Here is a 113,506-nt window from a genome sequence, read left to right on the forward strand (position 1 = left end):
GGAACGAGAGGAGGAGATCTCCGAGTCGTTCCCCGACGAGATCGAATCGATCACCAGCGATCCCGACGTCGAGTTTCGGACCGAGACCGTCGTCGGAAAGCCCGCTCGAGAGATCGTCTCGTTCGCGGACGAACACGATATGGACCACATCATCATCGGCAGTCACGGCCGGTCCGGGCTCTCTCGCGTCTTGCTCGGTAGCGTCGCCGAAAAAATCGTCCGTCGCTCCCCCATCCCGGTTACCGTTATTCGTTGATCTGCGTCTCGAGTGCGGCCGCGATCAGCCGCGGTCAGTCGACCAGCGCCGCGACCATCTCGGAGACGAACGTCAGTTCGTCCTCGTTGACGCCGTGGCCCATCCCCTCGTAGAACCGCTTCGTGACGTCGGCGTTCATGGACTCGAGTACGTCGGCCGTGTCGTCGACCCGCGCTCGCGGAATGTGCGGGTCGGTGTCGCTACAGCCGAGGAAGACCGGCGTCCCCTCGAGGTCGCCGGGATACTCGTCGTCGAGGTCATCGCCGATGAGCCCACCACTGAAGGCGGCGAGACCGCCGTAGCGTCGCGGGTTGCGGGCGAGGTACTCGCTGGCCAGACAGGCACCCTGCGAGAAGCCGAGCAGCATGACCCGCTCGGTCGGAATGCCGGCGTCGTTGGCCTCGCCGATCGCGTCGGTGATGGCCTGCAGCCCCGAACTCCGGCCGGGCTCGTTTCGCTCGACGGGCTCGAGAAACGAGTTCGGGTACCACGTCCGGCGGGCCGCCTGCGGGGCGAGGACGGCGACGCCCTCCTGAAGCACCTCACCGGCCAGCTGGATCATCCCCTGAGCGGTCGCCCCGCGGCCGTGGGTGCACACGAGCGCGGCCGTCGCGTCCTCAAGGTCGGTCCCGCCGGTCACGAGCGGCTGGTCCTGATGCGGGCCCTCGACGCGGTCGTCCGCGCTCATTCGACACCACCGACGCCGGTGCTGGCCTCGGGCAGGTCGTGTTCGATCAGCTCGAGGCCGAGCGCTTCGATCGCACCGCGGAGGTGCTCGTCCTTGGCGTAGTCGGACCCGTCGGCCTCGCGGAGTTCCTGCGCCTTCGCCAGCACCTCGCCGCGGCGGTCGTCGGGCACCTCGTACTTGTCCGTCGAGAGTTCGATGACCAGCCCGTTGTTGTCCGTGGTATAGATCGAGTGGAAGATCCCCCGATCGAAGACGTTGTACTGGTGGCCCGCCTCCTCGAGTGCCTCCATCGTGTCCTCGTAGTCGTCGGGATCGACGCTGAAACAGAGGTGGTGGACGGCACCGGTTCCACCGCGCTGGCCGCGCCGGTTCGACGGCCGGTCGTCGCTCACGAAGAAGGTGAGGATGCGGCCGTCGCCCGTGTCGAAGAAGAGGTGGGTCTGCGAGGGGTCGTCGAGGTTCGGCTGGCGAAGCACCAGCGGCATGCCGAGGAGGTCCTGATAGAACGCGATCGTCTCCTCCTCGTTGCTCCCCCAGATGGTGATGTGGTCCGTGCCCGTGGTGTGGACGGGGCTATCGGGGAGTTCAGGCGTGACTGGGTTAGTGGGTTGGTTAGACATGATGAATCTGGGTAGTCGTGAATCTGGACGGTCGTGAGTTCGGCGCTACTCCGCGAGCAGTTCACCGAAGACGCGCTCGGCGTCCGCGGGGACATCGAAGTCGTGGAAGTGCTCGCCACGTTCCTCCGACAGGATGTTCAGTCCCGCGGCAGCCCCGTCGCCGACGGCGATGGCGGCCTGCCACTCCTCGGCGCGGACCATCGCGCCGGTCGCGTACGCGCCCTCGACGCTCGTCTCCATCTCGACGCCGACGTCGACGGTGTCCTCGTCGGTGAACGCGACGCCGAGACCCTCGGCGAGCTCGCGGTTCGCACCGGTCGCGAGGACGACGTAGTCGGCGTCGTAGCTCCCGTTTTCGGTCTCGACCGCGAAGCCGTCGCCGGCTTCGCTGACGGCGGTCACGACTTCGCCCTGTCGGCGGTCGACGCCGAAGTCGTCGACCTGCTGGCGGGCCGTCGCCATGAACTCGCTGCCGCCGACCGACCCGATTCCGAGATAGTTGAACAGATGGGCCTTGTGCATCCACGTCTCGTCCGTGTCGAAGACGGTCGTCTCGAGGCCGTTCTTCGCGGTAAAGAGGGCCGCACTCAGTCCGGCGGGACCGCCGCCGACAACGATCACTGTCGCATCGTCCGCAGTCGTCTCGTCGCTCATCGTAGTTGCATAGTGTTACTGCAGGGATATCAATCCCCAGCAACCCCGAAGCCACCACGTAACATCAGTGTTAGTGGCTGTAGATGTCTCAGATCGCGCGATGTGGCCGGTCAGGTGACCGCTGTCGACGGGAACCACGACCTGCGCACGCAGGCTCAATTCATTCGCGTAACTCGTTCGTACCATCATATCCAACGGAAGAACTGTCGGCGGACGGTCCCGGTCGACGCGAACTTCCCCGCCCGTCTCACCCCGCTGGGACGGTCGCTCGCCGACCGCCGTCCGTCAGGTATGGCCCGGTGACGGCTTGCTCGAGGGCCAACCACTGCGCTCCAACAGACACATCCATGAACACTAGCCTCGAGGTGGAGTACTGGGTCGTCGACGACGCCGGTGACCTCGTCCCACCCGACACACTGCTCGACGTTTCGGAGCAAGTCGACCCCGAGTTCGTCGAGCCGATGCTCGAGATCAAGACAACCCCCTGTGGGTCGATGGCCGAGCTCCGCGAGGAGTTCGTCGGTCGGATCAGCCGCGTCGTCGACGCGGCACGGGATCGGAACAAGCGACTCGTCCCGCTCGCGACCCCGCTGAACGTCGCCCCCGCGGACATCCCCTACCGCGAGAAGGAGGGTACCGACCTCCAGCGCCAGATCGTCGGACCGACCTTCGACGACGCCCGCGTCTGCGCCGGCACGCACATCCATTTCGAGCAGTCGAACGTCGCCGATCAGCTCAACGCCCTGACCGCGATCGACCCGGCGTTCGCGCTGATCAACAGTTCGGCACACTACCGCGGCGAACGCATCCTCGAGTGCGCCCGGCCGTTCCTCTACCGGCGCTCGTGTTACGAGACCTGCCCGGAACAGGGCCAGCTCCAGCCCTACGTCGAGAGCGTCGCCGAATGGGACCAACGGCTCGAGGACGCCTACGACTCGTTCCGCGAGCGGGCGCTCGAGCGCGGCGTCGATATGGACGCATTTGAGGCCGAGTTCAGTCCCTACGAGGCAGTCTGGAACCCGGTCCGGCTCCGCAAAGCCATGCCCACGGTCGAGTGGCGCTCGCCCGACGCCGCCCTGCCGAGTCAGGTGCTTCAACTCGCAGACGACGTGCGATCGATCGTCACCCGCGCGGACGAGCACGGGACGGTCATTGGCGGTTCGGAACGGATTGCCCGGTCGGATGCAGCCGCCGACAGACCGCTCCGCCTCCCCGAGTTCGACACTGTTGAGTCGATTACGGACGCGGCCATCCACGACGGACTCGAGGGGGCGGGAGTCAGGGACTACTTGCGAGGGCTCGGATTCACGCCCGCGGAGTACGATCCGCTCGCGGACCAGATGACCGACTCGCGAATCACCGAGCGTCGCGCGAAGAAACTGCGGCTCGAAGCCGCGGACCGGCTCGAGGCCGACCTCGAGCGGCGCCGCGTTCGCGCCTGAATCGGATTATCGGCCGGGCGCGTTTCCGCTATTGCCGGGGCCGCCGCGATGTCCCGGTGCGTTGCCGCTGTTACCCGGCGAGCCACCGCCGTGACCCGGTGCGTTTCCACTGTTTCCGGGACCGGTCCCGCGGTGGCCCCGCGCGTGGTCGCTGTTTCCGGGTGCCTCGTTGTCTTCGTCCGTGCGGTCCGACGGATCGTAGGCCTCGAACAGCGGGAACGAGTCATTGAACGCCGCCGTCTCGAGGACCGCGGAATCGTCTGCGAGGTTCCGTTCCGCGTCGACGATCCGATCCTCATTGAACCGGAGGTCCGTATCGAGCCGGGCGGCGAGCCGATTCAGATTCCGCGTGTGATCGGCGTCAGCCGCCGCGCTGCCGAGCAGGACGACCGCACCGCCCTCGTTCCGATACTCGCGCAACGCGAGGAGTTCCCCGAACTCGAGTTCCCGCGCGGGCGCGGAGAGCAAGATGGCACGCGGGGGCTCCGACTCGTCGGGCAGCGTCCGTTCCAGATCGTTTATCTGGCGGAGCCGCGCGTCGACCCCCTCGAGGTAGCGGAGGTAGTACTTGCAGTCCTCGAGGGAGAGCGATCCCTCGGCGTTGAACTGACCCTGGCCGCCGGCGAGTATCACGTCGCCGTCGGTCTCCGAGAGGTGGTCGATCAGATTCGTCAGGAACGGGAAGTTGCCGTGGCCGCTCGTATCCGCGCCGAAGCCCTCGCTCTCCTCGTAGCGCTCGTCGATCAGTAGTCCGCCAACGAGCGCGACCCGACGGCGATCGTCGATCCCGACCAGCGGAACGTCGCCGTCGTACGCGACGCCGTCGCCCTCGAGGCGCTGCTCGGCGCTCGGGGCCGCCGACACGGCCACCCGGTCGTCCCGAACGCGACCGCCGTTCCGGCCTCGAGCGCTGCGAATGCTCCGGGCCGACGGGACGAACAACCTCTCGACGGGCTCGTTGCGAATTTCGGTGAGCGCGTCGAAGTCGGAGGCCGACCAGACGCCCCGACCCGCCGCGAGGGCGTCCTCCTCGAGCGCAGCGAACTCGTCGTGGGCCGCAAAGCCTGACGAATAGACGCGGGCGTACCCGTCAGCAACGATCCGGCGGTTGTAGTTCACCGAGAACGAGCCGGCGTCGAAGTCGGCCGTGAAGTCGTCGGGATCGTAGTGGAGGTAGCCGAGCAGTCGCCCGTAGTTCCCGCGTATCGGCTCCGCCTCGTCGAAGGTGAGCTTGACGTGGCGGCCCTCGAGATCGGTCTCGTCGACGGCCGCGCCGTCGGGTGCCAGCCGCTCGAGGACGAAGTCCGACGCCCGGTCGCCCCAGTCGTGGAGGTGATCGGTCGCGTCGTCGGGGACGCCGAACCACTCCTTCGGGCTGGTCTCCGTCGGCGGTGTCTCCGCAGTGTCGACGCCGACGTTGCGGACGGTCTCGCGGTAGCCGTACTCGGTGTCGAACTCGACCTCAACGGTGTCGCCGTCGAACACGCGAGTGACTCGGCCGTAGTACTCACCGTCGCGGTCGAACTCGATCCCGATTCCGTCTCGGTCTTCGAAGTAGTCGAACGCGGGCGAGAACTCCGTCGCGACCGGCTCGTAGACGGGGCCGGCGTTTCGGACCTCGTCTTCGACCTGCCCGCCGTTAAAGCGGAAGGCGAGATCGAGTCGGTCGGCGATCTCGTTCAGGTTCGCCGTTCGATCGTTCCCGCCGAAGTCCGACTGATCGAACAGGAAAACCGCGCCGCCGTCCGCGACGAACGACTCGAGGGCCGCGAGTTCCGAGTCGTCGAACGCCCACTGAGGCGTCGTGATCACGAGCCCGTCGGCGTCAGCCAGTCTAACCGAGCCCGTTTCCTCTCCGAGATACGCCTCGTCGAAGGCCGTCGTCGTGAACACGTGACTGTCCCAGCCCGACGCGTCGTCCTCGACCTGATCCGCGTTGAATCGGAAGCCGAGATCGAGCCGTTCGGCGACCTCGTCGAGGGCCCGGGTCTCGTCGTGACCGCCGTAATCGGCCTGATCGTGGAGCAACACGGCACCGCCGTCGGCGACGAACGACTCGAGGGCCGCGAGTTCGTCGTCGGTGAACGCCGCTGCGGGCGTCGTGATTACGACCGCATCGGCGTCGGTCTCGATACTCCCGTCCGCACCGTCGCTCGCGCCCTCGAGAACCGCCAGCAGGTCGTCAGCGGCGGTGACGGTGTATCCGTCGCTCTCGGCGTCGGCGATGAACGTCTCGAACCGGCCGGTATCGTAGTACTGGTCGTGGCTCTCGTCCCAGTAGACGGTCTCGCCGTCGATCACCGTGTCCCAGACGCCCCGGACGAAGGCCCGGTTCTCGTCGTGATCGTTGTCATCCTCGACGAACGGCGCACCGAACCCGACCACCCGATCGTCGCGGGTGATCAGCGGAATCCGTTCGTCGTCGCCGTACTCGACGGCGTCGGACCCGGTCTGATCGCCGTTCGTCGCCGTCGGTTCCGCCCACGCGAGGACCTTGCGGTCGTCGTCCGGGGCCAGGTGCGCCTCGGTGAGCGCGTCGCCGTCGGGCGACACTTGGCTCGCCGTTGAATAGAACTGGAGGGTCGTCCCGTCGGTCGCGAATTCCTCGAGCGCTCGCAGCTCGTAGCCGTTGTCTTCGGCGTAGCGGCGGAACGTCTCGTGGCTCGAGAGGTCCCAGTACTGCTCGTGGCTCTCGTCCCACAGCACCGTCCCGCCGGGCCCCAGCAGTTCGTCCCAGACGTTCAGCACGAACTCCTCGTTGCCGGCGTCGAACCCGCCGCGCTCGTCGCTGAGAAAGCCGGCGCTGCCGATCCCCAGCACGGATCCGTCCTGTGTGATCAGCGGAATCCGCTCGTCCTCGTATGAGACGACGTCGGCTTCGTCGGTTCCGTCGTTCGTGCTCGTCACGTACGCGTCCTCGGAGGCCCACGCGACGACGTGTTCCCCGTCGGTGAGCGGCGCGTATTCCGCGCTCACCTGTGACGCCGTCGAGTAAAACGAGAGAGACTCGAGCCCGTTGCCGGACGCCGAGTCGGCAGTCGCGAGCGCGTCGGACGATTGGGACAACGCGAGCGCACCCGTCGTCGTACCGAGCAACGAGACGAACGATCGACGAGCGATTCCGCTCTCACCGGTGGCTCGAAACGAGACCATGCCCACTATGACGTTCTTCATCACATGAAAATTTGTAATAGTAATACGTCGAACTATGTGATCTATATTCGCGACCGAGACGCGCCGACGGCCGACGGACGCGGACTCGGAGCCGAGAGTCGGCACTCCCTCGAGTCGAGAGGGCAGCAGACGACCGGAAACGACTGCCTCGAATCGGTCGAAGCGGACCGTGACAGACGAGACGGGATCTCGTTCAGGAGTTCGCTGCTTCGCTGGAGACCGCTCGGAGGCGTTGAAGCCACCGATCGCCCGTCCGGAGCGGCGTCGGGATCTCGTCGCCGAACGAACACCGCGCTGGCTCGGTCTCGCAGGGGTTGCCCATGACGATCTCGACCGTCGGAGACCCGCCCTCGAACACCGCCGCGCTCGCGGTCGTCAGCTGGCCGAAGGCGTGCTCGTCCGTCTCCGGTTCGGGATGCCGACAGATCGACTCGTTCCCCGGTCCGTTCTCGTGATCTTCCGCGATCTCCCAGAGGTAGTTGCGGTCGATTTCGTCGTTCTCTGCCTCGAGCAGCTCCGTCGCTCGCTCCCGGCGGCGTCGCGAACTCTCGGTCGTCTCCGAGCGCGACAGGACGAAGTGATTCGTCCGGGCGACGGCCCCGTCGTCGGCGACCGCGATCCGCTCCTCGAGGGGGTTCACCTCGAGCAACACGGCGTCGCTCTCGTCGGCCAGAAACAGCGTCTGTGCCATCAGCTGTCGCGTCGGGATCGATTCGAGCAGTTCGCGGGCGTCCGCGACGGTGGCGCACTCCTCGAGCACGCGCCGGACGACGGTGCCGTTGCGGAACTGCGCTTCGGGCTCGATATCGTCCCGATTCGCGTCGATGTAGGTGTTCGCTGCGACCAGTCCCCGGTCGTTGACGCCCTTGTAGAGCATGACCGTGCCGCAGGTGTCGACGGTCAGAAAGCCGTGGTAGTCGTCGATCGGCGGCTGTTCGACGACCGATTTGGGGCGCGCTCCTCGGCCCGCGATGTCGCGGTTCTTGAGCACGAGTGAGCCGTCTCCGGCAGCTCGCGGCGGCGAGACGAGCGCGTTCGTACAGCCGCGCGAGGGATCGTCGGCCGGCTCGTCGGCCAGTTCGTCACAGAGGTCGCTGTACGCGAAGGCGTAGGCCTCGTAGACGTCCGGCTCGACGTCGAGCGTCTCGGCCATCGCCTCGTAGGCCCGCACGTGCCGGTCGGGCATGCTCTCGCGGCTCCGGCGCGCGTACTCGAGCAGCGGCTCGAGGTCGACGTCCGCGTCGGCAATCAGCGACTCGAGTTCGGCGACGGCCCACTCGACGGCCTCACGTTCGGTTTCGGCGCGCCGGCGGGCCTGTTCGGCGTACGTGTCCGGTTCGGCAGTCGCGTTCGAGCCGGTATACGCACACGTCTCGAGGTCCGTGTCGTCCATATCGGAGAAAGGAGTCGAAACGGGTTGTATCGTCGGCATGAATGAATAGCCCGACACCGTGACAGCGGGTCGGTGGTCGCCTCGAGGGAGCGACGGCAAGCAAGCGAGCATCGGCGGCCGATGGGAAGCAATAGCGGCGGCTGGCGGGTACGTTCAGTGTCGAAAGGGTGTACACGTGTCGGCAGTGGGGATGGTGATCGTCGTACGACGATGATCAGTGCGTCCCCCGTATCCCCTGTGATGCCTGTGGCAGACGCTGCCGACATCCTATTTAACGTTAGTGGCCGACATTAGTGTATCGAAACTAATAATATATATTACACTATCCGGTCACGGGTCGGACCAGCGGCGACACGAACGCCGTCAGTCAGTGCTCCGGCCGTCCGATCCATCCGGACATCGAAAGACGGGGAATCGTTTCTACTGACGGAGCCGATCGCATCGAACGCGTCACTCGGGACCGCGATCCGGCGCGGTTAGCGGACTTTCCTGTCTGTAACAGATCCAATGGCGGCAGCTCCAGCGGAACGAATCGCCCGCCAGCTATTGCTCTGTGTCGACGAGTTCCGCTTCCCCGTGGGTCTCGTCGACGGCGGTGACTCGGACCGTGGCCTCGATCGCCACGATATCCGCCTCGAGAAAGAGGACGAACCCGCCCTCCGTTTTGCAGACGAGTGTCCCGTCGGCTTTCTCGTCGACGATGTCGACGGGAACCTCATCACCCGGTTCGGGTTTCCCGCCCAGAGGCTCCCCGCACCGCCAACAGTCGGTGTCATACGCTGCAGTTCCCTCCGGAGCGTTGTTCGCTCCGCATCGAGGTGTGTCGCACTTGATGAACGAGTCGTGTTCTCCGGGCTGATAGCGTCCCACGTCACCATCGATGTGACTGTCGCTGAAGAACGTACCGCTGGCACGACGCGAGGGGTAGAGACGGGTGTCCCTCGAGAAATTTCGGTGTTGCAACGACTGGTACCGTCGTTGTCTCCCGGTCACACCGGCGCTCTGGCCGTCCAATTCTTCGGGACAAGACGGTCCAGTCATGCGATTTCCCGCTCCTTCAGTGGCACAGCGGGGGTGATCACCGCGGACCCAGGGCGAGCGGAACTCCCGATCGATGCTACCGTCTGAATAAGCGGCTTCACTCCCCCTCAATATCAGATTTCCTCGAATGGCAACGCACCTCATGAAAACCGTTCAGAGCCGGTTGTCTGACGCACGTCATTAGAGGAACGTCTGGTTTTATATGTAGGAATCTGGCAGCGACGGGTGTGCAGAACACCCAATCAATCAGCCTCAAAGTCGTCGAGAAGATCGCCGAACGCGAACAGGTCTCACCAGCGGAACTCAAACCCCCGCTCCACTATGCGATCGATACGGACGCACTCAACTCGCTCTACCAATCAGACACCCCTGAGAGGGGACCGTCCAAAGTCGAATTCACGTACAACGGCTATACGGTAGTTGTCGATAGTACAGGAGACGTGGATATCCGGGATCAGGTCTCGGCATCGGGCCCTGACAAAACGATCGCGTGACCGACGCTGCGTCTCGGAGCTGAATTTCGATCTCTTCCTATTCGGGAGCAACACCGACCTCGGTGTCGACCTCGAACGACACCGCTCGAGCTGATAGTATTTCGGCAATTTCACGGTGCTACCCGAGCGTTCGGTCGTCGCGACGTTCTCGAGACGGTCGGCCCTCATTCGAGAGAGAATCGTATCGATCCGCATTCGGCAGGACTCTCCCTGACCGTCGAACTCGAGGTTGGATCCGTTCTTCTCGAGCGATATTCAAGTGGAAGGAATCGGCACGATGGGATTGTGAACTACGCCCGAGAACCTGCGCTTCGCGCAGAACCTCGGTCTCGTTCAAATCCCATCTCTATCTGTGATTCGCTCCTCGCGTCCGCTCGTCGCAGAATCACGGGCACGATGGGATTTGAACCCACGACCGTCGGATTAGAAGTCCGACGCTCTTTCCGGACTGAGCTACGTGCCCTCGAGTCAGAATCCACGACGGAACGGTATAAGCGGTTGGGATTTCTGCTCACAGTCGGCCACTCGCTTCGATCCCGGGCCTCGAGCGGGATCCCAGCGGCTGCTAGCCGACGAGTCGTCCAAAAAAGGCGTCCCGAAACAGCGTGATCGGCGTCACTACCCGGCGTCAGAACTCGACTTGCGTCTCGTTGTCGCTCTCGTTTTCGGTAGTGTCGTCCTCGGTAGTGGTGGTCTCGTCCGACTCGTTGTCCGTGTCGGTTTCTAGATTGCCGGACTCGTTACCGAGACCGCTCTCGTTAGACTCGTTACTCTCGTTTTCACCGGCGCCGAGCCCGTCGGACTCATTACTCTCGTTTTCACCGGCGCCGAGCCCGTCGGAGCCGTCCGACTCGTCGCCCGAGTCTTCACTCGATGTCTCATTGGATTCGCCGTCGTCCGAACACCCTGCCACTGCAGCAACCATTGTAGCACCGACTCCGGCCGTGAACTGACGCCGGTTGATGATCGTGTCTGTCATAAGTCGACACCAGTCCCCACAACGGACTGCCACATAACGGGCTATCTCTGTTTCATCGATCAGTTAGAGTTTGACTGAATCTTCTCAAATTCGAACGGTTGAGCGAGGTGCGACCGTCGAATACGTCGCTTTGATGCGAGACAATCGACAATAGTGACCTCGTAAAATGCAGCGACTCGAGCGAAGATCAATCATGCCAGAGTCGCCCCGAAGAACACGCTGAATGGGATTGTAACTCGACACGGACCGATCCGAAAACCGTTGCAATGAGACAAGGGGGATTACGGGATCGTCAGCGCGGCGCTCGCGAACGACGACTCGCGGCTCTCGGTCTCCGTTCGACGAGCGACGAACACAGCGTTTATGCACGACTCGCCGGTACGTCTGCTCAATGCACGTCATCGGAACGGTCGGACTTCCCGGAAGCGGCAAGGGGGAGGCCGCGACCGTCGCACGCGAGGACGGGATCCCGGTAGTGACGATGGGCGACGTCGTCCGCCAGGAGACGACCGACCGCGGGCTCGACCCCGCGACGGATCACGGCACGGTCGCGCAGGCGCTGCGCGAGGAAAACGGCCCGGCGGCGATCGCCGAACGATCGCTCCCGATGATCGAGGATCGCCTCGAGAGCCACGAGACGGTGCTGGTCGACGGCATCCGCTCGGGCACCGAGGTCGACGTCTTCGAAGCGGAGTTCGGCGACGCGTTCACGCTGGTCAGTATCGAAGCTCCTTTCGAGCTACGAGCCGAGCGGATCGACGCGCGCGGCCGGGACGCGAGCGAGGCCGAGGGCGGCGAGGGGCTGGCCGCCCGCGACGAGCGCGAACGCGGCTTCGGAATGGACGACGCGATGGACCGCGCCGACGTGGTCGTCGAGAACACCGACTCGCTCGAGGCGTTCCGCGAGCGGATCCGATCGATCATCCGCGGAACCGACGACGAGAAACGTGCCGAGGCCGAAGCCGACCCATGAGCGAGATCTACCGCGTCGACGTCGAGATTACGGCACCGATCTACGACACCGAGGTTACGAGTCGCGTGATCGACGCCGTCGCGAACATGTTTCCCACCGCCGACCTCGAGGAGGAGTTCGGCGAGGTCAGGGGCGAGGCCCACGAACTCGATCACTTCTCGGAACTGCTGCACCGCCAGGAAATCCTCGATACCGCCCGCGGCGAGTTCTTCGCCAACCGCGAGGGCGACACCTTCACCTTCGCGCTGAAAAAGCAGGCGGCCTTCGAGGAGTACGTCAACTTCTCGGTCGGCAAGCCGGACGAACTCGGCGAAATCGCCGTTCGCGTCCGGGTCGACGAACCGAGCCTCGAGGAGTACGTCGACCACATCGCACCGCCGACGGAAGACGGGCGGCCGGTCGACGCCTGAGGAACGACTCCGGCTGGCGGTCAGGACGACCGCGTCCCGTTCTCTATTTCCGATTTTCACTCGCGAGCGCCGCGAAACGGGTACTAATCACCGATCGCCCGATCTCAATCGGTCAGTCCGTAGCCGATCTTGAACAGGTAGACGTCGATCGCCAGGACGAGGAGGGTACACGCCGTGAGCACCGCGAGCGAGACCAGCGGCGCGAAATCGGTGTAGGGGCCGGGCAGGATGCCGACGCCGATCAGATCCGAGTGGCCCAGCAGCCCGAATCGGACGCTATCGACCATGTAGACCATCGGGTTCAGCAGCGAGAGGCCCACCTGCCAGGCGTGGTCGAACGTCTCGAGCGAGTAGAAGACCGCGCCGAAGAACACCAGCGGTCGGAGGATGAACTGGTTCATCACGGTCAGGTCGTCGAAGTCCCGTGCGACGAGTCCCCCGATAATGCCGAAGCCGGCGAACAGCGCCGTGATGACGACCATCGTCGCGATGAGGTAGAGGCCGTGTTCGATACTGATCGGCACGAACAGTCGCCCGACGACGGCGATGATGACGCCGACGATGAGGCCGCGCACCGCGCTGGCACCGACGTAGGCGACGACCATCTCGACGTACGAGAGCGGCGATGTCAGCGTCTCGTGAATGTACTCGTTCCACCTGCCGTGGAAGATCGAGAACGAGGCGTTCTCGAAGGCGTTCGAGATCGCGCCCAGCACGATGAGGCCGGGCACGATGAAGAGGATGTAATCGAAGCCCGCGATCTGGTCGATCCGGTTACCGAGGATCACCCCGAAGACGGCGAAGTAGAGCACGTTCGTGATCGCCGGCGGCATGAACGTGTTCTTGGGCCGGCGGACGAACCGCAGGATCTCCCGCCGGAAGAGCGCGCGGAATCCGACCGACAGCATCAGGCGACCCCCTCCTGCTCTTGCTCTCGCTCCCGTTCGGGCGACGACGGCTCCGTCTTACTCTCATCAGTGTCGTCGTCACCGCCCGCGCTTTCCGCGCCGGATCGGGTCACGGTCCGGTCCTCGCTCCGCGTCAGATCGACGAAGATCTCCTCGAGCGAAGTCCGGGTAATCTCGAGGTCGACGATCTCGTGGCCCATCGCCTCGAGGTCGTTGAGCAACTGCGGCGCGGTCGAGCCGCCGTCGTCGACGCGGACCTCGAGTCGGTCCCCCGATACCGTCGTTTCGTGTGCGTACGCGCCGAGTTCGGGCGCGCTCGCGGGCGCGGACTCGAGGCGGAGGGCGATGGTATCGGTGCCCCGCCCCTTGAGTTCGTCCGGGGTCGCGACCGTCACCTTCCGGCCCTCGTTCATGATTGCGACGCGATCACAGAGGCGTTCGGCCTCCTCGATGTAGTGGGTCGTCAGCAGGATCGTCGTCCCCTCCTCGTTGAGTTCGGTGACCAGCTCCCAGAGGTCGTGGCGGAGCTGGACGTCGACGCCGGCGGTCGGCTCGTCGAGGATGAGCAGGTCGGGCTCGGTGACCAGCGCTCGAGCGAGCAGCAGTCGGCGTTTCATCCCGCCGGAGAGCCAGTCGAAGCGCTCGTCGCGCTTGTCGTAGATCCCGACGCGCTTGAGGACCTCATCGGCCCGTTTGGCGGCTTCGTCGTCGGGGACGCCGTGATACCCCGCTTTGTTCTTCAATACTTCGCGAATCGAAAAGAATCGATCGACATTGAACTCCTGCGGGGCGAGCCCGATCGCGTCGCGGGCCTGCCGGTAGTCGTCCTCGACGTCGTGACCGAAGACCCGCGCCTCGCCGTCGGTCTTGCGGACCAGGCCGACTAACGTGTTGATAAACGTCGTCTTCCCCGCGCCGTTGGGGCCGAGCAGACCGAAGAACTCGCCCTCCTCGACGGTGAGCGACAGCTCCTGCAGGGCGCGCAGATCGCCGTACTCCTTCACGAGATCGACCGTCTCGATGGCCGGTGGCATCGGTACAGCGTCAGCCCCGGCTACGGTTAAACCGTTTGTTCGGGGAACACATCGCTCCAAAACGCGTTCGCGACCGTCTCTCAGTCCGCGGTTCGCGGTCGGCTCGAGGGTGCGATCACACCGCTCTGCTGGACGATATCGAACGCGGTCATCACGTCGGTTCGCGAGATCAGTCCGACGAGGTCGTCGTTATCGACCACAAGCAGCCGACCGATGTCGTGCTCTCGCATCCGATCGATCGCCGTCATCGCGTCGGAATCGGGGTCGATCGTCTTCAGCTCCGTCGTCATCACGTCCTCGACGGTGTAGGCATCGCGCTCGACCGGTTCGATCTCGCGGGCGTCGGTCAGCGTCACGAGGCCGATGAGTCGCTCCCCCTCGAACGCGTCCGTATCGACGACCGGATAGCCGGTGTGGCGCTCGGTGAACATTCGCTGGATCAGCTCCGCGACCGTCGTTTCGGGCTCGACGGTGTGGAGGTCGTCCGCGGGCGTCATGATGTCGCCAACGGTGACGTCCTGAAAGGCAGCCTTCATCGTCACCTGCTGAGCCTCGCTCGAGGCGGCGATGTAGACGAAGAAGGCGACGCCGATGAGGATGATGTTGCCCGAGAAGAGGCCGAACAACCCCATTAGAACCGCGAACAGTTTGCCGACGCTGGCGGCCTGCTGGGTCGCCTGCGCGTAGGGTTGACTGCGGGCGAGCAGTGCCCGCAGCACTCGCCCGCCGTCCATGGGGAACGCGGGGAGCATGTTGAAGAACGCGAGCGCGACGTTCAGGACGGCGAGATAGCCGAGGACGAATCGCGCGCCGCTGAGGCTCTCGGGGGTGACGACGAAGAGCGCGTAGGAGCCGACGCCGACCAGAATGCTGACGATCGGGCCGGCGACGGCGATGTTGAGTTCTTGTCGCCAGTCTTCGGGCATCTCGGAGAAGGCGGCGATTCCGCCGAACAGCCAGAGCGTGATCGACTCGATCGGAAACCCGTACCGTCGAGCGGTCAGCGAGTGGCCGAGTTCGTGGAGCACGACGCCGACGAACAGACCGATCGCCGCGGCCAGCCCGAGCAGCCACGGCAGCAGGCCGCTGGTAATCGCACCGATATCGATCCCCGCCGCTAACCCGTCGTTCAGTATTCCCGCGACGCCCTCGATCTGGGCCCCGATGAGATACGCGAACAACGGGAGTACGAGCAAGAACGTGAGATCCAGTTTGATCGGGATTCCGAACAGGGAACCGATCCGGAAACTCCTCATGTAAATTGGTTTTCGCGGCGGAACCTTAAATACGCCGCCGGGATAGTGAATTGTCCGCGTACACGCGACCCGTTCCGATACCGGCCGACGGCAATATGAGTTCACCGGTCGACGGCAACGTCGTGTCCACCCGACCGAACCGGGCGATCGAGTACCTATGTTATAAAACCACAATAATATTTACTAGGGCATCTATACTCTCTGCACCACAGACTTATACAGGAGTTCGTCGTAACTGTTAGTATGATGTTACAAGACGCGCAGACGACCGGCCGACTCAGCCAGCTCCCGACCGAACTCGACTCCGCACAGAGCAAACTCGTCTACGTCACCCTCGAGGCGACCGGTGGAGCGACGACCACTGACCTGAGCGACCTCCTGAACATGCAGCAACTCTCGATCCTGAGCGTGCTCTCCGCGCTCTCGAGCGAGGGCTTGATCGAGAAGACCGGGTCGGAGTACGTCGTCGCGAACTGAGTTCGGATCCCCACTGCCGGCGGCCGACCGCGTCGGTCATACCGGTTCTCGCTCGAGCCGACGGACGCGGCGCTTCGAAGCCTTTATCCGCCCGGTGGGCCTCCGTTTTTCTAAGTAACCACAACCATGTCAGACAAGCCTGCCTCCATGTACCGGGAGATCAGTAAGCCGGCCTACACGCGCCGCGAATACATTACTGGGATCCCTGGCTCGAAGATTGCACAGCACAAGATGGGCGACGTCAAAGCGGACCCCGACGACTACCCCGTCCAGATGAGCCTCATCACGGAAGAAGAGGTCCAGCTCCGTCACGGAAGCCTCGAGGCGTCGCGCCTCTCGGCGAACCGTCACATGCTGAAAAACGCCGGTGAGAACAACTACAAGATGATCCTGCGGAAGTTCCCCCACCAGGTCATTCGGGAGAACAAGCAGGCGACGGGTGCCGGGGCGGACCGTGTCTCCGACGGGATGCGCCAGGCGTTCGGGAAGATCGTCGGCACCGCCGCCCGAATGGGCGCCGGCGAGCGCATCTTCACCATCTGGTGTGACATCGATGACGCCGAGTTCGCCAAGGACGCGCTCCGTCGCTCCTACAACAAGATCTCGCCGCCGTGTCGCATCGTCATCGAGCGCGGCGAAGAAGAGCTTATCGCCTAGGACGAACGAAGTTTTGCTCTGCGGGCGCGGCTTCGCCGCGCCCTCGGCAAAAATTCGATTAAAAGCAACGGAAGACGTTCCTGCTCACTTCGTTCGCGGGCTGCGACTTCCGAGCCTTCGTTCGCTCCGCTCACGAAGACACTCCTCCCTCCGTTCACTCGATCCCGATAGTCACTCGTTCACATCAGTCGTCAGCCCGCTCGCTCGTGCCTTCGGCACTCACTCGCGGTCGTGACGGTGTGAACGCCTGCCCTCCCCCGAGTTGCGGGCTCCTCGCAGCGCTCGGAGCCCGCTCCCGGCCACCGCGTCTTGTGCTCGAGAATTCCGTCTCGAGCACCTTTTTGCCCGTCTCCCCCGAGTACCGCGTATGATCGATCTCGCGGTCGCCAACGACAAACAGACGTTCCGGCGGATGCGGGAGCCGCTGGCCGAGCGCGATATACAGGTTCACCACGTGCCCGTACGCGAGCGCACAGTCGCGCTCGGCGACCCGCCGTGGTCGCCCGACGACTACGACGTCGGCTTCGTCTACCCCGGCCGACTCATGGAGGGCGGGGTCGCCGACGCCCTGCTCGAGATCCCGTGGCTCAACGACCACGAAACGGTGTTGACCTCGCGGAACAAGGCCGAGGTGCTCGCGCGACTCGAGCGGGCCGCCCTCCCGGTTCCGGACTCCGTCTACGTATCTAACGAGGTCGGGGAGGCCGAGCTGGTCGACGTCTTCGAGCGATTCGAGCCGCCGGTCGTGGTCAAACCGAACTCGACGACGCGCGGCGTCGGCGTCGCGAAAGCCCACGACCTCGATTCCTTCCTCGGAATCTGTGACTACCTCTCGCTGGTCCACGACTACAAGGCGACCGGCGACCAGTCGTTTCTGGTCCAGGAGTACCTCCCGAATGCAACCGACTACCGGGTGATGGTGCTCGAGGGCGAGTACGTCGGCGCGGTCGAACGCCGACTCCCCGACGACGCGGTGCGCGAGGGCCAGTGGAAACACAACGTCCACCGCGGGGCGGAAGCGACCGGGATCGACCTCCCCGAACCGTGGCGCGACCTGGCCGAATCGGTCGCGGCCGAACTCGAAATTCCGTTCCTCGGCGTCGACCTGCTCGAGACGGGCGAGAAACTGGTGATAAACGAGACGAACGCGCGACCGACGATCGACGAGGAAACGAAGTACGAACCGCGGTTCTACGATCGGCTCGCGGCCGCGATCCGCGGGGCCGCTGAGCGAGACTGAGACGGTCTGCTGTAACGATTCGACCGCGACTGTCGATTACTCGAGACTGATGTCCGACGACTGTTCGGCGCGGTCGAAGACGACCTCGAGGATGCCGTTGTTGTAGGTCGCGGACGCGGTGTGTTCGTTGACGCGGGTCGGCAGCGAGACGCGCTCGTCGTACTGGCGGTGATCGCTCGAGGCGGAGATGGTCAGCGTCTTCCCGTCGCACTCGAGTTCGATGTTGTCCTTCTCGACGCCGGGGAGGTCGGCGACGACGCGGACCTCCTCGTCGGTCTCGTGGATATCGACGTGCGTGTCCATGCCGAAGCCGCTATCGACGGTACTCGAGGAATTGAAATCCACGTTGGCATCCGCGCCGTTCATCATCTCGTTCATCATTCGTTCGATCTCGCGGAACAGATCGTCGAAGGGTTCGTCGCGGTCATCTCGGCGCATAACGGACAGTAAGCTACCGGGCGGCAAAAACTTTCTGTCGCCGCGATACGATCGAGGATCGGATCGGCGGCTCCTTACAGTCCGATTCCCAGCGTCTCGTTGGTCGTCTCGATGCTTTCGGCGGCGTCGGCGCTGCCGGTCACGGCTCGGATCGCGTCGACGTTCTCCGGCACGACGTCGCTCTCCTGGTGGATGCCCTGGAACAGGTAGAGATCGCGCCCGACGGTCGAGACGGATTCCTCCCAGATGCAGTTCTCCCAGATGTCGCCGCGCGGCCGGCCCGCGTCCAGCGCGTACTCCTTGAGCGTCCCGCTGCCGTCGATGTCCATCCGCTCTGGGATCAGGAACAGGCGCGACTCGTCGGCGAACAGCTCGCGGACCTCGGAAGCGTCGACGTCCTCCTCGAGGGTGACGTTGAGGCTGTGCATGTGCATCAGCGTCGCGGGCACCTTCATCCCGAGCGTGTCGATGTCGAGGTCGGGGAAGATGGTCTCGACGTCGGGGCCGTGGTGGGATGGAATCGTCACCGGGTTCGGGAGGATGTCGTTGATCGGCCCGCGGTCGGACTGGCCGGGATCGCCGCCGCGACGGACGAGCGTCGCGCGAACCTTCTCGACGCCGTAGGCCTCCCGGAGCGGCGCGATGACTCGAGAGAGGCCGGTCGTGTTACAGGAGACGACGCGCACGTGGTCGGCGTCGACGGCGTCCTCGAAGTTCGAGCGCGCGTTGAAGCTCACGTCGGTGAGCTCGGCGTCCTCGCCGCCCTGGTAGAGCGCGGGCGTGTCGTGCTCCTCGTAGAGTTCCTTGTTCTGCGCTCCGATTCCCGAGGGTGTCGCGTCGACGACGACGTCGGCCTCGGCGACGAGGTCCTCGACCGGACCCGCGATCTCGAGGCCGGCCTCGGCGAACAGTTCCTCGCGCTCCTCGATGGCCGCGTAGAGCGGGAATCCCTTGTCGATCGCCGTCTCGGCCTCGAAGTTCGGGCGCGTCTTCGCGACGCCCAGTACCTCCATGTCGGGCTGTTGCCGGACGGCGTCCGCGACGCGCTTGCCGATCGTACCGTAGCCGTTGATTGCGACCTGTTGCATGTACCGGGAGTGTACCACCGAGCGGGATAATCGTTTCGAGGACCCGCAGCCGATACTTACTCGAATCGGAGTTCTCGATCGCTCTCGAGGCCGATCTCGGTACCGGTTCACACGGAACCGGTCCGGCCAACCCCGTCCGTCTAACCCGACCCGCGCACCGGTCCAGGCCCACGGGCTCGCCCGTCCGTGAACCTGCGTGCACAGCGCGACCGAGGACAAGACATATCGGCCCGCTTGCCGCACACTCGCGTATGACAGCACTTCGAGCCGCGGCGGAGACGGCGGTCCGCCAGTGTCTGGGTCTCAAGGCGGGGGAGTCGTGTGCGGTCGTCACCGACGACGACCGGGTTCCGATCGGGGAGGCGATCTACGCGGTTGCCAGCGAGATCACCGACGACGCCGTGATCGTCCGCTATCCGCCGGGCGAGACCCACGGCGGCGAACCCCCCGCACCGGTGGCAGCGGCGATGGCCGGGTCCGACGTCGTCCTCGCGCCGACGACCAAGAGCCTGAGTCACACTCGCGCGCGCACGGACGCGAACGAGGCCGGTGCGCGGGTCGCGACGCTTCCGGGGATCACCGAGGACGTCTTCACGACGGGGCTGGCGGCCGACTACGAGTCGATTGCGGCTCACTGCGAGGCGGTCCGCGAGCAGGTCGCGGGGGCCGAGGAGGTCCGCGTCACGACCGATGCCGGCACCGACATCACGTTCGGCGTTGGCGACCGCGAGTGGCTCGCCGACACCGGCATCGTCCACGACCCCGGCGAGATGTCGAATCTCCCCGCAGGCGAGGTGTTCATCAGCCCCGAAACCGCCGACGGGATCTTCGTCGTCGACGGGACGATGATGCCCCACGGTCTCCTCGAGGATAGCCAGACCCTCACCTTCGCGGTCGAAGACGGGTTCGTCACTGAGATCTCGGACGACGAAATTCGCGAGGAGGTCGAGAACGCCGCGGAGACGGTCGGCGACGCCGCGTACAACCTCGCGGAGCTGGGAATCGGGACCAACGTCGCCGTCTCCGACCTCGTCGGCTCGGTCCTCCTGGACGAGAAGGCCGGCGGCACCGTCCACATCGCGATCGGTGACGATGCGGGGATCGGCGGCGACACCGAAGCGCCGATCCACCTCGACGGCATCATCCGAGAGCCGAGCGTCTTCGCTGACGGCGAGCCCGTCGACCTTCCGGTCGCCGATAGTGACTGACTGATCGACTGGGCGACAGACGCTCGAGGCCCCGTTCTCGATTGCGGTTGCTACTGCTTCCGTCGAATCCGTTCCGTCGGGATGCGCTCGAACCCAACCGACATGTGAGAACCTAGTGGTTTCAAGTCCGGGTGGTGTGAGATGGAAACCGATGAGCGATACTCGCGCGTACGATATCGAGGGAATCGAACTCACTGACGACCGCTATACGGTCGAACAGGGATTCGTCCGGAACAAGTACAGGGCGCTCGACGCCGACGGGAACGTCGTCCTCCGGGGCAAACAGAAGATGCTGAAGATGAAAGAGGAGTTCCCCTTCGTCGACGTCGACGGGAACGAAGTGTTCACGGTGAAAGCCGGCGGCATCATCGATGTCGCGGGGAACTACGTGCTTTCGGATGCTCGGACCGGCGAGAACGTCGTCATTCTGGACAACGACTACTCGTTGCTGCAGGACACGTGGAAGATCCGCGACGCGACCACCGAGGAAAAACTGGCCGAAATCAACTCCCGCGGTGCGATGGTGACGCTGGCCCGGAACGTCCTTCCGTTCGGCGGCTGGATCCCGCACAAGTACGAGATCACCGATGGGGCAGGCGCTCACGTCGGTTCCATCAGCGGCCAGTTCTCGTTGCGCGACCGCTACGAGATCGTCATCGACGACGCCAGCACCGTCCCCAAAGAACCCATCATCGCCGCGGCGATGGTCATCGATGCGATCCAGGGGAACTAATTTCGCCTCGAGTCAGACCGTTCATCCCGAGCCGGACTCCTCCCCTCGAGACGGCTTGTTTACCCAGGCCTGACGCTCGGCTGAAGCCGGCGCGGGTGGCCAATTCGACCGGTCGTCGATGCGTGTGAGGGGACGAAGACGGGTTCAATCGCCTTTTAGGTACGTAGCCGTTAGGTGCGCTATGAGCGAAACACCGGATCGGGTTCCGACACCCTGTCCTTCGTGCTCGCCGGACCTCGAGACGGTCCACGAGGTACTCACGGAGGGCGGCGGCACCCTGACCGTTCGATGCAGCGAGTGTAGTCACGTCCACAAGATCCAGCCCGATACCGAGTCGGAGGTCACCCTCGATGTCGTCGTCTCCCAGGGCGGCGAATCGTTCACGGCGAACGTCACCACGCCCGAAGACGAGCAGATCGAAGTCGGCGACGAGTTCATCCTCGAGACCGACGAAGTGCTCTCGACCGTTCGCGTGACGAGCGTCGAACTCGACGGGCAGAAACGAGTTGAAGAGGCCCCCGTCGAGGAGATCGAGACCGTCTGGTCCCGCGAGGTCGACAACGTGGCGGTCAACGTCACGATCCACCCGCAGGACGGCTCGAGGGACGACAGCCACAGTATCACGGTCCACGTCCCCGGCGACTACGAGTTCGAGGTCGGCGCGGTCGAGTCCTTCGGCGACGACGAGTTCGAGATCGACGCCTTCGTCGTCCGCGGCGACGCCGACGGCTACCGGCGAGACCGCTTCGAGGAGGGTGGCGATACGGGCTTCGCGAAGGACATCAAACGCGTCTACGCCTACGACGAGCAGAGCAGCGCCTGGTCGGCCTGGTAAGCGGGCCGCGTCGCGCTGCTGACTCCAGCGCCGGCTCCTCATCTCCTGCCGTCTACTCTCCAGCGCCACGGTGTACCCCCGGTACTCGCCACCCCACTCCCTACTGTTCTCGAGTGCGTATTCGACGCCGACTCATGTCTGACACCGATAGCTACGAGGCTCCACGTCGACGGATGGTCGAGACCGTCGCGTCGCGCGTGGACGACGACCGCGTCCTCGCGGCCCTCGAAGCCGTCCCTCGTCACGAGTTCGTTCCGCCCGACCGTCGGGATAGCGCCTATGCCGACCGGCCCCTGCCGATCGGCGACGGCCAGACGATCAGCGCGCCCCACATGGTGGCGATCATGGCCGACCTGCTCGAGGCCGAACCAGGCGACGCGATCCTCGAAATCGGCACCGGCTGTGGCTACCACGCCGCGGTGACGGCCGAACTGGTCGGCGACGAGAACGTCTACACCGTCGAGTACAGCGGGGAGTTGGCCGAGCGGGCCCGCGACCGACTCGCGGAGCTGGGCTACGACGACGTCTCGGTCAGGGTCGGCGACGGACGCGACGGCTGGCCCAATCACGCGCCCTACGACGCCGTCTACTTCACCTGCGCGACGGCCACCGTTCCCGACCCCGTCGTCGAGCAAGTCCGGCCGGGCGGCCAGGTGCTCGCGCCGATCGGGACCGGTCGCCAGACGCTCGTCGACGCGACGAAACGTCCCGACGGCTCGCTCGAGCGAACCGACCGCGGCGGCGTGCGATTCGTCCGGATGCGAGGGTAGCTGACAAGCGGACGAGCAAGCGCGCCATTCATAACGACCGGTGCGATAGCTGGCGCATGGACCTCGCGGTACTCCGAGAGGACATGGTCGACGGCCTCGAGGCCGCGCCCAAGGACGTCCTCTCGGACGAGACCGTCTCCGTCGCGATGCGCGACGTGCCACGGCACGCGTTTCTCGACGACGAACGGACGGCCTACGCCGATCGCGAACACGACGCCCTCGGTACTCGCGTCCTCTCCCCGAGCACGGCCGCCAGACTGCTTCAGGCGCTCGCCCTCGAGGACGGCGAGACGGTGCTGATCGTCGGCGTCGGCGTCGGTTACACCGCCGCCGTCGCGGCCGAGATCGTGGGCGAGACGAACGTCCACGCCGTCGATATCTCCCGCCCGCTAGTCGTCGAAGCGCGGGAGAACCTCGCTGACGCGGGCTACGACGGTGTCCTCGTCGACTGCCGCGATGGCGCGAACGGCTTCCCCGAATACGCTCCCTTCGACCGGATTCTGCTCGAGGCAGCCGCGGTCGAACCGCCCCGTGCGCTGCTCGAGCAGTTGGCCGACGGGGGACGGCTCGTCTTCCCGCGTGGCACCCAGCGACAGCGACTCGAGGCCGTCTCGGCCGATGGCACGGTCGATCGGTTCGATCCCGTCTCGTTCGATCCGCTGCTGGTCGAGGGTGAGCAATCGGGGGCCGTTGAACGAAACCGAATGACCCGCGAGGATCGCGAACGGGCCCAGCGACGCGCCGAATCCCGTCGCGGGTGGGAACAGGACTGGATCGAGTGGGACGATGCCGTGAGCCAGCAATCGCGGCGGCGCTGACCCCGTAGCACGGCCATCTCGCCTCGCTGCGGACGGCGTCATCGGCCGATTTGTGGCCGATCTATGGTCGAGTCGCTCTCCGACTGCTGCTTTCCCAGGTGTACTGTGTTCCGATCGCAGTTGACGGGTATCCGGGGATGTCTCTCGAGGGTTCGTAGAAAGGGGTGGGGGGAATGGGGTGGCGACAGTCTGCCTCAGATCGCCATTTCTTGGTATGGGCTGGCGAGGGTTAACTATGTTCTATAATTGTTTAGCACCTCAATTTGGAGGACACTAATCAATTAGTGCCCAACCGAGAGATGGCGACTGCCAATTTCCATTCGCGTCATTCGGGTGCTGTGGCTGGTTTCGATGGCTTCCTTTCGAAGTGCGCCGATCCAATCGCTTCTGGATCGATTCCCGCGCATCAATCGCCCCAGAGACGAATCGAGCCGAACACGCGTTGCTCTCTGGGATGTTATCTCAGCTGAACGAACACGTGAGCGACGAGCTCGCGATCAGGGCCCAATAAGGCTAGTGTCAGTATTGGATCGGAGAACAGCGTCGCTACCGGATGAACGTTCGCGGAAAGGGGGGTGGGGGGATTGGGGTGGCGACAGCTTGTCTCAGATCGCCAACTATCGATACGAACCGATGGTGGTTAAGAATGACTTCTAACTGTTTGTATGGTCGGAGAATTCATACTAATCAATTAGAGCCACCGTCGAACACCATGGTCACGAGCTTTCGTTCGGCCGCCCGCAGGTGGTAGTGATACGTCGGCGGCGAGATGTCGAGCGCCTCCGCGATGTCCTCGCCGGTGCTGTCCCGCGGCCACTCGAAAAAGCCGCTGTAATGGGCCGCTTGTAACGCCTCGAACTGCTTGTCGGTGAGCCGTTCCGCGAGGTGCGTATCGAGCTGGCGCGCCGACTGCGTGGTCGTCGTCTCCCGCTTGGCGATCAGTTCCGTCTCGGGATACTCCTCCCTGATCGATTCGATCAGCGACCGCGTCTCAACTCGCTGTGGGACCTCGAGAACGAGCGTGGACGTTCCGTCTTCGGCCGTCGCCATCCGGATCCGCACGTCGTACGTTCGAAGCACGTCGAGAAACGGCGTCGTCGCCACCGTCAGCTCGAACAGCGTCTCGTCCTCGCCTTCGGAGACGACCGACAGCGTCTCGATCGACGCCCACGCCGCTTCCAGCGACGTGAGATCCGCCGTCGACGGCGCGCTGACGAACAGCACGATCCCGTCCTCGCCGCGGTCGACGACCCCCTCGAGCGTGACCGGATCCGCCTCCGCGACGTGGGCTGACAGCCGGTTGAGCAATAGCCGCGAGTCACCGACGGCGAGTTCGAGCTCGAGGCGACTGTCGGTCAACATCGCCCGCGTCCGTTCGACCGACTGAATCGCGTGGCCGATCGTCTCCCCGAGTTCGGCGAGCACCTCGCGCTCGCGCTCGCCGACCGCGTCGGCTCCCGCGACGTGGACCATCAGGACGCCGTAGCGGCGTTCGTCCGCGGCGAGCGGGACGCCTAACACCGTCTGAAATCCGTAAGTCAGCGCCTCCTTGCGCCGCATGGTCCACCGGTCGGCCTCGAGTACGTCGCGCACCGTCCGTACCTGTCCCGACTCGAGGATCTCCCGGACCAGCTCGATCTCGGGTGCGCAGTCGTTGCCGGCGCGGATGCCGTCGATGTACGCCGCGTCGATCCCGGCCCAGGCGGTCGGAGTGGGCGGTTCGTCGTCGCTCGCGGCGATCCAAGCGAACCGATACCGGTCCGTCCCGGCGAGTCGATCGCATACCGTCTCCTCGATCTCCGCGCGCGTCGACGCCTGCGCGACGCCGTGATTGATCTCGCGGACGATCTCGTTCGTATGATTGAGTCGTGTCAGCTCTTCGTTTTGCTGCGTGAGCGTCCGATCGTGATCGCGAAGTAGCTGCTCGCGTTCGGCCCGGTCCAGCGCCGCCTCGGTGTTGGCCGCCAGAATGTGCAACAGCTCGGTCATTGTCTCGTCGAATCCATCGACGTCCTCCGTCCCCGCGACCAGCACGCCGTGGGTCCCCAGCGGCACGATCAGTTCGCTTCGACTCACTGCTTCCGCGGCATCGACCTCGTCTTCGCGCCTGACGTCCTCATAGTAGGCACTGTCTCCCTCCGAAAACGCCTCCCAGACCAGCCCCTCTCCCCGTTCGAACGTCTCCGCCGGATCGCCCAGTTCGGGCGAGCGTCGCGTCGACGCCGCGTGCTCGAGGGCCCCCGCCGTCGGCTCGAACGCGTAGGCCGCGGCGACGGCCACGTCCAGGATCTCACGTGCCGTCTCGACCGCCGCCCGGTAGATCTCCACCTTGGTCTCTGCTCGCATCAAATCCCGCGTCGTCTCGTGTAACGTCGTCAGCGTCCGTTCGTAGCGGCGCTCGCTCTCCCGGAGTTCCGTTTCGGTGCGGTACTGGGCGACCGCGTTCGTGATCTGGTTCGCCAACAGCGCGTACTGTTCCTCGCCGGATTCCTTCTGGAGATACTGGGTCACGCCCGCCGCAATCGCCTCGCTGGCGATCTCCTCTGACCCTCTCCCCGTAAAGAGGATAAACGGCAGGTCGGGATCCGTCGCTCGGACCCGCTCCAACAGCTCCAGACCCGTCATCTCCGGCATCTCGTAATCGCTGACGATACAGTCGACCTCGCGGCGCTCGATGACGCCGAGCGCCTCCGCGCCATCCGTCGCCGCCTCGGCGGCGATCGACTCGCGCTCGCGCTCGAGCATCTCTCCGGCCAGAGACGCGAAGCCGGGTTCGTTGTCGACGACGAGTACGGTGATTGGTTGTGACATGGTCCACTAGCACCGACATACCGCTGTTCTGACGGGTAACCGCCTGCGTTGTCGGATCACATAAGCAGGTGCCACGAACCTACTAATATATTAGGATATAGAGCACTCGCATGGTAACTCTTTACGCAGGAGAGGTGGATTCGAAAGAACCCGTGAAAATCGGGTGTAATTGAATGCATCCTGATTTATACACTGCCCACTGGCATTCGTAGAACAGTTCTGTTCAAAACAGTGCTTACAGCCAATTACGGCAGCCGAACGTCGAATCGGTACGCCTCGGCTCGGTTGACGCTGGGATGATCAATCTTCGGCTCGGTTAACCGCAAGTACGTGCTTTTCTTCCCGGCATCCTCGACTGGCACCCAGTACAGTTTATCACTCTCCTTACACCGAACGGCGAATACGTCGACCGCTCCGTCGTAGTCATCCATCGTTACGTCCCCATCGACAGTCGTTTTACTGGCCGTTTTGAATCGAACAACGTCGTCTTCGATCCATCCAGTTTTGCACTGTACTGTGAGTAACTGCGTTCCAGTATCTAATACGAGATCGTACTTATCGTTGTCACCGAACGGAATCGAGACGGAGTACCCTTCTGCGATGAGTGTCGAGAGGATTCGTGCTTCGGTTTCGTCACCTGTTTGCTTCGTATTCATCGCTCGTTTGACCCAGTAGGACGTTTACGAACATCCCCGATATGATATTCGAACAATTATAGATGAGTGATGGCTAAAGCAAAATAGAGGTAATTGTTTGGACGTGATACCGGAGTCCCGCCGTCAGAGTTGTTTGTGGAAGAAGCACTCAAGTCCGGATTTAAATCGGTGCCCAGACTTCCAGGCATGCGGTTTCACTCTCGTTCACGGCTTTCTAGCTTGTGTTCCCAGCTCTCACCTATGAGTGATGAGTCACACTATGCAGTACTCGTCGGAATTATTGCGAAAGAAGACGCCCGAGGCGGGATTTGAACCCGCGTCACGACCGTGACAGGGTCGTATGATGGGCCACTACACCACCCGGGCACGCAACTCTTCGTTTCCCCGTCGCAGTATTAAGGGTTTTGTTCCCACTTCGTTCTCTCCTTAGAGTGACAGAATTACTACCCCGGTTTTGAGCATGAATTCCTCCCTGTTTCTATAGTAGTCATTGAAACGATTTACACATTGATTGTCCAGTCCGTGGTTCACACTCACGTCGCTCGCTTCGAATCGCGCTACCATCGTACTCTTCGTTTCGCAAAATTTGAATGTTCGCGACGCAATAAGCCGGTCGCTCACGGCTTTGAATCCGAGAAAGTGCCTGAGGCGGGATTTGAACCACGGTCGTTCTGCTCACTGCGTTCACTCGTTCTATAGTTCAAATTCCTTGTTCCGTTTTTTGAAGAATAGCGACTCGCTTCGCTCGTCGGTTAGTTCCTCGAAAAAGCGCCCGAGGCGGGATTTGAACCCGCGTCACGACCGTGACAGGGTCGTATGATGGGCCACTACACCACCCGGGCTTCAACACATGGTTACCCGCTGCTGGTATTAAGGCTTTTCAATCGAACACCGTGTGGTACGGTCAATCGCGCCATGATAGCCGCCTCGAGCCGCGCTCTCCCCATTCCACGTCACAAACTCACATGACCCACAAGGAATATAACTGAGAACCGGATACTCTCGAGTGTGATCGACGGTTCCGGTCAGCTTCGCCCGGCCGGGTAGCCCCGCTTGTGCCTCGAGTTAGTAACCGTTAAATGGTTCCCGCCGCTACCTGCCTGTAGTATCTCGTGACAGCCGCTTCTCTCCCAATAGCCGACACGCACACCCACACTCACACCAACACATGGTAGACGTAAGCCAACACGAACTGGTTCCGGAGCACAGTGTCCTCGAGGACGACACGCTCGAGGAGGTGCTCGAGGAATACAACATCGACCGTACAGATTTACCGAAGATCAAGCGCAACGATCCCGCACTGCCGGACGAGGCGGAGATCGGTGACGTCATCAAGATCGTTCGCGACTCGCGGACGACCGAGCAGGCAATCATCTATCGACTCGTGGTGGAATAAATGGCAATTGAACTGAACCGCGACGACCGACGAGAGATTTCGCGTGAATATTTCGCGAAGGAACGGATCGCCGAACACCACTACCGCTCGTTCAACGCCTTCCTCAACCGCGGCATGCAACAGGTCGTCGACGAGAAGGAGACGATCGATACGGATATCGGCGATAAGGAAGGCGAGGAGCCGGTCCACGTCGAACTCGGCGACGTTCGCGTCGTCACGCCGCGCGTCCGAGAGGCGGACGGTTCGGAGGAACTGCTGTACCCGCAGGAGGCACGCCTTCGCAACATCACCTACTCCGCACCGGTGTTCATGGAGATGTCCATCGTCAAGGGCGAGGAGGGCGACGAGCGGGTCGTCGACTCGACCGAGACGAAGATCGGCCGGATGCCGATCATGGTTGGCTCCGACAAGTGTAACATCGCCGGGTTCTCCGACGAGGAACTGATCGAGATCGGCGAGGACCCCGCCGACCCCGGCGGTTACTTCATCGTCAACGGCTCCGAGCGAGTGTTGATGACGAGCGAGGACCTCGCACCGAACAAGATCCTCGCGGAGTACGATACCAAGTACGGCGACGAGATCCAGGTCGCCAAGACCTTCTCACAGCGCCGTGGCTACCGCGCCCTCGTGTTGTGCGAACGGAACCGCGAGGGGCTACTCGAGGTGTCGTTCCCCTCGGTGTCGGGCTCGATCAACTTCGTCACCCTCGTGCGTGCGCTCGGACTCGAGAGCGACGAGGAGATCGTCCACAAGGTCTCGAACGACCCCGAGGTCGTCAAGTACATGCTCGAGAACCTCGAGGAAGCGGAGGTCCAGACCGAGGAAGGGGCCATCGAGGAGCTCGGGAAACGCGTCGCCTCCGGCCAGGGGAAGAACTACCAGCTCAAGCGGGCCAACTACGTCATCGATCGCTACCTCCTGCCCCACCTCCACGAGGAGGGCGTCGAGGAGGAAGACGTCCGGATCAACAAGGCTCACTACCTCTGTCGGATGGCCGAGGCCTGTTTCGAACTCGCGCTCGGACGGCGCGAGTCCGACGACAAGGACCACTACGCGAACAAGCGGCTGAAGGTCAGCGGCGACCTGATGAAGGACCTGTTCCGGACCGCGCTGAACAAGCTGGCGCGGGACGTCAAGTACCAGCTCGAGCGTGCGAACATGCGGAATCGGCAGCTCTCGGTGAACACGGTCGTTCGATCCGACGTGCTGACCGAGCGCCTCGAGCACCCGATCGCGACGGGCAACTGGGTCGGCGGCCGCTCCGGCGTGAGCCAGCTGGTCGACCGGACCGACTTCATGGGCGTTCTTTCCCACCTGCGTCGACTTCGCAGTCCGCTCTCGCGCTCGCAGCCGCACTTCGAAGCGCGGGACCTGCACGCGACCCAGTGGGGTCGCATCGGGCCGTCGGAGACGCCGGAGGGACCGAACTGTGGGCTGGTGAAGAACTTCGCCCAATCGATGGAGCTCTCACAGAACGTCGAGGACGAACAGGAACTCAAACGCGAACTGGCATCCATGGGGGTCGAGGGCATTCCCGGCCTCGAGGGTATCGAACGGACGACAGCGTCAGGGGACGACTAATCAATCATGAGCAGCCAACAACGAGAGGCGAAAGTCTACGTCAACGGGTCGCTGGTGGGGACGCACTCCGACCCGCACGAACTGGCAGAACAGATCCGCGAAGCGCGACGCATCGGCGACGTCAGCGAGATGGTCAACGTCTCGGTGAAAGACCGGACTCGCGAAGTAATCGTCAACGCAGACGCCGGCCGCGCACGGCGACCGCTGCTGGTCGTCGAGGACGGCGAACCGCGCATTTCAGAACAGGAGATCGAGGCGCTCCAGGACGGCGACCTCGAGTTCGAGGACCTCGTCGACCACGGTTACATCGAGTTCATCGACGCCGAGGAGGAAGAGGACATCCTCGTCGGCGTCGACGAAGACGACCTCACCGAGAAACACACGCACCTCGAGATCGACCCGTCGCTGATCTTCTCGATCGGTGCGGGGATGATCCCCTACCCCGAGCACAACGCCTCGCCCCGCATTACGATGGGGGCAGGGATGATCAAGCAGTCGCTGGGGCTCCCCTCGGCCAATTATCGGATCCGGCCGGACACGCGCCAGCACCTGCTGCACTATCCGCAGCTGTCGATGGTGAAGACCCAGACGACCGAGCAGATCGGCTACGACGAGCGGCCGGCGGCGCAGAACTTCGTCGTCGCCGTGATGAGCTACGAGGGATTCAACATCGAGGACGCGTTGGTCATGAACAAGGCCAGCGTCGAGCGAGCACTCGCCCGCTCGCACTTCTTCCGGACCTACGAGGGCGAGGAACGCCGCTACCCCGGTGGGCAGGAAGACCGCTTCGAAATTCCGAGCCAGGACGTCCGCGGTGCTCGCGGTGAGGAAGCGTACACCCACCTCGACGAGGACGGCCTCGTCAACCCCGAGACGACGGTCGACGAGAACTCCGTCCTACTCGGCAAAACGAGCCCGCCGCGATTCCTCGAGGAACCTGACGACATGGGTGGCCTCTCGCCCCAGAAGCGCCGCGAGACCTCCGTTACCATGCGCTCGGGCGAATCCGGGATCGTTGACACCGTCACCCTCATGGAAGGTGAGGACGGCTCGAAGCTCTCGAAGGTGTCCGTGCGCGACGAACGGATCCCCGAACTCGGGGACAAGTTCGCCAGCCGCCACGGCCAGAAGGGGGTCGTCGGCCACCTCGCACCCCAGGAGGACATGCCCTTCACCGAGGAGGGCGTCGTCCCCGACCTCGTGCTCAATCCGCACGCGCTGCCGTCGCGGATGACCGTCGGCCACATCCTCGAGATGATCGGCGGCAAGCTCGGTGCGATGGAAGGCCGGCGCGTCGACGGGACGCCCTTCCTCGGCGAGGAGAAGGACGCGCTCCGCGAGGGGCTCGAGGAAGCCGGCTTCGATTCGGCCGGCAAGGAGACCATGTACTCCGGGATCTCCGGCGAGAAAATCGACGCCGAGATTTTCGTGGGGGTCATCTTCTATCAGAAGCTCTACCACATGGTCTCGAACAAGCTGCACGCCCGCTCTCGCGGGCCGGTGCAGGTGCTGACCCGCCAGCCGACGGAGGGGCGCGCCCGCGAAGGTGGGCTGCGTATCGGAGAGATGGAACGCGACGTGTTCATCGGCCACGGCGCGGCCATGACGCTGAAGGAACGACTCCTCGACGAGTCCGACCGCGAGTTCATCCACGTCTGTGCGAACTGCGGGATGAGCGCGGTCGAAAACGTCGAACAACGGCGTGTCTACTGTCCGAACTGCGACGAGGAGACCGATATCCACGAGATCGAGATGAGCTACGCGTTCAAGCTTCTCTTGGACGAGATGAAGGCGCTGGGTATCGCACCGCGACTCGAACTGGAGGACGCCGTCTAACCCATGCAAGACACGACACCCAAAGACATCGGTTCGCTCTCCTTCGGGCTCATGCGGCCCGAGGAGTATCGAGAGATGAGCGCGACGAAGATCATCACTGCCGACACGTACGACGACGACGGGTTCCCCATCGACATGGGGTTGATGGACCCGCGACTCGGCGTGATCGACCCCGGCCTCGAGTGCAAGACCTGCGGCAAGCACTCCGGCTCCTGTAACGGCCACTTCGGCCACATCGAACTGGCCGCGCCCGTGATCCACGTCGGCTTTACGAAACTCATTCGACGGCTCCTGCGGGGGACCTGCCGGGAGTGTTCGAAACTCCTCCTCACCGAGGACGAACGCGACGAGTTCCACGGCCAACTCGACGAGTCCCGGAAGCTAAGTCGGGATCTCAACGACGTGACGAAGGCCGCGATCCGGCAGGCTCGCAAGAAGGACCGCTGTCCGTTCTGTGGCGAGATCCAGTACGATATCGACCACGAGAAACCGACGACCTACTACGAGGTCCAGCAGGTTCTCACCAGCGAGTACTCCCAGCGTATCGCCGGTGCGATGCAGGGCGACGAAGAGGAAGGGATCGACCGGACGACGCCGGACGAACTCGCCGAGAAAACCGAGATCGAACTCACTCGAGTCAACGAAATCCTCTCAGGCTCGTTCCGCCCGCGAGAGAACCAGCGCAAGGCCATCGAGAAGGCGCTGGATATCGACCTGACCGAAGAGGACACGAACAAGCTGATGCCCAGCGACATCCGGGACTGGTTCGAGAACATCCCGGACGAGGACATCGAGGTGCTGGGGATCAACCCCGAGCGCTCCCGTCCCGAGTGGATGATCCTCACCGTCCTCCCCGTCCCGCCGGTCACCGCACGACCGTCGATCACGCTGGACAACGGCCAGCGCTCCGAGGACGACCTCACGCACAAGCTGGTCGACATCATCCGGATCAACCAGCGGTTCATGGAGAACCGCGAGGCCGGCGCGCCGCAGCTGATCATCGAGGACCTCTGGGAACTGCTGCAGTACCACGTCACGACGTTCATGGACAACGAGATCTCGGGGACGCCGCCGGCGCGACACCGCTCCGGTCGGCCGCTCAAGACGCTCTCCCAGCGACTCAAGGGCAAGGAAGGTCGCTTCCGTGGCTCGCTGTCCGGGAAGCGCGTGAACTTCTCCGCCCGGACCGTCATCTCGCCGGACCCAACCCTCTCGCTGAACGAGGTCGGCGTTCCGGACCGCGTCGCCAAGGAGATGACCCAGACGATGAACGTCACCGAGCGCAACCTCGAGGACGCCCGCCGGTTCGTCTCGAACGGCCCCGAGGGCCACCCCGGCGCGAACTACGTCCGCCGACCGGACGGCCGCCGGCTGAAGGTGACCGAGAAGAACTGCGAACAGCTCGCCGAGAAGGTCGAGGCCGGCTGGGAGGTCAACCGCCACCTCATCGACGGCGACATCGTCATCTTCAACCGCCAGCCGTCGCTCCACCGGATGTCGATCATGGCCCACGAGGTCGTGGTCATGCCGTACAAGACGTTCCGGCTGAACACCGTCGTCTGTCCGCCGTACAACGCCGACTTCGACGGCGACGAGATGAACATGCACGCGCTGCAAAACGAGGAGGCTCGCGCGGAGGCCCGCGTCCTCATGCGCGTCCAGGAACAGATCCTCTCCCCTCGCTTCGGCGAGAACATCATCGGGGCCATTCAGGACCACATCTCCGGGATGTACCTCCTCACCCACGACAACCCCCGATTCAACGAGACGCAGGCGCTGGACCTGCTCCGTGCGACCCGGATCGACGAACTGCCGGAACCGAGCGGGATCGACGACGAAGGCACGCCGTTCTGGACCGGCTACGATGTCTTCTCCGAACTCCTGCCCGACGATCTGAACCTCGAGTTCACGGGGACCGTCGGCGACGAGGTCGTCATCGAAGACGGCCAGTTGCTCCAGGGCACCATCGCCGAGGACGAGGTCGGCGAGTTCGGCGGCGAGATCGTCGACACGATCACGAAGGTCTACGGCAACACCCGTTCCCGGATCTTCATCAACGAGGTCTCGACGCTGGCGATGCGAGCGATCATGCACTTCGGGTTCTCGATCGGGATCGACGACGAGACCATCCCCGGGGAGGCCCAGTCTCGGATCGACGAAACGATCGACGACGCCAACGACCGCGTCGAAGAGCTGATCGAGGCCTACGATCGGAACGAACTCGAGAGTCTGCCGGGTCGAACGATCGACGAGACCCTCGAGATGAAGATCATGCAGACGCTCTCGCGTGCGCGTGACAATGCTGGTAACATCGCCGACGAGCACTTCCAGGACGACAACCCCGCCGTCGTCATGGCCAACTCCGGTGCGCGTGGATCGATGCTCAACCTGACCCAGATGGCCGGTGCGGTCGGCCAACAGGCGGTTCGAGGCGAGCGGATCAACCGCGGCTACGAGGACCGAACGCTCTCTCACTACGAGCCCAACGACCTCTCGGCGGAGGCGCACGGCTTCGTCGAGAACTCCTACACCAGCGGCCTCACGCCGCGGGAGTTCTTCTTCCACGCGATGGGTGGCCGCGAGGGCCTGGTCGACACCGCAGTCCGGACCTCCAAGTCCGGTTACCTGCAGCGTCGGCTGATCAACGCCCTCTCCGAACTCGAGACGCAGTACGACGGCACGGTCCGGGACACCTCGGACACGATCGTCCAGTTCGAGTTCGGCGAGGACGGGACCTCTCCGGTCAAGGTCTCCTCCGGCGACGAGAACAACATCGACGTCGAGAACATCGCCAGCCAAGTACTCGACTCCGAGTTCGAGTCCGAAGCGGACAAACAGGAGTTCCTCGGCTCGAGACCGCGGCCGACGAACCTCTCCGAACACGCCGACGATCGTCTCACCGAGGGAACGGAGGTGCCCTCCGATGACTGAAGTCGCGTACGACGTCGACGACGACACGATCGCGGTCGTCGAGGACACCAACCTGCCCCGCCGGCTCAAAGACGAGGTCTACGAGACGCTCGAGGCACGCGAGGGTGCGACGGTCGAGGAGGCCGACGAACTCGCAAAGGCCGTCGAGACCCGGTATCTCGACACCCGCGTCGACCCGCTCGACCCCGTCGGGACGGTCTCGGCCCAGTCGATCGGCGAACCCGGGACGCAGCTGACGATGAACACGTTCCACTACGCGGGTGTCGCGGAGATCGACGTCACCCAGGGGCTGCCCCGGCTGATCGAACTGGTCGACGCCCGGAAGACCCCGGACACGCCGATGATGACCATCTACCTCGAGGACGAGTACGCGACCGAGCGCGAGAAGGCCCACGAGGTCGTCTGGAACATCGAGGCGACCGGGATCCTCGCACTGGGTGACGTCTCGACGAACGTCGCGGACATGCGCGTTCAGATCTCGCTCAACAAGGACACGCTCGACGAGCGGCTGATCACGGCCGAGGAAGTCGCCGAAATCATCGAGGACTCCCTAGACGTGAGTACGAATCAGCAGGGCACCAACATCGAGTTCGGCCCCGAAGAACCGTCCTACCGCGATCTCCTCCAGCTCGTCGAAGAGCTGCGCGAGATCACGTTCAAGGGAATCGAAGAGGTCTCCCGCGTCGTCATCCGGCGCGAGGAACTCGAGGAGGGCGAGGAGTTCGTCCTCTACACCGAGGGATCGGCGTTCGGCGACGCCCTCGATATCGAGGGCGTCGATGCCTCGCGGTCGACGTGTAACAACATCCACGAGATCAATCGTAATCTCGGCATCGAGGCGGCCCGCGAAGCGATCATCGAGGAGACGAACAACACGCTCGCCGAACAGGGCCTGGACGACGTGAACGTCCGGCACCTGATGCTCGTCGCAGACATGATGAGCAACCGCGGCGAGGTCGAGTCGATCGGCCGCCACGGCATCTCGGGGTCGAAGGAGTCCGTCCTCGCCCGCGCGGCGTTCGAGGTGACGGTTAACCACCTGCTCAACGCTGCGATCCACGGCGAGGTCGACGATCTCGACGGCGTCACGGAGAACGTCATCGTCGGCAAGCCGATCAAGCTCGGCACCGGCGACGTCGATCTCCGGATGGGTTCGACCACGTCCGGCAACAGTCAAGCCGACTGATCGATGGGTGTTACCCTCGACGACGACGCCCGGCAGTATCTCGCCGCGTTCGAGGACGTGACGGGCGTCGACGGCCGAGACTGTCTCGTCACCGAGGAGGGTGACAGGGTTTTGATCGTCGTCGAACGCGGCGGGATGGGCGAGGCGATCGGCCCCGGCGGTCGGACGGTCCAGCGATTCGAGGACCGCGTCGATGCACAGGTACGTCTCGTCGAAGACGCGGACGATTCCGAGGCGTTCGTCGCGAACGTGCTCGCACCAGCGGCCGTCTACAACGTCACCATCAGCGAGAACGACGATACCGTCGCCTACGTCGAGGTCGCCGAAGACGACCACGGCGTCGCGATCGGGACCAACGGCCGAACGATCACCGCCGCTCGGACGCTCGCGGATCGCCACTTCGACATCGACGACGTCCAGCTCATCTGATTCACGCTTCGCTGCAATTTTCGGCCGATACGGAACACTCGAGACGCTATAGTAGCCACTGAAACGATTCACACACTGATCGCAACGCTGTCGTGCGATCAGGTGTGCACTGACTTTCAGTGGCTACTATAGTCCTCCGAATCGATCGGTCTCATCGGTCGATCTTCCGTTCGGGAACCTCTCGCCTGCCGAACGTCGCTAACCCGCGCTCCGGGCGTAATTCGAGGCCGGCGAAACGCCCGCAGAGTCGGCGAGCGACACATCTAAAGCGATCTCGAGCCGTCACGCCGAGTCGAAACGGGTCTCTTAAGTGCCTTCGTCGGATAGCGGTGCCCATGGCAAACGGCAAATATGCCGCGCGGAAGCTCAAGAAGGACCGCCAGAATCAGCGGTGGTCCGACTCTGACTACGCGCGCCGCGCCCGTGGACTTCGCGAGAAGTCCGACCCGCTCGAGGGTGCACCCCAAGCTCGCGGTATCGTACTCGAAAAGGTCGGCATCGAGGCCAAACAGCCCAACTCGGCGATCCGGAAGTGCGTCCGAGTGCAGCTGATCAAGAACGGCAAGCAGGTCACCGCGTTCTGTCCCGGTGACGGTGCCATCTCGTTCATCGACGAACACGACGAAGTCACCATCGCCGGCATCGGTGGGGCGAAGGGTCGTGCGATGGGCGACCTCTCCGGTGTCAACTACAAGGTCGACAAGGTCAACGGCGTCGCACTGAAGGAACTCGTTCGCGGGAACGCGGAAAAACCGGTGCGATAATCATGGCTGCAGAAGATCAACCCGACCCGGACGCGCCGGCCGGTGGTGCGGACGTTTCGGCGAAGCTGTTCGGCACGTGGGAGCTCGGCGAACTCGAGTACGCCGATCCCTCGACCGAGCGCTACATCACGGTGACGCCTGTCGCTCACACCGCGGGTCGTCACGCCGGCAAGCAGTTCAAGAAGTCCCAGATCTCGATCGTCGAGCGTTTCATCAACCGCTTGATGCAGACCGAAGAGAACACGGGCAAGAAACAGCAGTCGCTCAACCACGTCCGTGACGCGTTCGAACTCATTCACGAGCAAACCGAGGAGAATCCCATTCAGGTGCTCGTGACGGCAGTCGAGAACGCGGCTCCGCGAGAGGAGACCGTCCGCCTGAAGTACGGCGGGATTTCGGTCCCGAAGGCCGTCGACGTCGCCCCGCAGCGTCGGGTCGACCAGGCCCTGAAGTTCCTCGCAGACGGCGTCTACAACTCCTCGTTCAAGACGGCGACGGACGTCGAGGAGGCCATCGCCAACCAGCTTATCGGCGCGGCCAACTACGACGTCCAGACCTACGCGGTCAGTCAGAAAGAAGAGAAAGAGCGCGTCGCAGCGGCCGCACGCTAACGCGATTCGGCGATTCGATTTTCGGTCGGTTTCTCATTCGGAGTAGTGGCATCTCGAGCCGGTTCGGACCGCTTTCCCGCCGGTCTCTTCTGCTAGAATAGTGTGTTGATCAGTGCTCGAGTAGTGGTATAGCGACTCGAGGCTGTACTGAAATCAGTGTTAGTGAGGAACAATTCGTATTCGAGATAATATTAATTCTTTCAATACAGTTTCAACCAGTAGTCTATAATATTGGTATTATCTATCCTCTGATAGAGATATTAAAATAAATTCATTACGAGCTGGTACTATACTTCGAGTGTACCATGACGGACATTACACAGTACTTGAAGAACCACCCGCGAATGATCGGCGCCCTGTTCACGATTCTGTTATTACTGGGACAGGCTGGAAACGTCGCAGCAAACAGTTCAGTCTTTATGGGTCCCTGAAAATTAGACGTTGGTAGAAAGCAGTTCATTACTCCATCGGACCTTTCCGTTAAGTAGCACTGGAAATTTTCCTTCCTTATAAAATTTTTCTAGTTGTGTATTTGTCACGGAAATATCTGTTATACTATTTGGGACTACATTATATAATTCGACGGGATCCAGATATGGGGAAAATACACCTCCCCTTCTCATATCTGCCGAAATGTATGGTACTATATCGACACTAATTCCACTCTTTCTCTTGTTTACGAGGCATGCATTTGGTATTCGTGTTTCTGACTGTGCTATAGTCGTTCGTGCATCACCAACCATGCGATACTGTTGCCCAACGACACTTTCTTGTCGGGCAATATCCAGTGCACCGTAGAGCGGAAATCCAAGGTTCAATAACTGAGCAATGAGACTTCCTATACTCACTGCGCCGCTATTAATAACGTTACCAAGCGTCACTATTCCACCGATACTTCCGGCTTTAATGAGGTGCAATCCCTGTTCGTGAGATTGACATGCATTTAATAGAAATGCCTTCGTACCGACCGTGTCAACCGTCGCGGCATTTAGTTTCCCATCTGAACATTGGAATCCTTCAGTATCAATATGGCCGATATAATGCAGGAAATCACTGTCCCTCGCCAGTACCTCTGCAAGAGCAGATGTAGTGAGTTCGTAGTGAATAGTTGTTTCAAACGGTAGCTCTTTGCGGGTTCCGTATGTTCCATTGACGCTCTCAAGCTCCGCCCTCATATCGGGGTCATTACATATGACCTCAATCTCAATAGGGCCGTCCTTCGGTGTCCGTCCGATACTGCTTTCGTATGCTACCAATGGGGCTGTACTAGTTATTTCGGTGCCATCAATTCCAGTCCACGATTGTTGGATTGATGGCAATTGTGGTGGATTGTTAGACGTAGATATAGTCTTGTTTCCACGAATGTTATGGGAACTTGCACTACGAACGAAATCACTACTATCCCGAGTGAATTCGTTGATCGCTTTTTTGGCTGTTGGATCTGGTACTGACGGATCATCGGGTTCGTCTTGAACTTTGACAACAGCGAGATCATTGGTGACGAACGGAAGGAATTCGATGTACTCTGCAGTCGGTTCAAATCGCGTCTCGAGTTGCCAGTCTGGGAGATACGGTTGCAAAGTTGAATATGGTATCTCAAGAAACGTCTCCACTCGTTGAACAAGTGGTTGATCGTACGCAACCTCGGGTTCAAATTCGAGGACCGATTCGACCATCTTGCGTTCGTGCAGTGGAAAGGGAGTTGTGCCCTCCGTGCGGACGACGCAGTCGAGAAAGAATACTTGTCTCAGTATTCGTTTCACCGCTGTATCAAAGCCGTCTTCGCAATCAAATGAATATCTATAGTTTGATTCAGTAATTAGTTCAGGACTTGTACCTGGAACCACATCTGCACCAAGATAATACGCCAGTGGTGCAACTACGAATGTGTTTCGTAGCGTTGCAGGAATTTCTATGCGGATTCCTGTTTCTTTTTGATCGAATTTGTCGGGGATATACAATTCGTCACCAATTTCGAGACGGGGTGGGTGCCCGCGAAGTGTCGGATAGGTCCGTTCTGGGGTTGTCGTTTTTAATGCTGAACCAAAGGCGGATATTGCTGCCATAACGTCTACCGGGTCGGTTGTCGTTGTAATCGTCCCTGCCGGTCGCTCATGGAACGATCGAGCACTGAGGATTACTTGTGTCGAATCGGCGAGGCTAATATATGTTTTCTCACTATCCGAGTAAATGTAGACCGGGCTATCTACCTTGGCATAGACCTTCATAGGACCTGATATATCTAGCGTATATTCTCCGTGCGAAAGGTCCGCCTGCTCGCTTGGAGGGACCTTTGCGACCATGGTTTTGTCCGAATCACGAATGAGAACATGGTCAGTCGTTGGCAGCGTAATCGAACCAGTTGTAACTGCTACCGCTGCATCAATAGGAAATCCAATTTGATTAGTAGACGCTGACTCGAGCGAAACCGGACCGTTCGTCGTCAACTGATATCGGTGGCGTTCGATCGGATCGATGATCTCGACCCCCGCTTCTGTCGGCTCGAATTTCGGTTTCATTGAGACGGATGGGTTGCCCGGACGGCTTACGTGTGGTGGTTCTCGAGACAGAACCGAGCGACGGCCCGTTATTCCGGATCGATCGTCAGCCAACCGGAACTATAGGCCCCGTCGTCGATAACCCACCGCTCCTGACACTCACCGTTTTGCTCTCGAAGTTCAATGATCACGTCGAACAGCGGTGACAAGATCGGAACAATCTGTGCGTCTCGTTCGACCGGTAGGTGATAGTGCGCCATCCCGTTGACGGACCGCGTTCGCCCGTTGATCAAATGCAGGAACTTGAACACTCGCTGTTTGCCGTACTCCTCGAGCAGCGGGAGCAGCGAATCGATTCCGACCCTGACCTCGGCTGGCTCAAGCACGTCAGCATCGGCCTCGAAGGACTCGACTGCACTCGAGATGGCGATGCCGAGGTCGGCGAGGGTGTCGACGTCGGTCGTCGACGGGTCGATCGATGGTGAGGCCGCCGGTGCGGTCGCCGCAGCACTGCGGGCCTGCGTGTCGTACGTAATGACCGAGAGCCGTTCCGAACTGGTATCATCGACGAAGTGAGAGACGGGGTGTGATTCGCCGGTTGTCGAGACGAGGATGCGTCGCCGAAGACGGTCGGCCCCACAACCCAGCAGCCGCTGGCAGGTGTCCTGACGCTGATCGGGTTGGACGGAGCCGACGACGAGAACGCTCGTTCCCTGGCGTTTTAATCGCGATAACTCGTCGGAGAACTCGTCCCCGTTCGTCTCCGTACAGTCCGTTCCCGAAATCATCACTAGTATGTTCCACGACTTTACTCTATCGAACAATAAATGTTCGGGTAGACTATCTCAACAGGGACCCGATGGATCGCCACAGCAAAATTCGCTCACGTTGGACGACCAGACTGGTCGATATCGCGGATTGATAGTTGGCGCCTCAGTCCGCCGCGTGTCCCTCGCCGCCGACGTATGATCGGGTCGCGTCGACGAGCACCTGCCGATAGGAACTCGTATCGGGCTCCCGCGCGAGCTCCCGGAACCGCCGTTTGAACTCCTCGAAGTCGACCGCCGGTGCATCCATCGCGGCCGCGTGCGCGAGGTCGTAGAGGCGGTGGTCCCTGTCGACGAGATCGTGCCGTTCCGCGAGCGCCAGGGCGAAGGCAGCGTTCACTGCCGTAATGTCCGGATCGGCGCTCGCAGAGAGTCGCTCGAGGCCGGGACGTGGCGGCGTTTCGGGCCGGTCGGCGACTGCCGCGGCGAGGCTCGACTCGAGAAAGGAGAGCAGTTTCTCGCCGGGGCCGACCGAGAGCGTGATGTCGTCGGCGTAGATGTCTTTCATGTGGTTTGCGATCTGGTAACAGTGGGAAAGTTTGCGCCGTTCGACGCTCTTGCCGGCCAGTGCGAGATAGAGCACTTCTTCGGTCGACTGGGTGTGGGAGGGGTGACGTTGCTCGTTGCGGGCCATGTGTGCGAACTCATGGAGGGCGAGCTCGCGGGCCATCGCCGACGAGGCGGCCTGCCTCGAGATGTTGAGTACGTGGCGATCGTCGTAGTGGGCGGCCCAGGTTCGTTCGTCCGGATCGTCGCGGAGTTGGACGTAGACCGGCAACGAGAGGTCGTGTTCGGTTTCGAAGAGGTCCTGGGCGCTGAGGAATGGAGAGGTCGGGCCCGGACCCTGAACGCGGATATTCATGTGTGATACTAGCAAGAGCCGACGGGATTTGACTCTTGTGTGCGATTGCATGCGGGTGAATCGGGTCGTGATAGTGGACCGATCAACCCGTTCACTGTCAGAGCACGTGACCGGGAGCGGCGAAACACTGCACCTTCATTTCACTCGTAACGAGGTTCATATCCGGCGAACGGACGCGCCGGATGCGAAACACTACCCTTTTGACCCCGCTGGCGGTAATGGGGTATATATGGGCCGACGCAAGAAGATCGTCCAAGAGTGTGAACGGCTGATGGACGAACCGGAGAACATCCGGAACATCGCCATCGCCGCTCACGTTGATCACGGAAAAACAACCCTTTCTGACAATCTCCTCGCGGGTGCCGGCATGATCTCCGATGAGACTGCCGGTGAACAGCTCGCGATGGACACGGAGGAAGACGAGCAGGAACGTGGGATCACCATCGACGCGGCAAACGTTTCGATGACCCACGAGTACGAGGGAACGAACCACCTCATCAACCTCATCGACACGCCGGGCCACGTCGACTTCGGTGGCGACGTCACCCGAGCGATGCGCGCCGTCGACGGTGCGCTCGTCGTCGTCGACGCCGTCGAAGGGGCCATGCCCCAGACCGAGACGGTGCTCCGACAGGCGCTCCGTGAGGGTGTCAAGCCGACCCTGTTCATCAATAAGGTCGACCGCCTGATCTCCGAACTGCAGGAAGGGCCCGAAGAGATGCAGAACCGACTCCTGTCGGTCATCCACGACGTCAACGAGCTCATCCGCGGGATGACCGAGGAGCGAGACGACATCGACGACTGGACCGTCTCCGTCGAAGACGGCACCGTCGGCTTCGGTTCCGCGCTGTACAAGTGGGGTGTCTCCATGCCCTCGATGCAGCGCACCGGGATGGACTTCGGCGAAATCATGGACCTCGAGCGCAACGACGAGCGCCAGGAACTCCACGAGCGGACGCCGCTGTCGGACGTCGTGCTCGACATGGTCTGTGAGCACTTCCCGAACCCGGTCGATGCCCAGCCACGTCGTGTCCCGCGCATCTGGCGCGGTGACGAGGAGTCCGAACTCGCGGAGTCGATGCGCCTCGTCGACGAGGATGGCGACGTCGTCTTCATGGTCACCGACATCGCGATGGACCCCCACGCCGGCGAAGTCGCCTCCGGTCGTGTCTTCTCGGGCTCCCTCGAGAAGGGCCAGGAACTGTACGTCTCCGGGACCGCGGGCAAGAACCGCGTCCAGTCCGTCGGGATCTACATGGGCGGCGAACGCGAGGAAGTCGATCACGTTCCGGCCGGGAATATCGCCGCCGTCACCGGCCTCAAAGACGCGATCGCCGGTTCGACTGTTTCCAGCGTCGAGATGACGCCGTTCGAGACGATCGAACACATCTCCGAGCCGGTCATCACCAAGAGCGTGGAGGCCCAGACGATGGACGACCTGCCGAAGCTCATCGAGACCCTTCGACAGGTGTCCAAGGAGGACCCCACGATCCAGATTACGATCAACGAGGACACCGGCGAACACCTGATCTCCGGGCAGGGTGAACTCCACCTCGAGGTCATCACCCAGCGTATCGAGAAGAACCAGGGAATCCCGGTCAACACCGGGGAACCGATCGTCGTCTACCGGGAAGCGATCCAGCGCGCGAGCGACCAGGTCGAAGGCATCTCGCCCAACCGCCACAACCGCTTCTACATCTCCGTCGAGCCGCTGCCGGAGGATGTCGTCGACGCGATCAGGAAAGGCGAGGCGTCGATGGACATGCCCGAGCAGGAACGCCGCGAGGCGCTCCAGGACGCCGGCATGGACAAGGACGACTCGCAGGAAGTCGAGCACATCCACGGCTCGAACATCCTGCTGGACCAGACGAAGGGTATCCAGCACCTCAACGAGACGATGGAGCTGTTCATCGAGGGACTCGAGGAAGCCCTCGACAACGGCCCGCTCGCGAACGAGCCGGTTCAGGGGACGCTCGTCCGCCTGCACGACGCGCGACTCCACGAGGACACCATCCACCGCGGTCCGGCACAGGTCATTCCCGCGACCCGGAACGCCGTCCACAAGGCGCTGATCGACGGCAAGATCAAGATGCTCGAGCCGATGCAGGACGTCCGTATCGACGTGCCCAACGACCACATGGGCGCTGCGTCCGGCGAGATTCAGGGCCGCCGTGGCCGCGTCGACGACATGTATCAGGAAGGAGACCTCATGGTCGTCGAGGGCATCGCGCCCGTCGGCGAGATGATCGGCTTCGCGAGCGACATCCGCTCCGCGACCGAGGGCCGCGCCTCCTGGAACACCGAGAACGCCGGCTTCGAGGTCATGTCTAACTCCCTCCAGCGCGAGAAGATCATGGAGATCCGAGAGCGCAAGGGTATGAAGCTCGAGCTGCCGCCAGCGATCGACTACCTGTAGGCTACTTGCCACTTTCGAGATTTCGGCTTCTCCCGTTATTTTCCGTCTCGAGTGCTATCAGTGGCATCCGTGAGACGCGACTCGTGACAAGACGCCGTTTTTCTCTAAGGTAGACGAAGCGAACGCTTTCCATCCGATAGACTGACATAAAGTGAGGGGCCGATGACGACAGAATCGGAGGAAAACCCGGACCCGAAACTACTCGCGGATATCCGCTCGTCCGACGGGGTTGAAGACGCACGGGCCGCAGCCGCTCGATTCGGCGGGCGCGACGAAGAGCGCTGGAAACGGCCTCGAGAAGCGTTCAGTAGCGAGTAGCTATCAGAACGGGAGTCGGTTTACTCGCTACTCTCGCTCGCCCGCACCGAGCGCGCTCTCGCCGACCTTCTCGTGGCCCTCGATGACCTCCTTCCCGCCCATATACGGCTGCAGGGGCTCGGGAATCGTCACCGTCCCGTCCTCGTTCTGGTAGTACTCGAGGAGTGCAACCATAACCCGGGGAATCGCAAGCCCGGAGGCGTTCAGGGTGTGCAGGTACTCGGCCGATTCGTGGCGCTCGGGCCGGTAGCGCAGGCCGGCGCGGCGGGCCTGGAAGTCCTCGAAGTTCGAGGCGCTCGAGACCTCGAGCCAGCGGCCGCCTTCCTCGGGGCCGTCGTCCATGTCGTCGCCGGGGGCCCAGACCTCGATGTCGTAGGTCTTGGCGCTGGCGAAGGTCAGGTCGCCGGTACAGAGCTCGAGGATACGGTAAGGAAGGCCGAGTCGTTTGAGGACTTCCTCGGCTTCCTCGAGGAGGTTCTCGAGGCGGTCGTAGCTCTCCTCGGGTTCGACGAAGTTGACGAGTTCGACCTTGTTGAACTGGTGGACGCGGACGATACCGCGGGTCTCGGTGCCGTGTTCGCCGGCCTCGCGTCGGAAGTTGGGCGTGTAGGCCTGATGTTTGAGCGGGAGGTCGTCGTCGAGGAGGATCTCGTTCGCGTACATGTTGGTGACCGGCACCTCCGCGGTGGGGCAGAGCCAGAGGTCCTCTTCGTCGTACTCCTCCTCGTTGCTGCCGCCCAGCCGATAGGCGTCGTCGGCGAACTTCGGGAGCTGGCCGGTGCCGCGCATGGAGGCGCTCTTGACCGGAATCGGCGGAAACAGGTCGACGTAGCCCTGCTCGCGGTGGAGGTCCAGCATGAACTGGATCAGGGCGTGCTCGAGCTGTGCGCCCTCGCCCTTGAGGAAGTAGAAGCCGGCGCCGGTCGTCTTGGCGGCGCGCTCCTCGTCGATGATGTCCAGCTCCTCGCCGAGGTCGTAGTGGGGCGTGACCTCGTCGGGCAAGTCGTGTGGGTCGTCGAATCCCCAGCGTCGATCCTCGACGTTGTGTCGCTCGTCGATCCCCAGCGGGACGCTCTCGTGGGGGAGCTGTGGGACCTCGAGCAGTCGTTCTTTGAGTTCGTCCTCGAGTTCGGCGCCTTCGGACTCGATCTTCTCGATCTCGGTTTTGAGTTCCCGCGAACGCGTGAGGGCCTCCTCCCGTTCCTCGTCTTTCCCTTCGGCGACGAGCGTGCCGATCGTCTTGGAGACCTGGTTGCGCTCGTGGCGGAGTTCGTCGCCGCGAGCTTTCAGTTCACGCCACCGCTCGTCGAGTTCGAGTAGCTCGTCGAGGTCGACGTCGGCCCCGCGGTTCTCGAGGGCGTCGCGTACCTCGTCGGGATTCTCGCGCAGATAGGTCCGGTCGAGCATGGTCTTGGTCGTGCGTTCTTTGTGCCCGGGCAAAACCGTGTCGGAAGGCCGCGTCTCCCGACTGCTCGCTCGAGCCGTCGGCGGGAAACGCTTTTTTCGTCGGCGGGTCGACTCACACGGTATGGACCCGCTCGAGGGCGAGCTATCGTCGACGTCGATCGAGTACGAGCCCGTCAGCGTCAAGGACGTGCTCGTGGAGATGAAGGACACAGCGGAGCTGTTGATCGACCTCTCGTACTCGGCGGTGCTCCACCAGAGCGAACCGCTCGCCACAGAGGTGCTCCGGCTGGAAGAGCGGATGGACGTCCTCGAACTGCGTGCTCGGATGAGCCTCCTGATGGCCGCGCGGAAGCCCGCCGACGCGGAACAGCTCGCGCCCGTCCTCGGGATCGTCGGTGCGGCCGACGGAATCAGCGACGCCGCCGGCGACATCGCGAAGATCGTCCTCGAGGACGTGGGGCTGCCCGAAGCGATGCGGGCGGCGCTGCCGGACGCGGCGGGTACGCTCGTTCGGGGCGTCGTCGCCTCGGACTCCTCCTACGCCGGACGAACGCTGAAAGACATCAACCTCGAGTCGGAGACGGGCGTGCGCGCCATCGCGCTCCGGCGGGGGAACGAGTGGCTGCTCAACCCCGGCCCGGACACGCGCATCGAGGCCGACGACGTGGCGTTTCTGCGGGGGCCCGACTCATCGATCGGCGACGTCTGCGAGACGCTGACCTGCGAGGTTTACGAGGCCCCCTCCGTCGAGACGGCCGATATCGACGACCTCGAGCGGGCCGTGGACACGATCATCCACATGAAGGACTTCTCCGAACTGGCGGTCGACCTGGCCTACAGCAGCGTGCTGTTCGACAGCGAGGAACTCGCAGAGGAGGTCCGCAACCTCGAGGTCGAGGTCGACGCGATGCAATCGCGATTCGAGGCGTGGACGCTGCGGGCGGCCGCCGACGCGCCGGATCCGGTTGCCCTGCGGGGGCTGATCCAGCTGGGCAGCAGCACGGAGCGGATCAGCGACACCGCGATCGAGATCAGCGAGGGCGTCCTGCGGGACATCGACGTCCACCCGGTCGTGCAGATGGCCGTCCAGGAGAGCGACGAGATCATCACCCGTGTCGTGGTCGAGACGGGGAGCGAACTCGACGGCACTGCGGTCACCGCCGGCGTTCCCGACGCCGAATCGACGATGTCGGTGATCGCCATCCGCAGACCCAGCGAGGGGTGGCTGCTGGTCGCGGACGCCGACGCCGAGTTGCGCGGCGGCGACGTGCTCATTTCGAAAGGGACCCGGACCGCTGCTGCGGACTTTCGAGAACTCGCGTCCGCATAGCCCCGATTCAGCTTCGTCGCGATGGACCGCTGCTTCCGTCCGTTCTTTAAGTACCTCTGGTCATAAGGTGAAGATACGACGGGAGAACGCACTTCTCGAGCGAACCCACTGACCACCGAGACGCGAGTCTCCGGAGCGTCCGAGTTCGTCTCATCTCGCACGAGTGAGCTCGATCTCAGTTCAGGACGACGATCGCGACCCCCGAAAGGACGATGACGCCGAGAATGTCACAGAGGTTCGTGACGACCGGGATCGTCGTATCGTCGGGGTCCAGTCCCTGCGTGTAGGAGACGTAGGTCGCACCGATACTGAGCACGATCGCGATGACGGCCAGCAGCATGCCGCTGACTACCGAGATGAGCATGAGGTCGACGAGCGCCATCGGTTCGGCGATGACCTGGCCGACGACCCAGGCGGCGATACCCAGGGCCGAGAAGATCGTCGCCGCGAGCCCCAGAATCGCCAGGATGTTCGTCCAGAGCACATCGTCCCGGAGATCGAACTCGAGCAGCCCCAGGTGGAGCCGCGTCGAGAGCCGCGAGGAGAGGATCGCGCCGAGGTTGCCGCCCATCCCGATCATCACGGGGACGAGCACCAGCAGCGTCGGGTTTCCGAGGTAGGTCTCCTCGAGTTCCTCGAGGACGTACCCCGACCCCATCTCGAGTATCGAGAGGACGATCAGAATTGGGAACATTGTCATGACGATGTGTCGGATCGTCCAGGCGTCGAGCGGATCGTCGGGGTCCGCGGCCGCCATCAGAACATCACCCCGACGACGGTGAGCGCGACGAAGAGGAAGACGACGCCGAAGACGTCGCCGAGCGTGGTGACGATCGGGCCGATCAGGTTGTCCGGATCGAGACCGTACTTGTAGCTCGCGAACACCAGTCCCAGCATGCCGAATATCAGGGTGAACGAGGTCAACACGCCGGAGACGAGCATAATCCCGACGAGTTCGACGAGCCGTGCGGACTCGCGCCCCAGCACCTGCAGAATGCCCCACGAGAGGAACGCAATGAACACCGAGATACCGATCCCGTTGATGAAGGAGGCGGCGACCGCGTTGACGAGCCGTCGATTCCACGAGAACTCCGGATCGATCATCCCCTGGTGGAGCCCGCTCGAGATGCGTGCGCCCAGCGCGCCGTAGACGTTCCCCCGGGTCGCGAGGAAAGCGGGAAGCAGTAACAGCATACCGGGGAACCGCTCGAAGCCGGCTGTCATCCCTTCGGAACCGAGGACCGACCCCGCGAAGATCCCGCCGACGAGACTGACCGCGAGAATCGGTAGCGACTCGCGGTAGATGCGCCACGCGGTTTGGCGAGCCTCCATAGCGGCGAATGACGTAGTCCGGACATAAACCTACCGCGGGTCGAACGCGAACACATCGCTCGACAGCGTGTGGGTTGGTACCACTCCTGGACGATCGCTAACGTGTTTCATCGGGAGCGCTCGAGGCGGCCGTTTCTCGAGTGTCACTTAGAGAGGACTCGCCGTGACGAGGACCCACGCGAGGCCGATCGCCGCGAGCGAACAGGCGAGGGTGGCCGCGGCGTTGCCGATCGCGAGGACCCGCTCCCCGCGCTCGTACAGCCGAACCGTTTCGACCGAAAACGCAGAGAAGGTCGTAAACGAGCCACAGATTCCGGTGCCGACGAGCTGTAGCGTCGACTCGCTCGCACCCGTGAAGACCGCGAGTCCGAAGGCGAAACTGCCGACGACGTTGACCGCGAACGTCGCCAGCGGGAATCGGCCGCTCGAGACCCGAGAGACGCGCTGGCCGACCCAGTATCGGAGGACAGCGCCGATCGCGCCGCCGGTACCGACGAGGTGGGCCGGTGCCGGCTCGACGGTGACGGCTGCATGGGTGACGGCCGTTTGGGCGAGAACGACAGCCGTCCGGGCGAGCAGTCGGACGGCGACGGCCCCCTCGAGAAGCGGTGCACTCACGCCGTCTCACCATCGGCGCGGTGTGGGGTCCCGACTCGACGCGCGAGTGCCCGTCCCGCGAGCACGCCGAGAAGCCCGAGTCCGTAGTTCGCGGCGACGATGCCGCCCAGGGAGAGCGGGTTCGACGCGAGCGCGGTCTGGAGCGCGAACGTGCTGTAGGTCGTCAGCGAGGAGAGGAATCCCGTCGTGAAGACGAGGCGGGCCCGCGAGCCGATGTGGCCCGCGTACTCGGCCTCGTAGACCAGAAAGCCGAGGAGCGCGCTCCCGACGGCGTTGACGAGGACGATCGACGGCACGTCCGGGAGCGCACCCATCGCGAAAAACCGGAGGTTCGAGCCGGCGAAGCCGCCGACGGCGATCAGTGCGAGCGTCTCGAGTCGAACGAGCGGGTGTGCGTCTGCCATGGCTGGGTGGGTACGCAGGGACCGACGCTCTTCCGGTGCCGGCACTGGGATCGACGCCAGCCACGGACCGGCACGTCTCGCCCGGCGGTTGGGTCAGGCGGGCCCCATCGCCCAATCGTGTGCTCCCTCTCGCGGGCACACAATGAGGGTTCCGGATGCCGTCCCCGATTCTTCTCACGGCCTGCCGCGGTCCGACGTTGCGCTCGAGCGCCCCGAGTCACGGAAGGAAAAGAGCCAAGGTTAGACTGCCTCTAAACCGAGCCATGACCGGAGACGCGACCGGGGACGGCGGGCGAAGCGGCTTCGCACGAGCGTCGTGGGCGAACGTCCTCGGGAACGTCGTGAAAATCATCGCCGAGGGGACGGCGGGACTCGCGTTCGGGAGCGTCGCCCTGCTCGCGGACGCGGCCCACTCGCTTGCGGATCTCGTCGCCAGCGTGGTCGTTCTCGTCTGGGGGCGAAGCGCGTTCGACGAACCCGACACGACCCATCCGCACGGCCACGATCGAATCGAACCCCTGACGGCGCTGTTCGTCGGTGCCGTCATCGCGCTCCTCGGACTGAATCTGCTCTACCGCTCCGTCGAGGGGTTCGTCACCGGAACCGATATCGAGTTCAGCGTCCTGCTCCTCGCGGCGCTCGGGTTCGCGATCGTCGATATGTACCTCGTCTACCGCTACACCGTTCGAATCAACGAACGCCTGCAGTCGACCGCACTCGCGGCGCTCGCGAAGGACTGCCTGAACGACATCTACACCTCGGTCGCCGCCATCGTCGGCGTCCTCGGCGTCCTGGTCGGCTATCCGATACTCGATCCCGTCGCCGGCGGCATCGTCAGCCTGCTGGTCGTCTATCAGGGCATCGAGATCGGCAAGGAGAACGTCGATTACCTCATCGGCGCTGCCCCCGGCCCCGAAAAGCGCGGGGAGATCACCGATCGCCTGCGGAGCCACCCGGCCGTCGAGGGCGTTCACGACCTGACCGTCTTCTACGACGGCACCGTCCTCGAGGTCGAAGTTCACGTCGAGGTCGACGGCGACATGCCGTTCCGGGAGGCCCACGACATCGAATCGGAACTGGCCGCTAGCCTGCGAGACCTCGAGGACGTCGGCGACGCACACGTTCACCTCGATCCGTCCGGAATCGGCGAGTGGAAGGAGTCGGCCGACGAGTTCGGATCGCTCTAGTTGCGTTCGCTGCGTTCGTTGCGTTCGCTGTTTTCAGGGACGTCAGCGGCGGCCGACGCACGCGGCAACGTGACGACGAAGGTGCTCCCGTCCGGGCCGGTGTCGGCGAGAGCGACGGTGCCGCCGTACCTGCCCGCGAGGATCCGGGAGAGGTAGAGGCCGAGTCCGTGGTTGGTCGACTTGCGTTCGAACAGCGTCTCCCGAGTCGCCTCGGGGATCCCCGGACCGTTGTCGGCGACCGTGACCGTCACGCTCTCGGGCATCGTGTCGACGGTCACGCGAACGCGGGGCCGCTCGCTGTCGTTGTGTACGATCGCGTTCTCGAGGAGGTTCGAAAAGATCCATTGCAGCCCCTGATTTCCCCTGACAGCGACCGCGTCGGGCAGCGTCGCCTCGAGCGTGGCGTCGTCGAAGCGGGCGCGATACTCGGCCAGTTGCGCCTCGAGTAACGCGGTGAGATCGACGGTGCCGGTTTCGGACCCCCGGTTCGCGTCGAGCATCGCCCGCACCTCTTCGATGACGCCGACGAGGTCATCGCTTTCGTGTTCGATCGTCCGGAGACGATCGCGGAGCCGCTCGTCGTCGCACTGCTGGAATGCCAGCGATGCGTGACCGCCGATGATCTGTGAGGAGTTCAACACCTCGTGGCGGAGGAGGTCGTTTAAGTACATGAGCAGTGCGCGCTCGTCCTCGAGCTGTTCGGCACGGACGGTGTCGGCCGTCACCTCGACCTCGCGCTGGATGGCACTCGCTTCGACGTAGCCGACGACGAATCCGCCCACTGCGCCCGCGTTGAGGGAGAAGTGAGCCCAGGAGACGTTTCCCGCGAGGTCGTTCCACGGGTAGAACACTATCGTCACGAGGTTAATCGCCAGGAAGACCGCTCCGCCGCCGAGATACCACTTGAGTATCCGACCGTACCGATTCGCGTCGATGTCGCTCCGCTCGAGGCGGTACCCACCCCACGCCAGTCCGAGGGCCGGGCTGCCGACGAAGAGGAAACTCAGCAGGATCCCGATTCCGTCGAGCGAATCAGCGAACGCGATCCACCAGCCGACGAGGAACGCAAACGAGAGGACGCCGCTCCCGAGTACGATTCCGGGCGTGCGCGCTCCCCGGAGCCACGGCGAGGAGCGCTCGAGGCGGATCTGATCCGACAGATCGCCGCTCACGTTCGATTGAGCGGGGGTCGTTCGGAGACGGTTCGAGTCATCTATCGTACGAATGTGGGTGAGGTGTAAAGGGAGTAACGGCCCACCACGGTTGCGGTCGCATCGGTTGGCCGCGACGCGAGCTTTTATCCTGCGCGATGACGGTCTATCGATATGGAAGTCGGAGACGTCCGCGAAGTCACGACCGGTGACTGTTCGGATCTTTACTACCTCGACACGGGGATGTACGACACGAACGAGTACGGCGCCGTCTTCATCCTCGACGACGACCGTCCCGCCGTGATCGACACCGGTATCGGTACCAACTACGACCTGCTGCGCGAGGCCCTCGAGGAGGTCGGCATCGGCGAAGACGACCTCGAGGTCATCGCGCTGACCCACATCCATCTCGATCACGCCGGCGGTGCGGGCTTTCTCGCGGCGGATTACCCGAACGCCGACGTCTACGTTCACCCGATCGGCACCGATCATCTGATCGATCCCTCGCGGCTGGTCGCGGGCACGAAAAGCGCCGTCGGCGAGCAGTGGGAGTACTACGTCGAACCGGAGCCGATTCCGGCCGAACGGATCGTCGAGATCGAGGACGGGGACGTCATCGACCTCGGCACGCACGAACTGCGCGTTCACGCGGCACCCGGCCACGCTCCGCATCAGGTGGTCTTCGAGGATCCCACGAACGATGCGGTCTTCGTCGCCGACGCCGCCGGCATCTGGATCCCTCAGATCGAGGAAATCAGGGAGACCTCGCCGCCCTCGAACTTCGATCTCGAGGGGTGTCTCGCGGACGTCGAGACGCTGAAAGAAATCGACCCCGACGTGTTCTGTTACCCCCACTTCGGGCCGCGATACGTCGGTGACGATGTCGACGCGGCGCTCGAGGAGTACGCGACCGTCCTCAAGGCGTGGGTCGACGTGGTCGCAGAGAAACGGCAGGAGCTCGAGGACGATCAGGCGGTCGTCGAGTACTTCGCCGACGCGACCGAGATGACCGATGTCTGGGGGACGGAGAAGGCGAGCGAGGAGGCGAAACTGAACACACGCGGCGTGCTGGGGTATCTCGAACATCGAGAGTGAGCGGAGAGTAAGTCGGCGCCTCGCGACGATCTGATAGTCTGGCTAACAGTAACCGTCGTTCAGTTGTACCCGTCGAACGGCCGATTTCGACAGCTATAGCCGGTTATTGCCGGTTTGGATGTTGCCGATAAACCCACCGACGGATGAGATGAGTTTCAGCACGTTTTATCGCATGGGAGATACTCGCATACGTATATGAACTGGCTGGACGCCGAACGAGAGTACGAGGACGAGGTCATCGGGGAGACGACGCTCGCCCGACTCTTCGAGGACTCAGCTGAACGGAACGCGAACCGACCGGCACAGAAGTACAAGGGAGGGATCTACGAGCGATCACTGACGGATTCGGCTCTCCCCGCCGCGACGCCTGGCGAGTTCCGGACAATCTCCTACGCCGAGATGCGCGATATCGTCCGAACGCTTTCGGCCGGCTTTCGCGAGCTGGGTGTCGAGACGGAAGATCGGGTCGGTCTCTTCTCCAATACCCGAATGGAGTGGGCCCAGTGTGACTTCGCCTTGCTGGGGGCCGGTGCAGTCGTCACGACCGTCTACACGAGTTCCTCGCCCAAGCAGGTCGAGTACCTCCTCGACGACCCCGACGCTGACGGCGTCGTCGTCGAGAACGAGGAACTGCTCGAGAACGTTCTCGAAGTCGAGGACGAACTCGACCTCGAGTTCATCGTCTCGATGGACGAGATCGACGGCTACGACGACCGCGACGACATCGTCACCCTCGGCGAGGTCTACGCCCGCGGCGATGAGGCGTTCGACCTCGAGGCCTACGAGGCCCGGATCGAGGAAACGGAGCCGGACGATCTGGCGAGCCTGATCTACACGAGCGGGACGACGGGGCAGCCGAAGGGGGTCCAGCTGACCCACGGAAACTTCCGCTCGAACGTCAACGGCGTCCGGAAACGCTTCGCGCCGCGACCGGACAAGGGAGACGACGTCCCGACGCTGGACGAGGGGGCGGTGGCGATGTCGTATCTGCCGCTGGCGCACGTCTTCGAGCGGACGGCCGGTCACTTCGTGATGTTCGCGAGCGGCGCCTGCGTCGCCTATGCGGAGAGCCCGGACACGCTTCAGGAGGACTTCAGTATCGTCGGCCCGTCGACGGCGACGAGCGTTCCCCGCGTCTACGAGAAGATCTACGACACGATCCGCGAGCAGGCCAGCGAGTCGGGCGTGAAAGAGCGGATCTTCGAGTGGGCGACCGACGTCGGCGTCGAGTACCAGCTGGCCGATTCGCCGGGGCCGATCCTGCGGGCCAAACAGGCGCTGGCCGACAAACTCGTCTTCTCGACGGTCCGCGAGGCGCTGGGCGGCGAGATCGAACTGCTCATCAGCGGCGGCGGGAGCCTCTCGCCGGAGCTCTGTCGGCTCTACCACGCGATGGGGCTGCCCATCTACGAGGGGTACGGCCTCACCGAGACCTCGCCGGTCGTCTCGACGAATCCGGCGGACGCCGTGGAGATCGGCACGATCGGCCCGCCGCTGGTCAACGTCGACGTGAAAGTCGACAAGACCGTCGCCGATCAGGAGGCGTTCAGCGCCGACCCCGGTGAGGTCGGCGAACTCCTCGTGAAGGGACCGAGCGTCACGCAGGGCTACTGGGACAAGCCCGGCGCGACGCAGGGTGCGTTCACGGAAGCGGGATGGTTCCGCACCGGCGACATCGTTCACCTGCGGCCCGACGGCTACCTCGAGTTCCGCGACCGGATCAAACAGATCATCGTCCTCTCGACGGGGAAGAACGTCGCGCCCGGCCCGCTCGAGGACGCCTTCGCAGCGAGCGAGGTCGTCGAGCAGGCGATGGTCGTCGGCGACGGCGAGAAGTTCATTGGCGCACTGCTGGTCCCGAACACGAACCACATCCGCGAGTGGGCCGAGAAAGAGGGGATTGACCTGCCCGACGACCCTGAGGAGCTGTGTGATTACGACCGCGTCCGTGCGTACATCCAGGAGGAGGTCGACCGGGTCAACGAGTCCTTCGAGAAACACGAGACGATCAAGCGGTTCGAACTCGTCCCACAGGAGTTCACCGAGGAAAACGATATGCTCACCCCGACGATGAAGAAGAAGCGTCGGGTCATCCTCGAGCGATTCGAGGACCGCGCGGCTCGGATCTACGCGGACGACTGATCGTCTCGGGGCGATGACGGTCGGCCGGAACTCCCTCACGGCCTTGACCTATATCGACGGACGGGATGCTCGTTTCGACCACAGTACGGCTATTTCTCACAGGAGTTAACCGCCTGGATTGACTCTATCGAGACGAATGGACGTATCAGCGCCGATAGGATGCCGACCGGTCACGGGGCGGCAGCGACGACTATGACCGGGGCTGAAGGCGGCGGCGAGCTACTCCTTCTGGTCGCCTCGATCGTCGGACTCGGCGTCCTCTCACAGCTACTCTCGGCCCGATTTCGGGTTCCGAGCGTCCTCTTTCTCATCGCTTCCGGGGTCGCGATCGGGCCGGAAGGGCTCGGCGTGTTGACCATCGACTCATTCGGCGAGAGCGGCCTCTCGACGATCGTCGGACTCTCGGTCGCCATCATCGTCTTCGAGGGAGCGTTCCACCTCAAGATATCCAAGATCAAAGAAGCGCCGACGGCCGTGGTGCGGTTGACCACGATCGGCGCGGCGATCGCCTTTCTGGGGACCGCCGGCGCGGTCCGCCTCTTCCTCGGGGCCGACTGGGACATCGCCCTGTTGATCGGCGCGCTCCTGATCGCGACGGGGCCGACGGTCATCACGCCGATTCTCAAGGTCGTTCCCGTCCGAGACCGGGTCGCGGCGACCCTCGAGACGGAAGGGATCGTCAACGACGTGACGGCAGCGATCCTCGCGGTCGTGCTGTTCAAGGCAATGACTATCCAGGAGATTCACGCGGACATCTATCTGCAACTGTTCGCCGAGCGGCTCGGAACGGGGCTGCTCGTCGGCGTCGTCGTCTCGGCGGCCGTCTGGTCGGTGCTCCAGTACGTCGATCTCTCGCCCGACGACGCGCCGCGGAACGCGCGACTGCTGACGCTCGCGGGAGCGATCATCGCCTTCGGCGCGGCCGATTACGTCTTCGCCGAGGCGGGCGTCGCGGCCGTGGCGACGGCCGGGCTGATCCTCGGCAACGCCAACCTCCCCTACGAGGACGAGATCGAGGCGTTCAAGGGCGACATTACGCTGCTCGTCCTCTCGTTCGTCTTCATCACGCTCGCGGCACTGCTCGAGTTCGATCAGCTGTTCGCGCTCGGGCTGGGCGGCGTGGCCGTCGTCGCGATCATCATGCTCGTCCTGCGACCGCTCCTGGTCTTCCTCTCGGCACGCGGCGGCCGGTTTACGCTCAGGGAGACGATCTTCATGAGCGCCGTCGGACCGCGGGGAATCATTCCCGCGTCGGTCGCGACCCTGTTCGCCATCCGGCTGCAGACCGAGACACCGCCGACGAACCCGGCCGGTGCGGACCTGCTCGTCGGAACGGTTTTTCTCGTCATCCTCGTGACGGTCGTCCTCGAGGGCGGCCTGGCCAGACAGATCGCGGAGAAACTCGATGTGATACCCATGCGTGTACTCATCATCGGCGGCGGCCGCGTCGGTCGCTCGCTGGCACAACGACTGGAAGCGCGCGGCGAAAACGTGGTCCTGATCGAGGAGGATCTCGCGGTCCTCGAGGACCTTCGCAACGACGGGTTCACCGCTCGTCAGGGTGACGGGACCGACGTCGAGGTGTTACGCGAGGCGGGCGCGGAGAACGCCCGGATCGTCGTCGCGGCGACCGGTGACGACGACGTGAACCTCCTCGTGGCACAGCTCGCGAAGTCGAACTTCGACGTCCAGACGGTGATCGCTCGGGCGAACAACCCGTCGAACGCGTCGGCGTTCGAGGATCTCGGCGTCGAGACGATCTCGGCGGCCGAATCGACCGCGTGGGCGATCGACAACGTGATCGAACGCCCCGCGCTCTCGAACTGGATGTCGGAACTCGGCCGCTCCGGGGACGTCCAGGAGATCGAGATCACCGACGAGGACCTCGTCGGAAAGACGGTCGTCGACGTCGGCAGCGAACTCCCGAACGGCGTCCTCATCGCGCTCGTGAGCCGGAACGGAACCAACGAGGTTCCGTCCGCCGACGTCGTACTGCAGGCGGGCGACCACATCACGCTCATCGGCCGAACCGAGGCGGTTCGCGAGGCCATCGAGCAGTGCGGAACGCCGGTGTAGTCGCCGCCGAATCCTCCGTTACGGCACGCCAATGCAGCCGTGTTATTCGGCCTGCAGTGCGGTGCGGGGAAACCGCTATTTTATCCGGTACACTCGCTCACGCTCGAGCCCGTTTCCGACGACTCGAGCGGGCGGTGGCGAGCTCAGGTCGCGACGAGCCCGACGGCGACCACCGCGAGCGCCAGCCCGGCCACGTTCGTCGCCGTGAGCTGTGCGTCGAAGTAGAAGACGCCGACGATCGCCGGGACCACGAAGTAGAGCGCGGAGATCGCCGAGACAATGGCCATGTTTCCGCGGGCGAGCCCGGTGTAGAAGCAGATGGAGGCGGCCGCGAGGAACGTGCCGGAGACGAGCGCGAAGCCGACGTCGACCCGGGTTCCGGTGATCGGCCGGCGAAGCGAGAGCACGTAGCTGCCGGCGATGACGAGACTCGCGACGTACGAGAGGAAGACGGCGTTGACGGGCGAGAGCGATCGGGTCGCGACGCCGCCGGCTACCGCCCAGCCGCCGTAGAGGAGCAACGCGGCGAGTGCGAACAGAACTGCCGTACTGACCATGGATGCGGCTTCTTCGTGATCCCGAAAAACGTTCCGTTCGCGAGGAACGTCCCCCGTCGCCGCCATGACCGCGTCTCAGGTGTCGACGGATCGGTGTTCGGCCTCGCCGGGGAGGATATCACCTAGCGAGCCGCCGAGCGCCATCGCGGTGAAGACGACCGAGACCTGACACAGATTGATCCACGGCTCGTCCCACGTCACCCGGCCCCACAGCGTCATCAACCCCGCAGCGGTCGCGAACGCGATCAGCAACACCCAGACGGGCCGACGCGGAACGAGACCGAAGTAGGGGTTGTTGATCTGGACCTCCCGGAAATCGGCGACGTAGAGGATGCCGACGACGAGCGCCGCCGTAAACGCCAGGTTCACCAGCAACAGCGCCGGGTGAGTCGCGAGGTGCGCGCCGATGCTCATGATACCGTCCTCGACCAGCATCGGTAGTCCGATGACGACGCTGCCCACGAACGCCTCCGCCTTGTCTTTGCGGGTGAACCCGGTGATGACCTTCCCCACCGTCGCGTTGTGCGAGAGCCGGTCGACCAGGCGCATCGTCCGATGGACCTCCGTCCGTTCGTCCGACGTATCGACGGTCTCCTCGAGGGTCTCGAGTTGCTCGTACACGTCGTCGATGGTCGTCTCCTCGAGTGAGTGGTCCGGCCGCGGCATGCACGAGGCCAGACGCCACGAATAGATAAAGCCAGTCCACCGCCGGCGACGCCGTCGGCACCCCGTCGATCGAAGCTCGTTCGACCCCCTCACCCCGGTCGGACACGCCCAAAAAACCGATACCGTTTTGCGGCCGTGTCCACCAGTGTGGTACTATGAAACACGTCCGAGGACCACTGTGCTCGATCGACGTCGGCGAGCGAACGACTGAGACCGAGGAGATCGACGACGTCCTCGAATCAGCCATCGGCGGGCGCGCACTCGGGACGAAACTCGCCCACGATCGAATCCCGTTCGACGCAGATCCGCTGGGTGCCGACAACCGGCTCTACTTCGCGACGGGGCCGCTTCAGCACTCGACGATGAGCTTTACGGGACGGATGTCGGCGACTGGCGTCTCGCCGCTCACTGACGGATTGCTCTCCTCGAACGCCGGTGGCTTTCTCTCGCGGAACTTCACCGGGACGGGGTACAGCGTCGTCGAAATCACCGGCGTGAGCGACGACCTCGTGATCGTCCACGTCACCGACGAGGGCGTCGAGTTCGAGGAGGTACCGGAACTGGCGGAAGCGACCGTTCCCGAAACCTGTGAGTACATCGAGGACGAACACGGCCTCGGCTCGGAACACACGACGGTCATCGGGCCAGCCGGCGAGAATCAGGTCCGCTACGCCTCGATCATGACCTCCGAGGAACGCGCCTTCGGGCGCGGCGGCCTCGGTGCCGTCCTCGGCGCGAAAAACGTCAAGGCAATCACCTTCGACGGCGACTCCACCCGCGAGGTCGAGATCCCGTCGCTTCAGATGGAGATCCACGGCGAGGCCGCCCAGTCTGATAGTCCGATGCGAGATCAGGGAACGACCTCGGTCACGGAGTACGCGAACATGGTCGAGGCCCTGCCGAGCTACTACTTCTCGGAGCTCTCCTTCGAGGGGATTGAGGGCGTCAACGGCGACCGCGTTGAGGAGAAGAAGTACAAGAAAGGTACCTGTTCGGCGTGTGCCTTCGCCTGCAAACTGCCGACGCGGGACGAGGAATCCGGCCTCGAGACCGAGGGCCCCGAGTTCGAGACGCTGATGGCCTTCGGTCCGAACTCGGGCGTCGACGACATCGTCGACGTGATGCAATCGAACAAGCTCTGTGACGTGTACGGGCTGGATACTATCTCGACGGGCGACACCATCGCGGCCTACCTCGCCAGCGAGGACGAGTTCGGCAACGTCGACCTCATCCACGACCTCGTCGAGAAGATCGCCCACCGTGAGGGTATCGGCGACACGCTCGCGGAGGGCGTCGACCGCGTCCACGACGAACTCGGCGTCGAGAACTGGTCGGTCAAGGGCATGGAGTTCGCCGCCCACGACGGCCGCACTCTGAACGGACAGGGGCTCGCCTTCGCCACCTCGAATCGCGGTGCCGACCACATGTACGCCGAGTTCTACCCCTACGAGTACCCGCTCGTCGACGCCGACGACGCCTTCGACAAGGAGGGCCTCGAGGGCAAACCGCCGAAGGTCGTCGAACTCGAGAACATCAACGCGATCAAGGACAGCGCGGTCGTCTGCAAGTTCTCGCGCGACTTCATGACCGACGAGCGCTTCGAGACGCTGCTCGACGCCGACTACGAGGAACTGCTCGCACTCGGCGGCGAGGTCGTCTCGCTCGAGCGCCACTTCAACAACCAGCGCGGCTTCGATCGCGGCGACGATCGGCTCCCGTACGAGGACCAGATCCCGGACTTCGAACAGGGGCTCGCCGAGTACTACGGCGAACGGGGCTGGAACGACGATGGGACGGTCCCCGACACACAGGTCGAGGGCAGCAGCCCGGCACCGGCGGACGACTGATCACCGACGGTGCGCCCCCTCATCGAGTTCGCGAGGGAGAGCGCCCGTGGCCGCGGCGGTTCGAGTTCTCGAGTGTGAACTGACCAATCTGTCGACACGTATATTACTGTGAACGACAAAATAGTTCGATATGGCATTACAAGTCCTCTTTAGCTACACCACTCTGCTCGCGATCCTGTTCCTCATCGCCGTTGGACTGTCATCGTACGTCGGGACGAGGGTCGCATTGAAGCAATTCTTGGACGAGAGTTGATCTCGAGCGGAAACACGGGCGACGACCGAGCGTGACCGAGTCGATCGGCCTCGACTCATCGGATCGCGCTACTCGTCGGACGTCGGTTCTCCGTTCGCGTCCTCGCGGTCGTCTCCCGGCTCGAGCCGGTCGTCACCGCGCGAGGGAAGCGGCGTGTCGTCGGCTCTCGAGGGGTGGATATTGAAATTGTGCTCCCGATACGGGTCGCTCTCGGGATCGTAGGACAGCTCGCTGCGCTCGAACAGGTAGATGAAGAAGCCGATCAGCGGGATGCAGAATGTGATCGCCGCCCATTTCTTCGGTGGCTCGAGGCCGACTCGTCCGGCGTCGTAGTAGGCGACGGCGGTGAGCCCGAGGTGCCACAGGAGGGGGATCCCCACGAGTACCGCCAGCAGCGGGTCCATACACGTCTGCACGCGCTCGAGTTACCTAAATCGCTGGTTGCTCGCTCGAGTTGATCGGTTCGTTCTCGGCGGCTCGAGATGCGGTTGTCGTTGCAGTAGAATCGGAACGGATGCAACGACGGTGAACGTTCTGCTATCGTGGCAACACGGAGAGGCCACGCCCTCCCCAGCCGATTCGCTCACTCCGTTCGCTCATCCTTCGCGCAAATTCAGTCCGCGGTTCGCCGGGCTCACGGGTCGCTGCTCACGGCTCACGTCGTTCGCCGTTCGCTTCTCGAGGTCCTCGCTATGCTCGGACCTCGCATTCGCTCCCCGTTCGCAGTTCGAGATCTCACTGCGTTCGATCTCGCTTCGCTCACCGCGGCCCAGCGCGCGCCACCGCATGTGGACCGCTCCCTCTGGCTGTCGCTAACCCCGTTTGAAAGAATCGCAAAATCCGGATCGATTGGCCGCCTTAGTTGACGTCGAACTCGATCGCCGCACCCTGTCCGAAGCCGACACACAGCGTCGCCAGCCCGAGGCCGCCACCGCGCTTCTGGAGTTCGTTGATCAGCGTGACCGGCAGGCGGGCACCCGATGCGCCCAGCGGGTGACCGAGCGCGATCGCACCGCCGTTGACGTTGAAGATGTCGGGGTCGATGCCGAGTTCGTCGCGCGAGTAGATCGACTGGCTGGCGAATGCCTCGTTGAGTTCGACCAGATCGTACTCGTCGATGTCGCGGCCGTTGCGCTCGAGCAGCCCCTTGGTCGCCGGAACCGGACCAATCCCCATCACGGTGGGGTCGACGCCGGCGACGTTGTTCATGCCGACTTCGGCCATGATCTCGAGGTCGTGTTCCTCGGCGAAGGCCTCGCTCGTGACGAGCAGGGCGGACGCGCCGTCGGAGATCTGTGAGGCGTTGCCGGGCGTGACGGTGCCGTCCTCCTTGAAGACGGTCGGCAGCTCGGCGAGCTTTTCGGCGGTGGTGCCGGGACGGAGTCCCTCGTCCTCCTCGACGGTGCCGTCTTCGGTCTCGATGGGGACGATCTCGTCGTCGAAGCGGCCCTCTTCGGTGGCTTCGACCGCGCGCTGTTGACTCTGGGCGGCGTACTCGTCCTGTTCCTCGCGGCTGACGCCGTACTCCTCGGCGACCTTCTCGGCGGTCATCCCCATCTGGAGATCGCCGAGATCGTACAGTTCGGACAGCTCGGGATTGATGCCGCCGAAGCCGCCGCCCATCGGGACGCGGCTCATGTTCTCGACGCCGCCGGCGATGATGGCGTCGCGGTTGCCGGCCGCGATGGCGTCGGAGGCGGAGATGACCGACTGCATCGAGGAGGCACACCAGCGGTTGATCGTCGTCGCCGGCACGCTCTCGCCGAGTTCCGAGAGCAGGGCGATGACGCGGGCGAGGTTGTTGTCCTGTTCGTCGCGCTGCTGGGCACAACCCCACATCAGATCGTCAATCTCGTCGCCCGAGAGGCCGGTCTCGGCCAGAATCTCGTCGATCAACGGCACCGAGAGAGATTCGCTGCGAACGTCGGCGTACACGCCGTCTTCTTTCCCCTGTGGCGTCCGTACTGCCTTGACGACGACTGGCGTCTGTGACATATACTACCGCATGCCCCTCACGAACTTAAATCCGATCGAACTCGCGTTCATACGCGAACCGTTTACGCCCGAAGGCGACCGCGAGCCCCCGATGGCGGCGGTCTCGCTGCAATCGAGTGGCCGACCCGCTCGAGAACAACCCTTATCTCGGGTTGCTGGTAATACGCGGGCATGGACGAGGATGGACCGAACGCGGCTCGAGTCGACGCCGATACGGAATCGGCAGCCGACGGAGAAAGCGACGGCGACACCGCCGACACAGACCCCGAACCGGCGTTGGACCCCGACTCTGCGTCGGACTCCGAACCGGCGTCAGACTCCGACCCTGCGTCAGACTTCACTCCCGATTCGACGCCCAGTGTGGCTCCGACCGACGCCGACTCGGCGGATGACGGCGGCGCTCCGGATCCCGAGGATACCGACGACGCGTCGATGCCGGGCGTTCCGGACCCCGAACCGCAGGAAAACGACGTCCCCGAGGATGTCCGAAAGTACGCCAAATTCACGAAAATGGACGGCGCGCAGTACGAGCGCGTCAACGAGTTCCTGCGGGATCGGACCTACATCACCGCCCGCGAGTGGGCCATTGCGCGGCTCTGTTCGGACTTCCGTACCGAGACCGGCGTCGAAATGACGAAGATCGGGGAGAACCTGCCGGAGCTGATCCCCTTCATGACCGATACCTACACGCCTCAGGCGGTCAATCAGGCCCGTTCCTCCTTCGAGGACAAGGTTCGGACCGCCGGCGCGACCTTCCTCTACGGCGCGATGTGTGACTTCTTCACCGCTGAGGAACTCGACGACGTGATGTACGAATCGACGGAGGTCGCCAAGTTCCTGCTCGAGGTCGAGGGCGTCGACCTCTCGGTCGAGGACGAACTCGAGGCCGAGGAACGCATCTCGAGCGTAATGCGCGAGGTGCGCGAGGCCAGCGAGGAACTCCGGACGGAGGACGTGACCGAGAGCGACGAGTAGCATCGGCGGAACGACCGTGATCCCTGGGACCGTGTTCGCTCGATTTGCCGCGACAATCGTGCTATCACGGGACGGTGACGCGAGTGACAGATAACGATGATATGGCTGCAGTGAGTCGGTCGACGTAGGAATGAACGACTCTCGTGACGCACGGTCGGATTCGGTCGACGACGGGCGACTGTCGACCGAACTGATCGGGGTCGCCGTCGGCGGCCTCGCCGTTCCCGTCTTCGCGTATCTCGGACTCCAGCTGTTCGATGATCTGCCGTTCGGTGTGTTCGTCGGATTCGTGATCGGTCTCGGGATATACCTCTCCGTCCCCGCGTTCACGGCGGACGACGACGAGCGCAGCGACGCGACGGCTACGCCGGTGGCCATCGGCGACCAACTCCGGCAGTTCCACCGGACTGCGGCCGGGCTCGCGCTCCCGCCAGCGGGAATGCTGTTGCTCTCGTGGCGGCTCGTCTCCGAGAACCTCCTGCTCGGTGCACTCGCGACGTTCGTTATCACGGTGGCCATCTACCTCCCGCTCGCGGTATTGCTCCCGCAGCGCTTCTCGTAACGACGGCGGCAGTAGCCGTCCACTCGAGCCGTCGACCCCGCCGTTGCGCCTGCGAGTATGCTACTTTTCCCCACTCGAGAGCTAGCCCGCCCGTATGACTGACCTTCCTCTCGCACCCGAGAGCGGCTGGGAATCGCTGTATCTCGCGGGTGACTGGATCGATACCGGTGAGCGAGACGCGATCACCGACGAGGACCCCTTCACGCGCGAGGAGATCGCGAGCGTTCCGGCGGGCACCAAGGACGACGTCGATCGGGCCTACGAGGCCGCGGCCGAGGCACAGGAGTCGTGGGCCGAGCAGCCGCCCCAGGCTCGAGCGGGCGTGATCAACGCGGCGATCGAGTTCGTCGGTGACCACCGCGAGGAGATCGCGGAGCTGCTGACCGTCGAGAGCGGGAGCACACCGGTCAAGTGCGAGGCGGAGATCGGGACCGCCCGCGGGATGATGCAGCAGGCGGCGAGCTACCCGTTCCGGATGGACGGCCAGCATATGGATTCGATTACCCCGGGGAAGGAGAACACGGCCGAGCGGGTACCCGTCGGCGTCGTCGGCGTCATCTCCCCGTGGAACTTCCCGCTGCATCTCTCGATGCGGGCGGTCGCACCGGCCATCGCGGCCGGGAATTCGGTCGTGCTCAAGCCCGCCTCGAACACGCCCATCACGGGCGGTCTATTGCTCGCGCGGATCTTCGAGGCGGCCGGCGTGCCGGAGGGGGCCCTCAGCGTCGTCCCCGGCCGCGGCTCCGAAATCGGCGACGCGGTCGCAGACCACGATATTCCGCGGGTGCTCGCGTTTACGGGTTCGACCGAGATCGGCCAGCGCGTCGCCGAGAAGGCGGCGAGCAACTGTGCGTTGCCCGCGCTCGAACTCGGCGGAAACAACGTCCACGTCGTCACCGACGGGGCCGACCTCGATCGCGCCGTCGACGGCGGCGTCTTCGGTTCCTTCCTCCACCAGGGCCAGGCCTGCATCTCGATCAACCGCCACCTCGTCCACGAGTCGCTGTACGACGACTACGTGGACGCGCTCGCCGACCGGACCGCCTCGTTGGCGACCGGCGACCCGTCGGCCGACGAGACGATCATCGGCCCCATCATCGACGAGAGCCAGCGCGACCAGATCGTGGGCTACATCGAGGAGTCAGTCGAGGAAGGCGCGACCCTCGAGACGGGTGGTGAGTCGGACGGCCTCGTCGTCGAACCTACTGTGCTCTCCGACGCCGATAACGACATGGCCGCGGCGGAAAACGAACACTTCGGCCCCGTCGCACCCGTTATCCCCTTCTCGAGCGACGCGGAGGCGATCGAGCTGGCGAACGACACCATCCACGGCCTGTCGGGGTCGGTCCACAGCGAAGACCTCGAGCAGGCCCGGCGGATCGCAGACGGGATCGACACGGGCATGATCCACATCAACGACCAGCCGATCAACGACGAGCCCCACGTCCCCTTCGGCGGGATGAAACAATCCGGCATGGGCCGGTACAACGGCGAGCAGATCCTCGAGGAAGTGACGACGACGAAGTTGGTCTCGGTCCAGCACGAGCCCCGCGAGTACCCGTTCTAATGCCACGAGCGGTGCTCACTGGAAGAGCGTTAACAGCCGCCCCCAGCTCCAGATCACGAGCCAGACTGCGAGGAGAACGAACAGGAGATACAGCGGCAACATGTCCACGGCGACTCCGCGGGCGACGATGGCCTCGAGCAGCCCGCGCCGAGCCAGGAGTACACCCATCGCTGCGATCAGCAGCGAACTGGCGGCGATGGCGACCGCCGTTCGGTTGGTCGCGATTCGCGATCCCTCGCCGTCTCGATCCGCGGTCCGTTGGTCGTTCATCGCTCAGTTACAGAACGTCCCTGCTCCGGTGAAACGGTTGTACCTGCGCGTTCCGGTCCGACGGGGGTCACGGACGAAACTGATTGAGACATGAGTGCTCAGTACAAGGGATCTACGTATCACTTCGGACCGGCCAACCGGCGTGCGGTGGCGCGTGCTTGAGGCCGACCGAACGTAGTGAGGGCGGCCGATGACACTGCGTGAGGGATGAGTGAGCGCCGCGAGGCGCGAACGAATCGGTTGGGGAGGGCGTGGCGATCCCCTATTGCCATGATAGCAGGACGGTTAATCTCCCACAACCCCATCAAAACCGACTGCTCCATTCACTAGGTACAGGTACCGATCGCTGTGACTATCGACTGACGATTCACGTCGCTGTTCCTCCATTCACTCCCCCTAATAAAAACGAAGGAACGGTGAATTTATCAATGGTGTCAATCTATCAATTATTGTCTATGAATCGTCGAACCTATGTGGTCTCCGCTGGGGTTGGCGTCTCGTCCCTCCTCGCAGGCTGTCTGAGCGACGCCTCGAGCGATGAAAACAGTGGTCCCGATGACTCCACGAATGACAATGAGAACGACGACGGGTCCGACGGTGAGACCGGACCGGGCCCGAACTCCGCCATCGACGCGTATCTCGACGCGGCCGAAGCCGAGGACACCGACGCGTTGCTCGAGGTCGTCCACAATTCGAGTCCGCTGTACGCCCTATACGAGGACCCCGAGTGGGAGTTCGAATCCGGCGAGTTCGACGGCCGGGAGAACATCGAGACGGAGCTCATCACCGAGGACGGGTCCGTCGCGGACATTCTCGAGTTGGAAGGGGCCTCGTTCTGGTTTGACGAGGGGAAACTCGAGTCGGAGATCGGTAACGAGGACATTGCACTGGTCCGCGCCGAGTTAGCGGATCAGGAGGCCGCCGACGAATCCGGCATCTGGGTTCTCGTGACCGAAGACGACGAGTGGACGGTCTTCTGGGTCGGCGGCGAAGACGACACGCCCGACGATCCCGAAGCCGCGTTCAAAGACCCCATCGAGGACGCGGACAACGACGTCATCGACGAAATCGAATGGGACGTCGACCCGAACGAGGCTTCCGACGGATTCGATCCCGAAACGACGGACTTCGCTCGAGTCCACTTCACGGACTCGCCCGGACTCGAGGCCGAGACAGTCCGACTCGAGTCGACGATCGCTGGCGCGGAATTCGAACTGTACAACGACGAGTCGGGCGGTGCCTTGTCGACATGGGCCGATAGCTGGGTCACCGTCCAGTTCGATCCGAACGGGGACCAGATCGTCGTGACTGCAATCGAGGACGGCACCGAGACGATCGTCCACCGGGAACACTACGAGCCGACTGGCAGTTCGAACTGAACCCGAAACGCGTCGATTTCAGCCGACTCAATCGTTCACATTCCAGATAACACAACCGGCGCTCAGAACGTGTTTGCGGTGACATGCGAGGGCTGGGATTCGAACCACGGGAAGACGGTCGCTCACTCCGTTCGCGCTGCGACTTCCCTGATTCAAATCCCGCGTCTCGCAGACACGACTCTCACTGTCGTTCGAGTCGGTATGCGAGGGTTGGGATTTGAACCCAAGGACCCCTACGGGAGCGGGTCTTAAGCCCACCGCCGTTGGCCTGCTTGGCTACCCTCGCGCAGAAGTGCACTCGAGCGTTGTCCCGGGTCGGGGATGTGCGTTTCGGTGTGCGCCCGTGGGCCTCCCGTCTCGAGTCCTTACCAGTCGACGCTCAGCGTACCGTCACCGTGGGGATCCGGTGCGATCTCCTCGTCGGTCCGGCGGTCGACGACGTGGATGCAGCCGTCGTCTTTCTTCGCCGGGCAGACTTCGGCGGCGCGGACGTTGTGTTCGAGGTCGTCTTCGCCGAAGAAGTACTCGTTCGGTTGGGCCATGCCCGACGCGATGGACATCTCCCAGTTGTCGCTGACCTCGGCGCACTTGCCCGCGCCGAAGCACTTGTTGGCCTCGAAGATGATCTTGTAGGGCTTCTCCTCGATCGGCGGCGCGTCGCTCGAGCCGACGTCGCTGGCGCGCTGAATGCCGTCGTCGCTCATTGTGTATTCGTTCGGCCGCGTGGTCTTTCGCGTTACGGTTGGCGCGAGTAATTGAGCGCTGTCCCTGGCCCTACGCTGGCACCTCCTCTTTCGGCTCTGGCAGATCGTACGTGACGCCGGTCAGTTCTTCCGAGACGGCCCACAACCGACGGGCTGTCTCCTCGTCGTACGATCGATCCGATGAGGCCTGTCGCTCGGGCGTGCCGCGCATGTTCTGGAAGCCACCGGGGCCGTAGTACGCGCCGCCCTCGGCCTCCGGCGCGGTCGCGGCATAGAGCGTCGGGAGCGCGCCCATCTCGGCCGACTGCGCGACGACCGTGTTCATCAGTTTCATCGCCGCCATCTGGAGGCGACTCCCGCTCTGTTCGGGCCCGCGCAGCTGTAGCTGGGTGTTCGCGTAGCCCGGATGCACTGCCATACTCTGGGCGTTCATATCCGCAGTGAGGAATCGGCGCTCGAGTTCGTATGCGAATAGGACGTTCGCCAGCTTCGACTGGGCGTAGGCGTCCCACTTGTCGTAGGACTCCTCGTGCTGCAGGTCGTCGAAGTCGATCTCGCCGCTCTCGTGAACGCCGCTCGAGACGGTGACGACCCGCGCGGGCTCCTCCTCGTCGGTCGCCAGGTTCTCGAGCACCAGGCCGGTCAGCGCGAAGTGACCGAGATGGTTGACGCCGAACTGGGTCTCGAACCCGTCCGTAGTCTCCGAGCGCGGGATCGCCATGACCCCCGCGTTGTTGATCAGCACGTCGATTTCCACGTCCTCGAGCCGCTCCGCGAAGGAACGAACGGACTCGAGGGCTGCCAGATCGCACTCCTCGACGCGGAGGTCGGCGTCGGGGACGTCCTCGCGGACATCGTCGGCCGCGTCCTCGCCGCGCTCGGTGCTCCGCGTCGCCATGATCACCGTCGCGCTGTTGCGCGCGAGTTCGCGGGTGGCCTCGAGGCCGATGCCGCTGTTCGCGCCCGTGATGACGATCGTTCGTCCGTCCTGATCGGGAATGTCGTCGGCTGTCCAGTCCATACGCGCTCTATGCCGTCTGTCCCTAAATGGGTGCGCCGTGGTGCGTCCGGCAGGCGCTCAATCGGGACGGGCGAGACGGGGGTACTACTCCCGCTCTTGGGCGGCGGGCAGCGTCAACGAGAACGTCGCGCCCTCGCCGGGCTCGGAGTCGACCCAGATCTCGCCGCCGTGGCGTTCGACGATGCGTTCACTGAGCGCGAGTCCGATGCCCGTCCCCTCGTACTCCTCGCGGCTGTGGAGTCGATCGAAGATGGTGAACACTCGATCCTGATCGGCCGGATCGATCCCGATCCCTTCGTCGCGGACCGAGATCACCCACTCGTCGTCCCGTCGATCGGCACCGACGTGGACTCGAGCCGGCTCGTCGCCGCTGTACGTGATCGCGTTACTCAGCAGGTTCTGCAGGACCTGTCGCAACTGGCTGGCGTCGCCCTCGACGCGGGGCAGGTCGTCGACGGTGATCTCGGCATCGTTCTCCTCGATCTGTATCTGGAGGTCCTCGCGGACGTTCTCGAACACCGCATTCAGGTCCGTCGGCTCGAGCGGAGCGCCCTGCGTTTCGACTCGGGAGTACTCGAGCAGGCCATCGATCATCTCGCGCATCCGTTCGGCCCCGTCGACGGCGTACGCAAGGAACTCCTCGCCGTCCTCGTCGAAGGCGTCGCCGTAGCGGTTCTCGAGTAACGTCAGGTAGCTCGTGACCATCCGCAGCGGTTCCTGCAGGTCGTGGGAGGCCGCGTACGCGAACTGCTCCAGTCGCTCGTTCGATTCCTCGAGCTTTCGCTGATACTCCCGGCGCTCCGTGACGTCCTGCACCACGACCATGCCCGCGAAGATTTCGTCGTCGCCGTTCCTGACGGGGAGCGTGTGGGCGTACAGGTGACGGTCGTACCGTTCGACTTCGAAGGAGTTCGCCTCTCCGTCGAGGGCCGCGTGAAAGTACGGCTCGATCTCGTCGGCCAGGTGGTCCGGATGGAGCTCGTCTATGCTGCTCCCGACGCGGTCTTCCCTGGCAATGCCGACCTCATCGAGGAGTTGCCCGCCTACGGCCGTGTACGCGAGCTCCTCGTCGAAGAGGCCGACCGCGCCCTCGGGGAAGTTCTCCACGAGTGTCCGGTAACGGCGTTCGGACTCCTCGAGCCGGCGTTCCCGGGCCTTCCGCTCGCTGATGTCCCGGACGATGCCGACACGGTGCCACCGACTGTCGTCTTCGGGCAGCATCGCGAAGGTCCCCTCGACGGGAAGCGTCTCGCCGTCCGCCGTCCGAAGCTCGGCTTCGATCGAGGGCCACTCGACGTCCGAAGCCGCAGTGGCGGCTTCCAGTTCAGCGACCTGCCCGGCTACCACGTCGTCGACGACCGCGGACGCATCGGTGCCGACGAGTTCGTCGGGGGCGTAGCCGAGCATCTCGGCGTACGTCTCGTTGACCATGGTAAACCGTCGGTCCTCGTCGACGACGTAGACGCCGTCGTTGACGACCTCGACGATCGTCTCGTAGCGCTCGAGGTCGTTCTCTCGCTCGACCTGCTCGGTCACGTCCTGTGCGAAACTCAGCCCGGCGAAGATGTCTCCGTCGCCGTCGCGGAGCGGTGTCGCCCAGACGCGCCAGTTTCGGCCGCCGAACTCCGTCTCGATACTGCCGGTTTCGCCGTCCTCGACGGCCGCTCGGAACAGCGGCTCGAGGTCCGCGACCGTTTCGTCGGGGAAGACGTCCGGCATTCGGTTCCCCTCGACTTGGTCCGCTGGCGGGAGCGTCTCGCCGACCATGGCACCCTCGGTCAGCGTGTACGTGAGGTCGCGGTCGTAGACGCCGACGGCACCGTTCGGGAAGTGCTGGGCCAGCGCCCGGTAGCGGCGCTCGGACTCCTCGAGTTGGCGCTCGTACTCGCGGCGTTCGGTGATGTCCTGGGACATCCCGATCGCGCCGAAGACCGCGCCGTCGTCGTCGCGGACCGGGATGGTCTGCATATCGTAGATACGACCGCTCGACGACAGTTCGAACGCACTGGCCTCGCCCTCGAGTGCGGCCTCGTAGCGCGGGACGAGCTCGGTCGCTAACGCCGGCGGCAGCACCGCCTCGAGCGGTTCACCCTCGAGTTCCGCGACTGTGGCATCGGCGGCCTCGAGGGGGGTACCGCCGACCGTCTGATAGCACAGGTCCTCGTCGACGAGGGCGACGGCCCCGTTCGGAAAGTGTTCGACCAGCGTCCGGTAGCGGCGCTCGGACTCCTCGAGTTCTCGTTCGCGCACGCGGCGCTCCGTAACGTCGCGGAAATAGACGGAGAGACCGGTCGCCGACGGGTAGGCACGCACCTCGAACCACGCGTCGAGCGGCTCGGGGTAGTACTCCTCGAACGAGACGGTCTCCTGTTCGGACATCGCCCGTTCGTATTTCGATTTGAACGCCCGTTCGCTGGCTTCGGGGAACTCCGCCCAGACTTCCGTGCCGACCAGCTCTCGCCCGTCGGGGTTGATCAGTTCGTGTGCGCGCTCGTTGAGGTAGGTGAACCGCCACTCTTCGTCGAGCGCGAAGAAGGCGTCCGAGATCCGGTCGAACAGCTCCTCGCGTTCGGCGTGTGCCCGCTCGTTTTCGACGGCCGAGGCGAGGACGTCTGCAACGCGTCCCACGAAGTCGGCGTCGGACTCGGTGAACGCTCGCCGTTCGGTCGCGTACGTCTCGAGGACGCCCCACGGCCCGTCGACCGTGCTAATCGGGACGCTGATACCGCTCACGATGTTGAGATCGGTGATCGACGCCGAATCGTTTGTCCGCTCGTCAGCACGCAAGTCGTCGACGACGACCGGCTCCTCGGCGGGGGAGGACTCCGCCGGCCGGGAGTCTCGGCCCAATACGACGGTCGCGTTCCCAACGGCCCCTGCCGTGCAGCCGACGCCCGCTCTGCAGACGCCCTCCGTCCCGTCCGGCAATCGCTCGAGGACGACGCAGTATTCGGTATCCAACGTCTCGGCGACGGCGGCCGTCGCATCGCGATAGAGTCTCTTGATATCGGTCCCCGCCAGCGCCTGCTGGCTCAATTCGGTGATGATCTCCTGTCGGCGAAGACGCGCGTGGAGATCCGCATCAGTCGGCGAAGACGCTCCCATTCGACAGCCCATAGTAGCGCGGGTGATAAAACGTCTCGGTCGCTCACGGCGTCGATACGGACAGTCACGTCGCTCAGGAAACATGCCGCAGAAACGGTAGTTTGCGCCTCGAACACCGCTCGAGTTACTCGTCGTCGACGGAGACGGACTCGAGGACGATGTCCGTTTTCGGTCGATCGTCAGCATCGGTGTCGACGTCGCCGATTTCGCGAACGACGTCCATCCCACTGGTGACCGTGCCGAAGACGGCGTGGTGACCGTCGAGATGGGGCTGGGGACCGAGCGTGATGAAGAACTGCGAGCCGTTGGTGTCGGGACCGGAGTTGGCCATGCTCAGGATGCCCTCGTCGTCGTGACGGAGTTCGGGGTGAAACTCGTCGTCGAACCGGTAGCCGGGACTACCCCGACCGGTGCCGGTCGGGTCACCGGTTTGAATCATGAAGTCCTCGATGACGCGGTGAAAGGCCACGTCGTCGTACAGCGGCTCGTTCTCGATTGTGTTACCCGTCTCGGGGTCGATCCAGGTCTTGCCGCCCGTCGCCAATCCGACGAAGTTGTCGACGGTCCGCGGTGCGCGCTCATCGTAGAGCGCGACGTCGATATCGCCCTCGCTCGTGTGTATCGCCGCCGTCATCCCTCCGCTCGCAGTCGCATCGACTGGCGACTCGTTCCCGTCGGGTCCGTTTCTTCCGCATCGTCCGAATTATCGCCCGCGCAACCGGCGAGCGGCAGGGCGAGACTCGAGGCGGCTCCGGCCAGTAGCGTTCGTCGATAGCAGGTGATACCGCCTGTGGGCGTGGCACCGAAGTAACTATATCGGATTTACTATCGGTGCTGGCTGGTATATCGCGCTCGTGTCGAGCGTCCGAACCGCCGGAAAATCGTCCGCGATAGTCGATCGACGCGTTACTCGTAGTCGACGGAGACGGACTCGAGGACGACGTCTTCTTTCGGCTGGTCGTTGGCGTTCGTGTCGACGTCGCCGATCTCGCGAACGACGTCCATGCCGTCGGTGACCTTGCCGAACACGGAGTGGCGGTCGTCGAGGTGGGGCTGGGGACCGAGCGTGATGAAGAACTGCGAGCCGTTGGTGTCGGGACCGGAGTTGGCCATGCTCAGGATGCCTTCGTCGTCGTGACGGAGTTCGTCGTGGAACTCGTCGTCGAACTGGTAGCCGGGGCCGCCGCGACCGGTCTCGGTCGGATCGCCGCCCTGAATCATGAAGTCCTCGATGACGCGGTGGAAGGCCACGTCGTCGTACAGCGGCTCGTCATCGACTTCCTCGCCCGACTCGGGGTCTTCCCAGGTCTTGCCACCGGTCGCGAGTCCGACGAAGTTGTCGACGGTCCGCGGCGCGCGCTCGTCGTAGAGTTCGACCTCGATATCGCCCTCGTTCGTGTGCAGGGTAGCAGTAACGTCTCCCATATCCTCCGAGACGGCAGGACGAGTGAAAACGGTAGTGGTCTCGAGTCGGCGACCGCTGAGCCCGCATCCACCGATCCATCGGGCGACGGGACGGTCACGTCTGCCGGCGGCCGGCCGCAGGTACATACCGCGGGACGTGAAATGTCCGGACATGAGCGAGGGCACGCACACGGCTGAACAGGTAACGCTCGCACGGTTGCCGTCGGGAGTCGAACTGACGACCACGGTCCACACCTATCGCGGCGACGAATCGGGCCCGACGCTGTACGTGCAGGCGGCCCAGCACGGCCGCGAAATCAACGGGACCGAAGTCCTCCGGCGATTCCACGAGCGACTCCCCCTCGAGTCGCTATCGGGGACCGTGATCGCCGTCCCCGTCGCGAACCCGCTCACCTTCGATCGCGTCTCCTACACGACGCCGGAACAGCTCGATAGCATCAACCCCAACATGAACCGCATCTGGCCGGGCGACAGCGACGGGAGCCTCCACCAGCGTATGGCAGCCCGCCTCTGGGAGTTCGTCACGGCGGCCGACGCTCTCGTCGATCTTCATACGGGGAGCCCCAATATGCTTCCCCACGTCGTCTATCGCGAGGACGACGAGCGCTCCCGTCGCCTCGCGGAGTCATTCGGAACGGGTCTGCTGCTGTCCGAACAGGCCGACGAGGACGCCCCGGACGAGTGGCACCACCGCGGCTTCGCGGGCAAGCTTCGCGTCGCGACTGCCGCGGAGGGAATCCCGTCGATCACGCCCGAACTCGCCCACAACAAACAGATCCTCGAGGACGTCGTCAAAGAGGGGGTCGAGGGCCTCCTCGACGTCTGTCGGTACCTCGGCCTCCTTCCCGGTGACGTCCCCGAACGCGATCAGATCGTCGCCCGGAATCACCTCGGACAGGTCACCGCCGACGACTCCGGACTCTTCCGTCCGAACCCGTCGCTCGAGGTCGGCGAGTCCGTCTCCGAGGGAGCGGCGATCGGTACGGTCTATCACCCGACGACGTACGAGGCGCTTCACGAGGCCCGCGCGGATCGAGACGGGGTGCTCTACGCGCTCACCCGCGAGGCGACCGTGACCGCGGGCGACCAGCTCGCGAGCGTGGCGCTGGTCCGCGAGGAATGAGTCGAAACCGGTGGTTGCCCAATGGCCGATTCAGGCCGAGAAGCCGCCGTCGACGACCAGCCCGTGGCCGTTGACGAACGAGGACTCCTCGCTGGCCAGAAAGAGGATCGCGTCCGCGATCTCCTCCGGTTCGGCCAGTCGCTTGAGCGGGTACTGTTCGATCATCTGCTCGCGAGCTTTCTCGGGGTCCGCCTGCTCCTCGAGGTACTGCTCGAGCAGGGAGGTCTCGGTAAAGCCGGGACAGACCGTGTTCGCGCGGACGCCGTAGGGGCCGGCCTCGGCGGCGACCGCCCTGGTCATGTTCAACACCGCGCCCTTGCTCATCGAGTAGGCTGACTGCTTGGGGAGCCCGAGAATGCTCGCCAGCGAGCCGACGTTGACGATGGCACCGTGGCCCTGCGCTTTCAGGTGGGGAAGCGCCGCGTGACAGCCGTTCCAGACGCCCTTGATATTGATGTCGATGACGAAATCCCGAATGTCGTCTCCGAGTTCCTCGAGACTGCCGCCCGGATGGCCGGTGCCGGCGTTGTTGATCATCACGTCCAGTCCGTCGTCGTCGGCGACGGCGTCGACGACCGCGTGGAACTGCTCGCTGTCGGTGACGTCGAGTTCGTAGAACGTCGCCTCGCCGCCGGATTCCTCGATGGCCTCGGCGACCGCCTGTCCGCCCTCGGTGTCGATGTCCGTGACGATGACGTGTGCGCCTTCCTCGGCACAGCGCTCGGCTGTCGCCTGCCCGATTCCTGACGCTGCACCCGTGATGACTACCGTCTGGTCTTCGAGTCGCATAGGCACCATATTAGGTGGCTGGCACATAAAATCGTTCATCATTATACACCCTATGAACGCAGTTGTTTGAAGAAAACATCTCCATCTCGAACGATGATAAATGACCACGTCCGATTATCCCAGTCTCACTCTTCGCGCCCCGCTTCGGCGCCTCTCTCGTTCGTCGGCCTCAGACGGTCCCGATTGCGAGACAGTATAAAACATATACTAACTGTCTACTTCCGAACTATGTCGGATATACATCATTCAAGTCACCGATTCATTTCAGCATCGCTGTCTCGACCCCGATCAAGCATTACGCTGGATGCGTTTCATCGATAGCGAATTGCCGCTACCGCAGTGCGTTCACGAGCGGTAAAATACCCGCTATCAAGCGGTGAAAAGCCGATATAGTCATACTCGAATCACCTCATCCGCATTCAGTCATCGGTTTGGTTTCGTCGATAGCCAGCGATTCGGACGCTGGCTGCTGCGCCAGAAACTCATTCAAACGGGACCGATCTAACCCAAGTAGAAACTATCTCTACTACTTATACTTCACCTCGAGTACTACTCTGAACCGACCGGGATCAATACGTTGATCCGACGGATTCCCGTTGCCGAACGATGTATGGAGCAGCGTAGGGACCGCGTCCGCGACGTGTGGCGGCGAACACTCTCGCTCTCGTGGCCGATCGCGATCCAGCAGACGTTCAACACGCTGATGCGGACGATCGACGTCATCGTCACCGGCCTCTTCTCGCCGGCGGCCGTCGCCGCGGTCGGGCTCGCGGACCTCTACGCGCAGATCCCGCTCCGGATCGGTCTCGGACTCGGGACCGGTGCGATCGCCCTCTCGAGCCAGGATACGGGACGGGGTGCGGCGTCGACTCGCGATCGGGCGATCACGCAGGCCCTCGGAATCGGATTTCTGGTGGGAATCCCGTTGACGCTCGTCGGAGTCACGTTCGCCGAGCCGCTGATCGCTGTCCTCGGCGCTGCCCCCGGCGTCGTCGAGACGGGCGGGCGCTATCTCGGTCTCGTCTTCGCCGCCGCACCGATGCGGATCGTCGGGCTGGTCGGCGCACGCTCGTTACAAGGAACCGGCGATACCCGGACGCCGATGGTCGTCAACGGCACTGCGAACGTAATCAACATCGCGGCGACGGTCGGACTGGGGCTCGGTCTCGGCCCGCTCCCGGAGCTTGGTATCGTCGGTGTCGGGCTGGCGACGGCGATCAGTCGAACGGTCGAGGCGGTCATGATCACGGCCGCGATCGCCAGCGAACGGACGGACCTCTCGTTCGCTCGGCCGCGGAGTCTCACGATCACGCGCCAGCTCGTGGCGGTGAGCCTGCCGAACTTCGCCGAGGGAATGAGCACCTCGCTCGCGAACTTCCCGTTCAACGCGCTGTTGCTCACCTTCGGGACCGAAGTGACCGCCGCCTACCACATCGGGCGGCGGATCTACCAGCAGTTCAGCGGCCCGCTGTACCGATCCTACAGCGTCGCCGCGAGCATCGTCGTCGGCCAGACGCTCGGCGAGGGACGGCCCGACGACGCGCGATTTTCGGGACTGGCGATCACGGCGCTCAGCATCCTGACGCTCGGCCTCGCCGGAGTCGTGCTGGTCGCCGGCGCGGTGCCCGTCGCGCGGCTGTTCACGTCCGATCCGGCTACGCTCGAGCACGCCGTCTCCTTCACTCGCGTCTTCGGCGTCTCGATGCTCTTTTTCGGCGTCTTCTTCCCGCTGTCGGGCAGCCTCCGCGGCGCGGGCGATACGCGGACGCCCTTCTACGCTCGATTGACCGGAACCGTCGGATTTCTGCTCGGGTTTTCGTATCTTGCCGGGATCACGCTCGGCTACGGGCTTCCCGGCGTGTACGCGGGGATCGTCCTCAGCTACGCGTGGTGGGCGCTCATCGTGGCGGTCGGGTTCCGCTGGGGCGATTGGGCGGACAAAGCGGCAACGATGATGGCTGAGCGGGCGGACGTTCCGGAGTGATCCGTCGGCCTTCCTCACGGATGACGGTGGAACGTATCGAGGGATATTCGCTACGGCCGATACTATCAGTGATCAATCAGAGCGTGCATTATTACGGTAGTAGATATATTTCCAAAATCGGAGTTCGGGAACCGGATTGGATACGAAGCGCCTGTGATTACGGCAGCCGACGAGCGACGAAAGACCGACGGAAACGCTGTATCTACCCCGATCTACAACCGCCCCGATTTGACTGTCCGTCAAATCGCAATCACCGTTGTTTGCTACTTGAGTTCCACTCTCGAATACATATCTCGGACTGTCTATTGTAACAAATAACTGGTACATGGCCGACGAGCGGTGCCGATCTAACGTTCGGAGTACAGCGATATTGCGGCCACGACTCCTCGTATTTAATTACGCACATAGGCGTGTAATAGCGACCGATCAGGGAGGTGTGCGTGGTCCCATCGCGCCTGGACCGGTTTCATACCGTTTGCCGCTCATGGTCTCTTTCGGGCTACTCGAGTTCAGCTGTTGCAGACCCGGTCAGCAGCGTCTCGCCCGCCCTCGTAGTCGCCTCGAGTTCCGTTTCGACCGTTCCGGCGTCCCGACCGACGTCGACGACCTCGCCGGTCGCGACGACGGTGTCGCCGGGGAAGACTCGCGACTGGAACCGGACGCCGAACCTCGAGATGTCCTCGAGGGCAAACCAGTCGGTGATCACTCGAGAGGTGATTCCAGCGGTGAACATCCCCTGCCCGAAGACGCTCTCGTTGCCCGCGGCCCGTGCGTACGGTTCGTCGTAGTGGATCGGATTGAAGTCGCCGCTGGCACCGGCGTACTTGACGAACTGCTCGCGCTCGAGGTCCTCGACGACGACCGTCGGACCCGCGTCGCCGACCGCGAGTTCGGTGACGTCGCGGACGCGCTCGAACTCGTCACCGGTCGCGGACGGCATGTCCCGCTCGCTCGCGGCGGTTCCACCGTTCGGTGCAGCGCCGTCCGTGGTATCAACGGTGTCATCTTCGATGTCGCCACCGCTATTGCCATTCCCGCCACCGTTGCCGTCGCCGTCACCGACCGCACCTGACGTCTCGATCGCGGTCGATCGGTCGGTGAGCACGAGGTCGCCGTCCCGGTCCCGGTACTCGGTCTCGAGGACCGCGAAGGTCATCGTCCCCGCGCGACCGCCCTCGCGCTGGAAGACGTCCGCGAGCGTGGTCGTTCCCTCGAGGACGTCGCCGACGGCAACCGGTCGCTCGTACTCGTAGGCCTGTTCGCCGTGCAGGACGTACTCCGATCGGAAGCCGAGGTCGAAGCCCGTGCCATCGATGCCGTCGGGCGTGTACCGCGGGAACCGGCCGACCTGTGTGTAGGTGGGCGGTGCGGGCACGCGGTCGTAGCCCCGCTCGGCGGCGGCCGTCTCCTCCCGAAAGACGGGATCGTCCGACGTGATCGCCCGCGCGAACTCCGCGACCTTGCCGGGTTCGATGCGGAACGCCTCGACGGTGACGCGAGAGTCGCCGACCATCGACTCGAGCGCCTCGAGCGGCTTAGTCGGCATCCTGGCCCTCCCGAGTGCGGCCACTGGCCGCCGCCCGCCGTCCGATTACGCCGCGTCGCCGTTCGGACCCCTGCCGTTCGCGTCTCATTGCCGCCACGGTTCGTCCACGACTGCCATAACGGTACTCCACGCGGAGTCCCGTCACTGCTCGAGCGCGTCGATCCGCAGGTCGTCGTCGAACTGCAGCGTGTTCTCGATTTCGGTCTCGTCGACGTCCTCGAAGGCCCAGCGGGCGATCGAGCGGCGGTGGACCTCGTCGGCCCCGTCGACGATCCGGAACGCGCGGACGGCCTCGTAGAAGTGGGCGATCGGCAGGTCCTTGCCGATCCCGTTGCCGCCACAGCACTGCAGCGCGAGGTCGATGGTCTCCTGAGTGACGTTCGCCGTGAACACCTTCGACATCGCGACCTCGATGCGAGCGTCGCTCTCGTCGAGTTCGCGCGCGGCGTGACGAACCATCGTCCGGGCGGCATGGAGGTGGGTTTCGGCGTCCGCGATGCGGTGGCGCAGCGCCTGTTTCTCCTCGAGCGTCGTGCCGAAGGCCTCGCGCTCCTGCAGGTAGGCCTTCGCGATCTCGAGCGAGCGCTCGGCCATACCGGAGTAGCGCATGCAGTGAGTCAGCCGGCCGCCGCCGAGTCGCATCTGAGCGACCTGAAACCCCTGCCCCGCCTCGCCGATCGTGTTCTCGACGGGGACGCGGACGTCGTCGAACTTCACTTCGGCGTGGCCGCCCTCGCGTTCGGTAATCCCGTGGCCGCCGAGGTGGGGAATGTTCCGCACGACCTCGACGCCGTCGGCGTCTCTGGGCACCAGAATGATCGAGGTGCCCTCGTAGGGGTGGGCGTCCAGATCCGTCCGGGCCATCACGAGATAGAAGTCGGCGTTCAGGCCGTCGGAGGTCCACCACTTGTGGGCGTTGACGATCCACTCGTCGCCGTCCTTGACGGCGGTGCTCTGGAGCATCTTCGGATCCGAGCCGCCGCCCTGTTTCGGCTCGGTCATCGCGAAGGCCGAGGAAATCTCGCCCTGGACGAGCGGCTGGAGGTACTCCTCTTTCTGCGCCTCCGTTCCAACCATCTCGAGGGTGTGCATGTTCCCCTCCTGGGGCGCGTTTGCGCGGATCGCGAGCGCCCCGATGAGCGAGCGACCGACCTGTTCGAACGAGGGCAGCATGTCACTGAAGTCCAGTCCCTGGCCGCCGTACTCCTCGGGGACCTGCGGCGCGAAGAGGTCGCGGTCCTTGGCTTGCTCCCAAAGATCCTCTATCTCGCCGGTCGTGATCCGCTCGCCCGTCTCGAGCGCCTCCCGCTCCCGTGGGATCACGACCTCGTCCATGAACGACTCTACGCGTCCCGCGACCTCCTTCGCCGTCTCGGAGTCGTGGTACTTCATACCGTCCATAACCGCATACAGCATTGTAAAGATATAGGAACGTGATCGCATTAATTGGCAATTCCGGGGCCGTGATAGCGCGTTCCGATTCGCGGTCGCGATCGTCCCCTATCTCGGCCCGGCTCCTCGCGACTGCGCTCGGCTCAGACCCGCTCGAGGATCGTCGCGACGCCCTGGCCGTAGCCGATACACATCGTCGACAGCGCGGTGTCCTGTCCCGTGCGCTCGAGTTCGTGGACCAGTTTCGTCAGCAGCGCCGCGCCGGTCGCGCCGAGCGGGTGGCCGTGAGCGATCGCGCCGCCGTTAACGTTGACGTCTTCCCACGACGCGCCCGTCTCCTCGAGCCAGGCCCCGACGACGGACGCGAACGCCTCGTTGACCTCGAAGAGGTCGATGTCGTCGATCGTCATGTCGGCCTTCTCGAGGACCCCCTCGGTCGCCGGAATCGGCCCCGTCAGCATCGTCACGGGATCGACGCCGACGACTTCGGTCCGGACGATGCGGGCCATCGGTTCCCACCCGTGTGCTTCAGCGGCTTCCTCGCTCGTAATGAGCAGCGCAGCCGAGCCGTCGACGATTCCCGACGAGTTGCCGGGGTGGTGGAAGCCCTCGCCCTCCTCGCGGAACGAGAGCGGGAGTTCGGAGAGCGTCTCCATGTCGGTGCTGGGACGGGGATGTTCGTCCTGCTCGACGATCACCTCTTTTCCATCTAGCTCAGTTTCTACTGGCGTAATCTGGTCGTCGTATCGACCCTCGTCCCAGGCCTCCTTCCAGCGCCGCTGGGAGTCGACGGCTAGCTCGTCAAGTTCCGTTCGCGTGAGATCGTACTCCTCGGCGATCCGTTCGGCACCCTCGCCCTGCGTGGTCAGTTCGTCGAAGTACTCGAAGTACGTCTCCGACGGCCCGTCGCCGTCCGACCCCATCGGCACGCGGGTCATGTGCTCGACACCGCCCGCGATGAGCACGTCGTGCTGGCCGGCCATGACGTTCGCGGCGGCGAAGTTGGCCGCCTGCTGACCCGAGCCGCACATCCGGTTCAACTGGACGCCGGGGACGATGTCGCCCCAGCCGGCGACCATCGGCGCGAGCCGGCCGATGTTCAGCCCCTGTTCGTCGATCGGCGTCACGCAGCCGTAGATAACGTCCTCGATCGTCGCCGGCTCGAACCCGTTGCGCTCGCGAAGCGCCTCGAGCGGCTCGGCCGCCAGATCCTGCGGGTGCGTGTCCCGGAACGAGCCGTCGCGTTTCCCGAACGGCGTCCGAACGGCGTCGACGATGACTGCGGAGTTCATGCTGTGTCACTGAGTATTCTCCGATCGATCATAGAAGTTGTGCAACATTCGTGATCGCCCGCTCTGAACTCCTTTCCGCGGAATTAGAGTTGTCATAGACAGGGGGATATGCTACCGTACCTCGAGGATCATATCAGATACGATAGTGTCAGTTCGGGGACGGAAGCCACCTCAACGGACGATCCCCGCCTCGCGGAGACCGGCTCGCTCGTCCTCGTCATACCCCGCTGCTGCAAGCAGTTCGTCCGTGTGCTCTCCGTGACCCGGGACCGATTCATCGCGGCTCTCAGGCACGTTCGACCCCACCGCTGGAAAGCCGACCCGCGGTGGCGCGTCGTCCGGCCGTTCGATCAGCCCGCGGGCCTCGAGCTGGGGGTGCTCGAGGGCTTCGGCCGGCGTACACACCGGCCCGACCATTGTCTCGTCGCTCAGTGCCTCGAGCCACGCGTCCCGCGAGCGGCTCGCGAACACCTCGGTAAGCGCCTCGCGGACCGCGGTCAGTTCGGCCGGGTCCTCGCTCCCGTGATACTCGACGAGGTCCTCGCGACCGATCTCCTCGCAGAAGTTTTTCCAAAATTTCGCCTCGAGCGCCGCGAGGGTCAGGTATCGCCCGTCTGCGGTCTCGTAGACATCGTACCAGGGGAATCGCCCGGTGAGCGCGGTCTCGCCGGGCCGCGGATCGCCGCCGGTGAGCGCCTCGTGTGAAATCGCCTGCGAGAAGGAGGCGACGACATCGGTCATGGCCACGTCGATGTACTCACCGCCGTTGCCGAGTTCCCGCGAGAGCAGTCCGCCGACGATGCTGAACGCCGCGAACAGCCCGCCGCCGAGGTCGCCGATCTGGTAGCCCGGAATCTGGGGGGCCATCGACTCGTCCTCGCGAGTCATGTCGAGCAACCCGGCGACGCCGACGTAGTTGAGGTCGTGGCCGACACGCTCGGCGTACGGACCGATCTGTCCGTAGCCCGACAGCGAGCAGTAGACGAGGTCCTCGTTATACTCGACCAGTGTTTCGTAGTCGATCTCGAGTCGCTCGGCGACGCCGGGTCGAAACCCCTCGAAGACGACGTCGCTCTCCTCGACCAGTCGATAGAACACGTCTCGCCCCGCCTCGGACTTGAGGTCGAGCGCGACGCTTCGCTTGCCGCGATTGACGCCGTCGAACAGCGCGCCGACGCCTCGATCGGTCACCGGCGGCATCCGACGCGCGTAATCGCCCGCGTCGGTGTCCTCGACCTTGACGACATCCGCGCCCGCATCGGCGAGTAGTTGCGTCGCGTACGGACCGGGAAGCAGCCGAGACAGATCGAGCACTCGGATAGAATCGAGCTGCATGGTCTCACGTCCCGTTCAGGTTCCAAAAACCTACTGTCGCCGTTCACCCGGTACACCACGTCGTCCGCTGTTGTATCGGCAGTCGTCTCGGACCGTCAGTCGTCGCCCTCGAGTTGCACTAACTCGTCGACGCCCGGAATGTCGGCCGCGGCGTCCGTGATCTGTCGCATTCGGTCGGTGTGTTTGTCGACGGCGTAGGCCGCGAGTTTCCCGTCCTCGAGGCCGACGCGCTCGTCGGGATCGTCGGGTTGAAACCGCTCGTCCTCGGTGATCCCCTGGACGAGCGGGAGGAGCTCCTCGACCGTCTCCTCGATGATCGCGGGGTCGACGCCCTCGGCGATGAGCTTCTTGAGCTGATTCATCCCGAAACCGACGTGGCGGCCCTCGTCGCTGCGGATCTTCGTAAAGCCCTGAACGAGCCCCGGCAGGTGCGGGAGGTCCTCGAACTCGCCGCCGTAGGAGGTCTGCATTCCGTAGTAGCCCGTCTGGGCGAGGATGCCCTCGACCGTGAGGTGGTAGTGGCAGTACGCCTTGGCTCGGTTTTCGGGGGTGTCCTCCTCGAGCAGCCGGAACTGCGCCTTCCGGTTGCGGTCGAAGAGTTCGACGTAGGGATCGTTGAACCACCGCTCGTGGCGGGGGTTCGATCGCTCCCAGCCCAGTTCGTCTTCGACCGCCCAGACGACGTCTCGCCAGTAGCGATCGAAGAAGTCCGCGTGCTTCGCCTCCTCGTACAGCTGGGTCGTCAGGAACAGCTGATCGTCGATATCGTCGAGGACCGTCCCCAGCGGTGCGAGATCCTCGGTGACCGCGTCCTCGCCTGCGCCGAACTTCGCGATGCCGGTGAGCATCCCGTACCAGGACTCTCGATCGTACGACCCCGACGCGTCGATGTAGACGAGGAGGTTCTCGACGTCCGCCTCGAGGTCGATCTCTCCGGGATCCCAGTGGCGTTCGACCGCGTTTCGGTAGTAGCGGTTCGACCTAGACTCCCGATCCATCATCTCCGTCGGGGTGTACTCCGTTGCCATACCATATATTCGACACCTCGACTATTAAATGCAGCCGCTGTCATCCGGGGCTCGATAGCTGATCGGCCCCCTCCATCGAGAAGAACTAAGTCGATATTCCTGCAGAGTAATGGCATGGCAACACAGCGTGCCGCCGTCGTCGGTGGTGGTATCATGGGTGCCGGTATCGCACAGGTTCTCGCACGGAACGGCTACGACGTGGCCGTTCGCGAGATCAATCAGGAACTGGCCGAAGAGGCCCGCGAACGGCTCGTCTCGGGCAGCTACGGACTCGAGGACGCCGTCGAGGGCGGCTACCTCTCCGAGGACGAGAAATCGGCGGTCCTCGAGCGACTGACGTTCACGACGGACCTGGACGAGGCGACGAACGGGACCGATTTCGTCATCGAGGCGGTCACGGAGGACCTCGCGATCAAGGGACAGGTCTTCCGCGACCTGGACGCGGTCACGGACGACCAGCCGCTGTACTCGAACACGAGCGGCTTTTCCGTCACGTCGATCGCGAACGGCGTTTCCGACCCCTCGCGGGTCGCGGTCACGCACTTCTTCAACCCGGTCCCGATCATGTCGATGGTCGAGATCGTTCGGGCCCCGCAGACGGACGAGGCGGTCGTCGAGCGCGCCGAGGAACTCGTCGACGAACTCGGGAAGACCAGCGTCACCATCGACGACGACCCGGGCTCCTACGGCTTCATCGCCAACCGCTGTCACATGGCCATGCGCGAGGAGGCCCAGCGAATCGTCGACGAGGGCATTGCGACGGAAGAGCAGGTCGACAAAGCGCTCGAGGAAGGGTACAACCTCCCCGCCGGGCCGTTCTCGCTGCGCGGGATCGGCGAGGAGTGGGACTAATGGACAACCCGGTCTGGGGCACTTCGGACTACCGGTCCGTGTCATTCTTGATCGGGATGTCGAGAGCGCTGCTATCGCTGCAACTAGGGGAACCACACCCTCCCCAACCGACTCGCTCACTCACTCGCGTTCGTTCGCTCATCCCTCGCGCAGAGTTGCGTCGCGGTTCGTTCATCACTCACCGCGACACAGCACGCGCCACGGCATACCGGGTGATTCCGCTGCGGTGATACAGCGATCCCCCGCACTGCCGTTACTTGCCTTCGAATTCGGGCTCGCGATCCTCACCGAACGCCGCTGCGCCCTCGGCGTGGTCCTCCGTCTCGAGCAGTTCCGCGAAGAGCTGCCTATCGTATTCGATCCCCTCTTCTAACCCCGTCTGAACCGCCATGGCGGCGGACTTCTTGATCGCCTGGACGGCGAGCGGTGCCTGTCCGGCGAGTTCGGTGACGAAGTCGTCGACCTCGTCCTCGAACTCGTTGTCGGCGTAGACGTGATTGACGAGCCCCTCGTCGCCGGCTCGCTCCGCGGAGATGTGATTCCCGAACATGGCCAGTTCCTTGGCGACGCTGGGGCCGGCCAGCTTCTCGACGTACTGGACGCCACCGGCACCGGGGAGGATGCCGAGATTCACTTCGGGGAAGCCGAACGTGCTGTCCTCGCTGGCTAATCGAAAGTCACACGCCAGCGCGGTCTCGAGGCCGCCGCCCAGACAGTAGCCGTCGATTTTCGCGATGACCGGCGCCGGGAAGTCCCGGATGACGTCGTAGTGGGATCGGGCGGACGAGCCGCCAGCCGACTCCGACGAGAAGCCGCCGATGTCCGCGCCGGCACAGAAGGCCTTCTCGCCGGCTCCCTCGAGCACCACGGCTCGCAGGGCGACGCCGTCCGCATTCGCGTTTCGCTCCTCGAGTGACTCGAGTCCCGCGATGATGTCGTCTCTGAGCTGGCCGTTCAGCGCGTTCAACGCGTCCGGCCGGTTCATCGTGATCGTCCCGACACCGCGCTCGTCGTCGAATGCTACCAGGACAGTCTCGAGTGATTCGTCCATGCGCAGCGGTCACGGCGACCGGGCAAAAAAGGAGCCTGTTCGTGAACGAGCCTCGCGCAATCATCGTCTCGCAAATCGATCAGGATCGAGTCGGCGATGTGATCGCGTACTCGAGTCGCCTTCGTGGCCGCTTGTGAGGGCAGTCTGACCGATGAGATAGTATATATGGAAGCTGGCAGCTTATCGTAGCTACCGTCTGCCTTATGTTCTGGATTCTTTTCGTTCCACCTCAGTATCGGGCTTTCACACCGTCTGAAGTAGACGATGGGCTGTCAACTGCACTCGAGTATGACTTGCCCTCATCCGGATGGATAGAAATCAAATCGAGAACGATACCTGTCGTATCCATGGCATAGAACGCGGATAGAAACGTTTGCTACCTGTCGACGAACAGTAGCCGATATTGCGTGCCGATTCGGACTCGGTTCGGCGGTGAAACGAACGGCTTCGACCGCTCAGAACGCCCGGAGTTCCTCGAGCACGGCCTGTGCGCTGCCGTCCGAAATGACCGCGCGTGCCTGCTCGAGCCCCGCCTCGAGGCTGTCGACGTCCTGGCGGGCGTACATCCGGAACGCGCCGTTGAGAGCGATGGCGTCGGCGAAGTGGCCCTCGCGGTCGCCGGCGAGCACCGCCTCGGTGATCGTCGCCGAATCGGCGGTGACGTCGTCGACCTCGAGATCCTCGTTTTCCATTTCCATGCCGTACTCGGCGGTCTCGATCTCGTAGTCCTCGAAGGACTCGTCACCGTCGTCGCCCTCGCGATCCCACTCCGCGACCTTCGTGTAGCCGGGGCGGATGTCGTCGTACCCCTCCATCCCCTGGAAGAAGATGGCGCGGGAGTAGTCGAGTCGCTCGCTCTGGGTGATCGTATCCGTCAGTTTCTTCGCGAACGCGAGGTGGTAGAACGAGCCCAGGTGGACGTCGGCGTTCGCCGGATTGGCGATGGTCTCGACCGTGTTGACGAACGTGCGGACGCCCATCTGGTCGCGTCGGTCGTACAGGTCGTCGATTCCGGGGTTGAACGCGGGCTGGTAGTAGAAGCCGAAGCCGGTCTCGTCGACCATCGCCGCGCTCTCGGTCGGCTCGAGTTCGGTCCGGACGCCGAGTTCGTCGAGGACGTGTTTGTACGCCGTCGCTTTCTGCGTCGGCACCCGATCGCCGGAGTGGACGACGACGGGGGTGCCCGCGGCGGCGGCGACGATGCCGGCGCCGACGCCGAGGACGGCGGAGCTGTGCTTGCCGTCGTAGTTCGCCCCGCAGTCGACCGGATCGCACTCGGGTTCGGCGGTGACGACCGACTCCTCGCGCATGACGTCGGTGTAGGCCGCCAGCTCCTCGGGAACGTTTCGCTTCCAGCGATTTGCCAGCCAGAACGCGCCGAGGGTAGTCGGGTCGGGCTCGTCCGCCAGAATGCGCTGGAACGCCTCTCGAGCCTGTTCGCGGGTCATATCGCCGGCCGACTTCGGACCGGAGCCGACGACCTCGGTCAGCAGCCGCTTGAGCGGCCAGTCGCCGAACTCCTGCGTTGCGTGAGCCATGTTGTGCACACGTTGGGCCGGTTCGCGCAAAAGTCTCCCGCTTCCGGCGCTCGTTCGCCCGTCAATTGACGGGTTTCACACCGATAATCGAGCGAAGCGCAAGAACAGCTCCACCTCCGCTGTCCGAGCCGACCCGAAAACGATACGGCCCCCTTCTCCCTAGAGCTACCAATGAGTAGCCTGTCGGGGGACTGGCGCGAAGCAATCGACGACGCGGACGCGGCGCTGATCGACGGCTATCAGAGCGGCTTCCCGATCGAGGAGCGCCCGTTCCGCCGCGTCGCCGCCGATCTCGGGATCGACGAATCGGCGGCGGTCGACCGCGTCCGCAGCCTCCGAGACGCGGGGATCGTCCGCCGATTCGGTGCCGTCCTCAACCCGCCCGTGATCGGTTCGTCGACGCTCGCCGCGGTGCGAGCGCCCGCGGATCGCTTCGACGAGATCGCGGCGATCATCAACGACTACCGGCAGGTCAACCACAACTACGCCCGCGACCACGAGTGGAACATGTGGTTCGTCGTCACCGCCGGCTCGCGGGACGCCCGCGACGAAATCCTCGCCGACATCGAGGCGCGAACCGGCTGTGACGTGCTGAACCTGCCGATGCTGACCGACTACTACATCGACCTCGAGTTCCCCGTCGTCAACGGCGATCGCTTCGCGCGGGAGTCCCTCGAGGAGCGCCTGGACTCCTCCGCGACCCGAATCAGCGAGGAGGCGACGGGCGACCTCTCCGCGCTCGAGGCCGAACTCCTGCTCGAGATTCAGGACGGGTTCCCCCTGTCGGCGACGCCGTATCGGGATATCGCCGCGAACGTGGGATACGCGGTCGAAGACGTGCTCGCAGCCGTCGACCGCCTGCTCGAGAGCGGCTGCATCAAACGTATCGGCTGCGTGATCAACCACGTCGTGACGGGGTTCGACGCCAACTGCATGGTCGTCTGGGACGTCCCCGACGAGTCCCTCGACGAACGGGGTGAGCGCGCGGGCGGACTGCCATACGTGACGCTCTGTTATCACCGGCCCCGCCGGCCCGATCAGGAGTGGCCGTACAACCTGTTTACGATGATCCACGGCCGCGATCCCGAAGCCGTCGACGCGAAAATCGACGAACTGGCCGCCGACTACCTCCCCGTCGATCACGAACGGCTCTACTCGACCGAGACGCTGAAGCAGACGGGTGCGCGCTACGACGAGCTGGTGGGTCTGTAGGGCCGGTCTCGATTAGCCGCCGCGCTACTCGTCGAACTCCCACCTAGTCGCATCCGTCGGGAAGTCGCTCCACGCGAAGACGACCGTCGGTCGAACGGCGAAGAATGGCGTCCCGTGCGGGGTGTCGTACTTCGTTTCGTAGGCCGCGTCCAGTTCGTCGATCAGTTCGGACGAAGCGGTTTCGTGATTGATCCGTTCGGCCTGCCCCTCGAGAATAACTACTTCCGTCGCGCTCTCTCCGTGAACGACGATCTCGGGATTCCGCGCGAGATTCCGAACCCACCGCGTCCCCTCGCCGCCCCCGCAGTGGAACGTCCCGTCGACCCAGACGCCCCACGTCGGGCGAACGTGTGGGCTCCCATCGGGTCGGATCGTCGTCACCCAGTAGTTCCGTGCGTCTCGCATCCGTTCCGCGACGAACGCCCACGGGAGCGCGCCGTCGGCACTGTCGGGGATCCCGTAGCTCGCTTCGGTCTGCGGTCGACCGCGATTCGGATCGCGTTCACCATCCCGTTCGTCGTTCGGCGTCATCACGAAAAGGAGGACTCGAGCGACGATAAACGGTCCGCAGACCCCCTCTCGTCGGGAGCCGTGGCGACCTTACCGGCGTCCCTCGAGCGCCTCCGCCACGACCTCGATCGGCGTCGGCGGCTCCTCGGATGCGCCGGGTCTGTTCTCGAGTTGTGTCCGGCAGGAGGCACCGGGAGCGACGACGCGGCTGCCCTCGCTTTCGTCGACCTGATCGTAGAGAATCGAGGCGATGGCGTCGCTCATCGAGACGTGTTCGGACTCGTAGCCGAAACTGCCGGCCATCCCGCAGCAGCCCGAATCGAGCGGGTCGACGGCGTAGCCCGCGCGTCGAAGCACGCCGACGGCGTGGTGGTCCTTCGCGATCGACTTCTGGTGGCAGTGGCCGTGGTAGACGAGATCCCGCGTCGCCGCGCGCCCGTCGAATCCGATCTCCTCGTCCAGCCGGAAGGTGTCGATGTACTCGCAGACGCCGTAGGTGGCATCGGCGAGCGTCCCGGCGGCCTCGGTCGAGAGCAGATCGAGGTAGTCTCCCTGGAACATGACCGCGTCGGAGGGCTCGATCACGACCACGTCCCAGCCATCCGCGACCCGCGGGGCGAGCGCGTTCACGTTCTCGCGGGCGGCGTCTTCCGCCTTCTCGAGGAAGCCCTTCGAGAACGCCGGTCGGCCGGTGTCGCCGAGGTCGTCGGGGACGGCGACGTGGACGCCGGCGGCCTCGAGCACCCGGACGGCCGCCTTCCCGGCGTCGGGGTGGCTGTAGTTGGTGTAGGTATCGGGGTAGAGGACGACTTTTCGCTCGGCGTCGGCCTCGCTCACTCTAGCGCCGCCTCGCTCGTGAAACCAGTCCCGGAAGGTGTTCGCGTGGAACGTCGGTAGCGGCCGGTCGGCGTCGATTCCGAGCGTCACCTCGAGCGCCTTGCGGGCGCCCGGAAGCTTCGGCAGGGCGTTCGACAGCGGGGCGAGTTGACTCCCCACCTTCGAGAGGGTCGCGACGTTGGCGAAGAGGCGATCCCGGACCGTCGCGCCGTTGCGCTGGTGGTACTCGTGGGTCACCTCGGCTTTGAGCTTCGCCATGTCGACCTCGCTCGGACAGTCGATGGCACAGCCCTTGCAGCCGATACACAGCCCCATCACCTCCTCGACGAACTCGTCGGAGAACGCCTCGTCGGGATCCAGGTCGCCGCTCATGGCCTGTCGGAGCGCGTTCGCTCGGCCGCGGGTCGCCGTAATCTCCTCTCGGCTCGCCCGGTAGGTCGGGCACATCACGCCGCCGGTGGTCGACTGCTCGCCGCGACAGCCGCCACAGCCGTGACAGAGCTCGACCATGCCCTGCATGCCGTTGTCGTTCTCCCACTCGAGCGCGGGTTCGAAGCCGGCCTCGAACTCGTAGTCGGGGTCGAACCGCAGATGCTCTCGCAAGTCGGTCGGGTCGTCCTCGCGGAAGACGACCTGCCCCGGATTCAGTATCCAGTCGGGATCGAACGCCGTCTTGAGGTCCTGAAAGGACTCCCAGAGTTCGTCGCCGTAGAGCTTCTGATTCCACTGGGTCCGGGCGCGGCCGTCGCCGTGCTCGCCCGAAACGGACCCGCCCAACTCGACCACGAGGTCCGTCACGTCGTCCGCGATTCCGTGGAGTTGCTCGAGGCCCACCTCGGTCTTCGTGTTCACGAGCGGGCGGACGTGGAGCACGCCGGGTCCCGCGTGCGCGTAAAAACTGGCGTAGGTGCCGTGTTCCTCGAGGATCGCTTCGAACCCTTCGACGAACTCGGGAAGACGGGCCGGCGGAATGGCGGTGTCCTCGATGAAGGAGATGTGCTTCTCGTCGGTCGTCCGCGAGAGCAGGATCGGGAGCCCGGACTTGCGGAGCTTCCACAGCTTCGCGCGCTCGGCGTCGTCGTAGGCCTCGAGGGCCTCGAGCGCGAGCGTCTCGGAATCACTGCTCGGGGCGTCTTCGGCCGGCGTACCGGCGGGCGTCGCCGACGGCACGCGGTCGGCGAGCAGGCCGGCGACCTGTTCCTTGCCGTGGTCTGCGTCGTCGGCGTAGAACTCCACCAGCAGAACGGCGTTCGTTCCCTCAGGGAGGATCTCGGTCACCGGACCGAACTCCGCGGTATCGCGAGCGAGGTCGAGCAACACGTCGTCGAGCACCTCGACCGCCGCGGGATCGTGTGCGAGAATCGGTTCGACGTCCCGCATCGCCTCGTGGAGGTCGGGATAACAGAGCAGGGAGACGGCCTTCGTTTCCGGAACCGGCTCGAGCGAGACCGTCGCCTCGGTGACGATCGCGAGCGTCCCTTCGCTGCCGGCTAGCAGACGCGCGAGGTTGACCGTTCCGGGCTCGCCGGTGTCCTCACCGCCGGGCAGTTCCTCGCCGCGGACCTCGGCGACGAGCCGGTCGAGATTGTATCCGGAAACGTTGCGCTTGAGATCCGGGTACATCTCCGCGATCCGGTCCGCGTCCTCCGCGATGATACGCTCGACTTCGGCGTAGAGCCGGCCCTCGAGGCCGCCGTCGGGATCGGCTCGCTCGACGATTTCCTCGAGCGTCACTTCGCCGAAGCGAGTGACGGTGCCGTCGGCGAGGACTGCTTCGACCTCTTCGATATAGGCGTCGGTCTTGCCGTACTTCAGCGAGTGCGAGCCGGTCGAGTTGTTGCCGATCGCGCCGCCGATGGCGCTCTTGTCGCCCCACGCGGGGTCGGGGGCGAACTTGATATCGTGGGGCTCGAGGGCCTCGTTCAGCGTTCCCAAGATCGTCCCGGGTTGGACCGTCGCGGTTCGGCCGTCGGGATCGATCTCGAGGATATCGTTCATGTACCGCGTGAAATCCAACACGACGGCCCGGTTGACCGTCTGCCCGGCGAGGCTCGTCCCGCCGCCCCGCGGGAGGACCGGAATCTCGCGCTCGGCGCAGTACTCGAGGATCCCCGACACGTCGGCCGTCGACTCGGGAAAGGCGACGGCGATCGGCGTCATCTCGTAGGCGCTCGCGTCGGTCGCGTACAGTTCGCGAGAATAGGAGTCGGCGCGGACCTCGCAGTCGACGAGTTCCTCGAGGTCCGCGACCAGCGCCGGGCGGTCGACGTCGTCGTTCCGATAGTCGTAGTTCGCTCGCCGGTCGGCGGCCGGGTCGGCGCTCGGTTCCAGAGACATACGTCATCCTTGTCAGGGGCAGCTAAAAGCGTCCGCATTAGCGACGATTCGACCGGCTTTTCGGCTACAGGAGCTGGTCGGCGATGATGTTCTTCTGGATCTCGCTGGTGCCCTCGTAGATCTTCGTGATGCGGGCGTCGCGGTAGTAGCGCTCGGCGGGGTAGTCCGTGACGTAGCCCGAACCGCCGTGGACCTGCACGCCCTCGTCGGCGACTTCAACGGAAATCTCGCTGGCGAACAGCTTCGCCATGCTCGAGTACTGCGCGGCGATGTCCTGGTTGTTCTGCTCGACCTGGGTCGCGGCGCGGTAGGTCAGCGAGCGGGCGGCCTCGACCTTGGTGGCCATCTCGGCGATCTTGTGCTGGATGGCCTGGAACTCCGAGATCTTCTGGTCGAACTGCTCGCGCTGGGTGGCGTACTCGATCGCGGCGTCGAGTGCACCCTGGGCAGCGCCGACGGCCTGCGCGGCGACGCTGGTGCGGCCGGAGGCGAAGAACTCCATCAGCTGGTAGAACCCCTCGTCGACCTCACCGATGACGTTCTCCTCGGGGACGCGGACGTCGTCGAGGACGACTTCGGCGAGGTCCGAGGCGCGGATACCGAGCTTGTTGGTGATCTTCTCGGTCGTGACGCCGTCGGTGTCCATCGGGAGGAGGAACGCGGTGATGCCGCGGTGGCCCTCGTCGGGGCTGGTCTTGGCCATCGCGACGCCGACATCGGCGACGGTGCCGTTCGTGATCCACATCTTGTTGCCGTTGAGGACGTACTCGTTTCCATCCATCTCCGCGACCGTCTCGATGCCCGCAACGTTCGAGCCGTGAGCGGGCTCGGAGATCATGGAACACGACGCGGATTCGCCGTTCGCGATCCTCGGGAGCCACTCTTCTTTCATCCACTCGTCGCCGAACTCGATGATCATGTCCGAGCCGAATCCGGCGGAGCCGACCGCGGAGCCGATTCCGGGATCGGCGCGCCAGAGCTCCTCGGTGACGATCGTCGAGGAGATCTTGTCCATCCCGGCACCGTCGTACTCGAGCGGGATATTCGGCGCGACGAAGTCGTACTCGGCGGCCTTCTTCCGAAGGTTTTCGGGGTACTTGTGTTCCCGGTCGTGCTCCTCGGCGACCGGAGCCATCTCGTTTTCGCCGAACTCGCGAACGGCGTCGCGGATCGCCTCGTGCTCGGCTGACAGCTGGAATGCCATAGGTACTCGATCGGCATGGTCTTACAAAGTAGCTTCGGGTGTGCCCGAAATTTGTTTTTGTTAATTCAGAACTCGAGCAGATCACTCGTCGGAAAGGGATCGTCGTTCGACGCCGGTTCGAGCGACACGAGGTTTGCACAGAGTGAAGACCTCGGTGCGGCGAGCGGTGACGAACCGCGAACCCGACGACGATGGCGATTACTCGTCGCTGTTCTCGTCGTGAAGCTCGAACTTCTGGACTTTTCCGGTCGTGGTTCGCGGGAGCGTCTGGACGAACTCGACCTCGCGGGGATGTTTGTACTCCGCGAGGTTGGTCAGGCAGTACTGTTTGACGTCCTCGGGCGTCACGTCGGCGTCCGGCGCGGGCACGACGAACGCCTTGATCGTCTCCCCGCGCCGGTCGTCCGGAACCCCGACGACGGCGGCGTCGGCGATGTCGCGGTGCTCGAAGAGCAACTCTTCGACTTCACGCGGGTAGACGTTGTAGCCGCCGGTGACGATCATGTGCTTCTCGCGATCGACGACGTAGAAGAAGTCGTCCTCGTCCCAGTAGCCGATATCGCCGGTGTGGAACCAGCGCTTGCCCTCGGCCTCGGTGAACGCCGCCTCGTTCGCCTCGGGCAGGCCGTAGTACCCCTTCATCACGTTCGGACCGTGGACGACGAGTTCGCCCGTGATCTCGTGGAGGTCCGTCGCCGCTTCGTCGATCGGCCCCTCCTCGACGCGCGGCATTTCGTCGAACTGCTCGTCCACGATTTTCGCCTCGACGCCCTCGAGCGGCTGGCCGATGCTACCCTTTCGACGGTTCTCGTTCGTATTCGCGTGCGTGATCGGACTCGTCTCCGTCAGCCCGTACCCCTCGTTGAGCTGGACGCCCCAGAGGGCCTCGAACCGCTCGAGGACCTTGAGGGGGAGACTCGAGCCGCCGGAGTTGGCGAAGCGCAGCGCCTCGAACTCGTACTCGTCGGCGTCGGGATGGTTGATCATGTCGTTGAACATTGCGGGGACGGCGAACATGATCGTGATCTCGTCGTCCTCGAGCTGGGTCATCACGTCGGTGGCGTCCCACTCGGGAACGGGGTAGTAGGTGCCGCCGCTGTACATCGCGCCGTTCATGACGACGGACATACCGTAGATGTGAAACAGCGGGAGCGTGCCGATGAGCCGGTCGCTGGTCTGGAACCCGCCCGGGGGCATGTCGGCGTTGGCTCGCGTCGTAAAGGCGAGATTGCGGTGGGTCAACAGGACGCCCTTCGGCGTGCCGGTGGTCCCCGACGTGTACGGCTGGACCGCGACATCGTCGTCGGCGCGCTCGACGACGGCTTTGGTATCGTCCGCGAGGAAGTCGTCGAACTCGGTCGCGCCGTCGTGAGACGACGCCTCACCGACGCTGATCACCTGTTCGACGTCGGTATCGTCCCGTACCTCGAGGACGTTCGGAACGAGATCCGCCAGCGCGACGACCGCTTTCGCCCCGCTGTCGCCCAGCATGTGGCTGATCTCTCGGGCCTTGTACTGTGGGTTCATCGGGACGACGATGCCGCCGGCGCGCAGGGTCCCGTAGAAGGCCGTGACGAACTGCGGCAGGTTCGGGAGATAGATTCCGACGCGGTCGCCCTCGCCGATGCCGCGGTCCTCGAGCGCCCGGGCGAACTGCCCGGCTCGCGTCCAGAACTCCTCGTAGCTCGATTCCGTGCCGTCGTATGCGATTGCGGCCGAGTCCGGGTTCGCGTCGACAGTCTCGGCGACGTCCGTCACGAGATTCGTCATGCCTCGTGAGGGGTGGGCTGAGCGCCACAAAAGAATTGCCACACGCGGCCGTCGACCGGTTCGTGTTGTCTCTGCTCCGACTTCTCGCTCGTCATCGTCGCTTGTCAACACGAACCTTGGGAAGTATCGCAATACCTATGGCGCTCATGCCGTACGGAGAAGTATGCTGGATTTCGTTCAGCTCGAGGCCGACCTCGATCAGGAAGAGCGGATGATCCGGGACACGGCTCGAGAGTTCGTCGCGGAACACGTCAAACCCGACATCGGGGACCACTTCGAGAACGGAACGTTTCCCAAAGATCTCATTCCGAAGATGGGTGAGATGGGGTTTTACGCGCCGAACCTCGAGGGCTACGGCTCGCCGAACGTCTCCGAGACGGCCTACGGGCTCCTGATGCAGGAACTCGAGGCCGGCGATTCGGGGCTGCGCTCGATGGCGTCGGTCCAGGGGGCGCTCGTCATGTATCCGATCCACGCCTACGGGAGCGAGGCGCAAAAGGAGGAGTGGCTGCCCGCGATGGGGCGGGGCGAGTCGATCGGCTGTTTCGGTCTCACCGAAACAGAACACGGTTCGAACCCGTCAGCGATGGAGACCCGCGCGGAGGCCGACGGTGACGGCTACGTGCTGAACGGCTCGAAGACGTGGATCACGAACTCGCCGATCGCCGACGTCGCCGTCGTCTGGGCGCGTGACGAGTCGGCAGAGGACGACCCCGTGCGCGGATTTCTGGTCGAGACCGATCGCGACGGCGTCAGCACGAACGAGATCACCGAAAAACTCTCCCTGCGCGCTTCGATCACGGGCGAGATCGGGCTAAACGACGTCCACGTTCCCGAAGCGAACGTCCTCCCCGGCGTTTCCGGCATGAAGGGGCCGCTGTCCTGTCTCACGCAGGCGCGCTACGGCATCGCCTGGGGCGCGGTCGGCGCGGCGCGGGACTGCTTCGAGGAGGCCCGTCAGTACGCCAAAGACCGCGACCAGTTCGGCGGCCCGATCGGTCGGTTCCAGCTTCAGCAGCGCAAGCTCGCGGAGATGGGTACCCAGATCACGCTGGCACAGCTGCTGGCCCACCGCCTCGCCGAACTCAAAGAGCGCGGCGAGATGCGTCCCCAACACGTCTCGATGGCCAAACGGAACAACGTCCGAACGGCTCGCGATCAGGCTCGAGTCGCTCGCGAGATGCTCGGCGGTAACGGCATCACCACCGACTACTCGCCGATGCGCCACATGGCCAACATGGAAACGGTGTACACCTACGAGGGGACCCACGACATTCACACGCTCGTTCTCGGCGAGGAGTTCACCGATATCCCCGCCTACCAGTAATCGTCTAATTCGACGTTCCGCTCTCTTCTTTCGTTCTTCTCCGACTTCCCGGTATGGGATTGGATGCAGTCCACTCCAGTCCCATCCGGAACTATCCCGCATATGTCTTATATCTGTTCAAATATGATATCTGTTATAAATTCAATCCCAGAAACACGGCGATTGATTGCCAGTCGATCTATAACCGGCTGATTCGCCCAATATCGTGATTATAAGTGTGACCAACCGATTCACATCGGACCGCTCGAGTATCGAACGGCCGAACTCAATCTCCGCTCATAACGGCATGCCACAGACGTTGAGGCGGTATGAATCCCGTTATACGAACGAAACGCCGAAACCGATCCGTAACAGTGCGTCTACATACAACTTAGCATACCATTCGGCGAACATACCAGTTCACTCATGGTTCGGCAGCACGGACTAGCGCGAGACAGTTTCGCCGAGTTGTCGAGCGGCTCACTCGAGACAGCCGAGGGTTTATCAGGCAATCCGCGGCCAACGGGGGTATGTCGGACCAACCCCGACGATCGCGACGGACAGTCCTCGGAACGCTCGGTGCGCTCACGACGGGTGCAATCGCCGCAGTAACGACCACCAGAGCGAGTCCCGGAAAAACGCCTGATCGACCGGATCACGCATCGAATTCGCGGAAACCCCAACCACCGTTCTGCGATTCGTCTGCGGCTGCTGTCTCAATCGGCGACGTCCTCGACGGAAGCGATCTCTACATCGGCGTCGTCGACCGAATCGTCGACGGGGAACACGTCGTCCTCCTGCTCGAGGACGGCGAGGCAGTCGTCGAGCAACTCGTCCTCCCAGTCGATCGATTCGACGATATCGCGGCGAACGACATCCTGCTGACCGCTGCCACGGACGGTGAGTTACACGCATACAGACGCGTTCCATCGAAACCGAACGGTTGCCCCGACCCCGATTTCGAACGCCTCTCGTCCGACGCCTGAAACGAGCACTGTGCGACCCCGCCCGGAGTTTCCTGTCGTCTGACAGCCAGTGGGGCAGCTTCGTCAGATGGGATGGTGAACCCCACAGTCAGATAACAATCTCTGAGAACAGATACTTACTCGAGGCCGTTTACAGACTCGTATCGTCTTCGCACGATTGGTGTCTGTGAACACATCACGCTACTGGAAGCAGCAAGTACAACGCGTATTGCCCAAAGACGCCTCTATTCAGCTACGATGGTGGATACGTCCTCGTTCGGGATCAAGTTGGATCGGCCGGGTACCACCAGCCTTCGCACCGCGTTTTACAGCGTCTGGTTCGTCGACCTCGTCGCGACAGTGTTGTTCTTCGTCGTCCCGTATGCAACCGAGTTGAACCCCGTTACGGTCTTCCTGCACGACCTCTTCGGGCTCGCTGGCGTCGTTCTCGCCGCCCTGCTCTACGCCAGTTTCGTGATCCTGATCGGCCACGTCCTCTCGAGGCCGTTCGACATCGCCTTCCTGGTCTCCGTAGTCGTCCTCTATGCCGTCTTCGCGAGCAACAACGTCGTTCTCCTGGTGTCTCGCGAACCGCTACTGGCCCCGATCATCTCGTGACCGGGCCGATCACAGTACCGAGCGGTCGAGCCGCGGCGGACGATCCATCCTTCGTGTTGGGTTATCGACGGTGACTCGAGGCGACCGAGGCAAGTCGCTCAACGGAGCAGTAGTTCGCCGCGAGAAGCCCGTAGAACTTGGATATGCGTCCGCTCACTTACAGATTCGGTCAGACCCTGAGTCTCTTGAACCGATCCATATCCGGCAGTTTCCGTCGTATCTAGTATCCACGAGCAGCCATATTCGTCTCTGGAACCCGCGATTTCGGACGGTTCGGCCCGAGTACGGTCAGTTCCAGATATGTGCTCTCTGGTTGCCGCTGAACAACAGTGTACGCTCGATTGTACAGCCGTCATGCCTTCATAGACATCACTTTTGAATCTACTCTCCTTTCGAGAAAATGGGTCGTTTAGAGCACGACGAGGAGGAGGCCAGTACTGAATCACCAAAAAGCGACGGCTTCAACGAGACAAACAACTGTAAAGTGAGGTTCCCTATTTGGCGTTTATTGTCACCGTTACAGTAGGAAGGGATGCTTCCGATTGAAGACGTGCAAGATGAATGTCGAGATATGGACGAGGATCATGAGACGAAGCCCGATCTCGGTATCGAGACAGAACCGTTCGGGTTTTGTGAAAATTGTGACTGTATTATCGGCCGTGAGCTCATTGAATCGACTTCTCAGGGATACGTCTGTACTAACTGTAGTGAAGTAGCAAGCGAAGTATGGTTCGAGGAGAAAACACCGTCGGGACATGAAAATCAATTCATAGACGGAGACGAAGCGTCACCGCAGCAGGAATGCAACAAATGTGGAAAAACAATCGAGGGATTTTCCTGGGACCATGATTGCGTGTGACCGTTCGTCGGTAATATCTTTGAACGGTGAAAGAGATGTGTTAACAGATTCACAGATCTTAGTGTAGCCTGACCTCACACTAGCTACTCTATACCGGAATCTAAATGACAAAATCACTGCAGGTCTTGGACTTCGCTTGTTCAGTGAGTAAACTGAAAATTTAAGAAATAGAGGTGCTTTACCAGTCATCCCTCTGTCGTTCGAATAACCGTCCCTCAGAAACTGAGTGGGCCAACTCGGATTTGAACCGAGAGCCTCCACCTTATCAGAGTGGCGCTCAACCTAATTGAGCTATTGGCCCGTTCCGTCTCCCTCGCACTCGGTAGTTGCCCGGTGGGACGTTTAAGCGTTTCTTTCTCTCTGACCCGTGATATTCGCTACCGAGCGAGGGGATCGTCGTCTCGATCGTCCCCGTCGTCCGTACGGTCGTCGCCGAAGTCGATCGTATACGAGTCCTCGTTGCCGTCGCCGTCGACAGTGTACGCATCGGTACCGAGATCGTACGTCCCGTCGTCGGTCGATCCGCCGCGCTCGTCTGCCGTCTCCTGCTCGGGGAAGCCGAACGTCCAGACGCCACCGCTGGCGAACCCGCCGGTCTTCTTGTCCGCGTACGGAACGATCACGAAACGCTTGAGCGCGGCGCGGATCGGGATCCGTGTCAGCGGAACGGCGAGCAGGAATCCGATCAGGTCCGTCACCAGGCCGGGGGTCAGCAGGAACGCGCCGGCGGCGATCAGCAAGCCGCCGTCGAGCAGTTCGTTCGTCGGCGGCTTCCCCTGCGCCATCGAGCGCTGCATCTTCCGGATCGTTCGCCGCCCTTCGGCCCGAACGAGTAGCATACCGACCAGTCCCGTCAGGACGACGAGCAGCACCATCCCGACCCAGTTGACGAACCCGAACTGGGTGACGATGACCGCGAGCAAGACGGCATCCAGAAACGGGATGAGCAACAGCGCGAAGATCCACCGGAGCATATCGGGATATACCCACCGAAGGGTGAAAATCCTTTACTCTCGTCCCAGGAGCAGAATCGCTGCCCGTGCCCGCCGGCATCCGCTCGAGGTCACCCGAGACCGATCGAGACCACAGGTTAGGAGCGAACGCGAACGAAGGCCTTACGCCGGCGACTCACGTCGATGCGGTATGAACGAGACGACCCGCGTCGAGTGGCGCGAGTGGGGACGGGAGGCCTTCGACGAGGCTTCGGCGGAAGACGTTCCCGTCTTGCTCTCGCTGACTGCGACGTGGTGCGATCACTGCCACGAGATGGACGCGGAGACCTACGCGGAGCCCCGCATCGCGGCCAACATCAACGACAGCTTCGTGCCCGTCCGAGTCGACGTGGACCGGTACCCGCGCGTCCGCGACCGATACAATATGGGCGGCTTTCCGTCGACGGTCTTTCTCGCGCCGAACGGGAAGGTCCTGACCGGCGCTGGCTATCTCGGCCCCGACGGAATGCGACAGGTTCTCGACAGCGTTCGAACCATGTGGCAGACGAAAGGGAACGGCGCGGCGCGGGTCCCGCGGCCGCTCCGCGAGGACAACCCGCCCGCCGGCGAACTGACGGCCGAGATCGAACAGGGAATGCTCGGCCACCTCACCGACACCTACGACGAGACCGCCGGCGGCTGGGGGCAATCCCCGAAGTTCCCGTTGCCCGACGCACTCGAGTTCGCGCTCAAACGCGATCGGGAGATGGCGCTGCGTTCCTACGACGCGGTCGGCGCGAACCTGTTCGACGAGTACGAGGGCGGTTTCTATCGCTTCGCAACCGAACACGACTGGTCGGGACTCCAGCGCGAGAAACTCCTCGACTCCAACGCCGCGTTAGTGCGGGCGTTCGCCAACGCCTATCTGCTAACCGGCAAAGACGAGTACCGCGACCCCGCCGAAGACACGATCGAGTATCTGACCGCGACGCTGTGGAACGGCGACGCCGAGGCCTTCGCGAACAGCCAGGCCCCCGGCGAGGCGGACGCGTACAGCCTCGATGCAACCGATCGAGCGGCCGCCGAGGAGCCACCGGTCGACGAGGGGGTCTTCGCCGGCCCCAACGCGCTGGCGATCGAGGGACTGCTCACCTACTACGCCTACACGGACGACGAGCGCGCCCGCCGGTACGCCGAACGCGCACTCGAGACGATCCGCACAGACCTGCTCACCGACGGCGTCGTCGCGCACACGCTCGAGAATGCCGAGAACGACGACGACGGAGATCCAGCCCCGCTTCTCACCAACCAAGCACGTGTCCTCGGTGCGCTGACGACGGCCGCGAGCACGATCGATCTGGCCGTCCTCGAGGACGCGACGACAGTCGCCGATGCGACGATCGATCAACTTCACGATGAGGACTCGTTCCTCGACGGGCCTGCCCGGGGTGTCGGCCTGTGCGACCAGCCGCTGCGGCCGCTGGACGCGAACGTGGCGTTCGCCGACGGGCTGCTCGAGCTGGCCGTCCTGACCGGCGAGGATCGCTATCTCGAGGTCGCACGCGAGACGCTCGAGGCCTTCGCCGGTGCGAGCGACCGCTTCGGCGTCCAGATCGCTCGCTACGCGACTGCGGTCTCCCGGCTGCTCGAGGGACCGCTGGTGATCCGCGTCGGTGACGATCCCGGCTCCGACCTCCACCGCGCGGCGCTTCGGCTGGCGGACCACGAGAAGGTCGTCGTCCCCGACGCCGAGGCTCTGGAAGCGGGAACGGCGCGAGCCGAGCTGGGCGAGCGCGTGTCGGATCTCGCTGAAACTCCCGCCGAGTTGAGCGAGCAGGTCCAGCGCCTTCTCGAGTGACGTTCGGCCTCCTCGAGGCCGAGTCGGTCGGATCGGGAAACTACCACAGCGTTTATGTTTCTTCGGCGGCTCGTTTCGAATATGGCCAGTCTCAGGGATCTCGGGCTCTCCGAGTACGAAGCTCGAGCGTACCGATCGCTCCTCACCACCGGCCCCACAACGGCAAAGGAGTTGTCACGGGCGAGCGACGTCCCGATGGGGCGGATCTACGACGTGCTCAACAGCATCGAACAGTACAATCTGGTCCGGAGCCAGACCGCGAGCCGGCCGAAGAAGTACGTCGCCGTCGAGCCGTCGACGGCGCTCGATCGGTTGCTCGAGGACAAGAAACGCGAACTCGACGAGAAGGCGGACCAGTACGAGTCGATCGTCGGCGACCTGGCCGACGAACTCGACGCGGCCGAGCCGGTCGAAGAGCAGTTCTGGACCGCTGCCGTCGGCCCCGAGGAGACGATCGACCTCCTCCTAGAGCGGCTCGCGGCCGCCGACCGCGACGTCGTGATGGTGTCGGCACACCCGTCCCCCCAGTGGGACATACAGGCCGTCAGCGAGGAGGTGAACGCCCAGCTCGAGGACGCGCTCGAACGCGGCGTCTCCGTCAATCTCCTGATGACCCGCGAGATGGTCGCCTCGATGTCGGAGGAGGTGGGCCGGCGGTATCGCGAGACGTTACAGCAACGCGACGACTTCGACGTCCGCACGCACGACGACCTCTCGGGCTCGTTCAACATCATCGACGGCGTCGAAGTCTGCATTCAGGTACCCAACCCCCTCTCCTCGGGCGAGGCGTTCGGCATGATCGATCTCAAGGACCCCGAGTTCGCGGCGAACGTTCACGAGGAGTTCGTGCCGCGGTGGGAGGAAGCGGAGCCGCTCGAGTTTTAGTCCGCGATTTCGTCGCGGAGCGTCCCCATCTCGACGATTCGCTCGGCGTGAGCGTTGTGCTGGTGGATCGACTCGTCGTTGGACTGACTCATCGTGATCACCGCGTCGTCGGGGAGGTGGTCGAACTCGTCGACGACGCCCTCGGCTAACGCGCGGACGCAGTCCTCGACGAACTTCGCGTCGGCGTGGGCCTCGTAGGTCATGTGATCCTCGTCGGGCCGCTTCGCGAGGTTGTAGATCCGCGCGCTCATCGAGTCCCGCGCGATGTCGATGATGTCGTTCAGGTCGACCGCGGGATCGCCGTTGGCCTCGACGGTCAGCGTCGCGTGGCCCCGCTGGGAGTGTCCCGGCTGTGGGACCTCATCTAGGAATTCCGTGATCGTCTCCTCCTCGACGCCGAGATCCTCGAGCGTCTGTTTCGCGCGGGCGGTAGACATCCCCTGCGAGCAGGGACAGACGGTCATTCCGGTGACGTTCGCGCCGATCTCCTCGCGGGTTCCCTTCTCGGTCGCCGTCGCTGAGGCCACGATGTCGACCGTGTGCTGGGTCTCGCGGTCGCTGGCCGGCGTCTGCTCGCGGCGCATGAACTCGGCCTCCATCGAGACCTCCGCTCTCGAGGTGTAGTCGTGTCGCTCGAGCAGTCGTTCGGCGGCCTCGCCGCAGACCTCTTCGACCTGATAGGCTTCCTCGCGGGTGGCATCCTCGAGGATCTCGTCGATGACCTCCATGTTGCGGCTCATGTCCGCTCCCTTTCGCCAGCCGGGGAGGTCGACGAAGACTTCGAATTCAGCAGTGAGGACGATCGGGCGCTTGTCCTCGCGGGCGATCTTGACGAGTTTGTCGACGCCGGTGACGCCGACCTGGCTCAGACCGACGGTGACGTCGGGCGACGTCGCCTGCACGTCCGGCAACTGATGACTCATTGCCCGCATTCAGGCGAGCGTGCGATTCAACCTTTCGGAACCGTAGTAACTGGCTCGACGGGTGAGGTGCTCTCGGTACTACTCGAGCGAGCCGTCGATTCTTTAAGTGCCTCTGGTCACAAAGTAGAGCTATGACGGGAGGACGGTCGTTCTGCAGTCCGCTGACTCACATCCGATAGTCACGACGCCGTATTTTCGGTTTCCGCGTTCGATTGGCAAACGGGCAGCAGTCCGGGTGACCACGGGTTCACGAGTCGCTCAAGCGATCGGAGAGCCGATTTGCTATTTCCCACGGAAGAGTGAGCACGAACAGGAAGAGCAACGTCGCACCCAGTCCGGTGAGAAATCCGTCCGTGACACGAAGTGCGAGGAAGATGGCCAGCCCGGCAACGAGTATCCTCGCGATACGGCTCAGGCCCCACTCGAACAGGACGGCCCGGAGGGCAGACATTATCTCATCAATAGACTGGGTTGTATATAGGTCTGGGGCCAGCGGAGCGAGTTACGGAAGCGGTACGAAAAATATGCGCCGTTGAAGTACGTCTCCCTTCGGTCCGATCAATCCACGTGCGGTGGCGAGTGATGTGGCGCAGTGAACGAAAGCGAGGCGAGGGTGAAACGAGTGCCTCGGAAAGCGAACGGCGAACGGATGTGTGCCGGGAGCATAGTGAACCGCGGTGCAACGTTGTGTGTGGTCGTCGCGAGTACAACGAGCGTGAGCGCGGAACCAGCGTCGACCACTCCATTTGCAGACGGACTCGCTAGATCGGTCACCGATTCTCGAGCGATCCCCTTCTGTACACCGGTCGCCGACACCGACCGCGCTCGTTCTTTAAGTGTCTCTGATCATAAGGTAGAGCTATGACGGGAAGACCGCCGTTCTCTGAGGATCAGATTCGATAGTTGCGACGCTCTGCCGCTCGATAGCATCGATCACTCGTTTTATCATCCAATTCCACCGGACAATAGTCGTCCGACCGCGAACCCCGATCGCCTCAGAGCACCGCCCGTGCTAACCCGAGGAAGATGAAAAAGCCGAGGACGTCCGTTGCGGTGGTGATGAAGATGGTCGCCGACGTCGCCGGGTCTTTCCCGATCCGGTCGAGCACGAGCGGAATGGCCGTCCCGAAGAAACCGGCGATGACGAGGTTCAACACCATCGACACGCCGAGGACGAGCCCCAAAAGCGGGCTCTGATTGAACACCGAAGCGATCACGGCGACGAGGACGCCGGTGATGGCTCCGTTTACGCCGCCGGCGATGACCTCGTTGACGACGGCGCGTCCGCCGGTCGACAGCGAAATTTGTCCGAACGCGAGTCCGCGCACCGTCACGGCCATCGACTGCGTGCCGGCGTTGCCTCCCATGCCGGCGACGACCGGCATGTACACCGCCAGGAGGGTGAACGCCGCGATCGTGTCCTCGAAGAAACCGACCGCACCGGCGGCGAGAAACGCCGTTCCGAGGTTGATGATGAGCCACTTGTACCGGTATCGAACCTTCGAGAGCGGTCCGTCGAGGACGCTCTCCTCTTCCTGAACGCCGGTGAATTCGTAGAGAGTCTCGCCGGCTTCCTCCTCAACGACGCGAAGGAGGTCCTCGGCGTAGATGACGCCGAGAATGCTTCCGTCGTCGTCCAGCACGGCGACGGAGCTCTCGGGGTTTTCCCGAAACACGTCGACGGCTTCGGTATCGGGACTATCGAACGCGACCACGGGCGTCTCGTGAACGTGTTCCCGGAGGTCGATCGCTTCCTCGTCCGTTATCGCCAGGACCTGTCCCGGCAATTCACCGATCAGTTCGTCGGCTTCCGTGACGAAGATGGTCGGGAGCCGTCCGGTCCGGTCTTCGTGTCGCTGGACGCGCCGTGCGATCGCGTCTATCCCCTGGTCGACTCCCACGGTGACGTAGTCAAGGTGCATCAATCCGGCCGCGCTCTCGGGGCTGAACTCGAGCAAGAACGCGGCCTTTTCTTGCCGATCCTCGTCGAGTTGGCGGAGCACGTCCTCGCGCGTCCCTTCGTCCGCCAGTACGAGGACGTCCGCCACCTCGTCGGGATCCAGCCGCCGAACGAATCGCTGTAGTCCGTCGCGATCCAGATCCGCGACGAGCGACTGCTGGACCGTTTCGGGGAGGTGAAAGAACACGTCACGTTGCCGACTCCGTGATAACTGTCGAAACTCCCGAGCCGGCGTCGGTGAGGTGACGATCGCCTGCTGGGCGTCTGCTATCGATTCGTCCATATCCGTCGTGCTGCTACCACTCCCTAAACAGTTGTGTCACCGGTGGCCGACGAACCCGCTCTGCGTCGTCGCTGTCGGTATCGCGCGACGCGGATTTCGACGTGTTCGTCGGAACCGTTTTCCGGTCACCTAAGACACCGGAGTGACAGCAGGGAGTGTGCGAAGTTACACTGTCGCTGAGATCTGGGATATCCCGATTCGAATCAATACCTCATTATTGATCTTCCTCCCGATCCTCGCGTGGCTCATCGGGAGCGGCCAGCAGATCGAACTGTACGCCGGGTTCATCGAAGGATTCACCGGCGCCGAATTCGACCTCTCCCAACTTCGCGCCGGGACGACACCGTGGCTGATCGGTATCGCGGCAGCGCTCGGGCTGTTCGTGAGCGTCACGCTGCACGAACTCGGCCACTCGTGGGTCGCGTTGCGGTACGGTATCGAGATCGACTCGATCACCCTGTGGATCCTCGGCGGCATCGCGTCGCTGAAGACGTTCCCGAAGGAGTGGGACCGCGAGTTCTGGATCGCGATCGCCGGCCCGCTCACGAGCGTCCTCGTTGCCGCCGTCTGTTATGCGGGCGTTCTCGTCGCGCCGAACTCCCTCCAGGTGTCGCGGTTCATCGTCGGCTATCTGGCCATCACGAACCTGATACTGGCGGGTTTCAACCTCCTCCCCGCGTTCCCCATGGACGGCGGGCGCATCTTCCGCGCTCTCCTGGCTCGCTCCCGCCCGTACGGCACCGCGACGCGGCTCGCGGCACGAGTCGGTGTCCTCTTCGCCTTCTTGTTCGCCATCGTCGGCGTCCTCACCTTTCAGCTCATTCTCCTCCTCCTCGCCTTCTTCATCTACGGCGCCGCGACGACCGAATCGCGATCCGTCCTTCTCGACGAACTGCTCGAGGGCATCACGGTCGGCGATATCATGACCAGCGATCCCGCGACGGTCTCGGCCGACACGACGCTTGAGGAGTTCGGTAGCCGGATGCTTCGCGAACGCCACCCCCTTTACCTCGTCACGGATGATACCGGGGCGGTCCTCGGCGTTATTACGCTCGATGACGTGCAGACGGCTCGAGGAAAGAATCGGGGAACGACCCGCGTCGAGGAGGTCATGCGAACGGTCTCCCGCGTCGAACCGACCGACGACGCCTTCGATACGTTGGCCGTGTTGAATCAGTCCGGGAGCGTGAACGCACTGGTCGAGGAAAACGGGGAGCCCGTCGGTGTGCTCTCCCAATCCGATTACGCCCACGCCATGACGGTTCGACGCGGTTTCCAGAGCGGTCTTAACGGGTAGCCGTCCGTCTCACTGGACGTTCCTTTCGATATCCGAGCTCGAGCTTCGCCCGGACTTCTCTTTAAGTGTTTCTGGTCACAAGGTGAAGCTACGAAGGGCATTCGTCACCCCGGTCTTCTCGCTTTTCGTTCCCGCATACTCGAGCCCCAGCTATGACCACCGTTCCGGCACACGCCCACGAGACCGTCGACGACCACCTGACGGCGATCGAACGCGAGCACGACGTCGCGATCGCGCTGGCGGTCGCCCGCGGAAGCCACGCCTGGGGGGCGGCGAGTCCCGACAGCGACTACGACGTCGGGTTCGTCTTCGTGCCGACCGATCTGCGCCGGTACGCTCACCTCGAGGGCGCTCCCGAGACCGTCGTCGTGGACCGCGGCGAGTTCGAGTATCAGGGCTGGGACGTGCGGACGTTCGCAGGCCTGCTCGCCGACTCGAACGACGGCGCGATCGACCTGCTTCGGAGTCCGATCCGCTACCGCCTCGCGTACGACCCCGCCGACCTCACCGCGTATATCGAACGGACGTACAACCCGATCGACCTCTATCACGCGTGGCGCGGGATCGCGACGAGCAACTATCGGAAGTACATCTCGCACCATCTCGTTCGGAACGACGACGAACTCTTTCCGATCGTCGATGTGGACGACCCGGACGGCGGGGAGTACACCGTCGAAACGGACGACGGAACGATGACGGTCTCGGCGGACGACGAGCGATTCACCGAGACCCAGACGAAACCGACCGTCAAGCGAAACCTGACGATCTGTCGGGCGGCCATGTCCGCATACTACCTCAAAGAGACCGGTGAGCGCAGCGAACACGAGTTGCCGGCCCTCGAGTTCGAGACCTTCCTTCGCGAGCAGGCACCCGCAGTCTTCGACGCGGATCGAATCGACCGCGCTCGCGAGTTGCTCGAGCGGAAACGGGCGGACAATGGGGAGACCGATATCGACGACGCCGTGGGTCGCGAGTTCGCCCACCCGCCGAAAGCGATCGATCCCACGGTTCATGCGCGGGGCGGGCCCGACACCGAACGGCTGAACGGGTTTATCGACGAGATCATCGCGGCCGTCCGATAGCTCGAGCCGCGTCCCGACCTCGCTTTCGTTTAAGTACTTCTGGTCATAAGGTGAAGATACGACGGGAGAGACGCGCCGGTTCTGCCGAGAAATCCGTTCCCGAACAGCGACGGCTTGAGCTCTCGGTCGCTCGGCGATGCTCGCCGTTCGTCCCTGCCTCGAGCATTCGTCCTTTAAGTACTTCTGGTCACAAAGTAGAGCTACGAAGGGCTTTTCGCGGACTCACTCCCTCGAGAGCGGAGCGGCAGCGGTCGACATCGCTCGAGCGCCGCTGCTATCGCCCGTACCTGTTAGAATGGCTGTTAGTCTATTTAACCGACTAAATGGAGCGAGCCTTTTTCACTCTCCCTCTCCGACCGACAGACGATGCAAGACGACGGTGCCGACCTTGGTCCAGATCCCGAACGAGCCGCGGCCGCCGCGGACGGCGTCGAGCCCGGTCCCGACCCCGAGCGCCGCCTCGAGACCCGGCCCGGGTCCGGGTCGCTCTCCCGGGCGGACGTCCAGCGCGATTCGACGGTCCGCCAGTGGGGCGTCGTCACGCCGAGCGCGACGGTCATCGGCCGTGCCGACTCCCCCGACGCAGACCTCTCCGAGAGCGTGCGACGCCTCCACGACGAACAGCACGCGGCGACGCCGGGCTACAGCGAGCGCGCCCACCACCTCGATCGGCTGCGAACCACGCAAGCGCTGTGTAACGCCCTCGATGTGACGCCGTGGCAGCGCGATCTGGCGCTCGGCGTCATGGACGAGATCGACCTCACCGAGTTCGGCAGCCAGCGCGCGATCGAGAAGGTCGCGCTGGTGGCGATCCGCCACGTCGTCGACGTCGACCGCCAGCAGTACTTCGGGCTGGACGAGATCGACGCCCAGACGCTTTCCGCCGACCGGATGGAGGAGCTGTTCGCCGAGTACCGCGCCCACGACATCACCGACGAGGAGTCGTTCAAGCGGCTCGCGGCCGACTACGGACTGGACACGACGAGCCTGAACCGGCTCCGCCGAGTGCTGAAATCGCAACTCGAGGACAAGCTGCCGGCCTACGGCCGCAATCCGTACCGCGACCCGAACCTGCCGGACGTGACCGACACGGAGACGAACGCCGCCGACGCGGCTGCTTCCGGATCTGAGAGCTAACGGGCTGGCTCTCAACGCAGACCGGCGCTACGCCGCAGCCGCCTCTCACTGGACCGTCGTCACTCAGTCTCGAGCTACCTCCACCGCCGCTCGAGCCGCCTCCACTTCGTCTCGAGCCGTTTGCAGCCGACTGCCGCTGACCCGCGACTTTTCCGTGGTGACTGCCTAGCATCGCTATGGCTGACGCTGACACCGGATCGACGCCGGAGACCGCGGATCGCATCACGATCTACGCCGACTACGTCTGTCCGTTCTGTTATCTGGGGACCCGCTCGCTCGAGCAGTACCGCGAGGGCCGCGACGAGCCGCTGGACGTCGAGTGGCACCCCTTCGACCTGCGACGCGGGAAGCGGAACCCGGACGGCTCGATCGACCACGACGCCGACGACGGCAAGGACGACGAGTACTTCGAGCAGGCGAAACAGAACGTCCGCCGGCTGCAGGAGGAGTACGGCGTCGAAATGGCCCAGGTGATGGCGACCGATATCGACTCGTTCGATGCGCAGGTCGCCTCCTGGTACGTCCGGGAGGAGTACCCCGACCGGTGGGCGGCGTTCGACGAATCGATCTACACGGCGCTGTGGCAGGACGGGCGCGACATCGGGGACGTCGATGTTCTGGTCGACCTCGCCGAAGATGCCGATCTGCCGGCCGACGAGATTCGCGACGCTGTCGCAGATGAGAGTCTCCGGGCGGAGCTCGAGGACCGGTTCACCGAGGCACAACAGCAGGGCATCACCGGCGTGCCGACGTTCGTCTCGGACGGTCGCGCCGCCCGCGGCTCGGTGCCGCCGGAACACCTCGAGCGGCTCGTCGAGGGCGAGCAGTAGGGCTACTCGAGTTTGTCGAGCCCGTCGAAGAAGTTCGCCTGCGGGCCGACGAGCGTGACGGATTCGTCCGCGAGCGAGACCGACACCGTCGCGGGCGGCTCGAGACGCTGTCGGTTGCGCCCGTCGCTGATCGCGTAGGCGGTGTCGGTCCCGGAGACGGTGAGCGTGAGTTCGGTATCCGGTTCGACGACCAGCGGCGGCATCGAGTCCGTCGCGGCCATCTGCGTGACGACGAGCGTCTCGGCCGACGGGTGAAGCAGCGGGCCGCCCTCACTGAGGTTGTAGGCGGTCGAGCCCGTCGGCGTGGCCACGAGGACGCCGTCCGCGTGGCTCTCGGTGTAGCGCTGGCCATCGACGGTAATCTCGACGGTTGCCCCGCCACCGTGGCCCCGTCGCGGGCCGTGAACGACGACCTCGTTGAGCGCGGGTTCGAGCGTCCACTTCTCGTCGACGCCGGTCGCCTGCAGCCGCGCCAGTTCGCGGCCCTCGACGGCGCCCGTCTCCTCGAGTTCGGTGACGAGCGCGGTGACGACCTCGAGCGCGTCGGCGGGGGCGACGGCGTTGAGAAAACCGACTTCGCCGAGGTTGATCCCGAGGATCGGCGTGGGACCGACTTCGCGGGCGACGAACAGCAGTGTTCCGTCGCCGCCGATGCTCACGACGAGGTCGCGGCCCGCCATCGCGGCGACCGGGACGGCGGTCGCCGCGATCGCCCCGCCGGTCGCCTCGTCGACGACGGCGCTCGCGCCCGTCCCCTCGAGGGCGTCGACGAGGCTCGCCGCGAGTTCCTGTGCACGCTCGTTGTCGCGTTGGGCGACGATTCCGACGTCGACGTCCATCGACCGCGGCTAGCCCCCCCGTCGTCAAAAAGCCACGCTTGTCCCGTCGACGGCAACAAGCTTAATCGGGCTGGAACGACTCCGGACACGTGAACGCCCGCGACGACCACGTCGCAGTGTCCACTATGGCGTCTGTCTACTCGAGCACTCCCGTCGCGTCGTCATCGCCCCCATCGGTTGACCAGCTAGCGGTTCCCTGCGGTCCCTGGCGGTTCCGGCGGCGACACCGAACAATCCGTTGGCGACACAGGTGGCTGCCGTGAGTGACGACGTCGGTGACTGGTTCGAACGGGCACTCGGGGACGAGGACGACGAACCCGACTCGGAGCCGGACGCCGAGCGCGAGGACGACGATTCGGCCCGGGACCGGACGCCGGACGCGGACGATGCGTCGGACGACCCCCTGTTCGAGGAGGATTTCGGCTCGGCACTACAGGACATCGAGGCAGCGAAGCCAGCGATCGGCGACGACGATAGCGACGCGGCAACCGGTCCCGAGGGCTTCGACGATCTCGATTTCGTCCTGGGAACCGATGAACCCGACTTCGACGAGGAGCTCGATTCGGAGCTCGCCCGGATCGACCTCGGCATCGAGGGCCTCGATCGAATGATTCAGGGCGGCGTTCCCGAGCGCTCGCTGCTCGTCGCGATGGGCGGTGCGGGGACCGGCAAAACCACCTTCGGGCTCCAGTTTCTCAATCACGCCCTCGAGCAGGACGAACGCGCCGTGTTCATCACGTTAGAGGAGAGCCGCGACCGGGTCATCAACAGCGCGACCGAGAAGGGGTACGCGTTCGACGAGTACGTCGCCGACGGCCAACTCGCCGTCGTCGACGTCGACCCCATCGAAATGGCGAACAGTCTGGCGTCGATCCGCAACGAACTCCCCGCGCTCGTCGAGGAGTTCGGCGCCTCGCGGCTCGTCCTGGATTCGGTCTCCTTACTCGAGATGATGTACGAGGACCGGGCCAAACGCCGCAACGAAATCTACGATTTCGCCCGAAGTTTGAAGGGGGCGGGAGTCACCGCGCTGTTGACCAGTGAAGCGTCGTCGGAGACCGCTTACGCGTCTCGGTACGGAATCGTCGAGTATCTCACGGACGCCGTCTTCGTTCTGCAGTACATCCGCCCAGACGATTTCCGCGAGACGCGGCTGGCGATCGAGATTCAGAAGATCCGCGATGCGAACCACTCTCGAGAGAAGAAGCCGTACGAGATAACGAGCGAGGGGATCTCGGTCTATCAACAGGCGAATCTGTTCTAGCAACAGGATCCGCACCGCTTTCATCAGTGTGACGTTACAGCACCGTTCGATCCGGTAACTATGAGTTATGGACCCGTTCGCTGCCCATACTTTTGCGGGCACGAGCGCCATATTATCGCATGGCGCAACGGACGACCGCCGACGAAACACTGCCTCGAGAGGAACTCGCCGCGTATTTCAAGGACCTCGCAGCCGAGTTCGAGCGAGGTGACGAGGAGGTCACCGTTCCGGTCGGGAACAAGAACGTGTCGCTCGATCCACCACAGAACATCGACGTCTCGGTCGAAGTGGTCGAACGATCGTCGATGCTCCGGGGGAACCGCGAGACGGTCGAGATCGAACTCAGCTGGAAACCCTAATATGGCTGTCGCGGACTCAATCCTGATCTTCGTTCTGAGCTTGCTCGTGGGAACGGTCGGCATCCTCGCGGGCGCACGGCTGGTGTTAGACAGGGATGCGAGCTTCGTGAACGCGGCGGTGACGGCGCTAATCGGCGCAGTCGCGTGGGCCGTCACGAGCTTCTTCGTCGGCTGGATCCCCCTTCTGGGGATCTTGTTGATGCTGATCGTCTGGGTCGGCGTCATCAACTGGCGCTACCCCGGCGGCTGGAGCTCCGCCGTCGCGATCGGTTTCGTCGCCTGGATCGTCGCGGTCGGGATCGTGTACGTGTTCGCGGTGGTCGGCTTCGTCACCCCCGACGCGCTGGGCATTCCCGGCATCTAACGGCCAATCGTTCCCACCATCGAAGCGGGAGGGAAACCCCTTTCTTGTCCGCGCGAGAGGGTACTGCAGAGATCGATGTACGAGACGATTCTGTTTCCCACCGACGGCAGCGACCACGCGGCGACCGTTGCGGCGCACGCGATCGACGTGGCGGCCACGAGAAACGCGA

The 113,506-nt window shown here is 63.7% G+C and carries 103 protein-coding genes and 5 tRNA genes (2 of these 108 cut by a window edge); 53 read left to right on the plus strand and 55 right to left on the minus strand.

Translation table 11 applies throughout. The features are described from left to right. A protein-coding gene (locus HYG81_RS30365; protein WP_180839828.1) for a universal stress protein crosses the window boundary here: on the plus strand, positions 1-256 show its 3' portion. It extends 161 nt beyond the left edge of the window; 256 of the gene's 417 nt are visible here — the last part of the coding sequence; its start codon lies beyond the left edge, outside the window; the stop codon is at positions 254-256. A gap of 34 nt (positions 257-290) precedes the next feature. Here the strand turns inward: HYG81_RS30365 and HYG81_RS30370 are convergent, their stop codons facing one another. Genes HYG81_RS30370 through HYG81_RS30380 form a run of 3 tightly spaced genes read right to left on the minus strand, consistent with a single transcriptional unit; the run spans position 291 to position 2,218 of the window. Continuing rightward, complete coding sequence (locus HYG81_RS30370) at positions 291-944, minus strand: alpha/beta hydrolase (RefSeq protein WP_180839829.1); 654 nt, start codon at positions 942-944, stop codon at positions 291-293. Continuing rightward, positions 941-1,564, minus strand: a complete 624-nt coding sequence (locus HYG81_RS30375) for a VOC family protein (protein ID WP_180839830.1) — start codon at positions 1,562-1,564, stop codon at positions 941-943. The genes HYG81_RS30370 and HYG81_RS30375 overlap by 4 nt, the downstream gene beginning before the upstream one ends. Before the next feature lie 45 nt (positions 1,565-1,609). Beyond that, a complete protein-coding gene (locus HYG81_RS30380) occupies positions 1,610-2,218 on the minus strand; it encodes an NAD(P)/FAD-dependent oxidoreductase (protein ID WP_180839831.1) in 609 nt (202 codons plus the stop codon). A gap of 347 nt (positions 2,219-2,565) precedes the next feature. On the opposite strand from HYG81_RS30380, the gene HYG81_RS30385 reads away from it, so the two are divergent. Next, a complete protein-coding gene (locus HYG81_RS30385; RefSeq protein WP_180839832.1) occupies positions 2,566-3,660 on the plus strand; it encodes a glutamate--cysteine ligase family protein in 1,095 nt (364 codons plus the stop codon). Positions 3,661-3,666: 6 nt separating this feature from the next. Here the strand turns inward: HYG81_RS30385 and HYG81_RS30390 are convergent, their stop codons facing one another. The 3 genes from HYG81_RS30390 to HYG81_RS30400 form a co-directional block, all read right to left on the minus strand. After that, positions 3,667-6,834: a thermonuclease family protein gene (locus HYG81_RS30390; protein ID WP_226375941.1), complete on the minus strand. Its 3,168-nt coding sequence runs from the start codon at positions 6,832-6,834 to the stop codon at positions 3,667-3,669. A 193-nt stretch (positions 6,835-7,027) separates the two neighbouring features. Next, positions 7,028-8,227, minus strand: a complete 1,200-nt coding sequence (locus HYG81_RS30395) for a C45 family autoproteolytic acyltransferase/hydrolase (protein ID WP_180839833.1) — start codon at positions 8,225-8,227, stop codon at positions 7,028-7,030. A 543-nt stretch (positions 8,228-8,770) separates the two neighbouring features. After that, positions 8,771-9,097: a TRAM domain-containing protein gene (locus HYG81_RS30400; protein WP_180839834.1), complete on the minus strand. Its 327-nt coding sequence runs from the start codon at positions 9,095-9,097 to the stop codon at positions 8,771-8,773. Between the two features lie 398 nt (positions 9,098-9,495). On the opposite strand from HYG81_RS30400, the gene HYG81_RS30405 reads away from it, so the two are divergent. Next, positions 9,496-9,762 carry a HalOD1 output domain-containing protein gene (locus tag HYG81_RS30405; RefSeq protein ID WP_180839835.1) on the plus strand — a complete coding sequence of 89 codons (267 nt, stop codon included), beginning with the start codon at positions 9,496-9,498 and terminating at the stop codon, positions 9,760-9,762. Between the two features lie 388 nt (positions 9,763-10,150). Here HYG81_RS30405 and HYG81_RS30410 read toward each other — a convergent pair. Together HYG81_RS30410 and HYG81_RS30415 are read right to left on the minus strand one after the other, a co-directional pair. Next, a tRNA-Arg gene (locus HYG81_RS30410) sits at positions 10,151-10,225 on the minus strand. Between the two features lie 165 nt (positions 10,226-10,390). Continuing rightward, a complete protein-coding gene (locus HYG81_RS30415) occupies positions 10,391-10,741 on the minus strand; it encodes a hypothetical protein (protein WP_180839836.1) in 351 nt (116 codons plus the stop codon). A 391-nt stretch (positions 10,742-11,132) separates the two neighbouring features. Here HYG81_RS30415 and HYG81_RS30420 point away from each other — a divergent pair, with 391 nt between their 5' ends. Together HYG81_RS30420 and HYG81_RS30425 are read left to right on the plus strand one after the other, a co-directional pair. Then, complete coding sequence (locus tag HYG81_RS30420; protein ID WP_180839837.1) at positions 11,133-11,714, plus strand: AAA family ATPase; 582 nt, start codon at positions 11,133-11,135, stop codon at positions 11,712-11,714. Further along, entirely contained in the window at positions 11,711-12,124 is a 414-nt protein-coding gene (locus HYG81_RS30425) for an RNA-binding domain-containing protein (RefSeq protein WP_180839838.1), read from the plus strand. Before HYG81_RS30420 ends, HYG81_RS30425 begins: the two co-directional genes overlap by 4 nt. 104 nt (positions 12,125-12,228) lie before the next feature. On the opposite strand, the gene HYG81_RS30430 is transcribed toward HYG81_RS30425, so the two are convergent. The 3 genes from HYG81_RS30430 to HYG81_RS30440 all read right to left on the minus strand — a co-directional run bounded on the left by HYG81_RS30430 (position 12,229) and on the right by HYG81_RS30440 (position 15,322). Continuing rightward, positions 12,229-13,032, minus strand: a complete 804-nt coding sequence (locus HYG81_RS30430) for an ABC transporter permease (RefSeq protein ID WP_180839839.1) — start codon at positions 13,030-13,032, stop codon at positions 12,229-12,231. Further along, positions 13,032-14,066 carry an ABC transporter ATP-binding protein gene (locus tag HYG81_RS30435; protein ID WP_180839840.1) on the minus strand — a complete coding sequence of 345 codons (1,035 nt, stop codon included), beginning with the start codon at positions 14,064-14,066 and terminating at the stop codon, positions 13,032-13,034. The genes HYG81_RS30430 and HYG81_RS30435 overlap by 1 nt, the downstream gene beginning before the upstream one ends. An 80-nt stretch (positions 14,067-14,146) precedes the next feature. Beyond that, a complete protein-coding gene (locus HYG81_RS30440; RefSeq protein WP_180839841.1) occupies positions 14,147-15,322 on the minus strand; it encodes a CBS domain-containing protein in 1,176 nt (391 codons plus the stop codon). Between the two features lie 243 nt (positions 15,323-15,565). Between HYG81_RS30440 and HYG81_RS30445 the strand changes: the two genes are divergently transcribed. From HYG81_RS30445 to HYG81_RS30455, 3 genes are all read left to right on the plus strand, one after another. Beyond that, a complete protein-coding gene (locus tag HYG81_RS30445; RefSeq protein WP_180839842.1) occupies positions 15,566-15,799 on the plus strand; it encodes a helix-turn-helix domain-containing protein in 234 nt (77 codons plus the stop codon). A gap of 126 nt (positions 15,800-15,925) precedes the next feature. Beyond that, positions 15,926-16,456, plus strand: coding sequence for a 50S ribosomal protein L16 (locus HYG81_RS30450; RefSeq protein WP_180839843.1), 531 nt, complete (start codon positions 15,926-15,928; stop codon positions 16,454-16,456). A 367-nt stretch (positions 16,457-16,823) separates the two neighbouring features. Next, positions 16,824-17,696, plus strand: a complete 873-nt coding sequence (locus HYG81_RS30455) for an ATP-grasp domain-containing protein (RefSeq protein ID WP_180839844.1) — start codon at positions 16,824-16,826, stop codon at positions 17,694-17,696. Between the two features lie 36 nt (positions 17,697-17,732). Here the strand turns inward: HYG81_RS30455 and HYG81_RS30460 are convergent, their stop codons facing one another. Together HYG81_RS30460 and HYG81_RS30465 are read right to left on the minus strand one after the other, a co-directional pair. After that, complete coding sequence (locus HYG81_RS30460; RefSeq protein ID WP_180839845.1) at positions 17,733-18,134, minus strand: Hsp20/alpha crystallin family protein; 402 nt, start codon at positions 18,132-18,134, stop codon at positions 17,733-17,735. 74 nt (positions 18,135-18,208) lie between these two features. Continuing rightward, positions 18,209-19,222 (minus strand): type II glyceraldehyde-3-phosphate dehydrogenase, encoded by a 1,014-nt coding sequence (locus HYG81_RS30465; RefSeq protein ID WP_180839846.1) that lies wholly within the window; start codon positions 19,220-19,222, stop codon positions 18,209-18,211. Between the two features lie 251 nt (positions 19,223-19,473). Between HYG81_RS30465 and HYG81_RS30470 the strand changes: the two genes are divergently transcribed. The 5 genes from HYG81_RS30470 (at position 19,474) to HYG81_RS30490 (ending at position 23,586) form a co-directional block, all read left to right on the plus strand. After that, positions 19,474-20,430, plus strand: coding sequence for an aminopeptidase (locus tag HYG81_RS30470; RefSeq protein ID WP_180839847.1), 957 nt, complete (start codon positions 19,474-19,476; stop codon positions 20,428-20,430). A 151-nt stretch (positions 20,431-20,581) separates the two neighbouring features. Continuing rightward, positions 20,582-21,163, plus strand: coding sequence for an LURP-one-related/scramblase family protein (locus HYG81_RS30475; protein WP_180839848.1), 582 nt, complete (start codon positions 20,582-20,584; stop codon positions 21,161-21,163). 181 nt (positions 21,164-21,344) lie between these two features. Continuing rightward, a complete protein-coding gene (locus HYG81_RS30480; RefSeq protein ID WP_180839849.1) occupies positions 21,345-21,998 on the plus strand; it encodes an HVO_0476 family zinc finger protein in 654 nt (217 codons plus the stop codon). 134 nt (positions 21,999-22,132) lie between these two features. Beyond that, the gene (locus HYG81_RS30485; RefSeq protein WP_180839850.1) at positions 22,133-22,768 is read left to right on the plus strand and encodes a protein-L-isoaspartate(D-aspartate) O-methyltransferase; all 636 of its coding nucleotides are present in this window, start codon (positions 22,133-22,135) and stop codon (positions 22,766-22,768) included. Positions 22,769-22,824: 56 nt separating this feature from the next. Further along, positions 22,825-23,586 (plus strand): protein-L-isoaspartate O-methyltransferase family protein, encoded by a 762-nt coding sequence (locus HYG81_RS30490; protein WP_180839851.1) that lies wholly within the window; start codon positions 22,825-22,827, stop codon positions 23,584-23,586. Between the two features lie 687 nt (positions 23,587-24,273). Here HYG81_RS30490 and HYG81_RS30495 read toward each other — a convergent pair. The 4 genes from HYG81_RS30495 to HYG81_RS30510 form a co-directional block, all read right to left on the minus strand. Further along, on the minus strand, positions 24,274-26,397 hold the full coding sequence (locus tag HYG81_RS30495) for a bacterio-opsin activator domain-containing protein (RefSeq protein WP_180839852.1): 2,124 nt from the start codon (positions 26,395-26,397) through the stop codon (positions 24,274-24,276). Positions 26,398-26,642: 245 nt separating this feature from the next. Beyond that, complete coding sequence (locus HYG81_RS30500) at positions 26,643-27,053, minus strand: group I intron-associated PD-(D/E)XK endonuclease (RefSeq protein WP_180839853.1); 411 nt, start codon at positions 27,051-27,053, stop codon at positions 26,643-26,645. A gap of 293 nt (positions 27,054-27,346) precedes the next feature. After that, positions 27,347-27,419: transfer RNA gene (locus tag HYG81_RS30505), tRNA-Asp, on the minus strand. A 403-nt stretch (positions 27,420-27,822) separates the two neighbouring features. Next, a tRNA-Asp gene (locus HYG81_RS30510) sits at positions 27,823-27,895 on the minus strand. Positions 27,896-28,221: 326 nt separating this feature from the next. Between HYG81_RS30510 and HYG81_RS30515 the strand changes: the two genes are divergently transcribed. The 9 genes from HYG81_RS30515 (at position 28,222) to HYG81_RS45770 (ending at position 38,218) form a co-directional block, all read left to right on the plus strand. After that, on the plus strand, positions 28,222-28,449 hold the full coding sequence (locus tag HYG81_RS30515; protein ID WP_180839854.1) for a DNA-directed RNA polymerase subunit H: 228 nt from the start codon (positions 28,222-28,224) through the stop codon (positions 28,447-28,449). Then, entirely contained in the window at positions 28,450-30,030 is a 1,581-nt protein-coding gene (locus tag HYG81_RS30520) for a DNA-directed RNA polymerase subunit B'' (protein WP_180839855.1), read from the plus strand. A gap of 6 nt (positions 30,031-30,036) precedes the next feature. Beyond that, positions 30,037-31,866 carry a DNA-directed RNA polymerase subunit B gene (gene rpoB, locus HYG81_RS30525; RefSeq protein WP_180839856.1) on the plus strand — a complete coding sequence of 610 codons (1,830 nt, stop codon included), beginning with the start codon at positions 30,037-30,039 and terminating at the stop codon, positions 31,864-31,866. A 3-nt stretch (positions 31,867-31,869) separates the two neighbouring features. Next, the gene (locus HYG81_RS30530) at positions 31,870-34,797 is read left to right on the plus strand and encodes a DNA-directed RNA polymerase subunit A' (protein ID WP_180839857.1); all 2,928 of its coding nucleotides are present in this window, start codon (positions 31,870-31,872) and stop codon (positions 34,795-34,797) included. Beyond that, a complete protein-coding gene (gene rpoA2, locus HYG81_RS30535) occupies positions 34,790-35,983 on the plus strand; it encodes a DNA-directed RNA polymerase subunit A'' (protein WP_180839858.1) in 1,194 nt (397 codons plus the stop codon). Before HYG81_RS30530 ends, rpoA2 begins: the two co-directional genes overlap by 8 nt. 3 nt (positions 35,984-35,986) lie before the next feature. Beyond that, positions 35,987-36,412: a NusA-like transcription termination signal-binding factor gene (locus HYG81_RS30540; RefSeq protein ID WP_180839859.1), complete on the plus strand. Its 426-nt coding sequence runs from the start codon at positions 35,987-35,989 to the stop codon at positions 36,410-36,412. Positions 36,413-36,747: 335 nt separating this feature from the next. After that, a complete protein-coding gene (locus HYG81_RS30545) occupies positions 36,748-37,176 on the plus strand; it encodes a 30S ribosomal protein S12 (RefSeq protein WP_004267302.1) in 429 nt (142 codons plus the stop codon). Between the two features lie 2 nt (positions 37,177-37,178). Further along, positions 37,179-37,787: a 30S ribosomal protein S7 gene (locus HYG81_RS30550; protein ID WP_180839860.1), complete on the plus strand. Its 609-nt coding sequence runs from the start codon at positions 37,179-37,181 to the stop codon at positions 37,785-37,787. Positions 37,788-38,092: 305 nt separating this feature from the next. Next, positions 38,093-38,218, plus strand: a complete 126-nt coding sequence (locus HYG81_RS45770; RefSeq protein WP_425607513.1) for a DUF7503 family protein — start codon at positions 38,093-38,095, stop codon at positions 38,216-38,218. 3 nt (positions 38,219-38,221) lie between these two features. On the opposite strand, the gene HYG81_RS30555 is transcribed toward HYG81_RS45770, so the two are convergent. The 3 genes from HYG81_RS30555 to HYG81_RS30565 form a co-directional block, all read right to left on the minus strand. Then, positions 38,222-40,306 (minus strand): hypothetical protein, encoded by a 2,085-nt coding sequence (locus HYG81_RS30555; protein ID WP_180839861.1) that lies wholly within the window; start codon positions 40,304-40,306, stop codon positions 38,222-38,224. A gap of 68 nt (positions 40,307-40,374) precedes the next feature. Next, positions 40,375-41,073, minus strand: coding sequence for a DUF7504 family protein (locus HYG81_RS30560; RefSeq protein ID WP_180839862.1), 699 nt, complete (start codon positions 41,071-41,073; stop codon positions 40,375-40,377). 145 nt (positions 41,074-41,218) lie between these two features. Continuing rightward, positions 41,219-41,974, minus strand: a complete 756-nt coding sequence (locus tag HYG81_RS30565) for a DUF5781 family protein (RefSeq protein WP_180839863.1) — start codon at positions 41,972-41,974, stop codon at positions 41,219-41,221. Positions 41,975-42,203: 229 nt separating this feature from the next. On the opposite strand from HYG81_RS30565, the gene HYG81_RS30570 reads away from it, so the two are divergent. Both HYG81_RS30570 and HYG81_RS30575 read left to right on the plus strand, forming a co-directional pair. Next, on the plus strand, positions 42,204-44,390 hold the full coding sequence (locus HYG81_RS30570; RefSeq protein ID WP_180839864.1) for an elongation factor EF-2: 2,187 nt from the start codon (positions 42,204-42,206) through the stop codon (positions 44,388-44,390). Between the two features lie 162 nt (positions 44,391-44,552). Beyond that, entirely contained in the window at positions 44,553-44,708 is a 156-nt protein-coding gene (locus tag HYG81_RS30575) for a hypothetical protein (protein WP_180839865.1), read from the plus strand. Positions 44,709-44,735: 27 nt separating this feature from the next. Here HYG81_RS30575 and serS read toward each other — a convergent pair whose 3' ends face one another. Further along, positions 44,736-46,115 carry a serine--tRNA ligase gene (serS, locus tag HYG81_RS30580; protein ID WP_180839866.1) on the minus strand — a complete coding sequence of 460 codons (1,380 nt, stop codon included), beginning with the start codon at positions 46,113-46,115 and terminating at the stop codon, positions 44,736-44,738. Positions 46,116-46,236: 121 nt separating this feature from the next. On the opposite strand from serS, the gene HYG81_RS30585 reads away from it, so the two are divergent. After that, positions 46,237-47,445, plus strand: a complete 1,209-nt coding sequence (locus HYG81_RS30585; protein ID WP_180839868.1) for a potassium channel family protein — start codon at positions 46,237-46,239, stop codon at positions 47,443-47,445. 175 nt (positions 47,446-47,620) lie between these two features. On the opposite strand, the gene HYG81_RS30590 is transcribed toward HYG81_RS30585, so the two are convergent. From HYG81_RS30590 to HYG81_RS30605, 4 genes are all read right to left on the minus strand, one after another. After that, entirely contained in the window at positions 47,621-48,202 is a 582-nt protein-coding gene (locus HYG81_RS30590; protein ID WP_180839869.1) for a magnesium transporter, read from the minus strand. After that, positions 48,202-48,777 carry a magnesium transporter gene (locus HYG81_RS30595; protein ID WP_180839870.1) on the minus strand — a complete coding sequence of 192 codons (576 nt, stop codon included), beginning with the start codon at positions 48,775-48,777 and terminating at the stop codon, positions 48,202-48,204. The genes HYG81_RS30590 and HYG81_RS30595 overlap by 1 nt, the downstream gene beginning before the upstream one ends. Before the next feature lie 147 nt (positions 48,778-48,924). Continuing rightward, positions 48,925-49,356, minus strand: coding sequence for a fluoride efflux transporter CrcB (gene crcB / locus HYG81_RS30600; RefSeq protein WP_226376072.1), 432 nt, complete (start codon positions 49,354-49,356; stop codon positions 48,925-48,927). 35 nt (positions 49,357-49,391) lie between these two features. Then, entirely contained in the window at positions 49,392-49,799 is a 408-nt protein-coding gene (locus HYG81_RS30605; RefSeq protein ID WP_180839872.1) for a CrcB family protein, read from the minus strand. Positions 49,800-50,062: 263 nt separating this feature from the next. Here HYG81_RS30605 and HYG81_RS30610 point away from each other — a divergent pair, with 263 nt between their 5' ends. Continuing rightward, complete coding sequence (locus HYG81_RS30610) at positions 50,063-50,986, plus strand: cation diffusion facilitator family transporter (RefSeq protein WP_180839873.1); 924 nt, start codon at positions 50,063-50,065, stop codon at positions 50,984-50,986. On the opposite strand, the gene HYG81_RS30615 is transcribed toward HYG81_RS30610, so the two are convergent. Beyond that, positions 50,983-52,158: an ATP-binding protein gene (locus tag HYG81_RS30615; protein WP_425607514.1), complete on the minus strand. Its 1,176-nt coding sequence runs from the start codon at positions 52,156-52,158 to the stop codon at positions 50,983-50,985. The two genes, HYG81_RS30610 and HYG81_RS30615, sit on opposite strands and share 4 nt — an antisense overlap. A 153-nt stretch (positions 52,159-52,311) precedes the next feature. Here HYG81_RS30615 and HYG81_RS30620 point away from each other — a divergent pair, with 153 nt between their 5' ends. The 3 genes from HYG81_RS30620 (at position 52,312) to HYG81_RS30630 (ending at position 57,450) form a co-directional block, all read left to right on the plus strand. Then, on the plus strand, positions 52,312-53,232 hold the full coding sequence (locus HYG81_RS30620; RefSeq protein ID WP_180839874.1) for an MBL fold metallo-hydrolase: 921 nt from the start codon (positions 52,312-52,314) through the stop codon (positions 53,230-53,232). Positions 53,233-53,427: 195 nt separating this feature from the next. After that, positions 53,428-55,374 (plus strand): AMP-dependent synthetase/ligase, encoded by a 1,947-nt coding sequence (locus HYG81_RS30625; RefSeq protein ID WP_180839876.1) that lies wholly within the window; start codon positions 53,428-53,430, stop codon positions 55,372-55,374. 192 nt (positions 55,375-55,566) lie between these two features. Beyond that, entirely contained in the window at positions 55,567-57,450 is a 1,884-nt protein-coding gene (locus HYG81_RS30630) for a cation:proton antiporter domain-containing protein (protein WP_180839877.1), read from the plus strand. Positions 57,451-57,593: 143 nt separating this feature from the next. On the opposite strand, the gene HYG81_RS30635 is transcribed toward HYG81_RS30630, so the two are convergent. Together HYG81_RS30635 and HYG81_RS30640 are read right to left on the minus strand one after the other, a co-directional pair. Then, complete coding sequence (locus HYG81_RS30635) at positions 57,594-58,007, minus strand: EamA family transporter (RefSeq protein WP_180839879.1); 414 nt, start codon at positions 58,005-58,007, stop codon at positions 57,594-57,596. 75 nt (positions 58,008-58,082) lie between these two features. Continuing rightward, on the minus strand, positions 58,083-58,673 hold the full coding sequence (locus tag HYG81_RS30640; RefSeq protein ID WP_180839881.1) for a DUF2391 family protein: 591 nt from the start codon (positions 58,671-58,673) through the stop codon (positions 58,083-58,085). 155 nt (positions 58,674-58,828) lie between these two features. Here HYG81_RS30640 and HYG81_RS30645 point away from each other — a divergent pair, with 155 nt between their 5' ends. Both HYG81_RS30645 and HYG81_RS45385 read left to right on the plus strand, forming a co-directional pair. Next, the gene (locus tag HYG81_RS30645; protein ID WP_180839883.1) at positions 58,829-60,520 is read left to right on the plus strand and encodes an aldehyde ferredoxin oxidoreductase family protein; all 1,692 of its coding nucleotides are present in this window, start codon (positions 58,829-58,831) and stop codon (positions 60,518-60,520) included. A 130-nt stretch (positions 60,521-60,650) separates the two neighbouring features. Continuing rightward, a complete protein-coding gene (locus tag HYG81_RS45385) occupies positions 60,651-60,773 on the plus strand; it encodes a hypothetical protein (protein ID WP_255647574.1) in 123 nt (40 codons plus the stop codon). 68 nt (positions 60,774-60,841) lie between these two features. On the opposite strand, the gene HYG81_RS30650 is transcribed toward HYG81_RS45385, so the two are convergent. Further along, on the minus strand, positions 60,842-61,177 hold the full coding sequence (locus HYG81_RS30650) for a hypothetical protein (protein WP_180839884.1): 336 nt from the start codon (positions 61,175-61,177) through the stop codon (positions 60,842-60,844). 454 nt (positions 61,178-61,631) lie between these two features. Then, complete coding sequence (locus HYG81_RS30655) at positions 61,632-62,768, minus strand: thiolase family protein (protein WP_180839886.1); 1,137 nt, start codon at positions 62,766-62,768, stop codon at positions 61,632-61,634. 171 nt (positions 62,769-62,939) lie between these two features. Here HYG81_RS30655 and HYG81_RS30660 point away from each other — a divergent pair, with 171 nt between their 5' ends. The 3 genes from HYG81_RS30660 to HYG81_RS30670 all read left to right on the plus strand — a co-directional run bounded on the left by HYG81_RS30660 (position 62,940) and on the right by HYG81_RS30670 (position 65,872). Further along, positions 62,940-63,743, plus strand: coding sequence for a DUF5806 family protein (locus HYG81_RS30660; RefSeq protein ID WP_180839887.1), 804 nt, complete (start codon positions 62,940-62,942; stop codon positions 63,741-63,743). Between the two features lie 130 nt (positions 63,744-63,873). Beyond that, positions 63,874-64,305, plus strand: coding sequence for a hypothetical protein (locus HYG81_RS30665; protein ID WP_180839889.1), 432 nt, complete (start codon positions 63,874-63,876; stop codon positions 64,303-64,305). A 94-nt stretch (positions 64,306-64,399) separates the two neighbouring features. Further along, positions 64,400-65,872, plus strand: coding sequence for an aldehyde dehydrogenase family protein (locus HYG81_RS30670; RefSeq protein WP_180839891.1), 1,473 nt, complete (start codon positions 64,400-64,402; stop codon positions 65,870-65,872). A gap of 15 nt (positions 65,873-65,887) precedes the next feature. Here the strand turns inward: HYG81_RS30670 and HYG81_RS30675 are convergent, their stop codons facing one another. Further along, positions 65,888-66,142, minus strand: coding sequence for a hypothetical protein (locus tag HYG81_RS30675; protein ID WP_180839893.1), 255 nt, complete (start codon positions 66,140-66,142; stop codon positions 65,888-65,890). Positions 66,143-66,597: 455 nt separating this feature from the next. Here HYG81_RS30675 and HYG81_RS30680 point away from each other — a divergent pair, with 455 nt between their 5' ends. After that, entirely contained in the window at positions 66,598-67,521 is a 924-nt protein-coding gene (locus tag HYG81_RS30680; protein ID WP_180839894.1) for a hypothetical protein, read from the plus strand. A gap of 202 nt (positions 67,522-67,723) precedes the next feature. On the opposite strand, the gene HYG81_RS30685 is transcribed toward HYG81_RS30680, so the two are convergent. The 6 genes from HYG81_RS30685 to HYG81_RS30710 all read right to left on the minus strand — a co-directional run bounded on the left by HYG81_RS30685 (position 67,724) and on the right by HYG81_RS30710 (position 73,776). Beyond that, positions 67,724-67,807, minus strand: a tRNA-Leu gene (locus HYG81_RS30685). Between the two features lie 79 nt (positions 67,808-67,886). Beyond that, complete coding sequence (locus HYG81_RS30690; protein WP_180839896.1) at positions 67,887-68,225, minus strand: ferredoxin; 339 nt, start codon at positions 68,223-68,225, stop codon at positions 67,887-67,889. Between the two features lie 70 nt (positions 68,226-68,295). After that, entirely contained in the window at positions 68,296-69,246 is a 951-nt protein-coding gene (locus tag HYG81_RS30695) for an oxidoreductase (protein ID WP_180839898.1), read from the minus strand. A gap of 84 nt (positions 69,247-69,330) precedes the next feature. Then, complete coding sequence (locus HYG81_RS30700; RefSeq protein WP_180839900.1) at positions 69,331-72,351, minus strand: PAS domain-containing protein; 3,021 nt, start codon at positions 72,349-72,351, stop codon at positions 69,331-69,333. 124 nt (positions 72,352-72,475) lie between these two features. Next, on the minus strand, positions 72,476-72,985 hold the full coding sequence (locus tag HYG81_RS30705) for a peptidylprolyl isomerase (protein WP_180839902.1): 510 nt from the start codon (positions 72,983-72,985) through the stop codon (positions 72,476-72,478). A gap of 272 nt (positions 72,986-73,257) precedes the next feature. Continuing rightward, complete coding sequence (locus tag HYG81_RS30710; RefSeq protein WP_180839904.1) at positions 73,258-73,776, minus strand: peptidylprolyl isomerase; 519 nt, start codon at positions 73,774-73,776, stop codon at positions 73,258-73,260. 151 nt (positions 73,777-73,927) lie between these two features. On the opposite strand from HYG81_RS30710, the gene HYG81_RS30715 reads away from it, so the two are divergent. Further along, on the plus strand, positions 73,928-74,899 hold the full coding sequence (locus HYG81_RS30715; protein WP_180839906.1) for a succinylglutamate desuccinylase/aspartoacylase family protein: 972 nt from the start codon (positions 73,928-73,930) through the stop codon (positions 74,897-74,899). A 30-nt stretch (positions 74,900-74,929) separates the two neighbouring features. Here HYG81_RS30715 and HYG81_RS30720 read toward each other — a convergent pair whose 3' ends face one another. Beyond that, the gene (locus HYG81_RS30720) at positions 74,930-75,688 is read right to left on the minus strand and encodes an SDR family NAD(P)-dependent oxidoreductase (protein WP_180839908.1); all 759 of its coding nucleotides are present in this window, start codon (positions 75,686-75,688) and stop codon (positions 74,930-74,932) included. Between the two features lie 610 nt (positions 75,689-76,298). On the opposite strand from HYG81_RS30720, the gene HYG81_RS30725 reads away from it, so the two are divergent. Continuing rightward, positions 76,299-77,672 carry an MATE family efflux transporter gene (locus tag HYG81_RS30725; RefSeq protein ID WP_180839909.1) on the plus strand — a complete coding sequence of 458 codons (1,374 nt, stop codon included), beginning with the start codon at positions 76,299-76,301 and terminating at the stop codon, positions 77,670-77,672. Positions 77,673-78,171: 499 nt separating this feature from the next. Here HYG81_RS30725 and HYG81_RS30730 read toward each other — a convergent pair whose 3' ends face one another. The 5 genes from HYG81_RS30730 to HYG81_RS30750 form a co-directional block, all read right to left on the minus strand. After that, complete coding sequence (locus HYG81_RS30730; protein WP_180839911.1) at positions 78,172-79,218, minus strand: FAS1-like dehydratase domain-containing protein; 1,047 nt, start codon at positions 79,216-79,218, stop codon at positions 78,172-78,174. 141 nt (positions 79,219-79,359) lie between these two features. Next, the gene (locus HYG81_RS30735; RefSeq protein WP_180839913.1) at positions 79,360-80,610 is read right to left on the minus strand and encodes an acyl-CoA dehydrogenase family protein; all 1,251 of its coding nucleotides are present in this window, start codon (positions 80,608-80,610) and stop codon (positions 79,360-79,362) included. Positions 80,611-80,753: 143 nt separating this feature from the next. Further along, complete coding sequence (locus HYG81_RS30740) at positions 80,754-81,902, minus strand: thiolase family protein (protein WP_180839915.1); 1,149 nt, start codon at positions 81,900-81,902, stop codon at positions 80,754-80,756. Between the two features lie 171 nt (positions 81,903-82,073). Beyond that, positions 82,074-83,237 carry a CaiB/BaiF CoA transferase family protein gene (locus HYG81_RS30745; RefSeq protein WP_180839916.1) on the minus strand — a complete coding sequence of 388 codons (1,164 nt, stop codon included), beginning with the start codon at positions 83,235-83,237 and terminating at the stop codon, positions 82,074-82,076. Positions 83,238-83,332: 95 nt separating this feature from the next. Then, the gene (locus HYG81_RS30750; protein WP_180839917.1) at positions 83,333-84,265 is read right to left on the minus strand and encodes a ferritin family protein; all 933 of its coding nucleotides are present in this window, start codon (positions 84,263-84,265) and stop codon (positions 83,333-83,335) included. 114 nt (positions 84,266-84,379) lie between these two features. On the opposite strand from HYG81_RS30750, the gene HYG81_RS30755 reads away from it, so the two are divergent. Next, positions 84,380-85,117, plus strand: a complete 738-nt coding sequence (locus tag HYG81_RS30755; RefSeq protein ID WP_180839919.1) for a 3-hydroxyacyl-CoA dehydrogenase family protein — start codon at positions 84,380-84,382, stop codon at positions 85,115-85,117. Between the two features lie 253 nt (positions 85,118-85,370). Here the strand turns inward: HYG81_RS30755 and HYG81_RS30760 are convergent, their stop codons facing one another. Together HYG81_RS30760 and HYG81_RS30765 are read right to left on the minus strand one after the other, a co-directional pair. Further along, on the minus strand, positions 85,371-86,168 hold the full coding sequence (locus tag HYG81_RS30760) for an enoyl-CoA hydratase/isomerase family protein (protein WP_180839921.1): 798 nt from the start codon (positions 86,166-86,168) through the stop codon (positions 85,371-85,373). A gap of 455 nt (positions 86,169-86,623) precedes the next feature. Beyond that, entirely contained in the window at positions 86,624-87,706 is a 1,083-nt protein-coding gene (locus HYG81_RS30765; RefSeq protein WP_180839923.1) for an anthranilate phosphoribosyltransferase, read from the minus strand. A 171-nt stretch (positions 87,707-87,877) separates the two neighbouring features. Here HYG81_RS30765 and ahbB point away from each other — a divergent pair, with 171 nt between their 5' ends. Further along, a complete protein-coding gene (ahbB, locus tag HYG81_RS30770; protein WP_180839925.1) occupies positions 87,878-88,918 on the plus strand; it encodes a siroheme decarboxylase subunit beta in 1,041 nt (346 codons plus the stop codon). 24 nt (positions 88,919-88,942) lie between these two features. On the opposite strand, the gene HYG81_RS30775 is transcribed toward ahbB, so the two are convergent. From HYG81_RS30775 to HYG81_RS30790, 4 genes are all read right to left on the minus strand, one after another. Continuing rightward, positions 88,943-89,449, minus strand: coding sequence for a pyridoxamine 5'-phosphate oxidase family protein (locus HYG81_RS30775; protein ID WP_180839926.1), 507 nt, complete (start codon positions 89,447-89,449; stop codon positions 88,943-88,945). A 69-nt stretch (positions 89,450-89,518) separates the two neighbouring features. After that, positions 89,519-92,602, minus strand: a complete 3,084-nt coding sequence (locus HYG81_RS30780) for an FAD-binding and (Fe-S)-binding domain-containing protein (RefSeq protein ID WP_180839927.1) — start codon at positions 92,600-92,602, stop codon at positions 89,519-89,521. Between the two features lie 64 nt (positions 92,603-92,666). Further along, positions 92,667-93,806, minus strand: a complete 1,140-nt coding sequence (locus HYG81_RS30785; protein ID WP_180839929.1) for an acyl-CoA dehydrogenase family protein — start codon at positions 93,804-93,806, stop codon at positions 92,667-92,669. Positions 93,807-94,004: 198 nt separating this feature from the next. Beyond that, complete coding sequence (locus tag HYG81_RS30790) at positions 94,005-95,576, minus strand: long-chain-fatty-acid--CoA ligase (protein WP_180839931.1); 1,572 nt, start codon at positions 95,574-95,576, stop codon at positions 94,005-94,007. A gap of 163 nt (positions 95,577-95,739) precedes the next feature. Between HYG81_RS30790 and HYG81_RS30795 the strand changes: the two genes are divergently transcribed. From HYG81_RS30795 to HYG81_RS30810, 4 genes are all read left to right on the plus strand, one after another. Then, on the plus strand, positions 95,740-96,903 hold the full coding sequence (locus HYG81_RS30795; RefSeq protein WP_180839933.1) for an acyl-CoA dehydrogenase family protein: 1,164 nt from the start codon (positions 95,740-95,742) through the stop codon (positions 96,901-96,903). Between the two features lie 509 nt (positions 96,904-97,412). Further along, entirely contained in the window at positions 97,413-97,868 is a 456-nt protein-coding gene (locus HYG81_RS30800; protein WP_180839935.1) for a hypothetical protein, read from the plus strand. 237 nt (positions 97,869-98,105) lie between these two features. Further along, positions 98,106-98,465, plus strand: coding sequence for a hypothetical protein (locus tag HYG81_RS30805; RefSeq protein ID WP_180839937.1), 360 nt, complete (start codon positions 98,106-98,108; stop codon positions 98,463-98,465). A gap of 571 nt (positions 98,466-99,036) precedes the next feature. Beyond that, positions 99,037-99,324 (plus strand): hypothetical protein, encoded by a 288-nt coding sequence (locus HYG81_RS30810; RefSeq protein WP_226777485.1) that lies wholly within the window; start codon positions 99,037-99,039, stop codon positions 99,322-99,324. 227 nt (positions 99,325-99,551) lie between these two features. Here the strand turns inward: HYG81_RS30810 and HYG81_RS30815 are convergent. Both HYG81_RS30815 and HYG81_RS30820 read right to left on the minus strand, forming a co-directional pair. Then, positions 99,552-99,625 (minus strand) — tRNA-Ile (locus HYG81_RS30815). Between the two features lie 76 nt (positions 99,626-99,701). Continuing rightward, entirely contained in the window at positions 99,702-100,298 is a 597-nt protein-coding gene (locus HYG81_RS30820) for an FxsA family protein (RefSeq protein ID WP_180839938.1), read from the minus strand. 169 nt (positions 100,299-100,467) lie between these two features. On the opposite strand from HYG81_RS30820, the gene HYG81_RS30825 reads away from it, so the two are divergent. Together HYG81_RS30825 and HYG81_RS30830 are read left to right on the plus strand one after the other, a co-directional pair. Further along, positions 100,468-102,114: a DUF255 domain-containing protein gene (locus tag HYG81_RS30825; RefSeq protein ID WP_180839940.1), complete on the plus strand. Its 1,647-nt coding sequence runs from the start codon at positions 100,468-100,470 to the stop codon at positions 102,112-102,114. An 81-nt stretch (positions 102,115-102,195) separates the two neighbouring features. After that, a complete protein-coding gene (locus HYG81_RS30830; RefSeq protein WP_180839941.1) occupies positions 102,196-102,999 on the plus strand; it encodes a TrmB family transcriptional regulator in 804 nt (267 codons plus the stop codon). Here HYG81_RS30830 and mptA read toward each other — a convergent pair. The 3 genes from mptA to HYG81_RS30845 all read right to left on the minus strand — a co-directional run bounded on the left by mptA (position 102,996) and on the right by HYG81_RS30845 (position 106,165). Beyond that, positions 102,996-103,922: a GTP cyclohydrolase MptA gene (gene mptA / locus HYG81_RS30835; RefSeq protein WP_180839943.1), complete on the minus strand. Its 927-nt coding sequence runs from the start codon at positions 103,920-103,922 to the stop codon at positions 102,996-102,998. The genes HYG81_RS30830 and mptA overlap by 4 nt on opposite strands. 247 nt (positions 103,923-104,169) lie before the next feature. After that, positions 104,170-104,373: a hypothetical protein gene (locus HYG81_RS30840; RefSeq protein ID WP_180839945.1), complete on the minus strand. Its 204-nt coding sequence runs from the start codon at positions 104,371-104,373 to the stop codon at positions 104,170-104,172. 544 nt (positions 104,374-104,917) lie between these two features. Beyond that, positions 104,918-106,165 carry a magnesium transporter gene (locus HYG81_RS30845; protein WP_180839946.1) on the minus strand — a complete coding sequence of 416 codons (1,248 nt, stop codon included), beginning with the start codon at positions 106,163-106,165 and terminating at the stop codon, positions 104,918-104,920. Between the two features lie 157 nt (positions 106,166-106,322). Between HYG81_RS30845 and HYG81_RS30850 the strand changes: the two genes are divergently transcribed. The 4 genes from HYG81_RS30850 to HYG81_RS30865 all read left to right on the plus strand — a co-directional run bounded on the left by HYG81_RS30850 (position 106,323) and on the right by HYG81_RS30865 (position 110,511). After that, positions 106,323-107,462 carry a site-2 protease family protein gene (locus tag HYG81_RS30850; RefSeq protein ID WP_180839948.1) on the plus strand — a complete coding sequence of 380 codons (1,140 nt, stop codon included), beginning with the start codon at positions 106,323-106,325 and terminating at the stop codon, positions 107,460-107,462. A gap of 152 nt (positions 107,463-107,614) precedes the next feature. Next, complete coding sequence (locus HYG81_RS30855; RefSeq protein WP_180839950.1) at positions 107,615-108,544, plus strand: nucleotidyltransferase domain-containing protein; 930 nt, start codon at positions 107,615-107,617, stop codon at positions 108,542-108,544. A gap of 366 nt (positions 108,545-108,910) precedes the next feature. Further along, entirely contained in the window at positions 108,911-109,681 is a 771-nt protein-coding gene (locus HYG81_RS30860) for a DNA-directed RNA polymerase subunit epsilon (protein WP_180839951.1), read from the plus strand. A 176-nt stretch (positions 109,682-109,857) separates the two neighbouring features. Then, entirely contained in the window at positions 109,858-110,511 is a 654-nt protein-coding gene (locus HYG81_RS30865; RefSeq protein WP_180839953.1) for a DsbA family oxidoreductase, read from the plus strand. A 2-nt stretch (positions 110,512-110,513) separates the two neighbouring features. On the opposite strand, the gene HYG81_RS30870 is transcribed toward HYG81_RS30865, so the two are convergent. Next, entirely contained in the window at positions 110,514-111,350 is an 837-nt protein-coding gene (locus HYG81_RS30870) for an NAD(+)/NADH kinase (protein ID WP_180839955.1), read from the minus strand. A gap of 250 nt (positions 111,351-111,600) precedes the next feature. Here HYG81_RS30870 and HYG81_RS30875 point away from each other — a divergent pair, with 250 nt between their 5' ends. From HYG81_RS30875 to HYG81_RS30890, 4 genes are all read left to right on the plus strand, one after another. Then, on the plus strand, positions 111,601-112,614 hold the full coding sequence (locus HYG81_RS30875; RefSeq protein ID WP_219628692.1) for a KaiC domain-containing protein: 1,014 nt from the start codon (positions 111,601-111,603) through the stop codon (positions 112,612-112,614). A 119-nt stretch (positions 112,615-112,733) separates the two neighbouring features. Then, positions 112,734-112,973, plus strand: coding sequence for an amphi-Trp domain-containing protein (locus HYG81_RS30880; RefSeq protein ID WP_180839958.1), 240 nt, complete (start codon positions 112,734-112,736; stop codon positions 112,971-112,973). Position 112,974: 1 nt separating this feature from the next. Continuing rightward, entirely contained in the window at positions 112,975-113,337 is a 363-nt protein-coding gene (locus HYG81_RS30885) for a hypothetical protein (RefSeq protein WP_180839960.1), read from the plus strand. Between the two features lie 75 nt (positions 113,338-113,412). Continuing rightward, positions 113,413-113,506: the 5' portion of a universal stress protein gene (locus tag HYG81_RS30890; RefSeq protein WP_180839962.1), read on the plus strand. Its footprint extends 341 nt past the window's final position; the window shows 94 of its 435 coding nt (coding positions 1-94); the start codon lies at positions 113,413-113,415; the stop codon falls past the right edge of the window.

Origin of the sequence: Natrinema zhouii (genome assembly GCF_013456555.2) — an archaeon.
GTDB classification, from domain to species: Archaea; Halobacteriota; Halobacteria; order Halobacteriales; family Natrialbaceae; genus Natrinema; species Natrinema zhouii.

What these genes read in the sequence shown, in the direction of transcription:
- HYG81_RS30370 (WP_180839829.1), bottom strand. Translation starts at nt 944, where the DNA reads ATGAGCGCGGACGACCGCGTCGAGGGCCCGCATCAGGACCAGCCGCTC.
- HYG81_RS30375 (WP_180839830.1), bottom strand. Translation starts at nt 1,564, where the DNA reads ATGTCTAACCAACCCACTAACCCAGTCACGCCTGAACTCCCCGATAGC.
- HYG81_RS30380 (WP_180839831.1), bottom strand. Translation starts at nt 2,218, where the DNA reads ATGAGCGACGAGACGACTGCGGACGATGCGACAGTGATCGTTGTCGGC.
- HYG81_RS30385 (WP_180839832.1), top strand. Translation starts at nt 2,566, where the DNA reads ATGAACACTAGCCTCGAGGTGGAGTACTGGGTCGTCGACGACGCCGGT.
- HYG81_RS30390 (WP_226375941.1), bottom strand. Translation starts at nt 6,834, where the DNA reads ATGAAGAACGTCATAGTGGGCATGGTCTCGTTTCGAGCCACCGGTGAG.
- HYG81_RS30395 (WP_180839833.1), bottom strand. Translation starts at nt 8,227, where the DNA reads ATGGACGACACGGACCTCGAGACGTGTGCGTATACCGGCTCGAACGCG.
- HYG81_RS30415 (WP_180839836.1), bottom strand. Translation starts at nt 10,741, where the DNA reads ATGACAGACACGATCATCAACCGGCGTCAGTTCACGGCCGGAGTCGGT.
- HYG81_RS30420 (WP_180839837.1), top strand. Translation starts at nt 11,133, where the DNA reads ATGCACGTCATCGGAACGGTCGGACTTCCCGGAAGCGGCAAGGGGGAG.
- HYG81_RS30425 (WP_180839838.1), top strand. Translation starts at nt 11,711, where the DNA reads ATGAGCGAGATCTACCGCGTCGACGTCGAGATTACGGCACCGATCTAC.
- HYG81_RS30430 (WP_180839839.1), bottom strand. Translation starts at nt 13,032, where the DNA reads ATGCTGTCGGTCGGATTCCGCGCGCTCTTCCGGCGGGAGATCCTGCGG.
- HYG81_RS30435 (WP_180839840.1), bottom strand. Translation starts at nt 14,066, where the DNA reads ATGCCACCGGCCATCGAGACGGTCGATCTCGTGAAGGAGTACGGCGAT.
- HYG81_RS30440 (WP_180839841.1), bottom strand. Translation starts at nt 15,322, where the DNA reads ATGAGGAGTTTCCGGATCGGTTCCCTGTTCGGAATCCCGATCAAACTG.
- HYG81_RS30445 (WP_180839842.1), top strand. Translation starts at nt 15,566, where the DNA reads ATGATGTTACAAGACGCGCAGACGACCGGCCGACTCAGCCAGCTCCCG.
- HYG81_RS30450 (WP_180839843.1), top strand. Translation starts at nt 15,926, where the DNA reads ATGTCAGACAAGCCTGCCTCCATGTACCGGGAGATCAGTAAGCCGGCC.
- HYG81_RS30455 (WP_180839844.1), top strand. Translation starts at nt 16,824, where the DNA reads ATGATCGATCTCGCGGTCGCCAACGACAAACAGACGTTCCGGCGGATG.
- HYG81_RS30460 (WP_180839845.1), bottom strand. Translation starts at nt 18,134, where the DNA reads ATGCGCCGAGATGACCGCGACGAACCCTTCGACGATCTGTTCCGCGAG.
- HYG81_RS30465 (WP_180839846.1), bottom strand. Translation starts at nt 19,222, where the DNA reads ATGCAACAGGTCGCAATCAACGGCTACGGTACGATCGGCAAGCGCGTC.
- HYG81_RS30470 (WP_180839847.1), top strand. Translation starts at nt 19,474, where the DNA reads ATGACAGCACTTCGAGCCGCGGCGGAGACGGCGGTCCGCCAGTGTCTG.
- HYG81_RS30475 (WP_180839848.1), top strand. Translation starts at nt 20,582, where the DNA reads ATGAGCGATACTCGCGCGTACGATATCGAGGGAATCGAACTCACTGAC.
- HYG81_RS30480 (WP_180839849.1), top strand. Translation starts at nt 21,345, where the DNA reads ATGAGCGAAACACCGGATCGGGTTCCGACACCCTGTCCTTCGTGCTCG.
- HYG81_RS30485 (WP_180839850.1), top strand. Translation starts at nt 22,133, where the DNA reads ATGTCTGACACCGATAGCTACGAGGCTCCACGTCGACGGATGGTCGAG.
- HYG81_RS30490 (WP_180839851.1), top strand. Translation starts at nt 22,825, where the DNA reads ATGGACCTCGCGGTACTCCGAGAGGACATGGTCGACGGCCTCGAGGCC.
- HYG81_RS30495 (WP_180839852.1), bottom strand. Translation starts at nt 26,397, where the DNA reads ATGTCACAACCAATCACCGTACTCGTCGTCGACAACGAACCCGGCTTC.
- HYG81_RS30500 (WP_180839853.1), bottom strand. Translation starts at nt 27,053, where the DNA reads ATGAATACGAAGCAAACAGGTGACGAAACCGAAGCACGAATCCTCTCG.
- HYG81_RS30515 (WP_180839854.1), top strand. Translation starts at nt 28,222, where the DNA reads ATGGTAGACGTAAGCCAACACGAACTGGTTCCGGAGCACAGTGTCCTC.
- HYG81_RS30520 (WP_180839855.1), top strand. Translation starts at nt 28,450, where the DNA reads ATGGCAATTGAACTGAACCGCGACGACCGACGAGAGATTTCGCGTGAA.
- rpoB (WP_180839856.1), top strand. Translation starts at nt 30,037, where the DNA reads ATGAGCAGCCAACAACGAGAGGCGAAAGTCTACGTCAACGGGTCGCTG.
- HYG81_RS30530 (WP_180839857.1), top strand. Translation starts at nt 31,870, where the DNA reads ATGCAAGACACGACACCCAAAGACATCGGTTCGCTCTCCTTCGGGCTC.
- rpoA2 (WP_180839858.1), top strand. Translation starts at nt 34,790, where the DNA reads ATGACTGAAGTCGCGTACGACGTCGACGACGACACGATCGCGGTCGTC.
- HYG81_RS30540 (WP_180839859.1), top strand. Translation starts at nt 35,987, where the DNA reads ATGGGTGTTACCCTCGACGACGACGCCCGGCAGTATCTCGCCGCGTTC.
- HYG81_RS30545 (WP_004267302.1), top strand. Translation starts at nt 36,748, where the DNA reads ATGGCAAACGGCAAATATGCCGCGCGGAAGCTCAAGAAGGACCGCCAG.
- HYG81_RS30550 (WP_180839860.1), top strand. Translation starts at nt 37,179, where the DNA reads ATGGCTGCAGAAGATCAACCCGACCCGGACGCGCCGGCCGGTGGTGCG.
- HYG81_RS45770 (WP_425607513.1), top strand. Translation starts at nt 38,093, where the DNA reads ATGACGGACATTACACAGTACTTGAAGAACCACCCGCGAATGATCGGC.
- HYG81_RS30555 (WP_180839861.1), bottom strand. Translation starts at nt 40,306, where the DNA reads ATGAAACCGAAATTCGAGCCGACAGAAGCGGGGGTCGAGATCATCGAT.
- HYG81_RS30560 (WP_180839862.1), bottom strand. Translation starts at nt 41,073, where the DNA reads ATGATTTCGGGAACGGACTGTACGGAGACGAACGGGGACGAGTTCTCC.
- HYG81_RS30565 (WP_180839863.1), bottom strand. Translation starts at nt 41,974, where the DNA reads ATGAATATCCGCGTTCAGGGTCCGGGCCCGACCTCTCCATTCCTCAGC.
- HYG81_RS30570 (WP_180839864.1), top strand. Translation starts at nt 42,204, where the DNA reads ATGGGCCGACGCAAGAAGATCGTCCAAGAGTGTGAACGGCTGATGGAC.
- HYG81_RS30575 (WP_180839865.1), top strand. Translation starts at nt 44,553, where the DNA reads ATGACGACAGAATCGGAGGAAAACCCGGACCCGAAACTACTCGCGGAT.
- serS (WP_180839866.1), bottom strand. Translation starts at nt 46,115, where the DNA reads ATGCTCGACCGGACCTATCTGCGCGAGAATCCCGACGAGGTACGCGAC.
- HYG81_RS30585 (WP_180839868.1), top strand. Translation starts at nt 46,237, where the DNA reads ATGGACCCGCTCGAGGGCGAGCTATCGTCGACGTCGATCGAGTACGAG.
- HYG81_RS30590 (WP_180839869.1), bottom strand. Translation starts at nt 48,202, where the DNA reads ATGGCGGCCGCGGACCCCGACGATCCGCTCGACGCCTGGACGATCCGA.
- HYG81_RS30595 (WP_180839870.1), bottom strand. Translation starts at nt 48,777, where the DNA reads ATGGAGGCTCGCCAAACCGCGTGGCGCATCTACCGCGAGTCGCTACCG.
- HYG81_RS30605 (WP_180839872.1), bottom strand. Translation starts at nt 49,799, where the DNA reads ATGGCAGACGCACACCCGCTCGTTCGACTCGAGACGCTCGCACTGATC.
- HYG81_RS30610 (WP_180839873.1), top strand. Translation starts at nt 50,063, where the DNA reads ATGACCGGAGACGCGACCGGGGACGGCGGGCGAAGCGGCTTCGCACGA.
- HYG81_RS30620 (WP_180839874.1), top strand. Translation starts at nt 52,312, where the DNA reads ATGGAAGTCGGAGACGTCCGCGAAGTCACGACCGGTGACTGTTCGGAT.
- HYG81_RS30625 (WP_180839876.1), top strand. Translation starts at nt 53,428, where the DNA reads ATGAACTGGCTGGACGCCGAACGAGAGTACGAGGACGAGGTCATCGGG.
- HYG81_RS30630 (WP_180839877.1), top strand. Translation starts at nt 55,567, where the DNA reads ATGACCGGGGCTGAAGGCGGCGGCGAGCTACTCCTTCTGGTCGCCTCG.
- HYG81_RS30635 (WP_180839879.1), bottom strand. Translation starts at nt 58,007, where the DNA reads ATGGTCAGTACGGCAGTTCTGTTCGCACTCGCCGCGTTGCTCCTCTAC.
- HYG81_RS30640 (WP_180839881.1), bottom strand. Translation starts at nt 58,673, where the DNA reads ATGCCGCGGCCGGACCACTCACTCGAGGAGACGACCATCGACGACGTG.
- HYG81_RS30645 (WP_180839883.1), top strand. Translation starts at nt 58,829, where the DNA reads ATGAAACACGTCCGAGGACCACTGTGCTCGATCGACGTCGGCGAGCGA.
- HYG81_RS45385 (WP_255647574.1), top strand. Translation starts at nt 60,651, where the DNA reads ATGGCATTACAAGTCCTCTTTAGCTACACCACTCTGCTCGCGATCCTG.
- HYG81_RS30650 (WP_180839884.1), bottom strand. Translation starts at nt 61,177, where the DNA reads ATGGACCCGCTGCTGGCGGTACTCGTGGGGATCCCCCTCCTGTGGCAC.
- HYG81_RS30655 (WP_180839886.1), bottom strand. Translation starts at nt 62,768, where the DNA reads ATGTCACAGACGCCAGTCGTCGTCAAGGCAGTACGGACGCCACAGGGG.
- HYG81_RS30660 (WP_180839887.1), top strand. Translation starts at nt 62,940, where the DNA reads ATGGACGAGGATGGACCGAACGCGGCTCGAGTCGACGCCGATACGGAA.
- HYG81_RS30665 (WP_180839889.1), top strand. Translation starts at nt 63,874, where the DNA reads ATGAACGACTCTCGTGACGCACGGTCGGATTCGGTCGACGACGGGCGA.
- HYG81_RS30670 (WP_180839891.1), top strand. Translation starts at nt 64,400, where the DNA reads ATGACTGACCTTCCTCTCGCACCCGAGAGCGGCTGGGAATCGCTGTAT.
- HYG81_RS30675 (WP_180839893.1), bottom strand. Translation starts at nt 66,142, where the DNA reads ATGAACGACCAACGGACCGCGGATCGAGACGGCGAGGGATCGCGAATC.
- HYG81_RS30680 (WP_180839894.1), top strand. Translation starts at nt 66,598, where the DNA reads ATGAATCGTCGAACCTATGTGGTCTCCGCTGGGGTTGGCGTCTCGTCC.
- HYG81_RS30690 (WP_180839896.1), bottom strand. Translation starts at nt 68,225, where the DNA reads ATGAGCGACGACGGCATTCAGCGCGCCAGCGACGTCGGCTCGAGCGAC.
- HYG81_RS30695 (WP_180839898.1), bottom strand. Translation starts at nt 69,246, where the DNA reads ATGGACTGGACAGCCGACGACATTCCCGATCAGGACGGACGAACGATC.
- HYG81_RS30700 (WP_180839900.1), bottom strand. Translation starts at nt 72,351, where the DNA reads ATGGGAGCGTCTTCGCCGACTGATGCGGATCTCCACGCGCGTCTTCGC.
- HYG81_RS30705 (WP_180839902.1), bottom strand. Translation starts at nt 72,985, where the DNA reads ATGACGGCGGCGATACACACGAGCGAGGGCGATATCGACGTCGCGCTC.
- HYG81_RS30710 (WP_180839904.1), bottom strand. Translation starts at nt 73,776, where the DNA reads ATGGGAGACGTTACTGCTACCCTGCACACGAACGAGGGCGATATCGAG.
- HYG81_RS30715 (WP_180839906.1), top strand. Translation starts at nt 73,928, where the DNA reads ATGAGCGAGGGCACGCACACGGCTGAACAGGTAACGCTCGCACGGTTG.
- HYG81_RS30720 (WP_180839908.1), bottom strand. Translation starts at nt 75,688, where the DNA reads ATGCGACTCGAAGACCAGACGGTAGTCATCACGGGTGCAGCGTCAGGA.
- HYG81_RS30725 (WP_180839909.1), top strand. Translation starts at nt 76,299, where the DNA reads ATGGAGCAGCGTAGGGACCGCGTCCGCGACGTGTGGCGGCGAACACTC.
- HYG81_RS30730 (WP_180839911.1), bottom strand. Translation starts at nt 79,218, where the DNA reads ATGCCGACTAAGCCGCTCGAGGCGCTCGAGTCGATGGTCGGCGACTCT.
- HYG81_RS30735 (WP_180839913.1), bottom strand. Translation starts at nt 80,610, where the DNA reads ATGAAGTACCACGACTCCGAGACGGCGAAGGAGGTCGCGGGACGCGTA.
- HYG81_RS30740 (WP_180839915.1), bottom strand. Translation starts at nt 81,902, where the DNA reads ATGAACTCCGCAGTCATCGTCGACGCCGTTCGGACGCCGTTCGGGAAA.
- HYG81_RS30745 (WP_180839916.1), bottom strand. Translation starts at nt 83,237, where the DNA reads ATGCAGCTCGATTCTATCCGAGTGCTCGATCTGTCTCGGCTGCTTCCC.
- HYG81_RS30750 (WP_180839917.1), bottom strand. Translation starts at nt 84,265, where the DNA reads ATGGCAACGGAGTACACCCCGACGGAGATGATGGATCGGGAGTCTAGG.
- HYG81_RS30755 (WP_180839919.1), top strand. Translation starts at nt 84,380, where the DNA reads ATGGCAACACAGCGTGCCGCCGTCGTCGGTGGTGGTATCATGGGTGCC.
- HYG81_RS30760 (WP_180839921.1), bottom strand. Translation starts at nt 86,168, where the DNA reads ATGGACGAATCACTCGAGACTGTCCTGGTAGCATTCGACGACGAGCGC.
- HYG81_RS30765 (WP_180839923.1), bottom strand. Translation starts at nt 87,706, where the DNA reads ATGGCTCACGCAACGCAGGAGTTCGGCGACTGGCCGCTCAAGCGGCTG.
- ahbB (WP_180839925.1), top strand. Translation starts at nt 87,878, where the DNA reads ATGAGTAGCCTGTCGGGGGACTGGCGCGAAGCAATCGACGACGCGGAC.
- HYG81_RS30775 (WP_180839926.1), bottom strand. Translation starts at nt 89,449, where the DNA reads ATGACGCCGAACGACGAACGGGATGGTGAACGCGATCCGAATCGCGGT.
- HYG81_RS30780 (WP_180839927.1), bottom strand. Translation starts at nt 92,602, where the DNA reads ATGTCTCTGGAACCGAGCGCCGACCCGGCCGCCGACCGGCGAGCGAAC.
- HYG81_RS30785 (WP_180839929.1), bottom strand. Translation starts at nt 93,806, where the DNA reads ATGGCATTCCAGCTGTCAGCCGAGCACGAGGCGATCCGCGACGCCGTT.
- HYG81_RS30790 (WP_180839931.1), bottom strand. Translation starts at nt 95,576, where the DNA reads ATGACGAATCTCGTGACGGACGTCGCCGAGACTGTCGACGCGAACCCG.
- HYG81_RS30795 (WP_180839933.1), top strand. Translation starts at nt 95,740, where the DNA reads ATGCTGGATTTCGTTCAGCTCGAGGCCGACCTCGATCAGGAAGAGCGG.
- HYG81_RS30800 (WP_180839935.1), top strand. Translation starts at nt 97,413, where the DNA reads ATGTCGGACCAACCCCGACGATCGCGACGGACAGTCCTCGGAACGCTC.
- HYG81_RS30805 (WP_180839937.1), top strand. Translation starts at nt 98,106, where the DNA reads ATGGTGGATACGTCCTCGTTCGGGATCAAGTTGGATCGGCCGGGTACC.
- HYG81_RS30810 (WP_226777485.1), top strand. Translation starts at nt 99,037, where the DNA reads ATGGACGAGGATCATGAGACGAAGCCCGATCTCGGTATCGAGACAGAA.
- HYG81_RS30820 (WP_180839938.1), bottom strand. Translation starts at nt 100,298, where the DNA reads ATGCTCCGGTGGATCTTCGCGCTGTTGCTCATCCCGTTTCTGGATGCC.
- HYG81_RS30825 (WP_180839940.1), top strand. Translation starts at nt 100,468, where the DNA reads ATGAACGAGACGACCCGCGTCGAGTGGCGCGAGTGGGGACGGGAGGCC.
- HYG81_RS30830 (WP_180839941.1), top strand. Translation starts at nt 102,196, where the DNA reads ATGGCCAGTCTCAGGGATCTCGGGCTCTCCGAGTACGAAGCTCGAGCG.
- mptA (WP_180839943.1), bottom strand. Translation starts at nt 103,922, where the DNA reads ATGAGTCATCAGTTGCCGGACGTGCAGGCGACGTCGCCCGACGTCACC.
- HYG81_RS30840 (WP_180839945.1), bottom strand. Translation starts at nt 104,373, where the DNA reads ATGTCTGCCCTCCGGGCCGTCCTGTTCGAGTGGGGCCTGAGCCGTATC.
- HYG81_RS30845 (WP_180839946.1), bottom strand. Translation starts at nt 106,165, where the DNA reads ATGGACGAATCGATAGCAGACGCCCAGCAGGCGATCGTCACCTCACCG.
- HYG81_RS30855 (WP_180839950.1), top strand. Translation starts at nt 107,615, where the DNA reads ATGACCACCGTTCCGGCACACGCCCACGAGACCGTCGACGACCACCTG.
- HYG81_RS30860 (WP_180839951.1), top strand. Translation starts at nt 108,911, where the DNA reads ATGCAAGACGACGGTGCCGACCTTGGTCCAGATCCCGAACGAGCCGCG.
- HYG81_RS30865 (WP_180839953.1), top strand. Translation starts at nt 109,858, where the DNA reads ATGGCTGACGCTGACACCGGATCGACGCCGGAGACCGCGGATCGCATC.
- HYG81_RS30870 (WP_180839955.1), bottom strand. Translation starts at nt 111,350, where the DNA reads ATGGACGTCGACGTCGGAATCGTCGCCCAACGCGACAACGAGCGTGCA.
- HYG81_RS30880 (WP_180839958.1), top strand. Translation starts at nt 112,734, where the DNA reads ATGGCGCAACGGACGACCGCCGACGAAACACTGCCTCGAGAGGAACTC.
- HYG81_RS30885 (WP_180839960.1), top strand. Translation starts at nt 112,975, where the DNA reads ATGGCTGTCGCGGACTCAATCCTGATCTTCGTTCTGAGCTTGCTCGTG.